The sequence below is a fragment of the Ignatzschineria sp. LJL83 genome, assembly GCF_054871845.1.
Window position 1 is genome coordinate 1 of record NZ_JBTXLY010000007.1, and the last position, 115343, is coordinate 115343.

The window sequence follows — 115343 nt, forward strand, 5'->3', positions numbered from 1 at the left end:
ATACGCAAGCAGTTCAATATGTGGAAGATCTACTAAATAATAGACCTAGAAAGGTGTTAGGATATTTAACACCTTATGAGTATTTGGTCAAAAACGTACTTGTCGCACTTCGTATTTGAATCTGCCATTTAAAATAACCATTTAATTTTAATTTGTAATGAGAACTACCTTTCTCATAGATTCATTCTAATCTGAGTTGTCTTACAGCATTACATCGAACCTACAAACCTCTAAATCCCCTCACTGCGGGCGAGCGATTGTAAAATGAGTGCAAGCATTCCCTCCCGCCATGAATGAGCTTTACTTAAGCAAGTTAAATCCAAAGTCTAAAATCTAAAACAAAAAACCTCAAAATTCGCCAACATAGACGAAATGCCTCTTTTTCGCTAAGATGATTCTTTCGCCTTAAAGCGATCTTTAAGTGATTTTTTTAAGTGCAATTGAATGATTGATTCTCTTCAAAGAAAAAATCATTGACCATAACATAAGGGGGTTTATTGATGATGAAAGCCATTATTTTTACTGAGTTTGGAGATCCATCTGTTCTTAAAATCGGAGAAACTGAGCGCCCTGCGCTTCGCCCTCACGATATCTTAATCAAAGTAAAAGCTGCCGGCGTTAATCGCCCTGATGTGATTCAGCGTAAAGGTTACTATCCTGCCCCTGAAGGCGAGCCACAAAATATTTTGGGCTTAGAAGTTGCCGGCATTGTAGAAGAAATTGGTTCTGATGTAACGACTTGGAAAGTGGGCGATGAAGTTTTCTCACTCATTGGCGGTGGCGGTTATGCGGAATATGTGCGAGTCGATGAATTCTTAGCGCTTCCAAAACCCAAAAACCTTACATTCGTTGAAGCGGCAAGCTTGCCGGAAACGCTCTACACCGTTTGGAACAATGTTTTCCAACGTGGACAGCTGAAAAAAGGCGAGAAATTTTTAGTTCATGGCGGAAGTAGCGGGATTGGTATTACGGCAATTCAGCTTGCGAAAATCATCGGCGCTGAAGTATTTGCAACGGTTGGGAATGCCGAGAAACAGGAAGCTGTCAAAGCGCTTGGTGCAACCATTGCCGTGAATTACAAAACGGAAGATTTCCTCGAAGTGCTGAAAGATTATGGCGCTGACGTGATTTTAGATATGATCGGCGGCGATTATTATGAGAAGAATATTGATCTCCTCAACCCCGATGGCAGATTGGTTTATATCAACTCTATGGGCGGTGCGAAAGTGACGGCGAATCTCATGAAGATTATGCAAAAACGTTTAGTTGTGACCGGCAGTACGCTTCGCGCTCGTGAATATGAATTTAAACGTGGCTTAACGCAAGATATCATCAAAGATGTATTGCCGTTGCTCGAGCAAGGGCATTTCAAACCTGTGGTTTACCAAGTATTCCAATTAAGTGACGCCGACAAAGCCCATGAACTCATGGAATCGAGCGAACATATCGGTAAGATCGTCTTAGAAGTCCAATAAGCTGATTTCACGAATAGATGCTTTATAGATGTCTTTATAAATCAAAAGGATTCTCTCAAGAATCCTTTTTTATATTTAGATTTCATATTTATATTTCATTTTTGGATCTAAGTTTTAAAATATAAACCCATCAATAATGCTATTCACAGCCCTAAAAAAAGCGTAGCATCTCTCAATACCGTGATGACTTCACACTATGAAATCTATTTATAAATAATATGAAATACCCAAGTTTTATTCCTAAACCAAGCGAAATTCCCGGCATTATTCCTGGCTTACTTCTAGCTGTTTTAGTTGCTGTGATTGCGATGATTATGGCGCAATTTATTCCTAAAATTGGCGCAGCACCCATTGCGATTTTTATCGGAATCATTGCCGGCAATCTTTTTTTCAAGCAATCTATTTTCCAGCAAGGTACTCGCTTTTCCGAAGGTCGATTACTAGAATACGCTATTGTCTTTTTAGGATTCTCGGTAACCTTTTCCACCCTTGCAAAGCTTGGTCTTTCCGGCACGATCTTTATTACCTTACAAATTATCGGCACGATTTTACTCGCTATCGGCATCGGCAAAGCCTTAAAATTTGGGCAGAACTATTATCTCTTAATGGCTGCCGGCAATGCGGTTTGTGGCTCTTCAGCCATTGCCGCAACTGCGCCGGTCATTGGTGCGAGTGAATCAGAACGTGGATTAATCATCACAATCGTGAACCTCATGGGAACGATTATGATGTTTCTTCTGCCGGTCATTGCGCTTTTTCTCTATGATTCAGCTGTATTGCAAGGCGCACTCATTGGCGGAACGTTGCAATCCGTTGGGCAAGTGATTGCAAGTGCGAGCATGCTTGGTAATGAAGTGATGCGAGATGCAACGATCTTTAAAATCATGCGAATCGCTTCCCTGATTTTGATCGTGATCTGCTTTCATAAATTAGCGAATCGTTCGCAAACAACGCTTTCTCATAATCATCCGCAAGAGAAAACTTCTCCTAAAAAACAGGCGCTTCATAAGCTTGTTCCTTGGTATCTCTTTGGCTTTATGCTTGCTTGTGCGCTGAACTCTTTTGAGATCATTCATGAAGATATTTCAAATATTCTACTTCTGCTTGGCAATAAATTTGAAGTGATTGCCCTTGCGGCAATTGGGCTTCGTTTGAATTTTTCTCTGCTCAAACAGCAAGGTAGAAAGCTTGCGATCTATGCGCTTATTCTAGGTTCAGCGCAGATTGCCCTAGCACTACTTTTAATCCCGATTTTTCTGAGCTAAAACTAAAACCTTCCAAAGTCAGTAGCGCAATTTTCGTGGATAATCCACCGCTATAACCGCCGAGCGTTTGATTCGCTTGAATCACTCGATGACACGGAATAATGATGGGTAGCGGATTTTTACCATTCGCAGAACCCACCGCACGAACCGCTTTTGGGTTCTCAATATTCTCGGCAAGCGTCTTATAACTAATCACAGCGCCGTAAGGAATCTCCGTTAGAGCTTTCCAAACCGATCTTTGAAACGGCGTTCCTTGCGGTTTCATCGGAATCGTAAAGTCTTTAAGATTGCCGGAAAAGTAAGCGGTAAATTCCGCAATAATCCGATTTAATAACGCTTCTACGGCAATCCTTTTACTTGGGAATTTATGCAATTCCCCGAGTGCCGGCAATGTTTCAACCAACAAGGTATCAAGCTTTGACAGTTGAGACAGATCCGTGATTTCAGTAGCCCACTTCTCCCACTTCTCCCACTTTGAAGCTTCTATGCGAGCGCTTTCCGCTTCTTTATTCATGCCGGAAATATCCATTTCAATCAAGCCATCTTCATCAAACAAAAAGCCAATTTCGCCATTTTTAAATGAATGATAGTAAAAATAGGCAGGTTTGCTTCCAGCATCTTGAATCGTATTTGGCATTTGAGTTTCCTTAAGTATGAATCGATCTTTAACATACTAAATTCTTTACCGACTGAATTCTAATTTTAAACAGAATATAAACAGTTCTTATTCTTTCAAAGATTGCCTAACCTATTCCTTAATATTCAGGAATATTACAAACGCCCTCTTTCATCTATTGAAATAATATCCTCTATTTTTTGTAAGTTATCTATTTCAATATTAATACAAGAAATTTCACTATCATGATTAGTCTGGGTATTAATTATAATGATTCCGGCACTACTTTGGTTCCCAACAATCTCATCTCCATGATGTGTACTGGTCACGCTGCAGTGGACACTTTCACTTTATAATTTTCATAATCAACGGGACTCATGTTCTCATTGTAACTATGAAGGCGCTTTAAATTGTAATATCTCATATAAGCTGCAATGTCATTTTTCATGGCTTCCGGCGATAACAACTTCTGTTTGTACAACCAATCATGTTTTAAACTTCCAAAAAATCTCTCAATAACAGCATTATCCCAGCAAGCTCCTGTGCTACCCATCGATTGAATAAATCCCTTTTCCGATAAAAACTTCTTTAACTGATTACTACTATATTGAGAACCCCTATCGCTATGAAAAACAACTTTTTTCGGGCAGTTTCTTAGCGTATAAGCCTGCTGTAATGACCGTTCAACTAGATCGGTTCTCATTGTTTTTGAATAATCCCAACCAAGAATTCTTCGAGAATAGAGATCCATCACAACACTCAAATAGTACCATCCATCGAGGGTTTTTAGGTAAGTGATGTCACCAACCCAGATCTTATTTTTACTCACAGGATCAAAATTCATTTTAACTAAATTTGATGCATATTTAGGCTGATCATTATCTGCTCTTTTCAATCGATATCGTATCCTTTGTTTTACTTGTAGATTGAGACTCCGCATCAAGTATCTTACTTTATGCCGACCTACGGTAAACCCTTCTGCCCGCAAGGACTCCATCAATGTTCTTGAGCCTAAACTTTCACGGCTTTCATTAAATAAAGACTTCATTCGAGATTTTAATCGAAATTCAGATTTATTAATCTTGACCTTTGGTCGACCAAGCCAAGCATAATAGCCTGACCGACTTACTTTGAGTGTTTTACAACACAAAATTTTGGGATAGCCTTCTTCCGTTATTTTCTGAATCATTTGAAAATTTATTTCATTTCCTTTGCGAAGAAAGCTGAAGCCTTTTTTAGGATTTCTTTTTCCATCTTTAAAGTTCTATTTTCAGCTCGTAACTTGATCAACTCAGCTCTTTCATCAAAAGTTAAACCCCCATCTTTGCTTTTTTCGACAGATTGTTTCCATTTATAAATAAGATTTGGATGAACATTAAGGGCGTTAGCAGCATCTGCCACGCTATAGCCTTGATCGGTTACTAGAGCAACAGCATCATTTTTAAACTCAGGGGAATAGTTCGTATATTTTCTTTTTTTATTCATAATAACTCCAATAATCAACAGGATATATTATCCTCTATTAGAGTGTCCACTTTTATGAGACCAGAACACATAAAAAAACCGCTCCAAGGCGGTTATCTTAATTAAAAAGTAATTGGGCTAAAACCATGCCATTACAATCTTACCATCGATAAATGTGAATATTGGATTATAAACCCTCGTTGTCCCCCTCACACTATTTTCCCAACGTAACGGGGAAATCAATGTATATCCTTTTCTGTTTAATCTAAACAACTTACCCTCAGCATAAATTTCTAAATCATAATCATCCAACGTTAATGGATTTGCTTCATAGACATCAGGATTCAGATTAAAGTAGTGCTCAAAAGTATCTGCAAAAGAGAATTCAAACTGCCCTTCCGCATTACTATCCCCATAATACTTCGCCATATCAGTTACACCAGGTTCTACTAATTGGCGAACCGCTTTTTTATCCTTGTCTGCAACCGCCTTTAAGATCTCTTGATATTTATCCCATAACATTTTTTTATTTTCAGGTGTATTCTTAAAAGGTGTAGAATCATTTACCCAGCTAAAAGGTTGGTAATTATCCACGACAAACGTTCGTGATGCCAAAGTTTCTTGTATAGGCTCCCCATTCTTATCGTAAAGATCCGGTAATTGTTTTAGCTCTACCTCATTCGAGGTTAAACGCTCATCTAAACTCATATTAGATTCTTGGATAGAAAGTAAGTAAGGGAAAATTAACCTAGAATCCTTTGGTTTATCTTCATATGAATAGCGAATATTATTTACCACCTTACTCTCAATATCATCTGTAGTAGGATTTTTTACAATGGCTAGAATATCAACCTCACAATAACTCTGCTCTATTCTATGTGACGGGATATACTCGGCCATATTATCAGCTTGTATAGATAATTGATTTACTCCTTGATCCAAGTATTGCGTAATATCTTGCCCAAAACTAATCTGTATAGGATCATTATTCTTACCAACACTGTCGTAAGTACTATATACAAAAACATCATTAATTCGGACAATGCAAGAGATGTAATTTGCTTTGAATCGTAGTTGATATTTGACTTGAGGATTGTTTTTTTCCATTGCTATACTCATGCCTGTCATCATTAATACTAAAAATAGTAAATAGTGTAATTTTTTTATTAAATCTATTTTCATACTTTTTATTCCTTATCTATCGTTTCTGACTAGGGTCTGTTGAACATTCATAACTTTAACTAAACATATGTGCAGACTAAAGCAACATTACTGATATAGCTTTTTTCAACTGATCTTACTGTAATCAAGCCATTATATTCCAAACAATAAAACATTCATTATTAAGTTAATAAGCATAAATACAATTAGTTGCAATATCTGAAAACTGAAATTTCACAGACATAAAAAATCCCTCTTAAAAAAGAGGGATTCTTCAATGATTACTTTATTATTGAATTATTCGCTTAGGATTCAAAATTAAGAACTCTGAACTAGAAATTTTGAATTATGCTTCTGTTACTTCTAATTCAATATGCCCAAAGTGTTTCTGAGCGTATGCCATTCTTTCGGCGATTGTTTCGGGTGGTTTGCCGGCTTTTTTGAGCGCTTCAATGTGATCTTCTACTTGCTTTGCTCTGGCAGAAAGTCCGGCATTATTGGCGATTTGAATGTTTAAACCAGGACGCGCATTAATTTCTAATACTAATGGTCCTTTCGTTTCATCAAGCACCATATCAACGCCAATGTAGCCTAATTGGCTCAGCTCATAGCAACTTGTGGCAAGCTCTAAGAAGCCTTCCCAATTTGGAAGCTCCACATCTTTTACCGGATTATTCGTATCAGGATGGCGCTGAATGATCTCATTTAACCATGTGCCTTCTAACGTTTTTCCGGTAGTGATATCCACGCCAACGCCTATCGCTCCTTGATGGAGATTCGCCTTTCCGCCGGATTGTCTTGTAGGCAGACGAAGCATTGCAATCACAGGATATCCCATTAAAACAATCACGCGAATATCCGGAACGCCTTCATAGCTAATGCTACTAAAAATGGGATCTGACGATACTTTATATTCGATCAAAGCACGATCTCGTGCACCGCCCAAAGAGTAAAGCCCTGTGAGCGTGCTGGAGATCTGATATTCGATCTCATCCATCGTAATTAAACGCCCTGAAACTGTTTTATAACGATAATCATCGAACTTATCGCTAATAACGATAATCCCATCTCCGCCCGCACCTTTTGCCGGTTTAATCACAAATTCGGTGCGATCTTGAAGAATTTTACGAAGCTTATGTTTAATATCGCTTTCGGTTTCGATCACGCCGTACATCTCCGGCACATTAATGCCGGCATCGATTGCGCGTGCTTTCGTGAGAATTTTATCATCCACATAAGGATAAAATTTCCGATTATTGTATTTAAGAACGAAACCGCCATTTCGTTCATTAATTCCCATTACGCCACGTTTTCGAAGTGCACGCCAACGTTTAATCATCGTAAACATGCTTATTTCTCCTCTTTTAACATCGCTTTAAAACGTTTGAGCTCTGTTAAACGGTATCCACGATAACGTCCCATCATCAACATGAAGCTTGCAAGCACTAATAAGATGCCTGGGAATGTGAAGACGAAGTAGATAAATGCCGGAATTTCAATTAAGAGATATGCCAAAGATGCCGCGATTAAGGTTCCGATACTGATTTTCAGAACATTGCCAGCACCGCGCTCTTCCCATGTAATCGATAAGCGTTCAATGGTCATCGTTAAAATGACCATTGGGAATAGACCGATTGCTAATCCTTTATCAAAGCCCATTTTGTAACTAAAGATACTGAGCATTGCGATCATGATAATCACGAACGTTAACACAACTGATAATCGTGACAACATCTGTAGTTTCAAATGTTCTAAATAGGAGCGAACGAGTAATCCCATTGCCGTAATAATGGTAAAGAATGCGATCCCAAAAGCTAAACCTGTTTCTCTAAACGCGAGCGCAATCAGCACCGGCGTAAAGGTTCCAAGGGTTTGAATCCCGATCACGTTACGTACGAGCAGAATGACTAAAACACCAAAGGGAATCATGAGCATGAGCTCATAACTATATTGGATTTCAATCGGCAAATCATAGAGTGAATAAGAGAGGAATTCTGCACTTTTCGTGTTTTCAACCTGCGCTAAACTAATCGCCGTAAGCTCTTTATCTGAAACGCTAAAGGATACTTTTGGTTTTAACGCATTGTTTACACTAATGAGCGAATCATCGCCAACCCACCAAACAATATGATTCTTCGGCAAACCAACACTGCCGTCCACCATATTGAAGTAATACCATTTGCCGGTCGTGACATTTCGTTTCGTCTTTTCATCACGATTCGATGTTTCAATATAACTACGAAGCCAAACATCTGGTGTTTGATCGATACTGGATTTCAACTCCAACGTATTCACACGCTGCACAGGAATATGTGCTTGAGATAACAATAATTCCGCAACGGCATAACGATTTTTAAGAGAATCATCTCCATGTAAAAGAAGATTCACATTGGCATTATCCTTCATATTGACTCGGCGAATCGCTTCGCTGATAAAGGTTAATGTATTCGATGAAGTTGCTCGAATATCATTAACTAATGCATCTGCTGCGACTTTTTCAGCACCTTCAAGAGGAATTTTCTCACGGTAAATCGTGCCGATTGTCTCTTCGGGTGTCTCTTTATCGCCAAAATTAGGAGATAACGATAGACGATAATAGATTGTTTCAGGACCTTGCGTTCGGCGAATAGAGTAATGCGCGATTTTATTGCCAAGCGCATCTTCTTCGAAAACTTGTCCATATTCTTTATCGGCAATCAGCGATTCACTAAACTTTGTGTATTGCTGATAATTAGTCGGGATAAAAAACTTCGTGGATACTGAAGATTCCTTTGGAACGTCATACGTGATTTTGGCATCAATTGTCCAGAGGTTTTCAACTTCTCGGTCGGTAAAAGGAATTTGTAGAACATAACGTTCATAAAAAATAGACCCTAAGCCAACGGCTAGAAGAAGAAATATTAATACTTTTAAATGTAGATTTGCTGAGCGCACGCGATCGTTTCCTTATAATAATGTATTCGTTTCTTTCTCACTGATGTCGATCATCCACTTATGATCGACACACAGGATCAACGGTATATTTACGGCCGGCATCTACTAATGCTTTCAGCTGTCTTAATGATTTTGCGCCTAATAATAACGGATATGTGAAGTGTTCTCTATTGGTAAGATTCACTTCAATCTCTTTTTGAATGTTACCAATGCAAAGGGTCATTTTCACAACGGGACGCTGTGATGAAGCGTGATCATCGCTATCATCGCCTTCTTCCGCTCGTTGTTTAATACGTGAAATTTTCAATAAAGGCAATTCACGTGTCGCTAATTCTTTATGCCCAATGACCGGTGTAAAACGAACCCAATCATCCTCACCTTTTTCAAAATATTCAATATTTCGAGCATTTAATGATGCCGTAAAAGCACCTGTATCTAATTTGGCTTGAATTGGCACTGAGTCTAATTCAGTAATCGTCACAACTTCATAACGCCCAAAAATTGGCTGATCGTTGTGAGTTGCACTTTTCTCTTTGGCAATACTTATTCCTGTCATTAATGAGATAAGGATTCCTCCAAGAATAATTCTTTTCTTCATTTTTCTATCCAATATTCGCTACTCAATAAGATTACTATTATTCGTTTAATAGATCTGAATAATTTACTTTTAATCAAGTAGTTTAACATAATTTTGCGTTAGAAAAAAAACATCAATTTTTTTCAGGAATCACCTAGATCATTTATAAAATTTATCTATAGTCTATCTATGGCTTTATATCTAAGGAATCATAAAGAATTTCCAAGTAACCTTAATATCTTCACAAAAAAAGAATAAAGGTATAATGCCCCTCAAACTTTTAATAATTTCTACCCATCAAGGAGTTTTGATTAATGGCGATTCAAACCGATATGCAGATGCATCTTACCGCGCTTCCTAACATTATTGCCGGCGATATAGGCGCAACGAAATCTCAAGTATCTTCAGCAATTACACTTCTTGATGAAGGTGCAACCGTGCCGTTTATCGCACGATATCGTAAAGAAGCGACCGGCGGTTTAGATGATACGCAGCTTCGTCTTTTAGAAGAACGTTTAATCTATTTACGAGAGCTCAATGAACGCAGGGCAACGATTCTAAACTCTATTTTTGAGCAAGAAAAACTCACCGACACATTAAGAGCGCAAATCAACGCCGTTAATACCAAAACTGAACTTGAAGATCTATATCTTCCCTACCGCCCAAAACGCCGTACAAGAGCACAAATGGCCATTGAAGCCGGCATTGAACCGTTGGCGGATCTTCTCTTTCAAAATCAGATCAATGACAATATCGAAACCCTTGCCCGCAATTATCTGAATCCTGAGCAAGGATTTAACGATACTAAACAAGTATTAGATGGCGCGCGCTTTATTCTGATTGAACGCATTGCCGAGAATGCCGAGCTTTTAGGAAAGCTTCGTCAATATCTTTGGGAGTTTGCAGAGCTTCATTCAGAAGTGCAAAAAGAAAAAGAAGATGCCGGCAGTAACTATAAAGATTATTTTGAATTTAAAGAAACTATTAAATCCATTCCATCACATCGTGCTTTAGCGCTTCTTCGTGGTCGTAATGAAGATATCCTTTCTTTAGAGCTAAAACTACCGGAAGAGTTAGAAGATGCACCGCTCGGCACAATTACCAATACCCTTGCGCTCATAAACCCCCATGATTGGTTGAAAGATACCATTCGTTTAAGTTGGCGAGCAAAGCTGAATCTTTCTCTTTCCCTTGAACTCATTAATCAACTCAAAGAAGCTTCTGAAACGGAAGCGATCAAAGTATTTGCCAGAAACCTCAAAGACCTTCTACTCGCATCTCCAGCAGGAGAAAAAGCAATTCTCGGCATTGATCCCGGTCTTCGTACAGGTTGTAAAATTGCGGTTGTGGATCGCACTGGAAAGCTTCTTGATACGGCGACGATTTATCCGCACGTTCCCGTTAATAAATGGGATGAAGCACTTCATGTGTTAGCGAAACTGGTCGAAAAACATGATCCTGAACTTATATCTATCGGTAATGGTACGGCATCGAGAGAAACGGATAAGCTTGCTTCTGAGCTCTGCAAAAAATTCCCGAAACTTAATAAAGTCGTCACAAGCGAAGCCGGCGCTTCGGTCTATTCTGCTTCTGCACTTGCGGCAAAAGAATTTCCGGAGCTCGATGTTTCCCTTCGTGGTGCTGTTTCTATTGCAAGACGCTTACAAGATCCTTTAGCAGAGCTTGTGAAAATTGAGCCAAAAGCCATCGGTGTTGGGCAATATCAACATGATGTGAACCAATCTCAGCTCAATCGCATGCTTGAATCTGTAGTGGAAGATTGCGTAAATGCCGTCGGCGTGGATGCCAATACCGCATCGAGTGCACTACTTGCCAAAGTGTCCGGCTTAAATTCGACAACGGCGCAAAATATTGTCACTTACCGAGATGAAAATGGTCCTTTCAAAAATCGTATTTCCCTCAAAAAAGTGCCAAGATTAGGACCAAAAGCATTTGAATTATCGGCAGGTTTCTTGCGAATTCGTGGCAGTAATCCGCTTGATATTTCGGCAGTGCATCCAGAAGCATATCCTGTGGTTGAGCGCATATTGCAAGCGACCGGAAAATCTCTCAATGAAATTATCGGCAATAGTACTTTCATCAAACAGCTCAATCCTCAGAATTTTGTCTGCGATAAATTTGGAATTCCAACCATTAAAGATATTTTAGAAGAGCTCGAAAAACCCGGCCGAGATCCGCGCCCTGAGTTTATTACGGCAACCTTTAGAGAAGATGTTTCTGAAATTGCCGATTTAACGCCCTGCATGCAATTAGAAGGTGTCATTACCAACGTGGCAAACTTTGGTGCATTTGTGGATATCGGCGTTCATCAAGATGGTTTAGTGCATATCAGCGCCCTTGCCGATCGCTTTGTGAAAGATCCTCATGAAGTGGTAAAGGTCGGCGATATCGTTAAAGTGAAAGTGCTCGAAGTGGATATTCCTCGTAAACGCATTGCGCTTACCATGCGCATGAATGATTCTGTCGGCGAAAGTAATAATAACAGCAACAATAGCTTTGCACCGGCATCTAAGAATCAGAAAAGATCGATGAATAATCGCTCGGAAGCGCCGAGTAATAATCCCTTTGCGGATGCCTTAGGAAAACTTAAAAAGCGTTAAATGATAAAATAAAATATCATTTACAGATAAAATTTCCATAAATAAACGATAGCTCCTCATATAAAGCTATCGTTTTTTATGACTTTTTATTAGCATCAATTTATTAACATCAAATGAATGCTTAGTTTTCTTTAAAGAGTAACAGTGCTTCATTTTGAAACCTCCAGTTAGAACGATCGTTCCCCCCCAAGTTTATGTGAATATCTGTTATAATTGCCTTTCTCTTTTTATAGGTATTTAGCCATCACGCATGATAAAAAAAGTGCAGATTTTTATACTCGGTTGCATGGTAGGTCTTGTCGGTTGCTCGCAACCACATTCTCCCGAAGAGAGTATTCATACCTTTTATGAATCTCTCAACAGCCAAAATTATCCCGAACTTCTCTCTCTGTTTAATTTAGAAGAGAATTTGCGTGAACGAAAATCGGAATCAGAACTCTACGATATTCTTGCCATCATATTTCAAGACTTAGCCTTTAATATTCAAGAAAAAGGCGGAATTGATAAAATTGAGTATCACTCTATTGAGTATAATCCTGATAAAGATAGAGCAATTGTTCGTTATACCCTGAATTTTAAAGATGGCAGTAATACGTTTGATACATTATCACTCATTAAAGATCACACGGGATTTTGGCAATTAACGCTGGAATAAAGCATAAGATAGGCTTCTTGTGAAACTTCTTTTCTGTAAAAATTATTAGAAAATTTCCCAAAAAAGTATTCCATTAAAAAAACCCATTTCAGTGAAATGGGTTTTTTGTGTATCTGAATATATCTACAAGATATGAAATCTATTACAACTGATCTCAGCAATCGTTCAGCAAGTATCTACTTCTTCTCTTTCGCGCGCTCTAACTTACGTTTACGCTTTGCACTTCCGCGAATTTCTGTCTCTTTTCCAGGACGATTCGCATAAGGATTTTCATTCGTGCGATACAAAATTCTTACCGGCGTTCCATCAATTTCTAAAGATTCTCTAAACATATTACTTAAGTAACGTGTATAGCTATCTTTCACATATTGTGTACGATTACCATGAATGATGATCTTCAGTGGATTCTTTCCACCTTGATGCGCATAACGAAGCTTTGGTGCATAGCCTTTTTCCATGGGCGGTTGATGACTATGAACAGCATACTCTAAGATATTAGAGAGTTCATTCGTGGTAAATTCACGCATTGACTGATCAAATACACGAATCGATTCACGAATCACTTGTAATACGCCCTGACCTTTCAGTGCCGAGATAAAAAGTGGTTCCGTAAAGTCGATAAATGCAAAACGTCTTGCAAAATCTTGTTGTACCCAGCTCTTTTCATCTTCTTCTAGCGAATCCCATTTGTTAACCGCAAGAATGAGCGCTTTTCCAGCTTCTAACACAGCACCCAAAAGCGTTGCATCTTGATCTGATAAGCCTTCTTTCGCGTCAAAGACAAATACAACAACATTCGCTTTCTCAAGGGCATCTAAGCTCTTAATGACACTGAATTTTTCAATCACATCTGTCACACGGCTTCGGCGACGAATGCCGGCTGTATCAATGAGAATGAAATCACGATCATACGCTGAGAATGGAATCTCGATACTATCACGTGTTGTTCCGGCAACATCTGATGCCAATACACGCTCTTCACCAAGCATTTGGTTAATCAAGGTTGATTTACCGGCATTTGGTCGACCAAATACGGCAAGGCGAATAATATCGTCTTGAATCTCTTTTTGCTCTTTCTTATCTGGGAAATTAATACGAGTATATGCGTTGAGCATTAACTCATATAACCCTTGATGATGCGCAGCCGATACTGCAACAGGTTCTCCTAATCCTAAAGAGTAAAACTCCCCAACGATCACTTCAGGAGAGATTCCTTCTGCTTTATTCACAACGACAACGACAGGTTTTCCCATGCGACGCAGTTTATCTGCAATCTCTTCATCAAATGCAGTAACGCCAGATCTTCCATCTACAATAAAGAAGATGAGATCAGCTTCTTCAGCAGCAATCCATGCTTGACCTGCAATGAGATGATCCATTTGATTATCGTCACCTGATAATCCACCTGTATCTAATACATCGTAAGGTCGATCTCCAACCTTACCTACGCCATATTGGCGGTCTCTTGTTAAACCTGGTTGGTCGGCAACTAATGCATCTCTCGTCCGTGTTAATGCATTAAATATCGTTGATTTCCCAACATTAGGACGCCCTACAAGGGCGATAAGCGGTTCTGACATCCTATCCCTTAAATTGAAACTTTATAAAGTGTACCTGAATGATCTAAGAGATAAACACTTCCATTGATCTCTCTAATATCCAGTAAAAATCCTGTGGATCCAATTTTTGTGGATCCTTGTAGTTGTCCTGTCGTACTATCAAGCACATGTACAAATCCTTGATAATCTCCAACAACTATTCTATTTCCTACTAAAACAGGTTTTGTTAAATCCCTGCCTCTTAAATCTTGATTACTCCAAAGCGATGCGCCATCTTGTGCATCTAATGCTTGAATGGTGCTATCACGCTCTACCGATACGACAGAGTTTCCTGTAAAAACGAGCCCTGCATACGTTCCTTTCCCTTTCTGCCATAGTTTACGGCCTTGATGATTAAGAGCCGTAATGCCTGAAAGATATTGACCTACAAAAATACGATCATTGGTAACAACAATTCCCGCATCCACATCACGTAAACCACCCATAAAACTTGCATTAACAGGTTGGCTTAACACCGTTCCCCATTTAGCTTCACCGGTTCTTGTATCAAGCAATGCTAAAGTACCTTCATCACTCGCAATTAATACGTCATTGTTTAAAAATGTTGGTGGTGCTGCCCCTAACACAGATAGCTCTGAGTTATTGAAAATATATGCCCAGCCATCATTCCCTGTTTGTAGATCAAACGTTTCTACTGCACCGAATAGTGTTCTCACAATTGCAACATTATCATTGGCAACAGGAGAGACTGCCGGAACGCCTAATACTTTCTTTTCCCAGAGTTTTTCACCCGTAGTTGCAGAAATTGCTTCAACATAAGCATCTTGTCTACCTACTAGTAAAACACCTTGGCTATAATCAATTCCTGTATATAGTGGGGATCCGATCTTCTTTTCCCAAGTTTTAGCACCATTATTCATGTCAATCGCGGTAACAATCCCCTTTTGACCCGCAACATAGAGCGTGCTTGTACCATCATTTGCAATTAAAAATCTGAGATTACTATCTTTAGGCGTTTTGCTATTGGTTTTAGCTTCCCAATTTTTGATAACAACATTAGAAGGTATTGCACTATTCAGTTCTGTGGGTTGTACTAAATTACTCTTCCCACGAAGCCCACCTGAACATCCTGCAATAACTACTGCAACAATGATTGCTGTGATAATTTTTTTCATTGAACTAATCCTATCCCCAACTTTCTATTTTGTGCCTAAACGTTCAAGCTTATTACGCGCACCATCAGGAACGATTTCACTTGATAACGCCTCTTCATAAGAGATCTGTGCATCTTGTGATTGCCCCATTGAGAGATAAATATCGCCTTCTAATACTTTTCTTAAACCTAAAAATTCAACTGCTTGAATCTCCTTGAGAGATGCTAGTGCCGCTTCATTTTTTCCTTGATCAAACTGTACCGCAGCTAAGCGATATTGGAGAAGTGATGTCATTCCCTCATCATCAGCACTTTCTAATGCCGTTGTTAAAAAAGATTCTGCTGCTGTGAAATCCCCAGCACCATGAGCTTCTCTTGCTAAAAGCATTGCAGAAAACACTTGGTAAATCCCCTCATTTTCTGCAATATACTTCTCACTTTCCACCGCATTAATCGGCTTATCGGCATAATCTGTTAAAAAAGATTCGTAAGTATCAAATGTTTTATTTAATTGGCTCACAGAATTGCGTTTGTAATACTCAACCCCGGCAATAGAACCGATGACAATCACTACTAAAAGTATAAGATAAGCAACATTCTTCTTCAGCCAGTCTACTAAGACTTCCGCACGTTGTTCATCTGTTTCATATTGATTTAAAGCCATTACATTTAACCTTCTATCTTATTTAATATTATTGTAAACGATTACGTAAAAACTGTGAAAGATCATGACGAGGGATTTCTTGTTGTTCTCCATCTTGACGAAGATCTTTAAGAATAACAATACCTTTGTCTAACTCGTCATCACCCATAATTAAAACATATTTAGCGTTAGATCGATCAGCTTTTTTCATTTGTGACTTCATACTACCGCCACCTAAATTTGCTTGGATCAGAATTTGTGGAAATTCATTTCGAATCTGTTCAATAATCACAAGACCATGAAGAGATGCTTTCTCGCCCAAGAATACTGTTGATAATTGAGGACTCGAATCATTAGACTCAACACCACAAGCTTGGCAAAGAAGGATTAAACGTTCCATTCCCATTCCAAAACCTATCGCAGGTGTTGCTCTTCCGCCTAATTCTTCCACCATTTTGTCATATCGACCACCGCCACAAACCGTTCCTTGTGAACCTAACTTATTCGTCGTCCACTCAAAAACCGTTCTCGTATAATAGTCCATTCCTCGAACAATTCTAGGATTAATCACATATTCAATCCCTAAAATATCAAGTTGTTGACATAAAGTATCAAAATGCGCCTTAGATTCTGCATCTAAGTGATCTAATAGTTTTGGTGCATTGGTAATGATTTCATTTAAATCAGGATTTTTAGAATCTAAAATACGAAGCGGATTCGTATAGAGTCTTCTCGTTGAATCTTCATCAAGTTGCTCTTTAAAGCCTTCAAAATAAGCAATGAGCTTCTCACGGTATTCCTTACGGCATTCCGAAGTTCCCATAGAGTTAATTTCAAGCTTTACTTCATTTTCAATGCCTAAACGCTTCCAAAATCTTGCAAGCATCGCAAGCATTTCTGCATCCGCATCAGGTGTTTCAATACCAAAAATTTCAATATCTGCTTGATGGAACTGACGATAACGACCTTTTTGTGGACGCTCATAACGAAATGCTGGTCCAATTTGCCATAACTTTTGAGTTTGATTATAAAAAAGTCCATGCTGAACACCGGCTCTTACAATACTAGCCGTCATTTCTGGGCGAAGCGATAAACTCAAGTTGTCATTTTGATCTGGAAAAGTATACATCTCTTTTTCTACGATATCGGTCACTTCCCCGATAGATCTTGTGAAAAGGCGAGTTTCTTCCATCATGGGAGTTCTAATTTCTGAATAACCATACTCTTGAAAGAGAGATCTCAAATGGCCTTCAATCATTTGCCAATAACCAATTTCTTCCGGCAAACAATCATGCATACCACGCAAAGCATTTATTTTTGTACTCATTACTTATTTTTTCCTAGCGATACTGTTCAGAGTTAAGAGAAAATCGAATAGAAACAGCTTCTTCTGTTAAAGGCTTATAATAATACTCCGGAATCATCGTTCCGTTAACTGTTATTTTATCTATCACCGCAGGATTGCCCAAATAAACATCATAACTTCCCTGCCCTTCCATCTGATATTCATCTCCTCGCTTCATCACTCGATTGGTAATAATGCGACCTTGATGATCTTGAATTTCTAATGTCGTAATATCTTCAGCCACTATTTTAAGGAGCGCTTTCTCTCTCTTTAGCGCAAGATATTGTTGAATTTCTTGCTCTAATGTCGCTTTTTGTAAGATCAAATATTGTTGGAGTTCAGAATTCAACATCTCTTTCGATTCTGTAGAAACAGTATTTTCCACGATTGCTTCTGAAAAATCATCAGTTAAAGAAGATTCTTTTAAGATCTCTATTGAGGCTATTTGCGCAGTAATATCTTGTAACTGTTTCTCTCTACTCTTTAACTGAAATCCTAAAACCGCATTCTCAATAAACGGATAAAAACCACTCTCTCTATCGTATATCGAGAGTAGATTTTTTGTTTTAGCGCTGAATAAATCTTGAAATAGCTCGGGAGTTTTTACACCCAAATGGATATCAGAGGGCGTTTTATACCAATAGTGAAAATGAGATTTAACCGTGCTCAATTTTGCCGAAATTGGCATTGAGCCAATGTTTATTGTCGGCAAAGTTCTGGAAGAGAGCAATGGTGCATAATACCTGAGTGATGTTCCTAACACATCTGACTGATTAGATGTGAGATAGCGACTGTTTTTTTTTAAGAGCTCCGATGAGTGAGAGATTACCTCATCTTCTCTATCTAATGTGACTAAATGGATATTCTCTTCAGTATTTAACGCATGATCATCATTGTCATATTCTACGAATGCTGTTTGATGAAGTTCATCTAACATGGTTTCCTGATGCTGTGCCATTGAATCAATCAATAACTCTTCAAAGCTGACATCTTTACGATCGGCAATTTTATTGCGTTGTAAATTATGCTCTAATTCTAAAGAAGGAAGCCTTTCATTGGGAAGGTAGACTTCCTCTTTGCTATCAACAGATATTCCTTTAAACGGCGAAGGAATGACTCCTGTTTGATATAAATAGGCAAAGACAACGATGACCAACACCACAAACATTAAATAATACTTAAAATGATTGGAACGTTTCTTCTCTTCCGCTTCATGCTTTACTTTGGAGGTTTCATAAAAACCTTGGCTTTTAGCATCTAATCCCATATTTAATTGATGCAGATCCATTTCAATTTCTTCATGAGAAATTCCTAAAAATTTAGCATATTTTCGTAAATAATTTTTAACATAAAGAGATGCACCAATATTACGATAGCAACCTTTTTCCAAATCGTTTACTAATGCGGGTCTCAAAGAAAGTACTCTCGATACTTGTTCGATTGATAAATCTTTATCTTGCCGTGCTGCTTTTAGCTTTTCGCCTAATTCTTGAGCAGTCATTTTCCTAAGATTCCCCTATATTGCCTCGTTAAATTGAGTCATTAATACATATCGATATTTCTGCATTTCTTTTTGATTATTTAATGCACGATTAATAGTATATCCGAGCTTTGCGCTCTCTGAAGTATAACCATTTAAATCATTAAATTGATCTATCGATTGCTTTGCCAACTCAAACTGCTGATTTTTATTTTGTATTGTTGCTAAATAGAAATAACTCAAAGCATAATCTGAGTCCAATTCTATCGCCTTATTTATCATAATTTCTCCATCAGAAAAATTATTTTTACTAATATAACACTTAGAAGCTGCAGTATATAGGCGAGATTTTAATCGAAGCTCTTTCGCTTCATTACCATCATCTTCCATACTTGAAGCGCCTTTCGTATAACATTTTAACTGACTGTAATTTTCCACGGCAACAACATAATTCGGATTAATTTTTATCGCCGTATAAAATGCTTCACTTCCTTCTGTCACACGTCCTCTGCGTTCATAAATAACGCCAAGAGCATTATAAGCATCTGCAAATTGCGGATACTCATCAATAATCGATAACAACTTTTCTTCAGCAATATCATAATGTGCTGAATCAATATAATTCATACTCAACTCATAATGTTTCTGCTGCGCCTCAGATAACATTGAAAGTTCAACAATCTCTTGCTTGGAGTTATAGAAAGGTACTTCTATCAACGAACATCCCGATAAAATAGATACCATTATTACAACACTAGGAAGGCTTGGAAATAATAATACTCTCTTTACTTCCGACATAAAACACCTTTTAAATATTACTTATAATTATTAATTAAAGAATATTAACAAGGGTAAATGCTTAAGATAAAGTAATCAAGCTTAATTAACAATTCATATAAAACAAAATCATTATTTACAAAAACTTCTTTTAAATTGTTTTTATTTGCGCATATTTATCGCAAAACAGCCAGCAAAAAGGCTGATTAAAAAATCAGCCTGCTTTTATTGAGTCAAGACAATCACAATGCCTTATTTTAACGTTCTTCGCCTGTGCGTTTGGTACGATCTTTTACTTTACCGGCAAGCTGTCCGCAAGCGGCATCTACATCATCACCTCGAGTTTTTCGAGTCATGACGACTAAACCATATCCCATCAAAATCGATCTAAAATGATCGATCTGTTTGCGATCTGACGTTTTATAATCAACGCCGTCAAATGGGTTAAATGGAATCAGATTCACTTTACCTGGAATATTACGAATTAATCTCGCTAATGCGTGCGCATCCTCATCACGATCATTAATCCCTTTCAGTAATACATATTCCCAAGTGATCTTCTTGTTCGTTCCATCAATATAGTTACGGCAAGCATCTAATAACTCGGCAATAGGGTATTTCTGATTAATCGGCACTAATTCATCACGTAGTGTGTTGTAAGGCGCATGAAGTGAGATTGCAAGCGCAACATCAATATCTTCTTTTAATCTTAATAATGCCGGCACAACGCCCGATGTACTTAACGTCACACGTCTTTTCGATAAACCAAATCCATAATCATCCATCATGATTTTCATTGCTGAAACCACATTACGATAATTCAGAAGCGGTTCACCCATTCCCATGAAGACGATATTCGTGATTTTTCGTGGCGTGAAGTTATCGATCTCTTCAAAGTCATTTAAGAGTAACTTTGCAATCATTAGCTGACCAATAATCTCATCAACGCTTAAGTTTCGGTTAAAGCCTTGCTTTCCCGTTGCACAGAAAGAGCAATCTAACGCACAACCTACTTGAGAGGAAACACAAAGTGTTCCACGGTCATCTTCAGGAATGTACACCATCTCAATGGAGTTTCCTGAATCTAATCGCACGAGCCATTTACGCGTCCCATCTTCCGAGAGATTATCCATAATCACTTCCGGTAAATGAAGTGTTGTGATCTCTTTGAGTTTTTCACGCGTTTTTTTCGACACATCCGTCATTTCATCAATCGAACGCACACCTTTATGATAAATCCATTTCATAATTTGTGTGGCGCGATAAGGCTTCTCACCGATTGATGCACAAAATTCTTTTAAATCGTCAAACGTCAGACTATATAAATTCGTCTGACGCTTTACGTTTTCTACTTTAATCTCAATATCTAACATAGATATTTAAAGTCCTTCTTACTTATTTAAAGTCAGCAATTATGCGCAAACTTTTGGTGTTCCAGCTGCATTTGGACCAAAGAAGTATTCGATTTCAACTGCTGCTGTTTCAGGAGCATCTGAACCGTGAACTGCGTTTGCATCGATAGATTCAGCGTAGTCATGACGAATCGTTCCTGCCGCTGCTTCTTTAGGGTTTGTTGCACCTAAAATTTCACGATGTTTAGCGATTACGTTGTCGCCTTCTAATACAGAAATCACAACTGGACCTGAGATCATGAATTCAACTAAGTCGTTGAAGAAAGGACGCTCTTTATGAACTGCGTAGAAACCTTCAGCTTCTTCACGAGTTAAATGAGTCATTTTTGCACCAACGATTTTGAAACCTGCTGCTTCAAAACGTGAATAGATTGCGCCTACAACGTTTTTTGCAACTGCGTCTGGCTTAATGATTGATAAAGTCTGTTGTTTGCTCATGATGAACTCCCTAAAATCAATTAATGTAAAAATAAAGCTGTTTACTCTACCATAAATAGATAAATTCTACTCAAAAATATCATGGTTTTGGAATGGGATAGCAGGTTTTTACCCTTGATGATGATAAGTCTATATTACCTTACCCTTCATCATAAACAGTCTCCCCAATGACTTTCCCTAAATGCCTCATTGCCGCTACCGATGGGATCTGCGTATAAAACCCTTTAATTTCGTACACTTGATTCTTTCTCACGGCATCAATCATTGTTAAGAACTCCCATTTAGGCGTAATTTGATCGACAACAAGACTCCCCGGTTCTAATAAATTATTACCTGCCATGCTATTAAAAATAAAGATCCATTCTGGATTTAAAAGCGAAATTGATTCTCGTGTTAACTCAGGCGCATTCAAAGGTCCTAAATAGACATTTTCCATGGATAAAGCTTCTAGCAATTCTCCATGAAAACTTCTACCAGCAGCAAGCCGTGGTAAGACTTTAGCGGCATTATCGCCGTAATTATAGAGAATTAAAACTCTTGGAGGTTGTTCTACCTGCTGCTGTGATTCGGGAACAAAAGCGAATAGATCATCTCTCAAAGTATTCCCACCGATCACCATTTCTCCTTCACAATAGTGTCCAATCTCCTGTTTAGCCGCTTCCATATCATCAAGCGTATCCAATGAGAAAACACGATGCTTAATGCCTAGGCTTTTCAGTTTCAGTGAAATCGGATTATTCACACTACCTTCTATAAATACGATATCAGGCTTTAACGACACCACTTTTTCAAAGTTGAGATCAAAATATCCCCCAACTAATTGTCGATTTCTATCTTTAGGCAATTGACAATATCGAGTCGAACCCACAACTCGATCATCTAGTTTCAATGACAGGAGAATATCACTCAATGCCGGTGATATTGATACGATTCGCTGACAATTCTTACCTTCCCCTTTCGGAACGACAATATATTCAGCATAAGCCTGATTCACAAACAAGCCCATAACTAAAACACAAAACTTAGCCAACCAAGCAACCTTCTTATTTAAGGTCATGACGATTAACTCCTTTTTCTTTTCTCTGTCATCTTTACAAATACATAGAGGAAACTAAATCCATTTAGATCATAAACATATTAAGGTAAATTTTCACATGATATTCGTAATAATATAAAAATAGCGTAAGAAAACCTTACGCTATTGATCTCTAAATCAAGTTTATCTCATTCTAAAATCTTATTTCGGACTATTACAAACTTTTTTAAGACTTTATTACAGTGAAATGTTCACACCAATATAAGCCGATCTCCCACGTTCACGGTAACCTTTCGCAAATTCGTAGTCTTTATTCAAGACATTTTGAATTTTAGCATCTACTTCAAACGTATTATTGATTTTATAACTTCCAGTAATATCTATTATTGTGAAAGATCCCAACATTACTTCCTTCCCATCTTTGACATCTTTTCTTGCACTGTAATACGTTGCACTAGCATTCAATGTTAGATTCGTCATTGGTTGATAAGTAACATTCCCAGTCACTTGATGTTTTGGTCTGCGAAGCATTCTCTCATAACTTTTTCCAGGATCTTTCTGCTTTGCATCTAAGTAAGTATAGCTTCCCGAAAGCGCTAGTTGATCATTCAATTCCCACGATCCGACAACTTCAAAACCTTTCATTTTCGCACGATCTAAATTACGATATTCCCCAGTATATGTTCCCGGAAATTCAAAATAATCAATCATATTTTTATAACTAGTATGAAAGTAACTAATTCCAATTAAAGAGCTATTCGTTGGCTTAAACTCTAATCCAACGTCATACCCCCGACTTGTCTCTGCTTTCAATTCTGTATTACCAACATAGTCACCATATAGTTGATAAATATTAGGAGCTGAAAATCCCGTTCCAAAACTTCCCTTTACAGCAAACATCTCATTAAAGTTATAACGTGATGTTAAACGATAGGTTGTTTTACTACCAAAAATCGAGTTTTTATCATATCGAATTCCTACCGTATTAAAGAATCGATCATTAAAATTCAGATCTTGTTCTACATAAATACTTTTTGTATTTTGCGAATGCTTTTGACGATCATCTCCCGAGCCTTGCTCTTTTTGATATGCAAGTCCAAAACGGGTTTTAAAGTCATCATAGAAACTCAATTCATTATCAAAATTAACTGTTTGAGTTTTCCCATAGTATCGGTAATGCGTTTTTCCCATAGGTGAGAAGCTTGAACCACTATAATCATCTCGATCTGACTTCATTAAGGAGTAAGCTAAAGTTGATGTCCATTGATCTTCTAGAAATGATCCATTTAGCGCCACTCTACCCGTAAAAAGCTTTGACTTATTATAATCATTAAAGTTTGTTGTGTTAAAAAAGTTATCGTAATCAGAATATCGATCGTTGTAAGTGAATGCAAAATCAAGATCTAATTCATTTGTTAAAAGATAATTTAACTTTCCTGAAAGCTGACGGTTTTTATTTCGATCTCGATCATAATCATTGTGGGGCTTCTCACTTGAATCCGTTGTCGTGTCGATGCCTTTCACATTTTCAATTAATCCACCTAAAGAGTAACGTAAATTGCCTACTTGCCCTGTCGTAGTTGCACTCGCTTGAACCGTGCCTTTTGAACCTGCCATCAAACGTAATTTTGTTCCCGGCTGATTCAGGTTATTCGTGAAAATTTGGATCACACCGCCCATTGCAGAGCTTCCATAAAGCGCACTTTGCGGTCCTTTCAAGACTTCAATACGATTCACGTCTAAAAGCGATCCTAACATCGAGAAATCTACCGTTCGACCAGTCCCCATCGGATCACCAAGCGGAACACCATCTACTAATACCAATGTATTTTGACTATTCGCCCCACGAATAAAAATAGAACTCGGTCCATTAATCCCATTTTGGCTTAAAATAAGCCCCGGTTGATTGGCAAGTGCTTCTGTTGCGGAATGATATTGTCTTGCTTGAATCTCTTTTTCGGTAATAACAATGCTTTGACTGCCCACTTCGCTTGCTAATGTTGCCGTGCGATTTGCCGTGAAGATGATTTCATCATCATTTTCGATAGTTTCTGGTCGCTCATTAGCGAATGATTGGGAAATTGAGAGCGCAGACAGAACCGCTAGCACACTCACTTTTTGAGAAAGTTGCTCTAACATAAAACCTCTTTAACCTCGAGAGTTGATCCAGTTGGTTGGTGTCTGACTTCATCGAACATCGATATACAGTGGCGGGTCCGTGAGGGAATTTCACCCTACTTCCCAAGTCAACTTGGTATGAAATATTGAATTAAATATAAAATGAGATGCCGGCAATATCCGTCTTAATATAGAAATTGATATCTTGGCATTCATTTAAAACAGCAACATCATACCCTTTTCTGACATTTTTTCTCATTTTTATTCGGAACAACGAATTTTTGCTGTTTGCCTTCTCGTAGCAAAATAAATAGAAAAAATGGTGCCCCTAGAATCGCCGTAATGACGCCCACAGGAATTTCCGCCGGCTTTAACAACACCGACCCCAAAGTATCGGCGATTGCGAGCACCATTCCGCCGAGAAAAATCACGGCAATAAATAATCTTCTGTGATCAACACCAAGAAGCTTCCGGCAAATATGGGGAATCACCATGCCGATAAACCCAATCGGCCCTGCAAGCGCTACAAAAATGCCGGTCATTAAACTCACTACTAAAAAGAGAAATCCCATAATTCGTGCACTATTCACGCCTCGAGAAAATGCAATGGCTTCGCCTTGTTGCAATAAATTGAGCTCCGGAAAGAAGCGGTAGATCAAGAGAAAACAGATCGATGTAACGATCAATAACTGCCATAAATCAGTGAGTGAAACAAACGATAATCGCCCCATCATCCAACTCATCATGGCAAGCGCTGATGATGATTGCCCGAGCGATTGCAGTAACATTAAGATACTTGAGATAAAGAACGTTAAAATCACGCCCATGAGCAGTAATTTAAAGGAGGAATGCCCTGTTCTGAAATTCACTTGATAGATCAAAATCGTAATCAATCCCGCGCCTAAAAAAGAGAATAGACTAATACCACTCATCACGCCAAGCGTTAAGCTGACGCCGAAATAGATATAGATTGCCGCGCCTAAACTTGCGCCGGCGGCAACGCCTAATGTGAAAGGTTCTGCCAAGGGATTTCGTAAAATCGCTTGAAACACTAATCCAGAAAGCGATAATCCTGCGCCAATGAGCCACGCTGCCAATGTTCTTGGAACGCGCATTTGCCAAAAAATTTCACTGCCATCGCTCCACGGCGTTAAAAATGTTAATCCAAACATCGGCGCTATGAAAATTGTCATAAGGCTGAGTATTACAATCATAGTGAGCTTCATTGTTTGCGATTGATGCATCTGCTTCAGAGCTTTTTGCGCACGTTGCGCTCGCTCTTTTCCCTCATGAGAGGTTTCTGGATTCGAGCTTTTCAGATGCGTGTTTTTTAAATTTGAGTTGTTAGAATCTAAATTTTGGGGATTCGAGGATTTCGATAACATAATGATTTTCCTCTTTAGAAATAACGCGCACGATTATCGTGCCAAATTTCAGTAAAGTCATATTCAAAAATAGTGGTTAAAATCTCCCGATTCAGAACCTGATCTTTCTCGCCAAACGCCATCATATTGCCGGATTTTAGCGCCAAAATATGGCTAAAATCTTCCAGAGCATTCATATCATGAGTAATGGATATTACCGTTTTTTCAGCGAGCGAGAGCACTAATTGATTCATCTCTTTTCGATATTTCGGATCTAATGCCGAATTGACTTCATCCAAGAAAATGATCGGTGTTTCTTGCGCCAAAGCGCCGGCAAGATAGACTCTCTGACGTTCTCCGCCACTTAAATCATCTAGCTTTCGGTCTGCAAAAGCGAGCGCATCGCACTGTTCTAGCGATTTTGAAATAATCTCATCATTGATCGCTTTTGAAGTTTGATACGGAAATCGGCTCAATTCGCACCATTCCCAAACGGTCGTTCCCGCTTCAGGATGAATATCTTGCCCGATATAGCTTATGAGTTTCGCCCGATCTTTAAGAGAAATAGCTCCAAAATCTTCCCCAAAAAGCTGATACTGCTCATATCCGCAAGGAATCATGCCAAGAAGCGCGCGCATTAACGTACTTTTCCCCGAACCATTCGCCCCAATCACCGCAAGTTTTGCGCCTTTTGGTAAGGAAAAAGAAATTCCATTTAACAAAATATCGCCATTAGAAAGCATCGCTGTCATTTCCCGAAGCTCTATTGCGCTACTGTTATTTTGCATAATGGGTTCCTATTGATTGCCGGCATTTATCGAATATCGTTCATCGCTCTAAAGATTAGATACTAAAAGAAAACGCTTCAGAATGCTAAAAAGTATCGTGATTTCGGTTTCAAATTCTAAAAAGAATGAGTAGTGCTGGCACGGGATTTTCATAAGAATGCGAGCATTCGACCCAGCGATGAATCAGCCTCTATTTTACAATGCTGCTTTGTTAAATTGGTTTCACGATATCGAATCTATCGAAAAACTGACAGCTTCTTCGCAATCTTACCGCAATTGAAAACGAATGGGTTTGAGCGTAATTCCCGATGCCGGCACTTCTTGAATCTTTAATGCCGGCAATATCTTCTCTACCGCCGAAACCGCACATCGATCTAATCTTTTAAATCCGGAACTTTGAATGATTTCTACAGAAAGTTGTGCGTTTTGATTGAGGATTTTCAAGAATACAATTCCCTCTTCTCCTCGGCGTTTTGAGCTTTCCGGATAACATCCTTCAATTCTAGAATGAATATTCGATGCAAGCTCTAATGCAAACTGATCTCCACTTCGAGCCGTTGCAACTGTGCTATTTTGAGCGTTTTTCGGGCTTTGCGGACTTTGGGGATTTTGCGTATTTTGGGGCTTTGGAGTAACTGAAGGTTTTGAAACACTTGAAGAACCTACTTTCGTTTGCGGTTTTGATGTTTCTTGCTTCGTAACGTTTTCTTGTGCTTTCGAATTTTCTTGGTTTTGGCTATTTTCTTGAGATTTAATCTCTTCAGATGGAAATTCATTCACGAATGTCGCATCTGGATTAGAAGTTTCTACGGCAATGATCTTGTCAGTATCGCCGGCGGGTTTATCAACAACCCTTTCATCATTTCGCTGAATATTCTCTTTCAGCAATTTCTCTAAATCTTCTTCAGCATCTTGATCATCATGATCGCCGGCATTATGATCCACTTCATGATGAGCGCTACTTGCAACAACAGCGAGCGTAAACTCCATCGCTGTGAAATCACTTCCGGCATTTTGTGAGATGGCTAATACTTCACTTCGATAGGTTTTCGCGCCCCAAAACACGATCAAGCCATTTAAGCTGACAGACAAAATCAGAGCGAGCCACACATAGAGGCTTCCGATCTTCATCGATTATATTCCTCGGCCTTGTGATGCCGGCATGATGGTTTGCCACTGCGAATAGTAATGCAGAAACAGCTCGAAATTTGTGAGATATTCAGAAGGCGTTTTTAGCATTAAAAGCTGTATGGAAATAATGAGTGTTGCCAAAATAACAACGGCAAATATCAGACTAAATATCCCGCTCACAATCTTCATACGCAAAGATAAGTTTTGTGGATCGCCGTAACGATTCACTTGTTTTTGGCTTGGCACGAAAATCGCCGAGAGCAAAATGACAACATAGAGCAAAATGCCGATATCAATCCAACACTTTTTCTCATCTAAAAATTGGAGCCATTCTTTTGAAAAAAGCACCTGAAAGCTCGCAAGTGTTGGCGCATCAATAAAGCGTTTCATTTTGGCAATGAAGAATAGAAAATTACTCTCCGCCAACAATTCCATAAAGGCAGAAATCACATAAAAACAGATGCCGTAAAAGATGACGAGCGGAATCATAGCAATCCATGGCGGAATATTGCCATCCATCAATCGACCGATATAGGCATAACTAAAGAGCAGTGAGAGCGAAATAGTTGTAATTAGGAGCGGATATTTCAGCGTCATGATTTTTGTAATGAACTTCATCATGCCGGGAATATTCATCGATAATTGCGGAAGATAAAATGCCGTAACCGCAAGAATAAAGAGCAACCCAAGCGCACAAGCAACGCCGGAAAGTAGGCAAAACACAGAACGATTCAATCGCTGAAATTTTAAAAATGCCGGCATTCTATTCCTCTATCCTTATCCAAATTCTGATCTTGAACCTTACCATAAATCTCAGTTGTCAATCATTGGCTTTCATCATGATTTCATCTGAAATCCGCTTGTTCCCATTATTTATTCACATTACTTTTGCACATTACTTTCCACATTAAAATTCTCTGCATCGAAACCGTTGTCTTGAAGGATATTTAACTGTCTTTTAGTATCTAATTTTGAAAGATAATATGTCAGCAAACTTTAACGTTCCAACGTATCTAACATCGCTTGTAATCCGGCGAGTGTATTGGAAGTATTTTCTCGCATCGCTTCTTTAGACGGCGCTTCGCCCTCTTTATGCCAGAGAATATTGGCTTCCGGCAATTCTCGCAGAAACCTGCTCACCTGACAAGATTCCCATTCGCCGTAACGCTTTCGTTGTCGGCAATAAGTAATATCGAGCTTTTGCCGAGCTCTGGTTACGCCCACATAAAAAAGTCGGCGTTCCTCTTCAATCGTGTCGTTATCGATGCTATTTCGGTGCGGTAAAATATCTTCTTCCAATCCCACCATGAAAACATAGGGAAATTCCAAGCCTTTGGCGCTATGAAGCGTCATTAAAGTCACGGCATTTTCATCTTTCTCTTCATTTTGATTCTCTAAAATGGAGATCAACGTTAAGTTCGAAAGAATATCGCCAAGCGGTGCGGATTCGCCGGCAAACCATTCCCGAAGCGCATTGACACTATTTTGTTTTCGCTCAAAGGCTTTCGGCGAAGAGGATTGATCTTTCAAATAATCCTGATAACCAATGGCGTTTGTGAGCTTATCAAAGAGCGTTTCCACATCCATTTCATATTGCGAAAGTCCTCGAATCATCTTGGCAAATGCCGCACATTTCTGCGCATTTTTCCCAATAAAAGATCCTAAATGAGGATGTTCCAGCGTTTCAAAGAGCGTTAAGCGATGCTCTGCGGCAAATTCTGTGATTTTCTTTAAGGTAATCGCACCAATTTCTCGCTTAGGAATATTGATAATTCGAAGAAGCGACGGATTATCCGCAGGATTTAAAATCAGCTTTAAATAGGAGAGTAAATCTTTAACTTCCGGTTGCTGAAAAAAGCTTGATCCGCCGACCACTTTTACCGGAATGCCGCGCATTCTCAGCGCCATTTCAAAAATTCTAGATTGATGATTTCCCCGATATAACACGGCATATTGCTGATATTGCCCGCCGTGAAGCATGACATCGTGCACAATGGTAGTTGCCACATATTCCGCTTCCGCTTCGGCACTTTTGAAATTTCGAATCTCAATCTTTTCGCCATCGCCTAAATTCGACCAGAGAGATTTATCGTAAAGATGAGGATTGAGCGCAATTACATGGTTTGCGGCTTTTAAAATATGTCCTGTGGAACGGTAATTTTGCTCTAATTTTACTAAAGTTAAATCCGTAAAATCGACTTTGAGCTGATGCAAATTTTCAGGCCTTGCGCCGCGCCAAGCATAAATCGACTGATCATCATCGCCCACAACCGTTAAATGATGCGCTTTGCCAATCAGCAGCTTCACTAATTCATATTGGCAAAGATTGGTATCTTGATATTCATCCACCAAAAGATAGCGAATCTCTTTCTGCCAATATCGGCGAACCTCTTCATTTTCCTGCAATAAACGCATCGGTAACAGAATGAGATCATCAAAATCAATGGCATTATAAGAGAGAAGTTGTGCTTGATAACGCTCGTAAAGCTCGGCTAATGCTAGCTCATATTCATCCGAAGCTTCCGCTTTTAAGGATTCAAGCGAGCGCATATCATTTTTCCAACTAGAAATTCGATCAAGCGCAATACGAATCGTTTCGGCATCGCTCTCAATCAAGGATTCCATGAGCTGAAAGGTATCTTTCTGATCGTAAATCGAAAAACCTTTACGAAGCCCAAGTAGATTGCCGTGCTTTTTTAAGATAGATAATCCTAGCGTGTGAAAAGTAGAAACTTTTACCTTTCTGCCCTTCTCTTTTCCTAATGTTCCGGCTAAACGATCTGCCATCTCTTTCGCCGCTTTATTGGTAAATGTCACGGCAAAAATCGAGCGAGGATCAAAGAACTGCTTTTCGATCAGATATTTAATCTTCTCGGTAATCACACGAGTTTTACCAGAACCAGCGCCGGCCAATACAAGTAACGGCGTATGAATATGATGAACGGCACTCGCTTGCTCAGGATTTAATTTCATACGCTTCCTCTACTTTTAAATATTTTTTAATACTTGAATGCTCTGACAATTTTAGACTGCTTTCAACTAAATTGACTTAATGGGATCAGCTGTCTTGAACAACAAAAGCGGATAAAAAGCTGAGTCGAATGCTTGCATACTTTTGAAGATCCCGCCCAGCATGATGAATCCTTATGATTAAATCACGCGCGCTTGTAATAGATGATGCATGTTGATTACGCCTAACACTTTGCCATTCTCTACCACCGGCAAGGCCGTAATACGCCTTGTTTCCATGAGATGCACCGCATCTACCGCTAATGCATCTGGCTGAATGGTAAAAGGTGTTTTCGTCATGCAATCTGCCATTGTGAGTTCATGCACATCTTTGCCGGTCATGAGCGAACGGCGAAGATCACCTTCTGTAAATACGCCTAATAACTGCTGATCGCTATCCACGGCAACGGAAACGCCTAACGGTTTTTGCGTCATCGCTAATAATGTATCGGTTAAACTTGCGGTTTCAGCAACTGCCGCTAAATCTTCAAACGGCGCCATAATATCTTGCACACGAAGGAGCAAACGGCGACCAAGTTTTCCGCCGGGATGTGAAAAGGCAAAATCTTCCGAAGTAAAGCCGCGCATTTCAAGAAGAGTCACAGCAACCGCATCGCCCATTGCAAGTGCAGATGTTGTACTTGCCGTTGGCGCTAAGTTGAGCGGACAAGCTTCTCTTTTCACAGCAACTAAAAGATGATAATTCGCAGCTTTTGCCAGCGTAGAATTTGCGTTGCCGGTCATGGAAACTAGCGGAATTTGACGGCGCGCAATAATTGGTAAAATAGAGAGAATTTCATCTGTTTCGCCTGAATTTGAGAGCGCAAGCACCACATCTAATTCAGTCAACATCCCTAAATCGCCGTGACTTGCTTCCGCAGGATGAACGAAGAATGCCGGCGTTCCCGTACTTGCTAACGTTGCGGCAATTTTATTCCCAACGTGCCCCGATTTTCCCATGCCAGTAACCACAACTCGTCCTCGACAATCACGAAGAAGCTCACAAATTGCGACAAAATTCTCATTAATTTCTGTCTGCAATGCTAAAACAGCATCCGCTTCAATCTTCAAAACCTCTTTAGCGCTCGCAATATAGCTCTCGGCAGTTCTCTCTTTCATCTCTTAATCCTAGCGTGTCATAGTTACAAAACGCTTCAATTATAGCCCATGATTCTCGTTATCAAAAAATAGTTCTCTCACAAATCATTCTCAGCTCAGAAAAATCATATAATGCTTACTCTAAATGCTTTTATAACGTCTATGAATAGTTATTTGCTGATAGTTATTTATTGGTTTTACTTTCAGTTTGAAATTTTTAAAAAGATTGAGATTGCTGACACGAGATATTTAAAAGAATGCAAGCATTCGAAGCAGCGATGATTTAGCCTCTGTTTTACAATGAAACTTTCTTAAACGAATTTCACTACAGATTCCAATTTAATTGCTTTTTACTAACACTTAATAGGTTTACGATTTCCAACATGCTCACGATTCTTGAAGAAAAACAGACGCTGTTATATGCCATCATCATTGTTATTGCCGTATTTTTGGGGCTCAATTTTGCAGAATCCTTAACAGCTTTCACGGCATTTATTCCGCTGACATTAGGATTACTGATGTTTAGCATGTTTGCGCAAATCCCCTTTTTAGAGCTGAAAAATGCCCTACAAAAACCGCGATTTTTTATTGCGTTATTTATCAGTAACTACGTTATTGTTCCGCTAATTGTTTGGGCGCTTCTGCATGCTTTTTCGCCGGCAACAACGCTGAAAATCGGCATACTACTCGTACTCTTAACGCCGTGTATTGATTATGTGGTGGTTTTTACAAAGCTCGGCAAAGGCAATGCCGGCTTAATGCTCTCCGTCACGCCCTTTCTCTTCTTTACACAGCTCTTATTATTACCACTCTATTTTTGGCTATTTATGGGCAATGACATTGCCGGCATTATTACGATAGAACCGCTCATCCAAACGTTTTTCTATATGATTGTGATTCCTTTTATTTCGGCAATGCTTTTGCAATTTCTCGCAAGTAAGCATTCTAAAATGAATCAGGCGTTATCGTTATCGGCATGGTTTCCCGTGCCATTAATGGCACTCGTACTCTTCTTAATTGTCGCAACACAAATCCCGATGATTTCTCAGAATTTAGCGCAGATTCTAACCGTTATTCCTATCTATATTCTCTTCTTAATATCGGCATTTATTGCTTCGCTGATGATCGGCAAACTCATGGGATTTCAGGCAGAAGATACTCGCACCTTAATTTATAGTACCGGCACACGAAATTCCCTTGCCGTTCTGCCCTTTGCCTTTGCGCTTCCGATAGAGATTGCCGGCATTGTCGCTTCTGTCATTGTGACGCAAACACTGGTGGAACTTGTCGGCGAACTGTTCTATACAAAAATCACACCGCATATTTAGTACATCTAATGCACCAAAATCGATCATCATCAAACCTAAATTCAATTTTCATCAATCCTATTTTATTAACATCACTTCATCTGAAAGGAGATTTAATTCATGAGCCAAAGTAGTTCGAAAACAATCAAAAACACAACATCAAATGTCATTTTATACAGCACATTAGATTGCCAACTGTGCGAAGCCGTAGAAGATCGCCTGAAAGCGGAAAATATTACTTATGATTACATTGATATCGTGCACGATGATAAATTAGTGGAAGCATATGGCTGGTTTATTCCGGTGATTCAATGGCAAGATGAAGTCTTTAAAAGTCCGCTTGATTTGGATGCCATCATCGCTAAAATCCAGTTTTCTTTACCCATTATATGATTGCCTTAGACTGATTCTTAACATCGTTGTTTATTCAGATCATCAAGATGCAATGCCCCCATTCATTTAAGAGATATCCCTATATATTTCAAATACCTTAAATGAATACCTCATAAACTTCTATAAATTCAACAATATATCATCAAAAATAAAAAATGTATTTATAGAAATTCTATATAATTACAAGTATTAGTTATAAATATTATTAGATAACAAATAATACAACAAAATAATATATTCACAGGAGTTCAAATATGAAAAAAATGATGTTAAATACACAAAAAAAAGGATTATCTGTTACACAGTTTTTAAAAACAATAAAACAGCCGTGGGGGGGATTTATAAATAAAAAAGATATGCTACAAGAACACATTAATGATAATAATATCCTCTCAGAAAATGAGAATATTCATCCATCTCTAATAGGTTTAACCGTAGATTATTTAACACGAAATATAATTTTCAACAATAAGGAATCTATTTTTAAAGTATCTCTATTAGGTGCACTATTGGTTAGTGAATCAAAGAAAGCAGAAAACTTCTTAAATGAGATTGATATCCTTGATACTAAAACAGTTAAAGCTTGTTTAAAACTAGCTGGGTATGATGTGGCATATAGAGCTGGAGCACTTTTATTTAAAGGAGTTGATAACATTGAACCAAATGAAGAAACTATAAGTAATATAATAATTATGGTTAATCGTTCTGTTTCTTTTTTTAAAAACAAAAAAGTTATTGATTATGGAATGACGTTTGATGGAGCATATACTAAAAACGTATCATCTGGAGATGCAGATTATTTAACTGAGGATACTATATGGGATATGAAAGTATCTAAATCTGAGCCAAATAAAGATCATACTCTTCAATTAATAATATATTTATTATTAATGAATCAATCCATAAATTATAAGGATAACCTAATTGAAAAAATAGGGATTTTTAATCCTAGAAAAAACACATCTTATACTTATAAAGTAAAACATCTAAATCCAGACATACTAAAAACTATATATGACCTAATCAACCACTAATACCTATATACAGTATTATTGTAAAGCTTATAGAACTATGAGAAAGTTTTTTGTATGTAGTTTGATGCTCTTTCTTTTAAAATTATTTAAAAAAAGCAAGATACCTCTATTATTAACTGTCAACAAAAAATCCTAGGCATAGTTTTCATCTACCTCTAAAGAAGCAAAAAATAAATAAAAAGTATCCACCAGTATTTAAAATCACAATATTGCAATAATTTATCCACCAAAAGAATACATTTATGTAATAATTAACTTCTTATTTCTGCTTCCACCATTTTAACGGATGCGATTCGCACCAAAATGAGGCACTCATGTTAATTGATCTCTATGTTAAAAACTTTGCCATTATCAATGAAATGCAATTGGATTTTTCGCCCAATTTAACGGTGATTAGTGGTGAAACAGGCGCCGGAAAATCCTTAACAGTGGATGCATTATCTATTGTGCTCGGCGGGAAAACAGATGGTTCTGCGGTTTACCAAGGCGAAGATCAAGGGGAAGTGATTGCCACTTTTGATATCTCCAAAGTACCGAGAGCAAAAGCATGGTTAGCAGAAAACTCCATCGGTTTTGATGATGATCTCTGTATTTTACGTAGGGTAATTTCAAGCTCCGGCAGAACGCGCGGATTTATTAATGGCAGATCAATGCCACTTCATGCGCTCAAAGGTTTGGGCGAACGTTTAGTGGATATTCATGGGCAACATGCGCATCAATCTCTAACCAGAGCCAATGCTCAGCGCCATTTGGTGGATCAATATGCCGAAATCGTGGAAGAAGTTTCTGAACTAGCAACTTTTACAAGAGAGTTGCAAAGTTTAGAAACAAAGCTCAATGAGCTTAAAAACCGTGATGAAAGCACGCAAGATCGTATTAATTTTCTCAAATTTCAGCTCGCAGAATTTACCAATCTCAAACCACAAGAAGGCGAATGGGAAGAGGTCAATGCACGCTTTGATCATCTCAATAATTTTGAGCTACGCATCTCGGCGATTGAAGAAGCCGTCAGTTACCTCAATCATGATGAGCACGGCATTACGCGCCAGTTAGCGCAGTTAGAGCAATCTCTGCAATCCATTGAAAACTTTGATCCAAGCGTAAAAGGCGTGAGCGAAATGATCGCCAATGCCCTGATTTTATGTAGCGAATCTGAAAATGAGCTCAATGCCAAAGTTGATCATGATGGATTTGATGTGGAAGAGATGCGCCAAGTGGAAAATCGTATGCAAGAGCTTAATAGTTTAGCGAGAAAGCATCGAATTGATCCTGAAAACTTACATATCAAACAGCACGAATTAGAAACAGAACTAAAATCCCAAGATGTGTCTGAAGAAGAGATTGCCGAGCTTGAAGCGGTGATTGATAAAATGAAGCATTCTTGGCAATTAATGGCTGATGAAGTAACGCAAAAACGCTTAGAAGCCATTGATGAGCTGAATGTAAAAATTACCGATTCTATGCAAGGTTTAGCAATGGATGGCGGAAAGTTTGCTATTAATCTTCAGCCGAACGTTCCTTTTCATCCTTACGGCAATGAAGCCGTGGAATTTACGGTATCTGCAAACCCAGGTCAACCTCTGCAAGCCCTTGGAAAAGTTGCTTCCGGCGGGGAACTTGCTCGAATCAGCTTAGCGATTTCCGTCATTTTAAGTATGAAATCTTCGCTCTCAACATTGATCTTTGATGAAGTCGATACCGGCGTTGGTGGCGCTGTTGCCGAGATGATTGGTCGTCATTTACAAGAACTCAGTGTTGGCAGACAAGTTTTCTGCGTTACCCATCTTCCGCAAGTAGCAAGCTTTGGACATCATCACTTTGTTGTCGCAAAAACAAAAGGCGAAACAGAAACGAAAACACAGATCAAAAAGCTCAATGAAAAAGGCCGAATCGATGAAGTCGCACGCATGCTCGGCGGAGTAAAACTCACAGAAGCCACTTTTGATCATGCAAAAGAGATGATTGAAAGCAATCGAGCTAAGTAATTTATTCGATACAAACAATTTCTATAATGCTCTTATAAGCAGACTTAATATTCGGAAACAAGACTGAGAAAAATGAGCGATCCTAATATGCGGGCGCAGGATCGTTAGAAGCATGCAAGCATTCCCTCCCGCCACGAATCAGCTTTCAAAATCAAGCACACATCTTGAATAAAGATAGTAATGGAAAATGATAGAGAAAGTGCTAGAAATAAATAGCTTCGGCTTAAAAATCTCAAAGAGATTAAAACTGCGGGCGTGCGATTACTAAAAGCGTGCAAGCTTTCCCTCCCGCCACGAATCAGCTTTATAAGCTACAACGGCCTATATCATATGAAAGATTGCTAGAAGGAAACCTACAATTTGTGTGTTTGAATTTTAAATCCTAAATCTCGATATAAACGATAACGGTTTCGGCTCTCTTCTAATACTTGCGGATCTTGCGTGATCACTTCAAAAACTCGTTTGAACTGCCCTTCTTTTACGGCATCTGCCACAATCGGATGGATATTGAGTAATAGCGAGCGATTTTCTAAATCCCACATCTTATCGGCAAGATAGATAAAATCATATTCATTAATATCTTCTTCCGTTTCAATGAGCGCATGCGGTAAAAACTCGATATTCGGCACTTCCCAAAGCTTCCGATCAATACCTTTGAGCATCTCCATATCATCACTATAAAGAAGCGTTGGCTCATTCGCTTCACATGCTTTTTCTAGCAACTTAATCAAGAGCTTTTCTCGTGAAGCTTCGTTACTTGTTGGCAATACATAAAAACTGACTTCAACCATATTTGTATTCAAAATCCTTCACTTAAGTTCATTGACAGAGCAATTGATGACAACGATAGATTTGTAAGAATACTTCATCTTTTCATCAAACCTACTTTAATTCACGAATATCTGCATTTTTTATCGTTTAACTGTAAAATAGTACCATTTAAATTCTGGAAAAATAAGCAAACAATGAAATTTGAACTTCTCAAGACAGATGGCACAGCGCGCCGTGGTCGTATTACTTTTGAACGTGGCACGATTGAAACACCGATCTTCATGCCGGTCGGCACAATTGCAACCGTAAAAGGGGTTACTCCACAAAACCTCAAAGATATGAATGCCCAAATTATCTTAGGCAATACTTTCCATCTTTGGTTAAGACCGGGTCTTGATGTGATTCGCGCTCATGGCGATCTTCATGATTTCATGCAATGGGATAAACCTATTTTGACAGATTCCGGCGGTTTCCAAGTATTCTCGCTCGCAGAACTTCGTAAAATTGAAGAGAAAGGCGTGACTTTCCGCTCTCCTTTTAATGGCGAAAAACTCTTCTTAGATCCTGAAAAATCGATGGAAATCCAACGTGTTTTAGGCTCAGATATCGTGATGGCATTTGATGAATGTACACCATATCCTGCAACCTATGAGCAAGCGAAGACTTCCATGGAACTTTCTATGCGCTGGGCAAAACGCTCTAAAGATGCGTTTGTGGAAGGAGAAAACCCGAATTCTCTCTTTGGAATCGTGCAAGGAAGTATGTTTGAAGATTTGCGTGAGCAATCTTTAGATGCGCTGACTGAGATCGACTTCAATGGTTATGCCATTGGCGGACTCGCTGTCGGCGAGCCAAAAGAAGAGCGTGATCGTGTGCTTAAATTCTTAGACCCAAGAATGCCGAAAGATAAACCTCGCTACTTAATGGGCGTCGGTAAACCTGAAGATCTGATCGAAGGCGTAAAACGTGGCGTTGATATGTTTGACTGCGTTATTCCTACTAGAAATGCCAGAAATGGACATCTCTTCACACGCTTTGGCGATATTCGTATTAAGAATACGCGTTACAACTTAGATACAAGACCGCTTGATGAAACCTGTAGCTGTTACACCTGCCAAAACTTCTCAAGATCTTATCTGCGTCATCTGATTCGTACAAAAGAACTTCTTGGTGCACATCTTGCAAGTATTCATAACCTGCATTATTTCCTATGGCATATGCAACAAATCCGTGATCATATCGATGCCGGAACATTTGATGAATATTATCAGCAGTTCTATAGAGAACGCATGATGGTTGATGAAGAAAATCGTTAAGCCGATAAGGTGTTAGATAGATATTCGAGATAAATATTCGAAATGGAAGGTTACAGATAAATGAAGCTCATTGATCGCTATATTCGCCGTGAGATATTGTCCACATTCGTGGCTGTTCTTTTGGTGTTAATCGCAATTCTGCTCACTCAGCGTCTTGCGTTCTATCTCAATCAGGTGATCAATGGCACATTATCTCAGTCGGCAGTATTCTCACTCTTAGGCTTACAAATTGTTCGCTTTGTTACAGAACTTCTGCCTCTAAGCTTCCTTCTCGCATCTATCCTAGCCTTTGGCAGACTCTATAAAGATAGTGAAATGACGGCATTCTATGCACTTGGAATGCCGGTAAAGCGTTTATATAAGATTCTGTTACAAATTGGCACGCCTTTAAGTATCCTCATTTTCATTCTCAACTTTTGGGTTGTGCCAGAAGTGGCTCAAATTCAAGAAGTTGTACTTAAAAAAGCAAGAGAAGATGCACAACTTACAATCTTAAAACCCGGTGTTTTCCAAGAATTTGCAAGAGGAAAACATACGATTTATGTTAAATCTATCAATAGCAAAGATGGTGTTTTAGAAGATATTTTCATTAAAACGAATGAAGCGAATGGTTCAAATATCATCACGCTTGCAGAGCGAGGTTTACAAGAAATTGATGAAAATAACACTCGATTTATTATTTTAGAAGAAGGCTCTAGAACCACCCAACAGGCAGATTTATCAGAGGTTATCTATTTTGATACTCTACGAATTCGCCTAGATACAAGCAGTGCAGATTCTTGGCCGAAGGCCATTGCATGGAGTGCTACCGATGTTATTTTTGGTAAAAGTGTCTTAGAAAAACGGGAATTTCAACGTAGGCTTTCAGGATCCATTGCGATCTTCCTCTTAATCCTCATTATCCCGGCATTATCACATTCCAAACCTCGCCAAGGCCGTTTTAATAAACTAATTTTTGGCGTCATATTTTATGTGATCTATTTCAATCTTCTCGGAATGGGATCATCGTGGATAAAAAGCGGTAAAATTCATCCTGATATTGGGTTGTGGGGAATACAATTGATTGTCTTTCTCATCGCTTTTTATATCTATAAACGTTACAACCGATCGCTGTAGCGATAAATTTCGACGAGGACTTTATGCTAAAAATCGATCAATATACTTTTAAGACATCTCTCTTATTTACCCTATTTTGTCTCTTATTATTACTCATCATTGAGTCATTTTTTACATTTCTCAATGAACTACAGGATATTGGTGAAAATAATTACCAATTGACGGATATGCTTCTCTATATTTTCTACGATATGCCGGCAAGAATATATAGAATATTTCCAATGGCACTACTCCTTGGTATCTTATTAGGCCTTGGGCAACTCGCTAGCTACAATGAATTAACCGCGATTAGAACGGCAGGTTTCAGTAAACTAAGAACCCTTCGTGGCGCTATTTTCACAACCATCATTTTAAGTATTGCTATTGTTGTTATTGGAGAATTCATTATTTCTCCAAGCCATGATCTGGCCTTAGAAGCTAGCCAGAAAAGCAGATCTAGTAAGGGTTTTTGGGCAGTAGATGGTAATGCGATTATTGAGATAAAATCTATTGAAAATGATGATCTCCAAAATATTACGGTATATCAAATCAATCAGAATACTTTAGAAAGTATTACCCAAGCACCTCAAATGCACTTATCAAACCGTGAATGGTTAATGCCACAAGCAACGGAAATTATTTTCACGAAAAATCTTGTATCGGTAGATCATATTCAAGATCAGGTTATTGAAACTCATATCGATGAATCAGCCCTCACGGCTCTTATTAGCGATCCTGAATATCTCTCAGCTAGAAGCCTTTGGCGTTTTATTGGCTATTTAGAACAAAATAATCTTGATAGTAGTGAATACCGATTAGCTTTTTGGGCAAAAATATTTAATCCTCTCACCAATATCTCCATGATATTGATTGCGGCACCTTTGGTATTTGCCCAACAACGCCGACAAGGCATTGGTGAAAGGATCTTAATTGGCGTTATTTTAGGATTGATTATCTATCTGACAACGCAAATGCTGGGGCACTTTATCTTAATTTCAGGATTCCCACCGCTTCTTGGAGCACTGTTCCCAACAATTCTAGCGATTGGAATTGCTTATATACTCTTTAAGCTTCTTCCATAAAAAAAAGCGATCACTAATCTGATCGCTTTTTCATATTGTCTTTTCATATATCTACTATTAGTAGAATCCATAAAGTTATGGATTCATAAAATACTTTATAACTGAATACTTTTAACTCTGTACGTAAGGATGAATGATACTTTCTAGCGTTTTTCGTATTTGAAGCACTAGATTTTCATCCGCTATTGTTTCAATATTCACTCGTAAATAGTTTTCTGTATTTGATTTTCTAACATTAATACGAGCATTTTCTAGCCGAATACTTAAACCATCCATCTCATCCATACTAATGGCTTCTGATTGATACAAATTACGAATATCTCCCATCAATTGCTCAGGAGATGTGACGATATAATTCAGCTCTCCACTACAGGGATATGCCGTTCTCGCATCCGCAACAAGCTCTCCCAGCGATTTAGACTGCTGTGCAATCAACTCTGATATCAGTAAGAAAGGGATCATTCCCGAATCACAATAGTAGAAATCTCTAAAATAGTGATGCGCACTCATTTCCCCGCCGTAAAGTGCGTTCATTGCTCGCATTGTTCTTTTCATCGGAGAATGTCCGCCTGAAGAGATCTCGATCTTTCCTCCAGCGTTTAAAATCGCCGATTCGCTATTTAATATTTGTCTGGTATCGATCACAATGGTTTCATGAGAATACGCTTTCAATAAAGCTTCACTCATTAATCCGACAATATAAGAGCTATCGATAAACTCGCCCGTTTCATCAAAAAAGAAACAACGATCAAAATCCCCATCCCACGCAACACCAAAGTCTGCTTGGTGCTTTAAAATCGCTTCTTTAGTATCTGCTCTTCTCTCTACGATTAGAGGATTAGGCACTCCATTGGGAAATGAGCCATCCGGTTCATGATGGACTTTAATGAGTTCAAATGGTAGATAAGGCTCTAAACGATCTAATGTTTCGCCGGCACAACCATTACCGCTATTACAGACGATTTTAAGCTTTCTAAATAATGAATCTCTCAATGTGTCATCTTTAAAAAAACTAGGCACAAAACTCAATAACTTTTGCAAGTACGCAGATCGATCCCTATTTTCAATCAATCGTCCTTTTTGTGAAGCTGTTACAAAGTCATTCGTTAAAATACGATCTTTTAAAAGGATTAATCCCGTATCTAAACTGATGGGTTCGGCACTTTTTCCAACCAATTTAAAGCCATTATGATTTTTAGGATTATGGCTTGCCGTAATCATAATGCCACCATCAGCTTGATGATATGCCGTATTAAAATAGACCTCTTCTGTACCACAAATGCCAAGCGAAATGACATCACAACCCGCATCTATAATACCAGCGATTAACCTTTCAAAAAGAATCGGCGAGCTTTCTCGAATATCTCGGCCGACAATCATCGATTTTGCTTGATATTCAGACACAAAAGCAAGACCTAGCTTATAAGCTAGGTCTTCGTTAATATCTCGCGGATAGACGCCGCGAATATCGTAAGCTTTAAATGCTTTCATTATTAATCACTTCAAATGAAGTAGAATTATTTTATTTAAAATAATTTAAATAATTCTACAATCGAGAACTAATCAAACGGGTCTACGATCACTAATGTTTCGTTACGATCCGGACCTGTTGAAATAATATCTACCGGCACTTTCACTAACTCTTCAAGACGTTTAATGTAGTTTTGAGCCGCAACTGGTAAAGCATCAAATGACATAATACCTACTGTGCTTTCAGCCCAACCTGGCATTGTTTCATAGATTGGTTCACATCTTGCAAAGTTCTCTGCGCCATAAGGAGGATAGTTGACAACTTCTCCATCAAGGTTATAGCTCGTACAGATTTTAACTTCATCCATGCCATCTAAGACATCTAACTTCGTCAAGCAAAGACCTGTTAAGCTATTAATATCAATAGAACGTCTAAGTACCGGCACATCAAACCAACCACAACGGCGCGCTCTTCCTGTTACAGAGCCAAACTCATGACCACGCTCTGCTAAACCTTGGCCAACTTCACAGTTTAATTCTGTTGGGAAAGGACCAGATCCTACGCGAGTAACGTATGCTTTTACGATTCCTAATACATAATCAAGCGCTAAAGGACCAACACCTGTTCCTGTTGCTGCGCCACCTGCTGATGTATTACTAGACGTTACAAATGGATAAGTACCATGATCGATATCTAAGAATGTGCCTTGTGCACCTTCAAACATCACTTTCGCACCTTTGTCTCTTAATACTTTAAGATCGTAAGATACGTCTGATACTAATGGTAATAAACGCTTCGCAAGTTCCATTGTATCGTTATAAACTTTATCAACAGACAGCGCTTCTTTACCTAAGTAATTGACGAGCATAAAGTTATGATATTCCATCACAGCTTCAAGCTTTTGACGAAAGACTTCTGGGTAGAAAAGATCCGCAACACGAATCGCTCTACGCGCAACTTTATCTTCATAAGTAGGACCGATTCCACGACCTGTCGTACCAATCTTATTTTTACCAAGCTTCTCTTCACGTGCTTGGTCAACTGCCACATGATATGGCAATACAAGCGGGCAAGCTTCAGAGATTTTAAGACGCTCATCGACATTAATGCCACGGCTTAAAAGCTCATCCATTTCACTTAAAAGTGCTTCTGGTGAAAGAACAACGCCATTACCAATATAGCAGGTAACATGTTCACGCAAAATTCCTGATGGAATCAAACGAAGTACCGTCTTTTCTCCGTTAATTACAAGTGTGTGCCCAGCATTATGGCCACCCTGAAATCGAACTACGGCTACAGCTTTATCCGTTAAAAGGTCAACAATTTTCCCTTTACCTTCATCGCCCCATTGCGTTCCGATAATAACAACATTATTACCCATGTTAAGTTTTTCCTCATGAAAATGAATAAGGCGCTTCTTGAAATAAGACGCCTTAGTTTAAAAATTCTAGTATCTATTTTTGCTGAAAGTGCTTAAAGAAATCACTATCAGGATCGAGAATCAAGAGATCGCCACTGTTTTGGAAAGCATTACGATATGCTTCTAAACTACGATAGAAAGAGTAGAACTCAGGATCTTGACCATAAGCATCTGCATAGATTGTTGCAGCGCCGGCATCTCCTTCCCCTCGGATTTTTTCAGATTCTTCATATGCTTTTGCAAGTAAAATCACTCGATTACTATCCGCTTCTGCAACCTTTTCAATGTACGCTGCTTCCCCTTTCGAACGAAGCTCAGTTGCCACTCTTTCACGTTCTGTTCTCATTCGTTTAAAGACGTTGTCTGTTACATCATCCGGTAACTCAACACCATTAATTCGGACATCAATGATCTCAACGCCATACTCTTTTGCTTCTACTGCAAGTGCGACTAAGATTGTTTTTTCAATCTCTTGTCTTACCGTGTTGTTTAAGTCAATTTCACGGCCTGCAATGACAGGAATCGCATTCTCTTTACTACGAATCACGATTTCAACATCTTCCGATTGAATATTCTCAAGTGTTTCAGGATCAAGCGCTAACGCATCACTTGGTTTATCCACAATGATCACATTATCTTTATTCGCAGGATCTGCCGACTTATTCGCAACCGTTCCACCCACAACCGTTTGAACATCTCGCTTACCGAATGCGGCTCTAAAGTTATTTTTTACAATAGGTTCAAATAGACGGTTAAATACACCGGGATTTCCTGTCACTTTTTGATAGTACACCTCAGGATCCATGACGCGCCATTTGATAAATGTGTCAACGATCAGGTTTTTCTTTTCTGATGTTAAAAATGGCTCTGGCGGTGTATCTAATGTTTGAATTCTTGAATCAAACACTCGAACATTATCAATAAATGGCATCTTAAAATAGACACCCGGCTCATCATAGACTGCAACAATTCGTCCAAAACGAAGTTGTAATCCTTTTTCCCACTCTTTCACGATTACCAAAGAACTACTCAAGATCACAAGAGCGATAATAATAATCGGTAAAATTACTCGCGTTAAAATTCTCATATTTTCTCTATTCCTCTACCAATTAACGGGTAATTCGTGAACGGCTTCTTAAATCGCCATCGTTACTGTTACTCGGCTGTACCTGAATAGCTGGCTCTGTTTGAGTTGCCGGAGGTGTGACTACAGGCGTTGGAGCTACTGGTGTTTTATCTAGGCTTCTTGGCGTAGCGTTCGCGCCACCAACCATTTTATCTAAGGGTAACATCATGAGATTATTGCTATCAGAACCCATATAGAGCTTATTGCTGTTTTGAAGCACTTCTTCCATATTCTCAAGATAGAGACGCTCACGTGTGACGTTTGGAGACACTTCATAGGCTTTATAAAGTCTATTAAATCTTTCCGCTTCCCCTCGGGCTTGCGCCATTTTACTTTCACGATAGGCTTCTGCTTGTCTTAATACTCGCTCAGCTTCCCCTCGTGCTTCTTCATGAACCTTACTCTGATACGCATTCGCTTGGTTAATACGGCTCTGCTCATCTTCACGTGCACGAATCGCATCCGAGAACGCGCCTTGCACTGCAGCAGGAGCCTGCGCATCTTCCAAGTTCACGTTGGTAATCACAAGACCAATTTCGTAGTTGTCGATAATGCCTTGTGCAAGCTCTTTCACTTCTTGCATTAATTGTTCACGTCCGTCTGTCAAAATATCATCTAACGATGTTTGACCCACACGCTCACGAGTTGCACTATCCACAACTTCTTTTAATGTCTTATCAGGATCGACTGATGCAAACCAATATTGTGAAGGATCATCATTATTGATCTGATATTGCACTTCAACGCTCACATCAACGAGGTTTTCATCTTTCGTTAACATTGCCGCACGGCGATTCCCTTTTGCAACTGAACCAATTTTTTGTGAGAACCGACGCTGAATGTCAATAATACGATGATCCCCAATCGGACTTGGCAAACGCCATCTTAATCCTGGATCTTTCGTTGTATGATATTGACCAAGGAGTAATTCTACCCCTTTCTGTCCGGCATCAATGGTATAAAAGCCTGTTGCAAGCCAACCACAAAGAAGTACAGCGCCACCAAGTGCGATAAATTTCCCGTAGCCACCTCGATGATGGCCTTGACCACCTTTTCCACGAAATGCGCCACCTATTTTCTTAAAGATCTCATCTAAATCCGGACCTGAGCCATTACCTTGTCCATGTGGTTTTTGTCCATCATTTCCTGATGGTCCACCTTGACTATCTTTTGGCTCTTGCCAAGCCATCTCTAAGTTATTTTTTCTCATTTAATCCCTTTGACTACAGATCTTATCGAAATTTCATAGTTTCAACTCGACAAGATACCAATTTTTTACCTATTTTGCACCTATAGATATCGTTCGAAATAGCTTGATGCAAAAGGCATCTCTTTCAAAAGCCGTTTTAGTCGATACTTCGCAATATAAATATCTAACTCAAACTCCCCTTTTTCGCCAAATGTTTCATTTTTCACAGCATCTAATGCATAAAGCTCTGCTCGAAGTCGTCCTTCGCTTGGTGGAAGGGTAACTATCATTTCCAAATGATTTTGCTGAAAATGGGAAGCGATTCCTTCTAATAAAAGATCAATCCCTTGATTCTCTAACGCAGAAATCCACACGGATTTCACTAAGCCTTTTTCATCTTCAAGCACATGTGGAGAAAGTTCAGGATTGAGATCTATTTTATTAAAAACCTGCAATCTCGGCACTTCATCTGCACCAATTTGCTCTAACACATTACTGACTTCTCGTAGTTTTAATTCTCTTTCAGGATCAACCGCATCAATCACTTCAAGTAATAGATCCGCTTCCACCGCTTCTTGTAAAGTCGATTTAAACGCTTCAACGAGATCATGGGGAAGTTTTGAAATAAAGCCAACCGTATCAGCAAATACTACGCGCCCTACATGTTCAATTTCAAACCCTCGATGTGTTGGATCTAACGTTGCGAATAGTTGATCTTGCACATATACGCCGGCATTCGTTAAGAGATTAAAGAGAGAAGATTTACCGGCATTGGTATAACCGACTAATGCAATGGTGGGCACTTCGTTTCGCTCTCTCGAAATACGCCCTTGATGACGCATTTTCGTAACCGTTTCCATACGCTTTTTCAACTGACGAATACGATCGCTAATCACTCGGCGATCCATCTCTAATCGAGTTTCACCAGGACCACGAAGCCCAACGGCGCCACCACGTTGCTGAGAAAGATTGGTATGTTTACGAACTAATCTTGTGGAAAGCCTTGTCAACTGTGCCAATTCCACTTGAAGTTTTCCTTCAAATGTTTGTGCTCTTTGTGCAAAGATATCTAAAATTAATCCTGTTCGATCTACAACTCTTACACCGCACAAAGCTTCTAAATTTCGATTTTGGCTTGGCGTTAAATCATGATTTATCAAAACCACGTTCGCATCATGTTGTTTGATCGCTTCGCAGACTTCATCTGCTTTACCCGTTCCCATAAAATATTTATGGTGTGGCGTTTGTCGAGTGCCGGTAATGCACTCTTCTATTGTGACGCCTGCTGAAGTAACAAGTTCTTTAAACTCAGCCAAATCGCCATCTTCGCTTTCCGGCATTACTAAAGAAACAATAATCGCTCTGTCATCAGAATGACTAAACTCTTCTATTATGTGACTCATTATTTTGAGCGTAACCTCATAAAGTTCATGTTTAAGATTTTTTAAAAGAATATTGAAAGAATACCTATTCTTAAATATCTATTCTTTTAACATCACAGGCTTGCCGGCATTTAAACATCATGGCATTTTTTCATACCAGTACATTTTAATTCCTTAACAACCTAATTTTTAGAAAAACAACACTAAAACTCTATCTTCTTTCAAATGCCGTCTTTGATTGGCGACGAAAGAAGATAGAAAAATTGAAAATTTCAATAAAAGTGATCTATACAATAGAAGCGATATCGATATGAAGATTACTCTTCTGAGCTATCTTCCGAATCAAGTTCTGTACCAAGATTCACATTTCTTGCAGGAACGATGGTTGATACCGCATGTTTATAGATCATTTGACTGACGTTTGATCTGAGTAAAATTACAAACTGATCGAAAGACTCGATCTGACCTTGTAATTTAATACCGTTAATCAAAAAAATAGATACAGGAACGCGCTCTTTGCGTAGTAAATTTAGAAAAGGGTCTTGAAGAGATTGCATTTTTGCCATTGTTTATTTCTCACTTATTTATTTTTATCGTTCAACATGATGAGTTGTTTATTATTTTTATAGCCTACGCTACAAGAAAATTGACTCAATTTTACCACACTTGCGCTTCAATCTTTCTAAAGCATCACTGTATAAGTATAATTCATTTATCAAGTGAGCGATAAATTAGTTTTAAGCACCTTGTAAAAAGCATAAAAAACTTTGATCTTCATAAACAACGATCATCTCTCATAGAGTTGTCGGATGATATGAACCGCTCTATACTCTCAAGCTATCTGATAGATAATAATCTCTCTTAATTAATGTATTTTAAAGGATTTTCTTATGACTTTTAAAGCGCTCTTCCTTGATCTAGATGGCACAAGCCTCAATAACGACAATGCTCTCTCGCCGGCGCTACAAGAGATTCTTTCCACACTTAAATCTAAAGGAATCCACATTATTTTTAGTACCGGTAGAAGTTTCGCCGGTGCACTGCCATTCTCTAAAGCGATTGGCGGTACGGAATATATGATTAACTACAATGGTGCCCGAGTATTTGATTTCAAGAATGACCAGGTTATTCATCAAGCAACCTTGCCGAAAAGAACCATGAAGCAAGTCTTCGAGTTTTCTAATGAATACCAACATTCCCCAATTTTTTATCATAACAATATCATCTATACGAAAGATGGCATTCCGCATCATTACACTTGCCCTGGCGAGCGATTTGAAGTGTTAGACCCGCATCATGACTGGGAGAATGAAACTGTCACAAAAGCGCTCTTTGTAATGCCGGAAACAGATATCCCAAAACACCTCAATATTGCTTATGACTTCTTTGATGAAGCTTCTGTATCAACCTCGGCATCGACTTACTTAGAAATTATGCCGAAAGGGATTAATAAGTCTGTCGGTGCTCAGCATGTTTTAGAAGCATTAAGCATCGATCCAAAACATTGTGTTGCTTTTGGCGATCAACTGAATGACTTTGAGCTTCTCTCTTTGGTGGGTAATCCTTACATTATGGGAAATGCAACGCATCAATTAAAAGAGCATTTCCCAGATCGGATTATTGATAAAAATATTCATGATGGCGTTGCCAAAAAGCTCGACAAACTCTTTGAATTAAAATATTTTTAATTTTTGATCTATTCTTATCTACATTTATCCGTTTGTATCTGCTTTTGTTTTTTAAGTAATATTCACTCATCCGATTTCAAAACGAAGATCTTTTATGATGAACAACTATAAAGTGCTTGCCCGTAATATCTCCATAGTATTTGGCATTCTGTTACTCATTCCTATCGGTGCATGGCTCAGCAATTGGCACTGGAATTCAAATCAAAGCTATACGTCGATCGATTTTCTCCTTTTTATCGTGACAGAAACAGGTTCTGCACCTTATTTTGCGCTCATCACATCGCTCCTATTCTCAATCTGGCTCAGCATGCGTTGTAAACTACTAAAACATCATTGGGTGATGATCTTTATGAGCGTATTGATTTTGCAAGGAAGTACCCAAATTATTAAAAGTGCAATCAAGACATTATTAGAAGAACCTCGACCTTATATGGCATATATCGTCGAAAAAGGGGTTGAGATTGAACCATTCTATGAACTCCCTCGCAAAGAACGAAGCATTGTTATTCAGGAAGCCTTAGCGGAAGATTCCACAACACCAAAATGGCTCCAAAATCATTGGCAACATGAAACCGGCTACTCTTTCCCTTCAGGGCATACGATCTTTGCCGTAATGTGGGCGTTTATTATTGTAGGATTTTTATCAAGAGAAAAAGATCCTAAAACACATCTCGCAATGATCATTATGACTGTATGGGCAGGATTAATGATGATTAGCCGAATGCGATTAGGGATGCATTTTCCTATTGATCTTTTTGTCAGCACCATCATCGCTTATTTGATCGCACTATTTTTCTTTTACTTTTTAGCAAAAAGAGATAGTCTAACGAATGATGTATTTCACGAAGTAGCTCCTACAAAACAAAAAGTTACCCTAAAAGGTAGCGAAAAATAAGAAAAGAGAAGATTTATTTACCTTGTTATTTTTAGCATTTTTTTATAAAACTAATAAATCATTACTAATTTCCATTAAAAATATCTTTAACTTATAAAATACAAAAGGTTTTAACTAATTTAGAAGATTACTTAATTTTAAAATATAGGCGTTGCTAATATTCAATAAAACAACAATAAAAGAGGACTATTATGCTATTTTTACTTTCTCCAGCAAAAATCTTGGATGAACATACTCCACCTCCTATCACGAGTTTAGAAGAACCTAAACTTTTGGATCAGTCACAAATACTCATTGATATTCTTCGCAACTATTCTGCCGAAGATATTCAAAATCTCATGAAAGTATCTGATCGTATCGCTGAACAGAACGTAGAACGATTCAAGGCATATCAAACACCTTTCACATCTCAAAATGCGAAACCGGCACTTTACCTCTTCAACGGCGATGTGTATCAAGGCTTATCTGCTTATGATCTGCCGGAACCTTGCGTTGAGTTTCTAAATCGTCATCTTGCGATTTTATCTGGACTTTATGGCGCAGTAAGACCTTTAGATTTAATTGCACCTTATCGTCTTGAAATGGGAACGCCATTACCGAATGAGCGTGGGAAAAACCTGTATGAATTTTGGGGAGATTTAGTCACTGAATACCTCAATACTCGTATTGATGAAATTGATGCCAAAGTTGTGATTAATCTCGCTTCTAATGAATATTCAAAAGTGATTAAACCTGAAAAACTAAAAGCACGTATCGTGACGCCAATCTTTAAAGACTTCAGTAACGGCGAATATAAAGTCATTGGCGTTTATGCGAAAAAAGCGCGCGGACTCATGACGCGCTTTGTGAGTGAAAACAACATTACAGATCTTCAAGAACTTAAAAAGTTCAACCAAGAAGGTTATGCATACAAACCGAATGATGTTACCGGAGAAATTGTTTTTATTCGCGGATAAGTCAGCAGATAATAAGCGGATAACAGCGGGAGTAACCCAATATCACAAAAGATAAAAAGCTTGATAGACAATGAAATAATCTTTCATCTGCCTATCAAGCTTTTTGTTTCCACAATATTATTTCTGCATTTTGTTGTATCATATTTTCAAACATACAGCACAAGGCTTCTGAAATACGGGGCTGATTCCATTGCCGTTAATTATTACCTTACTATTTAGGATGACTTATTATGCAAAATGAGAACAATCTCCTCTGGATTGATTTAGAAATGACCGGCCTTGATGAAGATGTTCATCATATTATTGAAATCGCCTCGATCATTACTGATAAAGATCTCAACATCTTAGCGGAAGGTCCTAACTTAGCGATTTATCAACCGGAAGAAATTTTAGCGTTGATGGATGATTGGTGCCAAACAACTCACGGGAATTCAGGCTTAACGGCTCGTGTTCAGGAAAGTAAAGTATCCGTAGAAGATGCCATGCTTGCAACAATCGAGTTTACAGAAAAATGGATTCCCGCAGGAAAATCACCACTATGTGGCAATAGTATCGGCACGGATCGTCGATTCCTTAAAAAATATATGCCGGCTCTCGATGAGTATTGTCATTACCGCAATATCGATGTGAGCTCATTTAAAGAAGCCGTAAAACATTGGTATGATGATGCAAAAACCTATGAGAAACAAAACACCCATTTAGCATTAGATGATATTCGTGAATCCATCAATGAATTAAAATTCATTCGTGAAAACTACTTCAAATAATGGCATTCTCATAGAAACTTCTCATCTTGTATCAGATGACTTGTATTCTGGCCTTTACGACTAGATAACTAGTAAGCATATGTTAGGGATATTCTATCTTTTCCTTTTTAATTGCAGAATATCCCGAGGATTTAACTCATGAAACCAAAAATTACGATTAAAACGCCATGGCAATTTCTCGCTTCCGGATTTGGCTCAGGACTTTCGCCAGTTGCTCCCGGCACGATGGGAACATTGATGGCACTTCCCTTTTGGTTTCTCTTTGCCAATTATTTGCCTTTATGGGCATATATACTCATCATCATCGTTTCAACCATTCTCGGCATTGTGATTTGCCAAAAAGCAAGCGATGAACTTGGCGTTCATGATCATGGTGGCATTGTTTGGGATGAATTTGTAGGATTGTGGATAACCCTTCTTTTCGCACCGGTTTCTTGGACTTCAGCGATTTTAGGGTTTTTAATCTTCCGCTTCTTTGATGTATTGAAACCTTGGCCTATTAAAGTTGCAGATCAAAAAGTCAGCGGGGGGTTTGGGATTATGATCGATGACATCATTGCCGGCATTTTCTCCCTCATTGTTTTACAAGCTATTTTAAGATGGGTTCTCCCACTTTTTTAACGAGCTTCCTATAAAATTGGTATGCAAAAACATTCCAAGAAACAAGAAATCATTCGTTATATAAAAAAAGCCTTGTATCAGAAAATCAAAACTGACAAACAAGCGCTCATTATCATTACGATATTTAGTCTTATTTTAGTAATGTCGTACATTACTCCCGAATCTAAATTCGTTTCAAAACAACAAGCTCAATCCTCTCTAAAGGATCAATTTCTTGATTGCACCCTGCGCAGAGTCATTGATGGAGATACCATCATCGTGTATTGCCCTTCTACGAATCTTCAATCAATGAATATCCGGATTTGGGGATTAGATGCTCCTGAAATGGGACAAAAACCTTGGGGCGAGTATTCCCAACAAACATTAATTAAGATTTTCCAAACCAACAATCGTGATATTATCAACGTCAAAATAATAGATATTGATCAATATAATCGTTATGTTGGTCAAATATTTATTAATAATAAAGCAATTGATGTAGGATTAGAGTTAATCAAACAAGGTTTTGCGGTGGTTTATAAGCAATATAATCATAATCCGCAATACCATGCATGGGAAGATCATGCTAGAGTATCTAAGTTAGGGATTTGGCAAACTAAAGGATCACAACAAGATCCATCCGCTTGGCGGAAAGTAAATCCGCTCTGAGAGAGGATGTCATAATATTTATTATTTTTTGTAAATGAGCTAAAAATCATGATAACGCTTGATAAAAACACTATTTATATTGATGGGGATTGGACACTCGCCAACCTTCAAGGTATCCAAGCGGCAGCTGATCAGTTTAAGTCTCAGACGCTAAATAATACCGATTTCATTGTCGATGGATCAAAACTGACTAATATCGATACGATTGGTTGCCAAGAGCTCTATATCGCTCTTGAAAGTATTCCTAAAACTTCAAAAATCAATTATCAAAATTTTGATCAAAAGAAGTTAGATCTCTATCTTTTTATTAAGTCTAAAATTGATGTTGCCGGCGTTCAGAAAAAAGCGCCGGTAGTTCATAACTCCCTATTTAAACAAGTTGGGGAATTTTCCGTAAAATCAGCAGAAGAAATCCATGATTTCATCGGGTTTTTAGGAGAAATCTCTGTTTTAACGTGTAAAAAAATCGTCACGCCATGGACCATCAAATGGGGAACCCTTTGGTCAAACGTTCAATCTGCCGGCGTTATGGCGTTACCGATTATTGGTTTACTGAATTTTCTGATAGGTGCCGTTATTGCTTATCAAGCAGGTAACTTATTACAAATGTTCGGAGCGAGTATCTACATCGTAGATTTCTCGGTAGTTGCTGTGCTTCGTGTATTAGGCCCGCTATTAACCGCTATTATTATTGCCGGTAGAACGGGGGCTGCCTTTGCTGCCCAAATAGGTACAATGATGGTCAACGAGGAAGTAGATGCCCTTGTGACTATTGGAATAGATAAATATGATCAGCTAGTGCTACCCAAAATGTTTGCGCTTGCGATCTCTTTGCCGATATTGACACTCTTTGCAGATATCATGGCAATTTTCGGCAGTATGGTTCTATCCCTTTTCTATTTAGATATCTCTTTTGGAGAATATCTCACAACCATTCCAACAACCGTCACATGGCGTTCATTAATGGTCGGTCTTGTTCAAGCACCAGTCTTTGCGGTCGTGATTACTTTAGTGGGTTGTTATCAAGGTTTTAAAGTGGCAGGTGGCGCTGATAGTGTTGGACAACAAACAACGAAAGCCGTTGTTCAATCCATTTTCCTCGTGATTATCATTGTCGCAATCTTCTCAATCTTAATGCGTCATGTTGGACTATAAGGAGGAATCAATGACTAATTTAAATAACAGAACGACTCCTTCTTCTCCTGAATCAACCCAGAAAACAGCCATTCAATCTCAAGATGTCTCTACAGTAGAAGTCACTCCCATAACTACTCCTACTCAGGAGAAGTCTATTGCTACGGCGACTGATTCCACCGCTTCTGGCACAATAGATGGGACTGCGGATACAGTGGATAAAAATGTAAGTTCAGCAGAGAACTCTACTGATACAAGCACCGCGATACAAAAACCAACTATCACGGCAGATACTCCAGCTGACGACAAAGGTGAAGCGCAAACGGCTGTTTCCACTCCGCCAGTAGAAACAACAAATCCTGATACATCAGGGGTTACCCCCGATCCTTCAAAGCCTGTGGCAAATAGTAGCAACCAAGATCCTACTACGACCTCTGCGATGAGTGCTCAAGATATCTCTATTGAAGAAAATACGAAAGATCCTGCTAAATACCAAAATGCTGAGGATATTATCCGTATTGAACATCTCTACAATAGCTTTGGAACCCATGTCATTCATGAAGACCTCAATATGACTGTGAAAAAAGGCGAACTGATCGCTTTAGTCGGCGGTTCAGGTTCTGGAAAAACCACATTGCTCCGTAGCATCATCATGTTGCAAAAACCGGTTAAAGGACAAATATACCTGATGGATAAACCGGTTTGGGGTTCCTCCTTTCAAGCAGAACAATCTTTAAGAAAACAATTTGGAATGCTCTTTCAAAGTGGCGCTCTTTTTAGTTCATTAACGGTTTTAGAGAATATAATGGTGCCATTACAAGTCCATACAAAATTGAATAAAAAAGATATGGAAGAAGTCGCGATGCTCAAACTCACGCTCGCGGGCTTACAGCCGCAGGCTGCCAACCTTTTACCAAAAGATATCTCTGGCGGAATGATTAAACGCGCAGGATTAGCGAGAGCACTTGCGCTTGATCCTCAGCTTCTATTCTTAGATGAACCCACAGCAGGTCTTGATCCTGTATCTGCTAGTGAGTTTGATCAGCTAATGAAACAGCTCAAAGAATCTTTAAATCTTACAGTTGTGATGGTCACGCATGACCTTGACTCTATTTGGGCAATTTCTGATAGAGTCGCTTTTTTAGGAAACAAGACCCTACTTGCATGCGAACCTATTCAAGATCTTGTCAATGATACTAATCCTTTAATTCAACATTACTTCCAAGGTCCGCGTGGCCGAGCAGCGGGAGAGGCATATGGAACACAAATTTAATTACACAGTCGTTGGGGTATTCGTCCTCGGTTTTCTAGCTTGTTTAATTGCACTAATCATCTGGCTGACAAGCGGTTTTGAGAATGTCAGTACTGTTGAATATAAAGTTATTACAAATGAATCAGTATCTGGGCTCTCTGTAAACTCTCCTGTTGATTACAAGGGCGTGAATGTCGGAAAAGTCGCATCTATGCAACTAGATGATACTGACCCAAGCTTTGTAACGATTTTCCTGAATATTGATGTTGGTACTCCTATCAAAAAAGATACGACAGCCGTGTTAATGGGACGTGGTATTACAGGTTTAATTAATGTTAGTCTTACAGGTGGCACAGTGGCTGCAGGCCCTCTATTACCGACTAAAGTAGATCCTATTCCAACGATTCAAAATGGCGCTTCTCTCTCTAGACGTTTAGATGATGCTCTCAATAATATCACTCATTCTTTAACGGATCTTTCCAACAAAATGGGCACGATACTCACGACTCAAAACATTAACCATTTTAGTCAAATCCTCAGTAATACTGACATCTTTACTGCAGATCTTGCTCAAGCGGGCGGTAAGTTTAATACTTTGACAGATGAAACCACGGAAACAATTGCTGCGATTAAACCGCAAGTAGAAGAAGCTGCGAAATCGATTGCTTCATTTGCAGACTTCTTACAAGGATCAACTCAAGAGTTAGAACTATTGGCGGGTAAATTAAATATCTCTTTAGATGCCGCTCAAGCTACCCTTAGCTCATGGGACAGTTTAGGACAAGAGGCTGATGGAAACTTACAAAATATCTTCCCGGCGCTTGAAAATGCACTCTATAACTTCTCTCTCTTTATGCAAGAATTAGAAGCACAACCTAACTCCCTGATTCTTGGAAAACCAAAACAACAAGCAGGTCCTGGAGAATAGTGATCATAGATCAATCACAGCTCGATATACAGCACCATCATTTTATAAAAACATGGATGTGTTATATCGACTGATTACAATCAATCATACAACATTAATCATTAATACCGCCTTAGTTCATAAGGAGATGACTCAACATGAATCTTACAAAAAAAATTACTTTCATCACTGTCTTAGCACTATTTTTGACTGCCTGTGCTTCAGCACCGGTAAAGAAAAGCTATATTTTATCAACAGATACCCAAAACATCATTGCGAGTGATGCTAAGTTACCTTCTCTTTCTATTTCACAAATTAGATCCCTCAATAAGCTATCCACAGATATGCAATATAGTCGCTCTAAAAATGAAATAGAGAGCTTCACAAAAAGTGATTGGGTAGCTCCACCGCCACAAATGTTGCAAGCGGCTATTACGCAAGATCTAGAAGCTCGTAATCTCTTCCAATATGTTGTGATGGCACCCAATAGTGTTTCTACACAATATCGATTAGATGTCACAATTATTGAAATGAACCAATTCTTTAATGAAGCAGATAAAAGTAGCCACGTTGTTTTAAAACTTCAGGCAAGACTTGTGAATAATAGTACAAATCGTATTATTCGCTCCATCAGCCTTTCAAAGCAAGAGCCTAGTACAACCTATGATGCTGAAGGTGGCGTGATCGCTTATAACAAAGCGTTACAATCTATTGCAGATCAACTATCACAAAGCCTTTCTCAAAGCGCTCGCCGATAAAAATACACTCAATGTTTGAAACACTATTTCAATACCTCCCAAAACCCAACTTACAATCTTACCTACCTCTTCAGTTTCACGATGAGCAGATTGGTTGGGTTTATCGGGAAAATCTCCCTGTTCTTCGTTATTTCCCACAACTATTTTTGATTGAACAAGAAAGGGTTATTTTTACAGCATATTTTCTTCAAAGCTCTTTTGAATCGAGAAACGAATTATTAGCAGAATTTTCCCTATTTCTTAAAAAAAACAGTATCGTCCAAAATTGGCGGGATGAAGCTTACGGCATCTATTATCCTAGTTCAGATCTTCAAAATGCACTCTTTACAATCGAGCGAGGTGTTGCACCATTTTTAGGGTTTAGAGTTTTTGGTGTCCATATTAATGGATATCAATATTCTCAAGAAAAAAAATCTATCGGAAAATTGTGGATTGCTAAACGCTCCAAGCTCAAATTTATTGAACCTCATAAATTAGATAATCTTGCAGCCGGCGGTTTAAGTTATGGGGAAAACCCACTAGAAACAGCAAAAAGAGAAGCCATGGAAGAGGCGAAAGTGCCGAAAAACCTTACTGAAAACCTTCACTTTATCTCGCATTTCAACTATCTTACCGAACATGAAAATACGATTCGTAACGAATGCATCTTTATGTTTGATCTGCCCTTGCCGGAAGAATTTACACCGGTCATTAATGATGGCGAAGTGGAAGATTTCTATCATCTTTCTCCCAAAGAAGTAGAAATCGCTCTGCTCGATGGCAATCGATTTAAACCTAATAGTGGTTTAGTCACACTGCAATTTCTTTTACGTAAAAATCTGACGAGCTTCAATATTGCAGAAAAGTCCTTTTTACGGCAAAAACTCGGGCTATAAAATACAGAGAACTTCTTGAAGATCATTAATCCATATACATATCTATATATTAAGATACGTATATAGATTCATACAAAGATTGAGACAAAAGCGATTAAACAAAAAAAACGATCATAATGATATGATCGTTTTTTTATTAGGCTATTCCAATTCCAGCCCTTAAGAAATCTATTTTAAACTAAAGCAATGAAGATGCTAAGTAAACAAACTTATCGGCAAATACCTTATGTTTTGGCCTTTTTTCCCACTCTTCTAATGTGACTTGCACAGAGCTTTCTAAATCTTCATAGAACTGCGCTGTCATTTTCTCCGAAAACTCTCGATCATACATAATTGCATTCACTTCAAAGTTTAGATCAAAGCTACGAATATCCATATTTGCCGTGCCAATCATCGATAAGCTTCTATCATAAACGCTCGTTTTAGCGTGAATTAAGCCTTTCTGATAATGATATATTTCAACGCCAGCACGAAGCAGATCTAAATAAAGTGCGCGACTTGCCATACGCACTAGCCATGAGTTTGTATGTTCCGGCACTAATAGTTTGACCGTTACCTGACTTCTTGCCGCGATTTTCAACATCGAGAGAATTTGTTCAGTCGGAATAAAGTACGGCGTTGTAATCAACACTTCTTTCTCTGCAAGTGCAATCGCCTGAATAATCGAATTCATGATATAAGGCTCAACAGAATCCGGACCACTTGCCACAATCTGCACTGGAATCGTGCCTTTATCTTTTTCTATCGCCGTAGGAAATAACTCGGCATTTGGCTCAATTTTTTGTTTCGAGCAGAAATTCCAATCGGATAAAAAGATATGTTGAAGCGCATAGCAACTGTAGCCTTCCAAACGCACATGCATGTCTCTTAAGATCGGCTTGCCACTTCCCGGCACGTTAATATAGTCATCGCCAATATTAATCCCACCAACAAATCCCACGCGCCCATCAATCACAATAATTTTACGGTGGTTTCGATAATTTACGCGATTTGCCCAGAAGATAAAGAAGAGCTTTCTAAATGCATAGACTTCAATGCCGGCATCACGCATCTCTTGAGCGAATTCTTTACGAATTTTACTGCTACCGAAATCATCATACATAAAGCGAACTTTAACGCCTTCTTTCGCTTTTTTGATCAATCGATCTTTAATCTCATTGCCGATACCATCATTTCGCACAATATAATATTCAAAATGAATCGTCTCTTTGGCGTTATCAATCGCTTCCAAAACCTTCGGATACTTCCCTTCCCCATTTTCAAGAATCAATGCATCGTTATTTAAACTCATCCAATGCACATCTTCTACTGAAACACTGTGCGCCAAACGCTTAAACTGCTCAATGACAGGGTTATCAAGCAATGCCGGATCTTGCTCAATATCTTTCGTATAAGCATTAATTTTTGCTTTTAACGCATCATTGAATTCAAGTTTCTTGTTATACATCGCTTTATTACGATAATTCACACCTAAACAGAGATAGAGAATCACGCCGAAAAGCGGTAAAAAAACAATCAATACTAAATAACCTAAGGTTTTACTAGCGCTTGTCGTGTTATAAATAATTTGAACACAAATAATGAGAATAAAAAGACTGTAGATTAATAAGGCGTAAAAACTGCCTGACCACAGAAAGCTACCGGTAAGTATTGATGTCATAATATATTCTCTTGTCTTCTAAATTCTTATAAATTCCGATAAAGGAAAATCTCTCTAAGGCATCATGATATTATACTATGCGCTGAATATTAAGGTACTTTGTCTAATATCGTAAAAAAGATTATATATACGTCTATAAATTGTCTATGAAAAATATATCCATGAATACATCTATGAAAAAAACAGGTTTAATTGTTGGGAAGTTTTACCCCTTACATCAAGGTCATCTTCACATGATTTTATCTGCTAGCTTACAGGTGGATGAGCTCCATATTTTTGTCTGCAATGAAACCGCTCGTGATTGGCAACTCTATCTCGGTAGCCAATTCACAAGGTTTCCAACGCCACACAATCGAGAAAATTGGGTACGAGAATTGCTGCAACATATTCCCGGCATTACCATTCATGGTTTTAATGAAGATGGCATTCCCTCTTATCCTAATGGCTGGGAAGCTTGGAGTGATCGCCTTAAAGAAACGCTTACCGCTCTTAATATCGAGCCTGATCTTATTTTCAGCAGTGAACCTCAAGATAAAGCATTCTATGAAACGCACTTCCAAATCGAAGTGCAATTAGTCGATCCGCCGCGCGATACATTTCCTGTATCGGCAACAAACATCAGAGAGCGACCTTTTGAAAACTGGGATTTCATTCCTACAAGTATTCGTCCTTTCTTCACTCGTACAATTATGATGGATGTTGATGGTTTTGCGAATCCAAAAATATTGCCGGCATTACAAGATCTTTTTAACGCCGTGGAATTGCCGAATTTCCAAAAGATTCGTTTAATGCCGATCTCGAAAGAAGATATTCCGAACATCATTCAAAATGTTCAAGGACAACAGCAGATTATTTCTGCAATGATTGCTTCTGAGGCATTTATCAATCAGTTCTTTGAAGAATCTTCCCTCAAGGATTTTAAATCTGTATCGCAAGATATCGACACTTTTGTATTGCCGGCATTATTACAAGAGAATGCCTTGCAAGATCAAGGTTCCGAACATGCTTCCGAACATAATTCTCAACATGATAATGAGTTATTTAAAGCCATCTCTTTCTTTATTCAGCAGATTGAACAGCGTTTTTAGCGAATAAGAGCGGAAGAATTCCCGACAATTTTTGATAAAAATACTACCTAAGATAATATCTTTTTACTTAAACAAACATTTAAATAGATCCTTCAACTAATGCTTGATTCCTCTATCTTGCTAAGGCATTCTGTTCTACTTAGGTATTATTTCTGTCACAACTAAAGGTCCATTACACCATGAATTCGTTAATTCGGGATATCCTCTCCGCTCGCGTCTATGACGTTGCGAAAAACACGCAACTAGATCATCTCTATCTTTTAAGTCGCCAACTCAAATGCAATATTTGGCTCAAACGTGAAGATCTACAAACGATTTTCTCTTTCAAGATACGTGGCGCATTTAACCGAATTTTCCAATTAACCGAAGAAGAACGCGCACGCGGTGTGATCTGTGCATCTGCCGGCAATCATGCGCAAGGCGTTGCCTTAAGTGGTAGACATCTCAATATTAATACCACAATCGTGATGCCGGTTTCAGCACCGAATCTTAAAGTGAATGCATGTAAAGAGATGGGCGCAACCGTCATTCTTCACGGCAATAGCTTTGATGATGCTTATGAACATGCGCTTTACCTTTCTCAAACGGAAGGAAAGTGTTTTGTGCATCCATTTGATGATCCTGCAGTGATTGCCGGACAAGGCACAATCGGTAAAGAGATTCTCGATCAACAGCCAGATTTAGACGCAATCTTCATTCCTGTCGGTGGCGGCGGACTGATTGCCGGTATTGCCGCTTATGTAAAATTCATTGCGCCAAACTGTAAAATCATTGGTGTTGAGCCAGAAGAATCCGCTTCTATGAAGGCTTCATTAGAAGAAGCGAAACGTGTCAAACTTAATCAAGTGGGCTCCTTTGCCGATGGTACTGCCGTAAAGCTCGTGGGCGAAAAAACCTTTGAAATCTGCCAAAAATATGTCGATGAAATTATTACGGTTTCAACTGATGAACTCTGTGCTGCAATGAAAGATATCTTTAATAATACGCGTGCACTTAGCGAGCCTTCCGGCGCTTTAAGTATTGCCGGTATTAAAAAGTATCTTCATGAAAATCCTAACTGTGGGTTTACCAATGTTGCCGGCATTTTAAGTGGTGCGAATATCAACTTTGAACGCTTACGTCATGTTGCTGAACGTACAGAACTTGGCGAGCGAAACGAAGCGCTGATTGCCGTAAAAATCCCAGAAACACCGGGAAGCTTCCAAAATTTTATCAATATTATTGGCAAACGTAGCATTACAGAATTTAACTATCGTTATAGTAATCCACAGGAAGCGGTTATTTTTGTAGGTTTACAGCTCACTCAAGGCGATGATGAAAAAATGCATATCATCGAACGCTTACAAGCTCACGACCTAACAGTCATTGATCTTAGTGATAATGAGATGGCAAAGCTTCATATTCGTCACATGGTGGGCGGAAAAGCCAATGCCGTTGATGAAAGGCTCTTCAGATTTGAATTTCCAGAACGCCCCGGCGCACTATTACAATTCTTATCCACACTTGCCGGCAGATGGAATATTAGCCTTTTCCATTACCGCAATCACGGTTCGGATTATGGCCGTGTACTCATTGGGATTCAAGTACCACAAGAAAACATGGATGACGGTTCTTTCCAATCTTTCTTAGATGAACTTGGATATCACTTTGAAGATGAAAATGATAATCCGGCATTTTCTCTGTTTTTATAAAAGTTCTTGTAAAGGTTCCTTATGAAGGTTCTTTATAAAAAACCTGTTTAAATTCATTCAAGATTCACAAAAAACTCATATAACAATAAAAAAGCCGAAAAGAGATAATTTCTTTTCGGCTTTTTGTATCGCTTTTATTCTGATTTATCGATCTAGCTCTCTTCGCATTTCACGCTTCAAACCAATATCTACTCAAATCTATTATTTGGAAAAATGCGATCTAATCTTCTTCTGAAGAATTTATTTCTGAAATATTTTCTTCTGAAGGACGTAATAATTTCGGCAGAGGAAAAACAATATCTTCCTCACATCCTGGCATGTCGCCTTCTAATGTAAAGCCATTCTCTTGCAGATACTGAATCACTTCACGCACTAAAACATCTGGTGCTGAAGCTCCGGCAGTCACACCGATATCCGTATGGCCGTCCAACCATGACAGATCAATATCTGTTGCTCGATCGATGAGATAACTGCTTGATCCTTCTTTTTCAGCCAATTCACGTAAACGATTAGAGTTAGAACTATTTTTAGAACCCACTACTAAGATTAAACTACACTGCTCCGCCAAAACTTTTACAGCATCTTGCCGATTTTGTGTTGCATAGCAGATATCGCTTTTTTTCGGTCCTTGAATTTCAGGAAAACGTTCACGAAGTCGATCGATAATTTGCGAAGTATCATCTAAAGAAAGGGTTGTTTGCGTCACATAAGCGATTTTAGAAGGATCTTTAACCTGTAACTGATCCGCATCTTCTAAATCTTCAATAAGATGAATCTCTCCACCATATTGCGAATCAAACTGCCCCATGGTTCCGATTACTTCAGGATGTCCTTCGTGACCAATGAGAACAGTATCCATCGCATCTTTTGCAAAACGGGTCACTTCTAAATGCACTTTCGTCACTAATGGACAAGTGGCATCAAATACTTCTAATCCACGGTTTTTCGCATTATCTTGCACCGCTTTAGAAACACCATGTGCGGAGAAAATAACGATTTTACCATCCGGCACTTCATCTAATTCATCGACAAAAATAGCACCTCGATCTTTTAATGTATCGACCACATATTTGTTATGTACAACTTCATGACGCACATAAATAGGTGCACCAAATAGATCTAATGCTCGTTCAACAATACTAATAGCACGATCAACACCCGCACAGAATCCTCTCGGATTCGCTAAAAATATCTTCTTAGTCATTATTCCCTTCTACTGATTTATCATACTGCTCGTCTAGCAAATTAATGTTCTCTACATAACCATTGACAACGGTATGCAACTTTCCTGTTGTAGGATGAATCACAAGCCCATGAACCACAACGCGCCCCGGCATTAAAGGATGATTACGAATCTTGTCTACAGTAAAACGGACACTATCGGCAACATTATCAAAACCACGAAGCCAACCATCAAGATCGATGCCGGAATTTCTTAAAGTTTCAATCGTACCATCGGTAATACCAAATTTTCGCGCTTTATCTAAGAGATGCTCTGGATCAAAGCCTCGCATACCGCAATCCGTATGGCCCACAACCATGATCTCTTTCACATTAAATTCAAGTGCCGCCACCAAAAGGCTTCGCATAACTGCGCCCCAAGGATGGCTGATCAAAGCTCCGGCATTTTTAATAATTTTCGCATCCCCGTTTCGGATTCCCATTGCTTTAGGCAGAAGTTCCACAATACGCGCATCCATGCACGTTAATATTGCGATCTGCTTATTGGGGTATTTATCCGTACAAAGATTGTCATACTCTTTAGAATCTACAAACTCACGATTATGTTCTAAGATCTTATCTAGCGTAGACTTTTCATCGGCCATTTTCTAAATCCTACCGTTCTAATATTAATGAAATTATGACGATTGATTATGGGAAAGCTTTCGTTTTTTTTCCGTAAAAGACGATAAAATAATCAATCCGACCCCAGATGTTACAAAGATATCTGCAACATTAAAAATTGGAAAATGTCGATCGCCGTAATAGACATGAATAAAGTCGATTACATGTCCTAAAAATACACGATCAATTAAATTTCCAATAGCTCCAATCATAATACATGCCAAGCCAAAGCGGAGCATTTTTTCCACTTTTTCTGTTCGCTTAATCCAAATAAATAGCACGACAATAATGACTAACGTTATGCCAATAAAAAACCAACGTTGCCAACCTGCTTGATCTGCTAAAAAGCTAAAAGCAGCACCGGGATTATAAGCTAAAGTCCAATTGAGTAATCCCGGTAACACCGGAATAGGCTCCCCATATAACAGCAGACGTTCTGCCGCATATTTTGTTCCAAAATCTAGAATCACGCCGAATATGATAAAGAGAGACCAGTAAAACATGTTTACTGGTCTTCCTTGGTTAGAATTAACCTTATGCATAATGACGACTTTCACCATCAGTTGTGACGTTTTCCACACAGCGATCACAGAGCTCTGGATGCGCGGGATTATGCCCTACTTCTTCACGATGATGCCAGCATCTCACACATTTTTTGTACTCTTCATCAGAAAGAACATCCACTGATACTGAGAATTTATCATCATTGAGTTGATACTCATCTAATGATGCTTCACGTTCCGCAAATGGTTTAATCTCTGCATAAGATGAAAGTAATACAAAACGTAACTCATCTTCTAATTTAGCAATTTCTTGATAGAGATCTTCCGTTGCATAAACAGTAATACGCGTTTGAAGTGCTGATCCTACTTTTCCTTCAGAACGTAATACTTCGATCTGTTTCGCAGCTTCACCACGAATCGCTAAAAGCTTATTCCAGAATTCTGTATTAAATGCACTTGAATCTTCTAATGGCGCTAAACCATCATAGAATTCTGTTAAGAATACAGATTCTAAACGCTCATTCCCACGTTCACGCATTGCTAACCATACTTCTTCAGCTGTAAAGCTTAAGATTGGCGCCATCCAACGAATCAATGCTTCTAACACATGATATAACGCTGTTTGCGCTGAACGTCTTGCTAATGAATCTTTTGATGCCGTGTATTGTCTATCTTTAATGATATCGAGATAGAAACTACCAAGATCAATCGAGCAGAAGTATTGTAATTTTTGATACACATTATGGAATGAGTATTCTAAATACGCTTCTTTAATCTCTTCTTGAGTTTCGAGCGCTCTTGCAACAATCCAACGATCAAGCGGTAACATTTCATCATATGGAACGCCATTTTTCGCAATATCAAATTCATTCGTATTCGCTAACAAGAAACGAACAGTATTACGAATACGGCGATAGGTTTCTGAAGTACGTTTTAAGATCTCATCAGATACTGGAATTTCTCCACGATAATCTGTCGATGATACCCAAAGACGAAGCACATCTGCACCCATTTTGTTAATGACATCGGCCGGCTCAATACCATTGCCTAAAGATTTAGACATCTTACGGCCTTTCGCATCTACCGTAAAACCGTGCGTCAATAACGCTTTATATGGCGCAACGCCATTAATCGCTACCGAAGTAATAATCGATGAGTTAAACCAACCACGATGCTGATCTGATCCTTCAAGATAAAGATCTGCCGGATATGCAAGTTCAGGACGGCGTGCTAATACGCTGAAATGTGTTGTTCCAGAGTCAAACCATACATCTAATGTATCGGTGTTTTTCTGATAATCAGCTGCCTCATTTGCATCTAAATAATCTTCAACAGATGCGCCAAACCATGCTTCTAACCCATCTTTACGAATACGATCGGACACTTCTTGCATCAATTCGTCTGTTCTTGGATGCAATTCTCCGCTCTCTTTATGAATAAAGAAAGGAATTGGAACCCCCCAATAACGTTGACGAGAAATACACCAATCTCCACGACCTTCAATCATGCCATAAAGACGCTCACGTCCCCATGATGGAATAAATTGGATCTGATCAATTTCTTCTAAAACTTCTTTACGAAGACCTTTATTATCCATGCTGATAAACCATTGTGGCGTTGCACGGTAAATAGTTGGTGTTTTATGTCTCCAACAATGCGCATAGCTATGATTAATTTTCACGCTATGAATCAAAATGCCTTTATCGGTTAAGAATTGAAGCATTTCCGGCTCAATTCCGCGAATATTTTTGCCAGCAAAAACAGGTGTTGTTGCACTATAGGCACCATTACCTAATACTGGATTTTCAAAATCGAGACCATATTTAAGCGCAACCGCATAGTCTTCTTCACCATGTGCCGGCGCCGTATGAACAAATCCTGTTCCGGCATCAAGCGTTACGTGATCCCCTAAAATTACAGGAACATGCTTATCTTCAATAGGATGTTGCAAGAGAAGATTCTCTAATTGCTTACCTTCAAATTCAGCTAAGATCGCTAATTTGCAATCCCAGTTTTTCTCAAGTTCTTCTATTAAATCTCTTGCAATTAAGAGTTGCTGACCATCTTTATCCACTAATACATAGATAAAGTCTTCATGTGCAGAAACCGCTGCATTTCCCGGCAATGTCCAAGGAGTGGTTGTCCAAATCACAACCGCAGCATTATCTGCAACAGGATGACCAATACGCTTAGAAAGCTCTGCCGTATCCACAACAGGGAATGCCACATCGATACTTAATGAAACTTTATCTGCATATTCTACTTCAGCTTCAGCTAAAGAAGATCCGCAATCTAAACACCAGTTAACAGGTCTTGCACCTTTTTCTAAGTGCCCTTTATTCACAATCTCTTTAAGCGCTAAAACGATATCCGCTTCAGTATCTTGATTCATTGTTAAGTAAGGTTTCTCTTCATAAGATAAAACCCCTAAACGCTTAAATCCTGCAGCTTGAATATCAATCTGAGATGCTGCAAATTCACGGCATTTCGCTCTAAATTCTGCTGGCGTTAAGTTTTCACCCACTTTACCGTATGTTTTTTCAACAACGAGCTCAATCGGTAAACCATGACAATCCCAACCCGCAACATAAGGAGAATCAAATCCTAATTGCCCACGAGATTTCACGATAATGTCTTTTAAAACTTTATTCACAGCATGACCCAAATGGATCGCACCATTCGCATACGGAGGACCATCATGAAGAATAAACTTTGGTTTACCTTCAAAAATCTCACGCTGTTTGTGATAAAGGTCTATGTTATCCCAATATTCTATAAAATCAGGTTCACGTTTTGGAAGATTCCCTCTCATTGGGAATTCTGTTTCTGGTAAATTTAATGTATCACGATATACGTGATCATTTTTTTCTTCATTTTTAGTTACTTTACTCACGTTCATATCCTACTTCTGAATATTGAAATAATCTCTCGAAGCTTCTGCATCCGCTAAAATTTGTGTCTTTAAAGCTTCGATATTCTCAAATCGTTTTTCGTCTCTAATCTTTGATAGAAACTCAATGTTAAATGTTTCTCCATATAGCTGGCGATTAACATCATGTAAGTGTACTTCTAAATTTGGTTTTACGCCATTGACGGTTGGTCGATAGCCAATATTTGCTACACCATTAAATAACTCACCACTACTGCATAGTTTCGCTCGAACATTATAAACACCTGTAAACAGGGGTTTTATTCGTTTCAATGGGAGGTTAATCGTTGCTGTTCCAAGCTTTCTAGCTAATTGATTACCATAAACCACTCGGCTCGTAATCTCAAAAGGTCTTCCTAAATAGAGCTCAGCTTGATTAAAATTCGTAGCTTTTAAAGCATCTCGAATGAGCGTTGAAGAAACCCTGACACCACCTATGAAATAATAATCTTCTTTCACCACCTTAAAGTTAAACTTCTCAGCAGATTCCAACAAATCTTCAAATGATCCAGCAGCCTTTGCCCCGAAACGAAAATCATCGCCAACAACAACCCCTTGAATATTGAGATCATTGACTAAAAAGTCTTGAATAAAATCCTCAGGAGATTGCTCACTTAATTTAGAAGTAAACGGCATGATAATCACTTCATCAACAAGATGACTCTGCTCTAAAAATATTAATTTCTCTTTTAAAGACATAATTCTCTCAGGCGCCTTCTCTTCAAGAAAAAACTCATGAGGCAATGGCTCAAATGTAATGAGAGTTCGCTTAGCATCAGGAAATTCCTCTGCTAACTTATTTAATCGGCGAAGTAACTTCTGATGACCTAAATGAATCCCATCAAATGCACCAATTGTTACGACTCTGGGCTCTTTAGAGATATTATGTGAATCTTTATAAAAGAAAAAATCCATATTTCTGACCGTCAAATAAAAAAGCCGGCTATAACAATAACCGGCTAATATAATAATTTATGGTTTAGCTGGCATCAGCTTCGTTTGTTGTCGCTGGGCGATCTACAAATTCAATATATGCCATTGGAGCATTATCTCCAGGACGGAAACCACATTTCATGATACGTAAGTAACCACCGTTACGATCTTTGCAAAGTGGGCCGTAAACTTCGAAAAGTTTAGTAACCATTTCACGTGATCTAAGTTCAGCAAATGCTTTACGACGGTTTGCTACTGTATCAACCTTCGCAAGCGTGATTAAAGGCTCAACTACACCGCGGAGCTCTTTCGCTTTTGGAAGGGTTGTTTTGATAATTTCATGCTCAAGAATAGATACAGACATATTTTTGAACATAGCTTTTCTATGTGCTGAGGTGCGACTAAATGCACGACCTGCTTTACGATGACGCATTGTAATACTTCCTATTCAATTAATTAAATTATGCTGGTGGCTTAGATGTATCTAAGTTAGGTGGTGGCCAGTTATCTAGCGTCATCCCTAATGATAATCCATATTGCGCCAACACATCTTTAATCTCTGTTAATGATTTTTTACCAAGATTAGGTGTTTTAAGTAGCTCTGTTTCTGTTTTCTGAATCAGATCACCGATATAATACACACTCTCTGCTTTCAGACAGTTTGCAGATCGAACAGTTAACTCTAAATCATCAACAGGTCTCAATAGCGTAGGATCTATTTCGAACTCTGGTTCTTCCTCAACAGGCTCTTCTTCTGGCATTGGCTTAAGATCAACAAAAACACTTAATTGCTCATGAAGAATAGTCGCCGCGTTACGAATTGCTTGTTCTGGGTCTAATGTCCCATTAGTTTCTAACGCAATTACCAATTTATCTAAGTCTGTACGTTGCTCAACACGTGCTGTTTCAACACGGTAGCTTACGCGATTAACAGGACTGAACGTCGTGTCTAACTTAAATAAACCAAGAGCAATTGAAGCGCTATCCCCAGCTTCGTTTTCACGATTAGCTGCTGTGCTATAGCCTCGACCACTTTCTACTTTCAAACGCATTTTTAAAGATCCGCTTGAAGTAAGGTTCGCGATTACATGCTCAGGATTCACAATTTCCACATTATGAGGAATTTCAAGATCTCCTGCTGTAATTACACCTTTACCTTTTTTCTCTAAAGTGATGTAGGCTTCTGGTGCATCATGAAGAATAATGGCAATACCTTTCAAGTTTTGCAAAAGGTCGATTACGTCCTCATGCATTCCTGGAATTGCGGAATATTCTTTAGAAACACCTTCAATTTCACATTCTGTAATCGCTGCGCCTGGCATTGAAGATAGCAGAATACGACGAAGTGCATTCCCTAATGTATGCGCGAAGCCCCTCTCAAGAGGCTCCAACGCGATTTCAGAGAAGTGGTTTTCGTCGGTTTTGATCTCCACGATACGTGGAGTTAACAACTCATTTAAAGCCATATGTACTTACCCGATTGATCTAAAATAATAAGAAGGAACGAAATAAAACCAATATGCTTATTATTTTGAGTACAACTCTACAACTAATGACTCGTTAATATCTGCTGGTAAATCTGAACGTTCAGGAACTCGTTTGAATTCGCCTTCCATTTTTGTTTTATCAACTGATACCCAGTCAACAAGGCCGTTAGCTTCAGCTAAATCTAAAGCATGAGCAATACGAGCTTGTTTCTTAGAGCGTTCTCTAACTGATACAACATCCCCTGCTTTTAGTTGGAATGAAGGAATATTTGCCTTCTGTCCATTTACTAAAATAGAATTATGACTTACTACTTGACGCGCTTCAGCACGAGTTGTAGCAAATCCCATACGATAAACTACGTTATCTAAACGGCATTCTAAGATTTCAAGAAGGTTTTCACCTGTTGAACCTTTACGACGGTCAGCTTCTTTATAGTAACGATGGAATTGTTTCTCTAACAAACCATAGATTCTTTTTAATTTTTGTTTTTCGCGTAACTGAAGACCATAGTCTGATGTTCTGCCCGGTTTAGAACCGTGCTGACCAGGTGCTTTGTCATGCTTACATTTAGATTCGAAAGAACGTGCGCTAGATTTCAAATGAAGATCTACACCTTCACGTCTTGCTAATTTACATTTTGGGCCAATATAACGTGCCATGACTATCTATACTCCTTAAAAATTTAATTACACTCTGCGCTTTTTAGGCGGGCGACAACCATTGTGTGGAATAGGTGTCACATCAGAGATACTAGTGATTTTGTAGCCAATCGCACTAAGTGCACGAACTGCTGAATCACGGCCTGGACCAGGACCACTTACATTCACGTCTAAATTTTTAAGACCGTATTCTTGCGCTACAGTACCAGCTCTTTCAGCTGCAACCTGTGCTGCAAATGGAGTAGATTTTCTTGAACCACGGAAGCCTGAACCACCCGCTGTTGCCCAAGATAAAACATTTCCTTGACGATCAGAGATAGTCACGATTGTATTGTTGAACGACGCTTGAACGTGCGCAATACCGTCAACAACACTTCTTCTAACGCGCTTACGCGTTTTAACTGAAGGTTTTGCCATTTTAAAATTTCCCTAACAAATTATTTAACAAGTCTTCTTGGACCTTTACGAGTACGCGCATTAGTTTTTGTGCGTTGTCCTCTTAAAGGTAAGCTACGACGATGACGGATACCACGGTTACAACCAAGATCCATCAAACGCTTGATATTTAAAGAAACTTCACGACGTAAGTCCCCTTCAACAACATACTCGCCTACTTGCGCACGAAGTGCATCAACTTGCTCATCTGTTAAGTCTTTTACTTTTGTCGTTGGATCAACATTTGCTGCAACACAGATTGCTGCTGCGCGAGTTGGACCAACACCATAAATAGATTGCAGTGAAATGATCACATGCTTTTGTACTGGTATATTGATACCTGCTATACGTGCCATATAAAACCTATCCTAAAATCATATCAGCAGATTATTCTACATGATAATTTAAATTTACTCAATATTATTAGCCTTGACGTTGTTTGTGTCTACCATCTTCACAAATCACACGAACAACTCCACTACGTTTTACAATCTTACATTTGCGGCATATTTTTTTAACCGACGCTCTTACTTTCATTTATAACTCCGATAATTTTACTAAAAGTTTGGTGGGGTACCATTCAATGCTGAACTAATATTTGCTTTCTTCATTAAAGACTCATACTGCTGAGACATTAACAAGGCTTGAATTTGTGTCACTAAATCCATCACAACAACTACTGCGATTAAGATTGAAGTACCACCGAAGTACATTTGTACTGGACTAATACCATTAAAGAATTCAGGCAATAAACAGATAATAGTAATGTATAGCGATCCCCAAAGCGTGATACGCGTTAATACTCTATCTAAATATTGCGAGGTATGAATTCCTGGACGAATCCCTGGTATGAAGCCACCATTTCTCTTAAGATTTTCTGCTGTTTCTTTAGAGTTAAACTGCAAAGCAGTGTAGAAGAAACAGAAGAAGATGATCAACACTGCAAATAAAATCATGTATGCAGGTTGCCCTATAGAGAAGTATTTAACTCCGTAAAATCCGAGCTTATTAAGTGTCAAGGATACATAATAGCTAAAGCTCCCCCAAAGCCCTGTATCCGCGTCAGTCAATTCTGGCACATTAATTTTGCTTAAACCGGTACTAATGGTAAAAACAAACGATAGGAATGCCGAACCGAAGATTGCCGGTATAACTCCCGACATATTGAGTTTTAATGGCAAATGATTAGTCTGATTACCAACTGACATCATTCTGCCTTGCTGTCTTCTTGCGTATTGAATTGTAATTCGGCGCTGACCACGCTCAATAAATACAATCGCGAAGATTGTCGCTAATACTAACAAGAATAAAACAACAATTAACAACCACATTGCGCCACCTTGGGTGGTAGCAGTTTCAAATAGGAAAGCAACCGAAGAAGGTACACCCATCAAAATACTTGCAAAAATGATCATTGAAATACCGTTACCGATACCTCTTTCTGTAATTTGTTCCCCTAACCACACCAAAAACATCGTACCTGTAACGAGTGTTAATGTTGATAGAGTCACGAAGAGTACTGGAGGTATAACCACCAACTCCGCATTCACAAATCCACCATTCATAATTGCAATAGAATATACGATTCCCTGTACAACCCCAAAAACAATCGTTAAGTAACGAGTATATTGAGTCATTTTTCTACGACCCGCATCCCCTTCTTTCTTCAATTGCTCTAGCGGTGCATACACAACAGATAACATCTGAATAACAATTGACGCCGTAATATAAGGCATTACACCCAACATAAATACAGACATCTTCTCAAATGCCCCACCCGAGAAGAGGTTTATCATTGCAGATATACCACCCTGCTGTCCTTGTTGCTCCATAACAGTAGATAATGTTACAGCATCAATTCCAGGAAGAGTAATATATACCCCAATCCTATACACAACTAATGCCAAGACTAAAAACCATAGTCTTGACAAAAGTCCCGAGAAACGTCCGAGGTTACTAGACCCTATTTGATTTTTTTGCATATTTACTCTTCGACAGAACCGCCAGCAGCTTCAATAGCCGCCTTAGCCCCTTTAGTAACATGAATACCTTTTAAGGTAACCGCTTTATTAATCTCACCTGAAAGCATTACTTTCGCACGCGTGTATTTTGCAGGAATAATATTGCTATCAACCAATGAAGCAAACGTGATCTCATTTCCAGCAACTTTATTGAGCGCTGATAATGGAATCTCAACCGTCACAAGACCAATTTGAGAATTAAATCCAACTTTTGGAAGTCTTCTCTGTAATGGTTGTTGTCCACCCTCAAATCCTACCTTATGGTAACCACCTGATCTAGAATGCTGACCTTTATGACCGCGACCAGCTGTTTTACCAAAGCCTGATCCACAACCACGACCAACACGTCTTTTGTCAGTTTTACTACCAATCGCAGGTTTTAATGTATTTAATTTCATTTGTATACCTATCCAACTACTCGACACGAAGCAAGTAAGCTACTTTATTAATCATCCCCATATTTTCAGGGGTCGCTTGCACCTCAACTGTATGGTGAAGGCGGCGTAAACCTAAGCCTTTCACACAATCACGATGTGATTGCAAACGGCTATTTGTGCTCTTGATAAGAGTTACTTTAACAGTTTTCTGTGTCATAACTTATCCTCTAATCTCTTCAACAGATTTCCCACGTTTAGCAGCAATCTCTTCAGGAGTTTGCATCGATGCTAATCCCTTAATAGTTGCTTGCACAACGTTTACTGGATTACGTGAGTTTTGGCATTTCGCTAAAACATCAGTTACACCAGCAACTTCAAATACTGCACGCATTGCTCCACCTGCAATTACTCCTGTACCTTCAGAAGCTGGTTGCATGTAAACACGCGCTGCGTTATGAACACCTGTTACCGAATATTGAAGTGTACCACCATTAAGTGAAACATTCTTAATATTACGTTTTGCTTGCTCAATAGACTTTTTAATAGCAGCTGGAACTTCTTTAGCTTTTGCATAGCCGTAACCAATTTTACCATTACCATCACCAACAACTGTTAATGCAGCAAATGCAAATTGTCTACCACCTTTTACAGTTTTAGATACTCTATTAACTGTAACAAGCTTCTCTTGGTAACCATCTGTAGCAGCAGCTACACCTTGATTTTCAACTTTTGTAGTCATTTATTTCCTTCCTTATTAAAACTCTAATCCAGCTTCTCTAGCTGCATCTGCTAGAGCTTTAACGCGGCCATGATACTTAAATCCTGAACGATCGAAAGCAACATTTGTAACACCAGCTGCTTTAGCTTTAGCTGCGATATCTTTACCTACAGCAATAGCAGCATCAACGTTACCAGTACCTTTGATCTGAGATTTAACATCAGCTACAAGCGTTGAGCTAGCAGCTAAAACTTTACTTCCACATCCACTAATCACTTGAGCATAGATGTGTCTTGGAGTTCTATGTACAGTTAAACGATCAACCTTTAACTCTCTCATTTTGATACGAGCTTTTAGGCTTCTTCTGTATCTTGCATCTCTTTTTTTCATCGTTCTCACCTATTTTTTCTTAACTTCTTTCAATGAAACAACTTCGTCAGAATAGCGAACGCCTTTGCCTTTATATGGCTCAGGTGGTCTATACGCTCTGATCTTAGCCGCAACCTGACCTACTACTTGCTTATCAACACCTTTAATCACAACTTCTGTTTGTGTAGGAGTTTCACAAGTAATACCTTCAGGCATTGCATGAACGATTGGATGAGAAAAACCAAGTGTAAGATTCAAATTTGAACCTTGTGCTGCTGCACGATATCCAACACCGTTTAAGATTAATTTTCTCTCAAAACCTTCAGATACACCGATCACTAAGTTACTTAAAAGTGAACGCATTGTACCAGCGATAGCATAACTACCTTTGCTTTGCTCCAAGTCAGGAACGATTTGTAACTCGTTACCTTCTTGTTTTACACCTACAGATGAATGCAATTGAAGACAATGCTCACCTTTAGGTCCTTTTGCTTTTACATTATTACCAGAAACAGTAATTTCAACTCCTGCTGGAACAACGATGAGTTGTTTAGCTACACGTGACATTCTAGCCTCCTTATTAAGCTACAACGCAGATCACTTCACCACCAAGCGATAATGTTCTCGCTTTATGGTCAGTCATCATGCCTTGTGAAGTAGAAACAATCGCAACACCTAAGCCACCCAACACTTGTGGAAGACTATTTTTATCGCGATATACACGTAAGCTAGGCTTACTTACTCTTTCAATACGCTCAATAACAGCTTTGCCTTGATAGTATTTTAATGCTAAAACTAACATTTTATTTGAAGCTTTATCGCCTACGATTTCAATTCCTGAAATATAACCTTCTTCAAGAAGAACGTCCGCGATAGATTTTTTTAAGCTTGAGAATGGAATCTCAACACTTACTTTTTCAGAAGTTTGCGCATTACGAATGCGTGTCAACATATCTGAAATTGGGTCATGCATACTCATTTATTAATTCTCCTACCAGCTAGATTTTCTTAAGCCTGGAATATCACCACGCATAGTGATTTCTCTCAACTTGTTTCGTCCAAGACCAAATTTACGGTATACACCATGTGGTCTGCCCGTAATACTACAACGTCTACGACGTCTAGAAGGAGAAGAATCTCTTGGTAACTTTTGAAGTGCAACAACAGCAGCTTCTTTCTCTTCAGCTGATGTTTCTACACTAACGATAATTTTTTTTAATTGCTCGCGCTTCTCAGCATACTTAGCTACTAACTCAGTACGCTTTTTCTCGCGATTAACCATTGATACTTTAGCCATAATTTCCTGCTCTATAATTAATTACGAAAAGGGAAGTTAAAAGCACTTAAAAGAGCTTTTGCTTCTGCGTCAGTTTTCGCTGTAGTTGCAATACTAATATCCATACCGCGAACCGCATCAACTTTTTCATATTCGATTTCAGGGAAAACGATTTGCTCTTTTATACCGAAGTTATAGTTTCCACGACCATCGAATGAGCGAGCGCTCACGCCACGGAAGTCTCTTACGCGGGGTAAAGAGATATTCACTAAACGGTCTAAAAACTCATACATAGTTGTACGACGCAGAGTCACACGACAACCTACAGGCCAACCATCACGGATTTTAAAACCAGCAACTGATTTTCTTGAAAGCGTTACTTGCGCTTTCTGACCGGAAACTGCAGTCATTTCTGCCACTGCATTATCCATAACTTTTTTATCAAGCACCGCTTCACCAACACCCATATTTAATGAGATCTTAGTGATTTTCGGAACTTCCATTGGATTAGCGTAACCAAACTCTTCAATGAGTTTTGGTACTACGACTTCATCATAATACTGCTTTAATCTTGCTTTCATGATATTCCTTAATGCCAAACGGATATGTCTTTTAATGCGATACATCCTGTTTGGCACTGTAATTATTTATAAAACGAGTTGGCTATAATACCAAAAGTATTTTAACTAGCCAACTTTTTTATTTGTTGATTTGAAAACTCTTTCACGAATAACTTTAGTTTTTCCGTTTTCACGTTTTTCTTCAGTTGCTTCGATCTTGATTTTATCTTGTTTTTTCGTCTCAGGATTATAAATCATCACGTTTGAAAGATCGATAAACGACTCTTGCTCAACCTTACCACCTTCAACACCTAATTGTGGATTTGGTTTAACGTGCTTAATTACTTTATTAGCTCCAGCTACTTTTACACGTCCGTCTTTTACTTCAAGAACAGTACCGCGATGGCCTTTACTACTTCCTGCGATTACTACAACTTCATCACCTTTACGGATTTTTGTCATATTCAATAACCCTCTTTATTAGATAACTTCAGGAGCAAGCGAAATAATTCTCATAAACTTGTCACCACGTAACTCACGAGTTACTGGTCCAAAAATACGAGTTCCGATTGGATCCAAGTTATTATTAAGAAGAACAGCAGCGTTGCCATCAAATTTGATGAGTGAACCATCTTGACGACGAACACCTTTACGAGTTCTTACGACAACCGCATTATACACATCACCTTTTTTTGCACGGCCACGAGGAATAGCTTCTTTAACAGAAACCTTAATAACATCCCCAACGGTTGCATATCGACGATGTGATCCACCAAGAACCTTGATACACATAACTTTACGTGCACCAGAGTTGTCAGCTACATCTAAAACTGTTTGCGTCTGAATCATTATTAACCTCTCGACTCTTCAACTACACGAACTAAATCCCAAGTTTTTTTCTTAGAAATAGGACGTACTTGTTTTATCTCAACGATATCACCGATGTTGCATGTATTTGCTTCATCATGAGCATAGAATTTAGTAGAACGCTTAATGTATTTTTGATACTTAGGATGTTTTACCAATCTTTCTACATACACAGTAATGGTTTTATCACTTTTATTTGAAACCACTGTACCAATTACAGTACGAGCATGTTGTTGTTCAATAGCAGCAGTCATTATTTACCACCCTCTTCTTTTTCACCAATCACCGCATTAATTCTCGCGATTTGTTTACGAGATTCGTTGAACTGGTGAGATTTTGCTAGTTGACCAGTTGCTTTTTGCATACGAAGGTTAAATAAACCACGTTGCAACTGAAGTTTTTCTTCTCTTAACTCATTAACAGACTTATCTCTTAATTGAGCTGCTTTCGTTACTTTAGTCATGAATACCTCAACTATTAAAGAACTGTACGTTCAGCAAACGCTGTTTTAACAGATAGTTTTGCAGAAGCAAGTCTAAATGCTTCACGAGCAACAGATTCAGTGACACCTTCAATTTCAAAAAGCACACGACCTGGTTGAACTTTCGCTACCCAATACTCAACGTTACCTTTACCACTACCCATTCGAACTTCTAATGGTTTACCAGTAATTGGAACATCCGGGAATACACGAATATAAACTTTACCACCACGACGAATATAACGAGTAATCGCACGACGAGCTGCTTCGATCTCACGAGCATTAATGCGACCATTTTCAGTAGATTTTAAGCCAAATTCGCCAAAATCAACTTTATTACCTGCTGCCGCAACGCCTCGGTTACGACCTTTACGCATTTTTCTAAATTTAGTACGTTTTGGTTGCAACATGATTACTCACCTTTCCTTCTTCTGTTTCGCTTTTTAGGTGCCGCTTGCTCTTCTTCAACTGCGAGGTAATCAAAAACCTCACCTTTGTAGATCCAAACTTTAATACCTAAAATACCATAAGTTGTTAATGCTTCTGCTGTACCGTAATCAATATCTGCACGGAATGTATGTAATGGCACTCGACCTTCACGATACCACTCAGCACGAGCGATTTCCGCTCCATTTAAACGTCCAGAAACGTTTACACGGATACCTTCAGCACCAAGACGCATAGTATTAGTAACTGCACGACGCATTGCTCTTCTAAACATTACACGGCGCTCTAACTGCTGTGCAATTCCTTCAGCCACTAAATATGCATCAAGCTCAGGCTTTCTAACTTCCTGGATAGATACATGAACAGGGCAACCCATGATTTCAGAAAGCTCTTTACGTAAAACTTCAATATCTTCGCCCTTCTTACCAATAACAACACCTGGTCTAGCTGTATGAATAACAACTTGAGCAGATTTTGATGGACGACTGATATGAATTTTAGAAACAGCAGCTCCTGCTAATTTCTTTCTTAAATATTCTCTAACTCTAAAGTCAGACTCTACGAACTCAGGGAAAGTCTTAGAATCCGCGTACCAACGCGAATTCCAGTCTTTTGAGATCCCTAAGCGTATACCAGTTGGATTTACTTTTTGACCCATTTTGACTTACTCCTATTAAGCTTCAGCTACGATTACAGTGATATGACTGGTCTTCTTAAGGATACGGTCACCACGGCCTTTAGCACGTGGACGCATTCTTTTGAGAAGAGGACCTTCGTCAACCATAATTGTCTTAACAAAGAGGCTGTCGATATCTGCACCAAAATTATTCTCAGCATTCTGCATTGAAGATTCCAATACTTTAAGAATAAGATCCGCTGCTTTTTTATCACTAAATTGTAATAAAGTAACCGCACGATCTACAGGCAACCCACGTACCTGATCTGCTACTAAGCGCGCTTTCTGAGGAGAAATTCGCGCATGGCGATGTACTGCTCTACTTTCCATGTTTTATCCCCTTATTAACGTGCTTTTTTATCTGCAGCATGACCGCGATAAGTACGAGTGAGTGCAAACTCACCTAACTTATGACCAATCATATTCTCAGTGATTAAAATCGGCACATGAATTTTCCCGTTATGTACGGCAATTGTAAGTCCAATCATTTCTGGAAGGATCATTGAGCGGCGTGACCATGTCTTAATAGGACGGCGGTTATTTGACGCAACTGCTTCATCTACTTTCTTTTGTAGATGATGATCGATAAATGGACCTTTCTTTATAGAACGTGGCATATTTTACCCTTTATTCGATATTATTATTTAGTACGACGACGAACAATATATTGTGTTGTGCGCTTATTCGTACGTGTTCTGTATCCCTTAGTAGGCTGACCCCAAGGAGTAACTGGATGTCTACCACCCTTCGTACGTCCTTCACCACCACCGTGTGGATGGTCTACCGGGTTCATCGCTGCTCCACGAGTTTGAGGTCTAACACCTGCCCAACGTTTCGCACCAGCTTTACCTAACACTCTAAGACTATGCTCACCATTACTCACAACACCAATAGTTGCTTTACAGTCAGAAAGAACCTTACGAATCTCTCCTGAACGCAATCTTAAAGTTGAGTACTCACCTTCTTTCGCAATAAGTTGAACTGAAGTACCAGCAGAACGTGCGATTTGCGCACCTTTACCTGGCTTCATCTCAACGCAATGAACTGTTGTACCAATTGGAATATTACGAAGTGGAAGTGAGTTACCTGCTTTGATAGGCGCATTAGAACCTGCAAATAACACATCACCAACTTCAACTTTCTGTGGCGCAATGATGTAGCGACGCTCACCATCAACATAGCAGAGAAGTGCAATATGAGCTGTACGATTTGGATCGTACTCGATACGCTCAACTTTCGCAGGAATATTCTCTTTATTACGTTTAAAATCAATCAAACGATAATGTTGTTTATGACCACCACCACGATGACGAGATGTAATACGTCCATCATTGTTACGTCCACCTGTTCTATGCTGCCCTTCTACTAATGGAGCATAAGGTTTACCCTTATGAAGTCCTGGGGTAACAATTTGAATTAGTGAGCGACGACCTGGTGAAGTTGGCTTTGCTTTTTTTATACTCATTACATATCACCTAAAAAATCAATTTCATCTTCCCCATCAGCAAGTGTTACGTAAGCTTTTTTCCAATCTTGCTTAACACCTATGTGACGCCCAAATGATCTGCGCTTACCATTTTGGTTAAGCACTGTAACTTTCTCTACTTTGCGGCCAAACATTAATTCAACTGCATCTGCAATCTCTTTTTTGTTCGCATCTTTTAATACACGGAAAGTTACTTCTCTATTTAACTCTTCTTGGCGCGCTGTTTTTTCAGACGCATGAGGAGCAATGATCACTTTCATTAATCTTTCTTTAACATCTAGAATCATGCTAATAACTCCTTAACTGACTCAAGCGCTTGTTTAGTCATGATAACTTTATCAAAACCTACAAGGCTTACTGGATCAATTGCTTCAACATCCAATAGAAGAACATGCGGTACGTTTCTAGCACTTAAATACAACGGAAAATCAACCGCTTCAGTTACTAATAAAACACTTTCGTTTTGAACGTTTAAACCCGCTAACTTCGCAATAAACTCTTTAGTTTTTGGCTCAGTCATTGTGAATTCTTCAACAAGCACCAATCTTTCACTTCTGATTAACTCAGAAAGAATATTAAGCATTGCCGCTTTATACATTTTTTTATTTACTTTCTGGCTCCAGTTTTGTGGTTTCGCAGCAAATGTTACACCACCACCTCTCCAGATTGGGTTACGCTTACTACCTACACGAGCGCGACCTGTACCTTTTTGTCTCCAAGGTTTCGCAGTACTTCCAGCAACTTCTGCACGCGTTTTTTGCGCACGAGTACCAGCTCTACCACCTGCTTGATATGCAGTTACAACTTGATGCACTAATGCTTCGTTAAAGTCACGAGCAAACAATGCGTCTTCTAATTCTAGTGGAGATCCGCCAATTACTTGAATTTCCATTACGCCTTACCTCTTTTCACTTTGATTGCAGGAGACACAACAACACTCGACCCCTTAGATCCTGGGACAGCACCTTTAATGAGAAGTAAGCTACGATCCGTATCTACCCCAACAATTTCAAGATTTTGCGCTGTTCTACGAACCGCTCCCATGTGTCCTGACATTTTCTTGCCTTTAAAAACACGACCTGGATCTTGACATTGCCCGATAGAACCTGGAACACGATGCGATAATGAGTTACCGTGCGTATTTCTTTGACCAGCAAAGTTATGACGCTTGATCGTACCTGCAAATCCTTTACCTTGTGTAATACCTGAAACATCAACTTTTTGACCTGCTTCAAATAGCTCTACAGTAATTTTTTGTGCAACTTCAAATTCAGCTTCTTGAGCTGCGCTAACACGGAACTCCCAAAGTGAACGTGCAGAAGTGATCCCTGCTTTCGCAAAATGACCATCTAAGGCTTTTTTCTTTTTACTTGAATACTGTGGACCATGAGCTACTTGAATAGCACTGTAACCATCAATACTTTCTGTTTTGATTTGGGCAATTTCATTGTTTTCGATTTGCACAACAGTCACTGCTAATGAGCGACCATCTTCACCAAAAACTCTACTCATCCCGAGTTTTTTTCCGATTAATCCTACTGCCATTTTAATAACCTCAATAAATAATAATAAAAACGAGAGGAAGGCTGGCGACCTTCATCGCGAACAAATCCGTTGATTAGTCTAAACGAATTTGCACATCAACACCAGCAGCCAAGTCTAACTTCATTAAAGCGTCGACTGTTTTGTCTGTTGGGTTAACGATATCCATAAGACGCTTATGAGTTCTTAATTCATACTGATCTCTAGCATCTTTATTAACATGCGGAGATGTTAATACTGTAAAAACTTCACGCTTAATTGGTAAAGGAATTGGACCTTTTACCTGTGCACCAGTGCGTTTTGCTGTTTCAACAATTTCTTTCGCTGACTGATCAATTAAACGATAGTCAAAAGCTTTTAAGCGAATTCTAATTCTCTGATTATCCATACTACTCTCATTTAAAAATCCTAGACCCAAAGGGCCTAGGAAAAAAATTAATTATGCAATAACTTTAGCTACAACGCCCGCACCAACAGTACGACCACCTTCACGAATTGCAAAACGTAAACCTTCGTCCATTGCGATTGGGTTGATTAACTCAACAACCATTTTCACGTTATCACCAGGCATAACCATTTCCACGCCCTCAGGAAGCTCACAAGCACCTGTTACGTCTGTAGTACGGAAATAGAATTGTGGACGATAACCTTTAAAGAATGGAGTATGACGTCCACCTTCTTCTTTAGAAAGAACGTAAACTTCTGCTTCGAATTTTGTATGTGGCTTAATTGAACCTGGTTTTGCTAATACTTGACCACGCTCTACATCTTCACGCTTAGTTCCACGAAGAAGAACACCTACGTTATCTCCTGCTTCACCGCGATCAAGAAGTTTACGGAACATCTCAACACCAGTACAAGTTGTTTTAGTTGTTGGACGAATCCCTACGATTTCAAGCTCTTCACCAGTCTTAACAATACCAGACTCGATACGACCAGTTACAACCGTACCACGACCTGAGATTGAGAACACATCTTCGATAGGCATTAAGAAAGCTTTATCGATTTCACGCTCTGGCTGTGGAATCCATGAATCTAATGCATCAAGAAGTTTTTTAATAGCTGGAACACCAATATCTGACTCATCGCCTTCAATTGCTTTAAGCGCTGAACCAACAATAACTGGGGTATCATCACCAGGGAACTCATAAGCATCTAAAAGCTCACGAACTTCCATTTCTACTAATTCAATCAATTCTTCATCATCAACCATATCTGCTTTATTTAAGAAAACAACAATATATGGAACACCAACTTGGCGTGATAAAAGGATATGCTCACGTGTTTGTGGCATAGGACCATCAGCTGCCGAACAAACAAGAATAGCGCCGTCCATTTGTGCAGCACCTGTGATCATGTTTTTCACATAGTCAGCATGCCCTGGGCAGTCTACGTGTGCGTAGTGACGGTTTGGAGATTCATACTCAACGTGTGAAGTAGAGATAGTAATACCACGTTCTCTTTCTTCTGGTGCGTTATCAATTTGATCGTATGCACGAACGTTCCCACCAACAGCCTCGTTACCTACTTTAGTTAAAGCAGCTGTTAAAGTTGTTTTACCATGGTCAACGTGCCCAATTGTACCGACGTTTACGTGCGGTTTGCTACGGCTAAAAGTTTCCTTTGACATATTTCTTAATACCCCAATTTTTTAAAGAGCTAAAAACAAGCTCTACATTATAGAGCTTGTCTATTAGATTGCAAACATTTTATTCCAAATCAAACGTTTTTTATTTAATCTGCTTTGTTTGCGTTAATAATTGACTCAGCAACGTTATTTGGAGCTTGGCTATATTTCAAGAACTCCATTGAATATGTTGCACGGCCTTGTGTTGATGAGCGTAATGCTGTTGCATAACCAAACATTTCCGATAACGGAACTTCAGCTCGGATAACTTTCGATCCAAACGCATCATCAATACCCTGAAGATTTCCACGACGACGGTTAAGGTCACCCATAACATCACCCATATAATCTTCAGGAGTTTCAACTTCTACTTTCATTACTGGCTCAAGCAATACTGGACCTGCTTTCTGAACACCTGATTTGAAACCCATAGATCCTGCGATTTTAAACGCCATCTCACTCGAGTCAACATCATGGTATGAACCATCATAAAGTGTTACTTTAACATCTTCGATTGGGTAACCTGCGATTACACCATTCGCCATCTGCTCTTGAACACCACGGTCAACCGCTGGAATATATTCTCTTGGAACAACACCACCAACGATTTGATCAATAAACTCATAACCCTTACCAATCTCTTGCGGCTCAATACGAAGCCATACATGACCAAACTGACCACGACCACCAGACTGACGAACGAATTTACCTTCAACTTCAACTGGCTTAGTGATTGTTTCACGGTAAGCAACCTGAGGAGCACCAACGCCACACTCAACTTTAAACTCACGCTTCAAACGATCCACAATGATATCTAAGTGAAGCTCACCCATACCACCGATAATTGTTTGACCAGACTCTTCATCTGTACGTACACGGAAAGATGGATCTTCCTGTGCAAGACGTGAAAGCGCCATACCCATTTTTTCTTGGTCAGCTTTTGTTTTTGGTTCAATTGCAACAAAAATTACTGGCTCTGGGAACTCCATACGCTCAAGAGTAATTTGATCTTTTTGATCACAAAGAGTATCACCCGTTGTTACATCTTTAAGACCAACCATTGCAATAATATCACCTGCACGCGCCTCATCAATTTCTTCACGAGAATTTGAATGCATTGCAAGTAAACGACCTACACGCTCACGCTTACCTTTAACAGGATTATAAACATGATCACCTGACTTAATCACACCTGAATACAAACGAACAAATGTTAAGTTACCCACAAATGGGTCATTTGCCAATTTAAACGCAAGCGCCGAGAAAGGCTCATCATCTGAAGAAAGACGAACACCCGCCTCCCCATCAGGAAGCACACCAGCAATTGGCTTAACTTCAACAGGAGATGGAAGGTAGTAAATAACGTCATCTAAAAGTGCTTGAACACCTTTATTTTTGAACGCAGTACCACAGCAAACTGGAACCATCTCAGAAGCCAATGTACGAGCACGAATTCCTGCACGAACCTCTTCAATCGTCAATTCACCTTCTTCAAGATACTTATCCATTAACTCTTCACTTGATTCAGCCGCAGCCTCAACCATTTGTGAACGATAATTTTCAGCATCATCTAAAAGATCTGCAGGGATTTCACGCTCTTCGAACGTCATTCCCATATCTTCTTCATTCCAGTAGATTGCCTTCATTGTTACTAAGTCAATCACACCTTCAAACTTATCTTCCGCACCAATTGGAATTTGAATCGGCACAGCATTTGCGCGTAAGCGCTCTTTCATTTGCTCTACAACACGGAAGAAATCCGCGCCAGTACGGTCCATTTTATTTACAAACGCAATTCTTGGAACTGCATATTTGTTTGCTTGACGCCATACAGTTTCAGATTGTGGCTGAACACCACCAACTGAACAGTAAACCATTACCGCACCATCGAGAACACGCATAGAACGCTCTACTTCAATTGTAAAGTCTACGTGTCCTGGTGTGTCGATAAGGTTAATTCTATGCTCAGGAAACTGTTGCTTCATTCCTGACCAAGAACAAGTTGTCGCTGCAGATGTGATAGTAATACCACGCTCCTGCTCCTGCGCCATCCAGTCCATTGTTGCAGTACCATCATGAGTTTCCCCAATACGATGACTTTTACCAGTATAGAATAAAATACGCTCTGAAGTCGTTGTTTTACCCGCATCGATGTGAGCACTGATACCAATATTACGGTATCGTTCAATAGGCATAGTTCGAGCCATAATAAATCCTTTTTAAAATCTTGATTTCTTTAAACAACAAATGCGGTGTCTCAAATAATATGAGCACCGCAATTGCATGAACAAATTCTATAAACTTCCTACCAACGGAAATGTGAGAACGCTTTGTTCGCTTCTGCCATACGGTGCATATCTTCTCTTTTTCTTACAGCTGCACCACGGTTTTCAAGCGCATCTAAGATCTCAGCACCCATACGGCGCGTCATTGATTTCTCAGAACGTTTTCTTGCCGCATCAACGATCCAACGCATAGCAAGTGCATCACGTCGTGTTGCACGCACTTCTACTGGAACTTGATACGTAGCACCACCAACACGTCTCGATTTAACTTCAACTTTTGGTCGAACATTATCTAAAGCCTGCTCTAAAGCTTCTACAGGATTTTCGTGACCTTTTTCTTTAACGATGTCTAACGCACCATACATGATACGCTCAGCAATCGATTTCTTACCAGAAATCATTACCATATTAATAAACTTCGCAAGCATTACATCGCCATAAATTGCATCTGGCAAAATCTCGCGTTTTGGGACTTCTCTTCTTCTAGACATGAGATACTCTCAACAAATACTAAATCCAATCGAACCAAAAAACCTATTTAGGCTTCTTAGCACCATATTTTGAACGACCTTTACGGCGTTTATCAACACCTTGTGAGTCCAACGCACCACGTACAACGTGATAACGAACCCCTGGAAGGTCTTTCACTCTACCACCACGAACCAATACAACACTATGCTCTTGTAAGTTATGACCTTCACCACCGATGTAGCTAGATACTTCATATCCGTTAGTTAAACGAACACGACATACTTTACGCATAGCAGAGTTAGGCTTCTTAGGTGTTGCTGTATAAACCCTTGTGCACACTCCACGACGTTGAGGAGAACCCTCAAGTGCAGGAACGTCAGATTTATCAGCTTTCGTTCCGCGCGGACGGCGGATCAACTGATTAACTGTTACCATTAAATCTAAATCCTTGCTTAAAACATGAGTTACAAAAAATAACAATATACCCCTAGTGATTCTAGGGGATACGAAATATTATAATTAATAGCGTTTCCTGTCAACTATTGATACAGGTTAATTTTACCTCGCCTCGCAAATGCAACAAGCTTCAAATTCATCTCTCTTGCCAAATCTATCGCCATAACGGTTGGGGCAGACATCGCCACCAAAAGCCCGACTCTACTGGAAACTACTTTTTGCACCATCTCAAAAGAAGCCCTAGAAGTTGTTAATATAAATCCTTTTGATGGATCTATATTTTTTCGTAGCATCATTCCAATTAATTTATCAAGCGCCACATGCCTACCGACATCTTCTTTAGAAAACAATATCTCCCCATTCAAATTCACAAAAAATGTTGCATGCGCCCCACCCGTACTACGATTCATTAGCTGATGATCTTCAGCAAACTCTAATGCTAGCTCAATTGCTTTTTCATTAATCACAAACTCAGAATCTATTTTCTCTTGAACCCGGATAACACTCGCTAATGAATCAAGACCACAAATACCACACCCTGCCCGAGCACTCATCTGCCTCTGCCTACTCTTAATTAATTGCACACAATATTCGGGAACTTCAACAAACACCTCAACACCATTGGATTTCCAATCGAGTTTTATAGAGATAATATCATCACAATTTCTGACTATTCCTTCCGTAAAAGAAAATCCATACACAAAGTCTACAAGATTCATCGGCGTACACATAATCACCACATGAGGATATCCGTTGTAGATTAATGCCACCGGCATTTCTAGCAAAACATCATCCTGAATAAACTCCCAAGATTGATTTTGATAACGCAATAGATTTACTTTTTTGCAAAATTCATACCCATCCATATCTTTTTCGTAATGATCCATTCAAGCTCCCTAGACACACTCATACTTAAACACTTTAATTACAAGAAACTATACACTTAAAGTCTTATCGCACCAACAGATCCACAGACAAAACAAACAGCCTAATGCTCACTACTAATTTAATATAGAGTTATTTTATGAGCCTCAGTAGCCCTCTGACATCCCAATCTCCAACCATCAACAGGCTCAAAAACCTCACTCTGCAACGGGCAATCTAAATGCTTCTTAGACTCCCATAAATAATCTTTACCCCAAACAACTGAGCCATCCCATTTCGTAGCGAGTAACCGACTATTACCATTCACTTCCAGCCTTATAATTGCCTTGTAAGGATCCACCACTAAAACCTCATATAAATCAAATTCAACCGCCAGCCTCATCAACCTCTCTGCGCGACCAAAACCAACCCCATCTGATAATTTAGGATAAAAATCCACCACGACCTCTTTCACTCCAAGCTCATCATCTTCACGCAGAAGATACAACCCTCTTTCACCCCAATAGTCGGCTAATAATGTTTGTGCCAGAAAACCCATATTATTTAAGAAAACAGGAACCTCCTGATCAATAGGCAACAACCATAATTCATCTCTCTTGAAAAATAGAAAGCCATCTGGAGAGGCGTTTTGCAAAACAATTAACCCCCCTTCCCCTTCACGCCAATCAAACTCCATATCCCCGATAAAATATAAGTATTGATCTCCTTCGTAAAAAACATCTACTTCAATGCCTTCAGATCCCCGCCCTACTTCCCAATCACTGACCCTCAAACTCAATGCCGGAGATAACTTCTCTAAAACATATAATGCGTAAATACTTTTTTTAGAATCAGACAAATCATCAACCACCTGAAACCCCAACAATTGGCGAGAACTCCCTCTTAGACAAGCTTCTGATAATTTGCGACCCCGTATCTCATCGCCTACTAAATCTCGCCATTCCCCCACACTAAACACACGACAGTTATCTTCCACTCCTATAACATCCCAACTAATCTCCGTACCAGGATCTCTAATCGGCTGCCTCAGAGCATTATTATATTGCACATACTCTCCCCAAACAGATCGTTGCATTCCCTCTTGCAATATATAGCGACTAATAGCGATCTTCATCGACAGCAAGATAGCTACCCCCAAGAAAAACACCACCAATAATCCAAGTAAAGTACTACCATTCTCCTCCCCTCGTTTCATGACTCAAGCCTTATCAACAGATGCCGATAAATAACCGCATCCGTATTTTCAACATTTCGATAATAGCCTTCCCTCTCCACTAGATTAGTTTCTTTTGATTTTGTAGATGTTCTTGCACCTAACAAGTGTAGCGACAACACCCCATTACTTTGTAAATCTACCTTCAAATCGATAATATCTGGCATCCTCAAAAACACCTGCCCATCCAAAGCATCCACCACCAAACTCGCCTTACCTGCTTGCAGTTGCACATAGAAAAAATATTCTTGGACAATATAAATATGTAAATGCTCTAAATTGAAACTGCCCAATAGATTCTTATAATCTTTAGCTGTCAACTCAAATCCTGAACTACCCCTTTGCGAGCGTAGCACCATACTCGAATGACAATCCGTAATATAGAAAACCAAATTCCGAACACCTATTAAATTAGAAGTAGTAGTTTCCTCAACAAATCGACCCTTCAAGTTCAAATCTGTCGGCAACAACCCAACTACCTGAACGATATCTGAACCTAACACAACTCCTGTCACATTCTTTCTAGGCGTTGGCGCATATCTCCCAACACCCGATCCTCGCAGATTGCTCATATCCAAAACCGCTTCTCGATCCTCAATCCTAGATTTCGATACTTGAATAGATTGCTGTAAATAATCTCTATATAGAGGACTAACGCCCTCACCAATCAACATTTCCGAATAAAAGGGTAGTAATTCTGTGCAATAAGGTACAAATTGTAATTTCTGAAATTCCTTTCGGAAAAAATCTTCTGCTTCATGCATTACTTCTAATATTTCAATCTTGCCTTTTACTTCTTCACTACTCTCCACCAATCGCGCCATAATAGAAGTAATCCCTATCATCAATAGAGAAAGTATCGCCAAAGCAACCAACACTCCCATCAATCCCTGCCCTGACTCTATCGATCCACTTCTCATCATTTGCATCAATTACTCCCACTCATTAATTCATAAGCAGATTTATCTCGTTCATACAGATTCAAGCGAGATACCCTCTCCTCACTCCTCCTCTCAACCTCAAGAATCATCAAGTGATAATCCGCCACTGATCTGTTGATCATCATGATCAATAGCAACAAAAGCACTAGCGCTAGCATGACTTCAAGCAAAGCACCTCCATTTTCATTTTTTTCAGCCATATACATAACATCCTAATACCACCAACAGATCCCGCTTTCCGCTCTCCATCCTAAAACCCTTAAAACACTCAAAACCACCTTCATAAAACTAGTATAGAAATCACCTAGAATGGAAACATCTCCCAATTACAAAGAAGTCCTTCTTAAAACATAGCGCTTAGGATATAATCGTTTGTGGGGTTTTTAACAGATTTCCTCTCGGAAATATCTTGACTATTTTTTAGATAGGCATTAAGATTACCCCTCTTAAACCCGACCGTTTTGTAGTCCCCTCTCAAATGGCTGGTTTGATCGAATATTTTAAAATTTATTAATTTATGCGGAGCATTCAGCAATTATGTATGCAGTAATTAGAACGGGCGGTAAACAATATCGCGTTGCGGAAGGTCAAATCCTCCGTATTGAGAAAATCGAAGGTGCAGAAGAAGGTTCAAACATCGAATTAAATGATGTTCTTCTTGTAAGTGCAGATGGTAATGTAACTGTAGGTACCCCAGTGGTTGCAGGTGCGAAAGTAACTGCGGAAGTTAAAAAACAAGGTCGTACTCGTAAGATCGACATTATTAAATTCCGTCGTCGTAAGCACTATCGTCATCACGCAGGTCATCGCCAGCATTTTACAGAAATCAAAATCACTGGCATCAACGCTTAATTAACTTAGAGGTACTTAAACTATGGCACAGAAGAAAGGTGTTGGTTCGAGCCGTAACGGTCGTGACTCAGAAAGTAAACGTCTTGGAGTAAAGCGTTTTGGTGGTGAGCTTGTAACAGCCGGTTCAATCATTGTTCGTCAACGTGGTACACGTTTTCACGCAGGATTAAACGTAGGTATTGGTAAAGATCACACATTATTTGCTAAAACTGACGGTCACGTATCATTTGAAACCAAAGGTTTAGGCAAGCGTAAATATGTAAGCATCGATCCAGTTGCTTAATATATCGCACTAAACAGTCATGAAAGCTCCACTTTTTTAAACGTGGAGCTTTTTTATTTCCTCTCTTTAAATTTTGAGGTAAGAAAATGAAATTTATTGATGAAGCAAAAATTGTTGTGATTGCCGGTAATGGCGGTCATGGCTGTGTGAGCTTTAGACGTGAAAAATTTATTCCTTTCGGTGGTCCCGATGGGGGTGATGGCGGTGATGGTGGATCAGTCTATCTCATTGCAACCAAAGCATTAAACACTTTGATGACTTATCGCTACACCAGAACTTATACCGCAGAGCGTGGTGAAGATGGTGCTGGCTCAAATAGAACCGGTAAAGATGGTAATGATTTATATCTTGAAGTTCCTTTAGGAACACAAGTATTCGACAACACAACTAATGAATTTATTGCTGACCTTACAGAAGAAGGTCAAACAGTAAAAGTTGCACAAGGTGGATTCCATGGCCTTGGAAATACGCGTTATAAAACTTCGACAAACCGAGCTCCTAGACAACATAAACCAGGGTCAGAAGGCGATGAGCGTGAATTACGCTTAGAGCTTAAAGTTATGGCAGATGTCGGGCTTTTAGGATTACCAAATGCCGGAAAATCTACTTTAATCCGCGCCATTTCTGCGGCAAGACCAAAAGTGGCTGATTACCCATTTACGACGCTTGTTCCTAGTCTTGGCGTTGTAGATATTGACTCACTACGAAGCTTTGTAGTTGCAGATATTCCTGGTCTTATTGAAGGGGCTTCTGACGGTATCGGTCTTGGTCATCAGTTCTTAAAGCATTTAACGAGAACTTCAATTTTATTACATATTGTAGATATTTCTCCTTCTAGCGATTCACAAGATCCTGTAGAAGATTATTTTACAATTTTAGAAGAACTCAAAAAATATAGCGAAGAACTTCACAACAAACCTCGCTGGTTAGTAATTAATAAGATTGACCTTATTCCTGAAGAAGAACGCCAAGAAACCATTGATAACTTCTTAACGGCGATTAATTGGGATAAAAATACCCCACATTTCGCAGTTTCTGCAATCTCTAAACTCCATACTCGTGAAATGTGTTACGACATTATGGACGAAATCGACAAAGAACGTGCAGATGAAGTCAGTGAGTATGATGAAAAAGCTAAAAAAGCGATTCAGAAAGAGATTGATAAACTTCTCACTGAAGAAGAGTATTACGCAATGATGAATGAAGAGAAATAGGTAGTTCCAATAGCTTCATGGTTCCGCTCCTCTCATAAAGTCTAAAAGCGTTAAGCAATATTCAGAGACAAATGATACTCATCAATATCTCAACTTCAATACAAAAACAGATACACTAAATACAAAAATCCCGAAATATTACTATTTCGGGATTTTTTATATCTGATTTATTTTTAAATCATTTATTTTCAAATTTATTACAGAAGCTATTTTAGAATCTATTTACGTTTTACTGGCGGTAAATCCGTACAAGCGCCTAAAATATTTTCCGCTGCCATTCCTACTGATTCAATCAATGTCGGATGAGGATGAATGGTATGACCGATATCGATACTATCTGCACCCATTTCAACTGCTAAACAGATTTCCCCAATCAAATCTCCAGCATGAATTCCGACAACCGCACCACCGAGAATCACTTTTGTTTCTGGATCATAGAGAAGCTTCGTAAAGCCTTCATCTCTGCCATTCGCAATCGCTTTCCCACTTGCTGCCCACGGGAATACTGATACTTCATACGGAATACCTTTCGCTTTTGCTTCCGTTTCCGTAAGCCCTGCCCAAGCAATTTCAGGATCTGTATATGCAACCGATGGCACAAATTTCGCATCAAAGAAGCTCTTCTGCCCTGCACATACTTCTGCGGCAACATGACCTTCATGAACCGCTTTATGCGCAAGCATTGGCTGACCAACAATATCTCCAATCGCAAAAATATTAGAAACGTTGGTTCGCATCTGCTTATCCACAGAGATAAACCCACGCTCATCTACCGAAACGCCGGCATTTTCTGCAACTAAAGTTAAACCATTTGGCTTACGACCTACTGCTACCAATACACGATCAAATAGCATTGGTTCACTTGGTGCATTCGCGCCTTCAAATGTCACCTCAATGCCAGCATCCGTTGCTTTTGCACCTGTCACAGCTGTTTTTAACATAACTTTATGGAAACGATCTTTATTGTATTTTTCAAATACTTTTACAAGATCACGATCTGCTCCCGGCACTAAACCATCTGCAAATTCTGCAATAGTGATTTCACTACCTAATGTGGAATAAACCGTCGCCATTTCCAGACCGATAATGCCACCACCAATAACAAGAAGCTTTTTCGGAATATCTTGAAGCTCAAGCGCACCCGTTGAATCCATGACACGAGGATCTTCCGGCATAAATGGTAAGTTTACAACTGATGAACCTGCCGCAATAATCGCTTTATTAAAGCTAATTGTACGCTCGCCACCTTTTGTAAGTTTTACTTCAAGATGATGATCGTTTTTGAAAGTTGCAAAACCTTCCACAACCTCAACCTTACGCATTTTAGCCATTCCTGCTAAACCGCCGGTTAATTTACCGATAACAGATTCTTTAAAGCCTCTGAGCTTATCAATATCGATCTTCGGCGCATCATAAGTAACACCGATATCTGCAAATGATTTTGCACTTTCCATCACATCAACCACGTGAAGAAGTGCTTTTGAAGGAATACATCCCACATTTAAACAAACGCCACCAATTGTTGGGTAACGCTCCACCAAAATCACTTTTAAGCCTAAATCCGCTGCTCTAAATGCCGCAGAATAGCCACCAGGACCACCGCCGATCACAACTAAATCACAATCTGCATCCACAATAGGAGCTGATTCAGAAATAGATGCCGATGCCTTTGCCGGCTGAGCTACTTGCGCTTGAGAAGTCGCTTTTGGTGCTTCCGCTACTTTAACTGCCTCTGCCACTGGCTTTTCCGCATCCGCAGACACTTCAAGCTTTGCAAATACCGCACCTTCACTAATCGCATCGCCCACAGATACTAAGATTTCTGTGATAATACCTGCTTTCTCCGCCGGCACATCCATCGATGCTTTATCTGACTCAAGCGTTAACAATGTTTCATCAACCGCAACGGTATCGCCAACATTCACATGAATTTCGATCACATCAACGCTATCGAAGTTTCCAATATCCGGAAGTTTTAAATCTACAATCATGACTTTCTCCTATCCTAGATCACCATACGGCGCATATCAGCTAATAACTCATTTAAGTACACGATAAATCTTGCACCTAACGCACCATCAATTACACGATGATCATAAGATAATGAGAGCGGAATCATCAAGCGTGGCTCAAACTCTTTACCATTCCAAACAGGTTTAATTTGATTTTTTGAAACACCTAAAATTGCTACTTCCGGCGCATTAATAATAGGAACAAAGCTTGTTCCACCAATGCCACCTAAAGAAGAGATCGTGAAGCAACCACCTGTCATTTGATCTGGCTTGAGCTTCCCTTCACGAGCAAGCCCTGCAAGCTCACGCATTTCAGCTGCGATTTCAACGACACCTTTCTTATCACAATCACGAATTACCGGCACCACTAAACCATTGGGCGTATCTGCCGCAAATCCGATATGGTAATACTTCTTAAGAACGAGATTATCGCCTTCTAAGGAGCTATTAAATGTTGGGAATTTCTGAAGTGCTTTCACAACCGCCTTGAAAAGGAATGCAAGAATCGTCACTCTCGCGCCTTCTCGTTCAAACTCTTTATTCAATGTTTTACGAAGTTCTTCTAAATCGGTAATATCCGCTTCATCAAACTGTGCAACATGAGGAATCATCGCCCAGTTACGCGCCAAGTTTGCACCAGAAATCTTCTGAATACGGCTCAATGGTTTCTCTTCGATTTCACCAAATTTCGTAAAATCTACTTTTGGCCATGGAAGAAGATCTAAACCGCCACCATTAACATTCGCCATCGGTTTTGCATTAGACATTGAAACTGATCCTGACAATACTGCTTTCACATATTTCAATACGTCTTCACGAAGAATACGCGCATTACGGCCAGAACCTGTGACTTCATTTAAATTTGCACCAAGCTCTCTAGCAAACGCACGAACTGAAGGCGAAGCATGCGCTCCACTGAAATCGAGTTTTGCAGCATTAAATGCCGGCGCAACAGGAATTTCTTGCCCTGGATGCGGCGCTTTCAATGTTGCATCAGAAGTCGAAACCGCAGGAGCTGACACTGCCGGCGCTGATTCAACTACAGGTGCTGAAGTAGCTTGAGTCGCTGTTTGCACTTTAACAACTAAGTCGCCTTCTTTCACTTTATCGCCTACAGAAACAACGATTTCAGTAATCACGCCCGCTTTATCTGCCGGAACATCCATCGATGCTTTATCCGATTCAAGCGTTACAAGCGTATCATCTAATGCAACGGTATCGCCTACTTTCACAGGAATATCAATCACATCTAATTCATCAGAATTACCTACTGCCGGAATACGAATTTCTACCACTTCGCCATTCGCATGAGCGGTTGCCGTAACGACAGGCGCTACCGGCGCAACTTCTTCTTTCGCCGCAGGCGCACTCGCTTCAACAACAGGAAGCGTTTCTTCTACTGTTACTTCAGAAGCATTTACATCTGCTTCAATACGCGCAATCGCATCGCCGGTTTTTACTTGATCGCCAACATTTACTAAAATTTCAACGATTTTCCCTGCGGATTCTGCCGGAACATCCATTGATGCTTTATCTGATTCTAAAGTCATTAACGTATCATCAAGTGCGACAACATCTCCGACTTTCACATTAATTTCGATGACATCTACCGCATCAAAATTTCCAATATCTGGCACTCTCAAATCAATATTTGCCATAATTTTAATCCTTTTTCCAATTGGTGCATTCACCAAATCTATCTCACATTCACTTCCAAACTTCATAAGACAAGTTATAAGCATCAGCGCCTCATCATATGAGGAGGCGCCGTATTCTTAAACCCAGATTGGATTTGGTTTATTCACATCAATATCGTATTTTTTAATTGCTTCAGTAACGACAGATTTTTCAATCGTACCGGCATCTGCAAGTTCTTTAAGTGCCGCAATCGCAACGTAGTAACGATTCACTTCGAAGAATTTACGAAGTTGTGATCTTGTATCTGAGCGGCCGAAGCCATCTGTTCCAAGGACTCTGTACGGCGCTTTGATTGCCGGACGAATTTGTTCTGCAAGCATGCGAACGTAGTCTGTTGAAACAATCACCGGCGCATCTGAACCATTTAACATTTCAGATACAAAAGATGCCGGCGCTTGCGTTTCAGGATGGAACAGAGCTTGACGCTCACACTCTTGAACATCACGAGCAAGTTCATTGAAACTTGTACAGCTATAAACATCACTGTCCACGTTCCAATCATTTTTAAGAAGCTCTGCTGCTTTCAACACTTCTTGTAAGATCGTTCCTGCGCCCAATAATCTGACGCGTGGATTTTTACTGTTTTCACCTGGTTGAAGCAGATACATTCCTTTGAGGATATCTGCTTCAGCACCTACCGGCATTGCAGGATGCGCGTAGTTCTCATTCATCATTGTGATGTAGTAGAACACATCTTCTTGCTCTTCCACCATACGGCGTAAACCATCTTGCATAATCACTGCTAATTCAAATTGAAGTGCTGGATCATACGATTTACAGTTTGGAATTAAGCTTGCCATCACATGGCTATGGCCATCTTCATGCTGCAAACCTTCGCCGTTAAGCGTTGTTCTTCCCGCAGTTCCACCCATTAAGAATCCACGAGTTCTCTGATCTGCAGCAGCCCAAATAAGGTCAAACGTTCTTTGCATTTGGAACATGGAGTAACATACAAAGAATGGAATCATTTCAACATTCGAGTTTGAATACGCCGTACCTGCTGCGATCCATGAGCTTACGCCACCCGCTTCGTTAATTCCCTCTTGAAGAATTTGACCATCTTTTGTCTCTTTATAGAACATCAATTGACCGGCATCTTGCGGTGTATATTGCTGCCCTGCTTGCGACCAAATTCCTAATTGACGGAACATGCCTTCCATTCCGAAAGTACGAGATTCATCTACAAGAATAGGGACAACACGTTTTCCAATTGATTTATCTTTAATGATCGTATTTAAAATACGCACAAAGCTCATCGTTGTAGAAATTTCACGACCTTCTGCCGTTGCTTCTAACTGTGCTTTAAATGCATCTAGTTTTGGAACTGTTAACGCTTCATTGGCTTGTACGCGGCGTGAAGGTACATAACCACCAAGTGCTTTACGGCGCTCATGAAGATATTCTAATTCAGGACTTCCTTCCGGCGGACGAATGAAGTTTACAGCTTCCAAATCTTCATCTGAAATTTGTACTTCAAAACGGTCACGGAAACGGCGAAGCGACTCAAGGCTGATAGATTTTTGTTGATGCGCCACGTTTTGCGCTTCTCCATCTTGCCCCATGCCGTATCCTTTGATTGTTTTCACAAGGATTACCGTTGGTTTACCATCACTTTTAACAGCAGCATCGTAAGCGGCATAGACTTTATTTTCATCATGACCACCACGATTTAAGCGCCACACATCGTTATCCGACATATGCGCAACCATCGCTTTTAATTCTGGTGTATTGAAGAAGTTTTCACGAACATACGCACCATCACGTGATTTATAAGTTTGGTAATCGCCGTCCACACATTCCATCATACGTTTACGAAGAAGCCCATCATGATCTTGTGCTAAAAGTGAATCCCAACCATTTCCCCAGATAAGTTTAATCACATTCCAATGATTTCCACGGAATCCTGATTCAAGTTCTTGGATGATTTTACCATTACCACGAACAGGACCATCTAGGCGCTGTAAGTTACAGTTGATCACAAAAATAAGGTTGTCGAGTTTTTCACGACCGGCAAGGGAGATTGCACCTAATGATTCTGGCTCATCCATCTCACCATCACCACAGAAACACCACACTTTACGGCCTTCTGTATTTGCAAGACCGCGAGAATGAAGATATTTCAAGAAACGTGCTTGATAGATTGCTTGGATTGGACCTAAACCCATTGAAACCGTTGGGAACTGCCAAAAATCTTTCATGAGCCAAGGATGTGGATATGAAGAGAGGCCTTTTCCATCCACTTCACGGCGGAAATTATCCATTTGCTCTTCTGTGATACGGCCTTCAATAAACGCACGTGCGTAAATTCCTGGGCTTGAGTGACCTTGGAAGAATACTAAATCCCCATCTTGAGTTTCAGTATTACCTTTCCAGAAGTGGTTAAAACCTACTTCCCACATTGTTGAAAGGGATGCATAACTCGCAATATGACCGCCTAACGTTGAATCTACGGCATTTGAGCGAACAATCATCGCCATTGAATTCCAACGAATATAAGAGCGAAGCTTATGCTCTAATTCTGAGTTTCCAGGATAGCGCGGTTGCTTATCTGCTGGAATTGTATTTATATATTCTGTTGTCCCGATAAAAGGAATTTGTACGCCATCTCTGTGTGCGCGTTCAATGACCTTTTCAATTAAGAAGTGCGCTCTTTCTTCGCCTTCTGTTTCAAGGACACTTGCGATTGAATCGACCCAATCTTGGGTTTCTAATGAGTCGATATCATTCAATAACTTTTGGTCTACCATAAAATAATCCTCTTTCATTTTAATAAGCCATGCTACTTTTTATAGCGATGCTTATTTTGTGAAAAATAGATAAGCTTCGTCTTATCTAATATCTGTTGATCTTACTTGCCGGATTGGCAATATGAATTTTTCAACACAATTAACAGATGCCCCAAGGAAAGTTCATTTTCTTTGAGGCAATTTATATTTACTATCACGGCACAGTATAACGGATATTCAATTGAAAATAACGCTTATTTTTATCATTCAGATCCAATCAAAAACCTAGTGAAAACCCTTAGTACTTAGCCATAAACAATATGAGCGCTTATACTTCATCTGTCAGTATTAGAGATTCATGAATATCATTTCTGATTCATCACAAATCTTATTACCCTATACAAATGATCTATAAGCGCTACACATATCGTTATAAAATCATACAAATTACTCTAAGCCACCCATTCAAATACCTTTTGGTATTAAAGGGTCTCTGCAATATTTTTTATTTCAAAGTTTTCAAATACTCTTCATACATTTGGATACGCATTCTAGCTTCTTTCATCTTATATTCCGCTTCTAACTGATCTTCAAAATCATCTTTGTACTTCGCTTTTTCATACTTGTACTCTGCCTTTGCAAGATCTTTTTGAGCATCTGCGAGCTTTTCTAAAATCTCTTCAGATTTTTCTAATCTTTTCTCACCTTCAAAGTACTCTTTTCCAGTGGATGAATCCATATTCATACCACCACCACAATATGTTTTCACATTGGCAATCGCACGTTCTAATCCTCTAATACGATTCGTATTGCCATATTGTTTTGCATAACCTAGCTGTTTCTCTAAGTTTGCTAATTTTCTTTGACATCCTTGATAAGGAGCTGCCGTTGAAATATTTAATGTTAAAACCATGCCCAACATAATTAGAATACTGACTAGATATCTCATATATTCGTCCTTCTCCTTGAATAAGTCTTATCGACTTGAAATTTAACAGACATAAAAATATCAATTATTTAATGAATAAAACATATGGCTAATTTTCTCAAATTCAATGTAAACTAAAATTAAAAATTGTAAATTCCCCTACTGAAATCATTGGCATTTACAGATGGGACTGAAAAATATGACGAAAAAACTCGCTTTTTGATACCCTAATACAATTGATTTTCTTGATTTATTCACAGGTACTGTGATGAATCAATCCCCCCCACTGATACGATATTCCTACATATTTTTAATTCATCTCGGTATTTAATAAATAATATAGCAAGATTATTAATAATATTAAGCAATAATTACATTTAATATTTAAAATTACATGATTAAGATAGAACACCTCAAAAAATCCTACCAAACCCCAACAGGGTCCAAAATTGCTTTAAACGATATCTCTCTCAACATCGAAACAGGCTCCATCTTTGGCGTCATCGGTCATTCTGGTGCCGGTAAAAGTACACTCATTCGCTGTTTAAATCTTTTAGAAAAACCTGATAGTGGCGAAATTAAAATTGATGGCATCGACATCACCAAACTCTCCTCCCGAGAATTAATGTTTGCGCGCCGTAAAATGGGTATGATCTTCCAACACTTTAATCTTCTCTCAAGCCAAACCATTTTCGATAATATCGCCTTCCCGCTTCGCTTAGAGAATATGCGTGAAGAAGATATTCGGTTAAGAGTAGAAGAGTTACTAGAGCTCGTCGGCATTCAGGAACACGCGCATAAATATCCTGCACAGCTTTCCGGCGGACAGAAACAACGTGTCGGTATTGCAAGAGCCATTGCAAACAACCCCAAAGTACTTCTCTGCGATGAAGCAACCTCAGCACTTGATCCGCAAACAACGCAAGCCATTTTAGAATTATTGGTAGATATTAATAAAAAACTTGGTTTAACCATTGTGATTATTACTCACGAAATGGAAGTGATCCGTTCAATTTGCCATCGCGTTGCCATTATTCACGATAGTAAAATTGTCGAAGAAGGTCCTGTGGAAGAAGTTTTCCTTCATCCAAAAAATGCCGTTACCCAAGATTTTATTATTGATAAAACAGAGCAAACAGAATTAGAAAAATATCTTAAACGTAATCCGGAACAAGCGGATTATCTCTATCAACTCTCTTACATTGGTACAGAAGCTTTTGAACCACATTTCAGCCAAGTCATTAAGAAGAGCAATATTGATCTCTCGATTTTATCGGGTTCCATTAGTTATATTCGCGATATTCCTTACGGGCAATTAATTGTTTCTCTTAAAGGTGAACCCAAAGAAACGCTTCAAGCCATTACCATGTTTAATGCACGTGGCATTTCTACAACACCGCTCGCAAACACGTTTTCGCAATCTCTTTCATCTGCCCAATCACCTATAAAAGGAGGTGCTTCACATGACTAACTTTATAGATGCGCTGAGCAATGCTCAATATTGGGATTTGATTTGGACAAATACACTGATTACGCTTCAAATGCTCGGTTTTACGTGGTTATTTACTGTGTTAATCGGGCTGCCTTGGGGTGTTTTACTCTTTTTAACATCGCCTTCTCAGCTACTTTCTAGCCCGAAGTTTTATCGTATCTTCTCGTTTCTTACTAATATTTTAAGATCGATTCCTTTCCTGATTTTAATCGTGGTACTGCTTCCCTTAACGTTCCAACTCATGGGAACAAAAATGGGCATTAAAGGCGCGATATTCCCTCTCGTTGTTGGCTCTGCACCTTTCTTTGCGAGATTAGCAGAAACGGCATTCAGAGAAGTCGATAAAGGCGTGATTGAAGCGGCGCAAAGTATGGGAACACCTTTAAGAACCATTATCTTAAAAGTGTTATTGCCGGAAGCAAGACCAAGCCTCATTGCCGGCATTACTGTTACCGGCATCTTGATTCTCTCTTATACCGCAATGTCCGGAACTGTGGGTGCCGGAGGATTGGGAGATATTGCTGTGCGCTTTGGTTTCCACCGCAATATGACAGAACTCATGTACTTAATCGTGATTGTATTAATCGTGATTGTTCAACTCATGCAGTGGCTCGGCGATTCCTTAGTACGCCATTACACACGAAAATAAGGTCATAAATCATTTTAAGGTTGATATCACATTCAACTTTCTAAACCTCAAAGCCTCTGAAGTCTTTCTATTTCAGAGGCTTTTTTGTGGCATAAATCATCAAAGTCGGGATTCTCGTAATTTTGGGGTTCATTTTTTTGCGTAATCCCTTTATGCTTACAGATTACATATTTTATGATTATGAAAATCTGTCGTTTTCGGGTTTTATGACATTCGTTCATACCACGAATTTACAATTATCCGCTCACGAAACCTTCTCACTAACATCCAATTTTATTGATCATCACAGGAGCTCTTTCTTATGAAAAAAATTAACGCTGCCATCATCGGTTACGGAAACATTGGTCGCTATGTTCTCAATGCACTTGAAGCTGCCGAAGATTTCTCCGTTGCCGGCATTGTTCGCCGTACCGCAACCCCTATTGCCGGCGTCAATTATCCTGTTGTGACAGATATTTCAGAATTAGAAAATGTCGATGTTGCCATTCTTTGCGTTCCAAGCCGTCAAATTAAAAACTACGCAAGTGCGATTTTACAAAAAGGTATTAATACCGTAGATAGTTTTGATATTCACTCAGAAATCGCCATTATGCGCCGTGAACTCGATGCGATTGCGAAACAACACCAAGCAAGCGCTATCGTTTCTGCAGGTTGGGATCCAGGCTCAGACTCTATCATCCGCACGCTTCTTCTTGCGGCAGCGCCAAAAGGAATTACTTACACAAACTTCGGCCCAGGCATGAGCATGGGACATTCTACTGCCGTAAAAGCAATTCCCGGCGTGAAAGATGCGCTCTCAATGACTATTCCTATCGGCACAGGACAACATCGCCGTATGGTATACATTGAGATCGAATCAGGATTTGAGTTCGAAACGGTAAAAAGCACAATCCTCAATGATGATTACTTCAATAAAGACGATACGGTCATTCAACAGGTTGATTCTATCGAACCATTAAAAGATGCAGGCCACGGCGTAAGTATTACTCGTAAAGGCGTTTCCGGCACAACCGATAATCAGCTCTTTGAATTTGATATGCGCGTGAATAATCCGGCATTAACGGCGCAAATTTTAGTTTCTACGGCAAGGGCGACAACCAAACAAGCTCCGGGCGCTTATACCATGATTGAAATTCCGTTGATTGATCTTCTTCCGGGGGATCGTGATGAATTGATCACGGCACTTGTATAAATCAGCGATGACATCCATTTATAGAGAATAAAACATATAAAAAATATATGTTCAGTGAAAATAAATCAATGGATTTGAGATAGATCTATTGATTTCACCGCTTATTCTCGATATATATAATAATGATTCGGGGCTCGGTTCCCCACTTAACACCAAAAGGATATAAATATTATGCGTAAATTAGCTCTTGCAACAGCACTTTCACTCGTTCCATTTTTTGCACTTTCTGCAGATAAACTCAAAGTTGTGGCAACACCCGTTCCTCATGCGGAAATTTTAGAATCTATCAAACCACAATTAGCTGAGAAAAATATTGATCTTGAAGTAGTAGTTGTGACAGATTATGTATTACCCAATTTAATGGTTGATGAGAAAGAAGCAGATGCGAACTTTTTTCAACATAAACCTTATCTAGATGAATTTAATAAAAACCATCAGTTAGAAATCATTGCTCTTGAACCGGCAATTCATGTTGAACCCATTGCGGCATATTCTCAAAAAATAAAATCAAAAGAGGAATTACAAAAAGGCGCTAAAGTGAGCATCCCTAACGATCCTGCAAATGGTGGTCGTGCGTTAATCCTCCTTCACAACGAAGGTATCATTACGCTTAAGGATCCGAGCAATATCCTTTCTGCAACATTTGATATTCAAGAGAATCCTTTAAATCTCTCTTTTGTAGAATTAGAAGCGCCCATGCTTGCGCGTACATTAGATGAAGTGGATTTAGCATTGATTAACACAAACTTCGCATTAGATGCTAAACTAAACCCCGTTCAGGATTCGCTCTTCATTGAAGGCGCACAATCACCTTATGCAAATATCATCACGGTTCTCCCTGAAAACAAAGATGATCCACGCATTCAAGCACTCATTGAAGTGATTACAACAGAAGATGTTCGCAACTTTATCGAAGAGAAGTACGAAGGAAGTATCGTACCGGTATTCTAAACTGAATATTTCAACCCTAAAATTCACAAACTTTCGGCAGAATTGATTGACAAAACGTTGAAAAAAGATAATCATATGTGATTATTACAAATTTGATTGCGTCGATATGCGTCGCAATATTGTGTTATAAATTCTGACATTTTAAACTGGAGTAAAACCTTGGCAAATACAGCACAAGCAAGAAAACGCGTTCGTCAAGCTGAGAAAAGCAACGCAGCAAACGCATCATACCGTTCAATGACTAGAACATACGTTAAAAAAACAATCAATGCTATCAAAGCAAGCAATCGCGAAGAAGCAATGAAAGCATTTGTTAAAGCTCAAAGCGCACTTGACCGTTCAGTAAAACGTGGCCTTATTCATAAGAACAAAGTTTCACGTATTCTTAGCCGTCTTAACACGCAAATCAAAGCACTCGCTTAATTTGTAGCTTTAATTAAGATTCGAAAAAAGCCCTACTAATTTTTAGTAGGGCTTTTTTATATTCCTACGTAATACTTTAGAGTCATTCATTGAAATTGAAATTGAAATTAAGATTAAGATTGGGATTGGGATTGGGATTGAGATTGAGATTGAGATTGAGATTGAGATTGAGATTGAGATTGAGATTTTCAATCTACTAACTATATAAAACTATAAAAAAATGCCGAGAAAAATATTCTCGGCATTTTGTTTCGTATTGAGAGAATCATTCATCTCATTCTTTCAAGCAACAACTTCTCTTAAGCTCGAATGACTTCCCCACTTTCCAAATCGACAATTCTCGTAGGTGAAGATAATCCACCTGTATTTCCCATCATGACGCCGGCAATCTTATCTCCAAAAACTTCCATAATGGCTTCCGGAGATGTGAGCGGTGCTTCTTGATGCAAGTTTGCACTTGTAGACACAACCCCTACCGGCATCAGATCACACAGAGCGAAAGCGTCAGGATGATTCGTGACTCGAATCGCAAGTGTTGAAAACTTCCCTCTCAAATAATCAGGACAATCCGCTTTTGCCGGAATAATCCATGTATAACGGAATCCGCCACGCTGACTATTTAAAACCGTATCTTCTTCCAAAGCCGTTAAAGGTTTCACCAACACAGAGAGCTTTTCAAGCGATGCTGTCATTACAATAAAGCCTTTCGAAGCAGAGCGCCCTTTGAGATTCAGAACAGTATGCACAGCTTCCGGATTCATCGCATCTGCAGCAAACCCATAAACCCCTTCTGTCGGATAGGCGATGACTTGACCATTTTTCAAGGCAGTGGCAGCCTCTTCATATGTGAGCAATTTCATATTATTTAACGAACAAATAAGTACCGAGGAAATAGAGACCAAACGCCAATCCCGTTGAAACCGGTAACGTTAAAATCCATGCGATTAAAATATTTTTAACCGTTGATTTTTGTAGGCCCGATTTATTCGCAATCATTGTTCCGGCAACAGAACTGGAAAGAATATGCGTTGTCGATACTGGGAATCCTAAATGGCTCGCAGAAGCAATGGCAATCCCTGATACGATCTGCGCACTCATTCCTTGCGCATAGGTCATATCTTTTTTACCAATTTTTCCGCCCACTGTATCAACGACACGCTTCCAGCCAATCATCGTTCCCATTCCAAGCGCAACGGCAACAGCAACAATCACCCAAAATGGTGCATATTCCGTTGTTTTCGTCAGATCCTTACTAATCGCTTTATACGACTTACGGTATCCATCCGGCAATTCACTTTGAGATTCTAATGTTTTAGCAATACTCGCTAAACACATCACTTCATTACGAACTGCCCAGCGTGCATCTGTTGATAATTTATCGTAATTATCAATACCATGAAGTAATCCTACTAGCTTATCGGAATGCGCTTTCATATCGCTGTATTCACAACTAAAAAGCCCATCACTGACCTTCGTATCACTCTTAGGATAGAGCTTATCTAAAGTCGCTTTATTTGCATCGTAATAAACACCCATTTGCTGCGCCGCAACTCTTGTCTGTTCAATCTCAAATACACTAGAATTAAGATTTAATACAAACTGTGCCGGTACAACACTGAATAGCACTAGCATCACCAAACCAATCCCTTTCTGCCCATCATTCTGTCCATGCGCATAACTCATGCCCATTGCAGAAGTTACAAGCCAAAAGCGCGGCCAAAATGGGGGCTTTTTCTTCTTATCAATCACATGTCTTTGATACGGCGTTTTATGAATATAACTTTTCGGAAGGAATTTCAGCAGTCCTAATAACATTAATCCCGCCAAACCCGCACCAATAAAAGGCGAGAAGAGCAAGGATTCAAACACTCCTAAAGCTTTTTCCCAGTTCACACCATCAATCAGTGAATGATCTGTTAAAAGCGCATTGGCAAGCCCAACCCCTAAGATTGAACCAATCAGCGTATGAGAACTCGATGCCGGAATTCCAAGATACCAAGTACCAAGATTCCAGATAAGTGCCGCAACCAAGAGCGACACAACCATCACAAGCCCTTTTGTTGATGTGGCATTTGCCAAAAGCTCCATTGGAAGAAGATTTACGATCGCATATGCAACGCCTAACCCCCCCAAAAGAACCCCCAAGAAGTTAAATATACCCGAGAGAAACACAGCTAATTGCGGTTTTAATGATTTTGTATAAATCACCGTTGCAACCGCATTTGCCGTATCGTGAAACCCATTCACAAACTCAAAGGCTAAAACTAATCCCACCGATAAAATAAGCGTGAAGAGCACAATAATATCGATACTTTGTAAAAACTCTAACATTACTTTTCCAATTTCTTATAAGTCTTAAACTAACGCATTGTGACCAGTTCTTCGGCCGCCGTTGGGTGAAGCGCAACCGTGTCATCAAAATCACGTTTACGAGCGCCCATTTTCACTGCTACTGCAAAACCTTGAAGCATCTCATCGACCGTTGGTCCAATCAGATGAATCCCGACAATCTTCTCATCATCCCCCACACAAACCATTTTCATAGCTGTTTTAACAGGTTTTTCACTAAAGTTAGAGTACATTGCCGTAAATGAGGTTGTGTAACATTTCACATTCTCTTGACCATATTCAGCAACAGCTTCTTTCTCTGTTAAACCTGTTGTTCCAATGGGTGGATGCGTAAACACAACACTTGGAATTTCTTTATATTCAAGATGCCGATCTGTCATGCCATTATGAAGGCGATCTGCTAAACGTCTTCCCGCCGCAATTGCTACCGGCGTTAATTGAAATTTTCCGCCAATAATATCGCCCAATACATAAATCGAAGGCACCACCGTTTCTTGGAATTTATCAACAGTAATCGTGCCATCTGCATTTGGCGTTAAATCGGTATTTTCTAATCCGATATTGTGCGTGTTATAACCACGGCCAATCGCCCAAATAAGTGTATCTACTGTAATAGATTCTGCTTCTGTCACAACCGTTAAAGAACCATCGGCATTTTTTTCAACTTTTTGCACATTAGAATTTGGATGCAATGTTAAATGATCATCTTTTAAGATCTCATCTTTTAAATGCTCTGTAATATAACTATCAAAACTTCTTAACACCATATCGCCGCGGCAAATGAGATCTGTTTCGCTTCCAAGTGCTGAGAGTAATTGCGCAAGTTCTACGGCAATATATCCCGCACCCACAATTGCTACACGTTTTGGCGCGTCTTCTAATGAGAAAAATTCATCGGATGTAATCCCAAATTCAGCGCCTTCAATCGCCGGAATCAGAGGATATCCACCTGTTGAAACGACAATGATCTCAGCACTATATTCTTCACCATTGACAGTAACTGTTTTATTATCAACAAATTTTGCTTCACCATGAATCACATCCACGCCGGCATCTGGCATATAGCTATTGTTATACCAAGTGACAATATTATTGATGTACTGATCGCGTTTCTCTTTTAAGATTTTCCAAGAAAATTCCGGTGTGCCAAACGTAAAACCATATCCTTTTGCATCATCAAACATATGGGCAATACTCGCCGCATTCCACATGACTTTTTTCGGAACACATCCTACATTGACACAAGTGCCGCCTAACGTATCTTTTTCAATTAAGAGACATTTTACGCCGTAACTCGCAGCTCTTTCTGCATAAGAAAGACCACCAGAACCGCCACCAATAATAATTGCATCATATTGCTTACTCATATTTCGTTCCTATTCCCTAGAATGTTTTATGATTTTTTAACTTTAAAACTTTAAAACTTGTAACCATGACAAATATCCATCTGTCACGGTCATATATTTTGATCAATCCCTTATTCTACTATTCTTATGGATACCATCGAGGGATTGATCTGCTCGCCAACGTCTTTTAATTGCCCAGGATTATGGATTAAAAAATTGCTTATTCACAATATCGAAGAACGGCACAACTTCTTCTACATCTGAAACATGCCTTGCAATCTCAATTGCTTCACGCGCTTCTGCGTCATTGACAATTCCCATCAAATATACTTTACGTCTTGATGTTTCCACTTTCACATTACCGGCATTAAATCCTTTTAATTTAATACCCGTTGTTAAAGCTGTTTTCACTTTTGCCGTAATATAGGTATCTGTAGTGATGCTTGCAAAAGAAGCTTCCGGAGCCACAATTAACTCATTATGTACACCTGTAACATGATCTGTCGTTGTTACTGCTTTTTCTACTTCTAACCCAAGCTCTTGAGTTGGCACTTCTCCCAAAATCAGAACTTCACCGTTATAACTTAAGATACTAATATGAGCCATATCTCGCCCTGGTAATTGTCCGATCTTATTTTGAACTTTGACCGTGATTGAATTATCTTCCACAATTTGCCCAGCAGTTCGGCGATCATTCACTCCAGCAGCTGTTGCACCGACTCCTCCAGCAATCATTGCCGGTACGCACCCTGCTAAAATGACAAGGAAACTACTTAATAGCACAAAACGTTTCAACATTTTTCTCTCCTCTTTAATGGAAAAACCTCATATATCCTATTCGATATCAACTCTCAATATTCGTCATAGGAAGTTTAACTAAATACCTTATCGATCATCGCGCACCAAATATGAATCACGATAATATGCACTTCTTGAATTCTTGCGGTTCGTGTACTCGGCACATTCACTAAATGTAAATTAGGCGAATCTATTTCTCGCATTTTTCCACCGGTTTCACCTGTTAATGCTAAAACAATCATCCCTTTTTTTAGCGCTTCTTCAATGGCAAGGTTAATACTTTTTGAGTTCCCACTCGTACTAATCGCAATTAAAATATCGCCCTTTTGCCCAAGCGCCATCACTTGCTTTGAAAAGACTTCTTCATAACTATAATCATTTGCGATCGATGTTAAATTAGAACTATCTGTGGTGAGTGCAATCGCTGGAAGAGGGGCTCTTTCGACTTCAAATCGATTCATAAGTTCTGCAGCAAAATGTTGCGCATCTGCAGCCGATCCACCATTACCACAAACCAAAACTTTATTACCAGCTTTCAATGCTTGAATCATCAAGTCGCCTGTTGCTTCAATTACTGCCGGCATTGTTTCAAGGGCCAATTTTTTAACTTCAATGCTTTCTTGAATATGTGAAATTGCTGTCATTTTTTATTCCTAATAATAGAAAAGACTCAGACATAACATATCTGAGCCTCTCCTTGACTTAACTAATCATGATTATACTGTTAACAGGTCTTTGATTTTACTCATGGCCTGACTTTCAATTTGTCGAATTCTTTCTGCTGAAACTGAATATTTTTCAGCAAGATCCGTTAATGTTGGACGTTCTTCATCTTCATCGCCCATCCATCTTTGAATAATAATATCTCTACTTCGAGGATCGAGCTCCGCTAAAGCCGTACTCAATTTTTCATTATTATGAGATTCATAATCCTCTTTCTCTAATTCTTGCGAAGGATCTAAGGCATTACTTGTCAACCAATCAGATGGGCTAAAATCGCCATCTTCTGAACTTCCTGTTGGCAGATCAAATGCTAAGTCATTTGAAAATAGTCGCATCTCCATTCGCTTCACTTCTGCTTTGCTGACATTTAGTTCTTTGGCAATATCATCTGCTTCCTGATCTGTTAACCACTCTAAAGTTTCTTTTGATGAACGCAGATTAAAGAACAATTTTCGTTGCGCTTTTGTCGTTGCAACTTTTACAATTCGCCAATTCCGAATCACAAATTCATGAATCTCTGATTTAATCCAATAGACCGCGAAAGAAATCAAACGAACATTATAAGAAGGATCAAAACGCTTCACGGCTTTCATCAAACCCACATTTCCCTCTTGAATAAGATCAATCAGCGGTAAACCATAGCCTGTATAGTTTTTAGCAATGTGCACTACAAATTTCAGATGAGACATAATGAGCGTTTGTGCAGCATGGAGATCTTCATGTTCAATCAATCGATAAGCCAGTGCTTGCTCTTCTTCCGCTGTTAAAGTAGGAATATCACCAATTGCGCTAATATAAGCATCTAGCCCATCTGCAACCGATGGAAAAGTATTCGCTCTTAGCACTAGTTGCTTGTCTTCACTTGGCATATATTGCCCTCCAAATCTTAGTCATAAAAGATTAATAAAATCATACAATAAGCGATTCAACACTAATCTTTTTCCAAAATTTCAACAAAAAATATTATAACAAACTTGTACTACCGAGTCCTTATTTAATGCATCATAAATATTTTTAATGTTTCTGTAAATTTAATACAACTTTTTTAGATATATTCTATATAACCAAAGGTTTATTCTAGCCCTCCTATTTACACGCCTATTTACTATTTTTTTTATATCTGCACTAGTAGATTCAAACCACAATCCTTGTTAGTATCTAAGGCTTACTTCAAATTCAGTATAAATCAGTATAAATCAGTATAAAGGGTAAATCTCAAATGGATTCTCCAAATAATAAAACTGAAGATCTTCGTATTGAAGCGCTTCGCTATCATGCTTTCCCACAACCAGGTAAAATTTCAGTTGAAGCGACTAAACCGCTCGTCAACCAAAGAGATCTCTCCCTCGCTTATTCACCAGGCGTTGCTTACGCATGTGAAGAGATCCAAAAAGATCCCTTAACAGCCTTAGACTATACTGCAAGAGGAAATCTTGTCGCAGTAATCAGTAATGGAACGGCCGTATTAGGTCTTGGTAATATTGGTCCATTAGCAGGAAAACCTGTGATGGAAGGAAAAGGGGTTCTTTTCAAAAAATTCTCTAATATTGATGTCTTCGATATTGAAGTGGATGAATTAGATCCTGATAAATTTATCGATATTGTTGCTAGTTTAGAACCTACATTTGGTGGAATAAACTTAGAAGATATTAAAGCACCTGAATGCTTCCATATCGAAAAAGAACTCAAAAAACGCATGAATATTCCAGTATTCCATGATGACCAACATGGTACTGCAATTATTACAACTGCCGGCGTTTTGAATGCGTTAAAACTTGCCGGCAAAAAAATTGAAGAGATCAAGCTCGTTTGCAGTGGTGCTGGCGCAGCTGCAATCTCTTGTTTAAATCTATTGATGCAATTTGGTCTTCGCAAAGAGAATATTACTGTTACAGACCGAGATGGCGTAGTCAATCATCACCGAACAGAAGATACGCTTGATGAATACAAATCTTTCTTCTTGCAAGAAACCGATAAAATGACGCTTGGCGAAATCATTGAAGGCGCTGATGTATTCTTAGGTCTCTCTGCTCCTGGTGTTTTAACCGCTGAAATGGTGAAAACAATGGCACCGGATCCGTTAATCTTCGCATTAGCAAATCCAGAACCAGAAATTCGTCCAGAATTAGCGCACTCTGTTCGTGATGATGCAATCCTCGCAACAGGTCGTTCTGATTATCCAAACCAAGTGAACAACGTTCTCTGCTTCCCTTACCTTTTCCGCGGCGCGCTTGATTGTGGTGCAACAGAAATTAATGAAGCAATGAAAATGGCATGTGTAAAAGCCATTGCAGATTTAACTCACCAAGAACCAACAGATGAAGTATTGCACGCTTATCCAGGTGAAACCCTTCGTTTCTCTCGCCATTACATTATTCCAAAACCATTCGATCCTCGCTTAATTGTAGAGCTTCCTATTGCGGTTGCTAAAGCAGCGATGGAGTCAGGTGTTGCACAGCGCCCTATTCAAGATTTTGAAGAGTATCGTCAGCGCTTAAGCGAGCATTTCAACAAAACAAATATGGCAATGCGCCCGATCTTCAACCAAGCAAAAGAAAATGCAAGAACCATTGCCTATTGCGAAGGGGAAGATGAGCGCGTACTTCGTGCCGTTTACTTAGTCAAACAGGATCTATTAGCAAATCCAATCTTAATTGGTCAACCTAAAGTGATCCAAGATAGAATCGAAGAGCTTGGTATTAATCTCCCGACACAAGTATTATCGCCGGGAGATACCATCAGCAAAGATATCAATAGTGAATATGTACAAATTATTGATTATCGCAATCCTCCACTTCTCGATGAGTGCTCAGAAAAATACTACAGCCTCATGAAGCGAAAAGGAATCACGCCAGAACTTGCTCGTCAACGTATGCAAACTCGAGGAAACCTCCTTTCAGCAATGCTACTTGAACTAGGTGTGATTGATGGGCAAATCAGTGGTGTACTCGGTCAATATCATCGCCATGTTCACCACATTGTAGACGCTTTAGGTCTTCATGAAGGCACTTCACAACCTGCAGCGATCAGCATGCTCCTGTCACCAAAGGGTCCTTTATTCTTCTGCGATACTCATGTCAATGAAAACCCTACCGCTGAAGAATTGGCAGACATCACAAAAATGGCTGCTGAAGTTGTTGCTCGTTTTGGTATTACACCGAAAGTGGCGCTTCTTTCTCATTCAAACTTTGGTTCAAGAGAATCTGAGTTTTCTAGCAAAATGCAGAAAACCTTACAAATCCTCAAAAAAACCGCACCAATGCTTCAATGCGAAGGAGAAATGCAACCAGACCTCGCGATTTGGGAGCGTTACCGTAATGCATACTTCCCTAATTCTGAATTAGAAGGCATGGCGAACTTATTTATTTTCTCTAATATCGATACTGCAAACGTGACGTATAACTTTGTACGTACGATTAGCGACAGTATTGTAGTAGGCCCAATCTTAACAGGTCCATCTAAACCAGCTCACGTTGTGACAAACATTGCAACCGCAAGAAGAATCGTAAACGTTACAGCAATGTGTGCAACAGACCCTATTGAATAATCTGTAAATAATTATAAATTAGGTCTTTAAATTACCCCAAAAAGATAGATGATGTTAAAATATTCTATTCTTTTTGGGGTTTTTATTTAAAATAAAGTCAATAATATTATGATATTAAAAAAACTAACATTTTTACTAGCGACTCTCTTCATTATTCAAGCATGTTCTAGCGGTAGTTACACCGTAAGATCTGGTGATTCCCTTGGACAGATCGCACGAAACCACAAAATGTCAGTTAGTGAGCTTCAGCGCCTTAATAATATCTCAAACCCCAATATGATTCGTGCAGGACAGGTCCTAAAAGTAAAAGGCAAATCCGGATCATCCGTACGAGATTCAAATGGTAAAAATAGCTCTTCAAATACCGTCACAAAAAGAGACAACAACGTCATTATCCCTAAAGCTCCGGCAGCACCTAAAGATACCGTTTCTACCGGCATCACAGGATGGGTAAAACCGACAAATGGTTCCGTTGTTAAAAGCTATAATCCCAACATTCCCGGCCAAAAAGGCATTCAAATTGCCGGCAATCTTAATCAGCCCATTAACGCCGCTCACGATGGTGAAGTGGTCTTTGCCGGTGCGGGTAACTCTGGATATGGCCAGCTTATTATTATTCGTCATAATGCGAATACTTATACGGCATATGGTTACCTCTCTTCCATTAATATTAAAGAAGGCGCAAGAGTTAAAAAAGGCCAACCTATTGCAGCAATGGGAAATAGCTTTGATGGCAGAACCGTTCTCTATTTTGAGATTCGCACAAAAGGTCAGACTGTGAATCCGATGAATTATATTTAATCCTTTGAAATCTACAACACCTTTCACAAATGTCATTTTGAATCTTCAAAGTAAATATCATCTAAATATCATCAGCATTCATTGCGACGTAAAAAAACCATCTTTAATAGATGGTTTTTTATCATTTCAAGAATCCGATATTAGAAAATATTAAAAAAAGACTAAAAAGAGATATTCAACTTAATAACCAATATTTAAAAAAGCGAATATTTAAAATCTTTAATATTAACCCTCAGTTTTACGAGGCTTACGTCTTCTTCTAGGACGGCGAGGTCTTTGACCTTCTTCATCCTTGCGATTACCGGAAGACTTCTCTTCATGTCGAGAAATTTCCTGATGTGTTTCTCTCTTATTATCTCTTCTTTCTTGACGATTTTCTTGTTGCTGTTGCTCTTCTAAAACAGACTCATAACGAGCAAATTGCGTTTCCCAATATTTCGCTTTTTCAATCACATCCGTATCTTCATTTGCTTCAGCACGAAGTAATAAGAAATCATATGCCGCTTTAAAGCGAGGATGCTCCATTAATCGCTTCGGCGCACGAATCACTTTCGCTTCTAATCTAAACTGGAATACCCACAAATCTTCAATAAACTCTCGTACATAACGAGGAATTACCGTAATTTGATGTTGCACTCTAAAAGCTTCGTCAATCGCGGTTTTTGATGCATCACTATAACGCACACCTTTTGCCACTAACGCTTCAAATTTTTCCACAAATGGTGCCCATAATAGCGAACCATATACAAAATAAGGAGAACTAGTACGTCCATCTTTTGCTCTTGCATCAGAATTTCGCAGAGATCTTAATAAAAGATGCTCCTCAGGAAAATTCTGTTTTTTAAGCGCATCGTACGTTAATGGGAATAGAATCTCAAACAGCTGATATTCCATCATACCGTGATACGATTGCTCGCCATGCCCTGTTAAAAATAGCTTAAGAACTTCATCATACATTCTTGCCGGCGATACGGTTGAAAGCAATTGTCTCTGCTCTGCAATGGGCTTCAATAGAACAGGATCAATGGTAAATCCAAGCTTTGCCTGAAAGCGAATCGCTCTTAAAATTCGAACAGGATCTTCTAAGAAACGCTCTGTCGGATCCCCGATTAAACGTAATTTTTTATCTTTTAAATCCTGATAACCACCACAATAATCAATAATACTTTGATTGCGCACATCATAAAATAGCGCATTCACGGTAAAGTCACGGCGCATTGCATCTTCATCAATGGTACC

117 protein-coding genes and 1 riboswitch (1 of these 118 running past the window's edge) are annotated in these 115343 nt (G+C 39.1%); of the genes, 34 read left to right on the forward strand and 83 right to left on the reverse strand.

What is annotated here, in order from left to right; translation table 11 throughout:
* Positions 1-503 precede the first annotated feature (503 nt).
* On the forward strand, positions 504-1475 hold the full coding sequence (locus tag ACYSN2_RS05615) for an NAD(P)H-quinone oxidoreductase (RefSeq protein WP_461749404.1): 972 nt from the start codon (positions 504-506) through the stop codon (positions 1473-1475).
* Positions 1476-1693: 218 nt separating this feature from the next.
* Positions 1694-2740 (forward strand): YeiH family protein, encoded by a 1047-nt coding sequence (locus tag ACYSN2_RS05620; RefSeq protein ID WP_461749279.1) that lies wholly within the window; start codon positions 1694-1696, stop codon positions 2738-2740.
* Here ACYSN2_RS05620 and ACYSN2_RS05625 read toward each other — a convergent pair.
* The 7 genes from ACYSN2_RS05625 to ACYSN2_RS05655 form a co-directional block, all read right to left on the reverse strand.
* The gene (locus tag ACYSN2_RS05625; RefSeq protein ID WP_461749280.1) at positions 2679-3377 is read right to left on the reverse strand and encodes a methylated-DNA--[protein]-cysteine S-methyltransferase; all 699 of its coding nucleotides are present in this window, start codon (positions 3375-3377) and stop codon (positions 2679-2681) included. The genes ACYSN2_RS05620 and ACYSN2_RS05625 overlap by 62 nt on opposite strands.
* A gap of 134 nt (positions 3378-3511) precedes the next feature.
* Entirely contained in the window at positions 3512-3685 is a 174-nt protein-coding gene (locus ACYSN2_RS05630) for a hypothetical protein (protein WP_461749281.1), read from the reverse strand.
* Positions 3682-4841, reverse strand: a protein-coding gene (locus ACYSN2_RS05635) for an IS3 family transposase (RefSeq protein ID WP_461749282.1) whose coding sequence is annotated in 2 segments (ribosomal slippage) — positions 3682-4580 and positions 4580-4841 — 1161 coding nt in all. Because the reading frame shifts where the segments join, the coding sequence is not laid out codon by codon here. Before ACYSN2_RS05635 ends, ACYSN2_RS05630 begins: the two co-directional genes overlap by 4 nt.
* A 117-nt stretch (positions 4842-4958) precedes the next feature.
* Complete coding sequence (locus ACYSN2_RS05640; RefSeq protein WP_461749283.1) at positions 4959-6002, reverse strand: hypothetical protein; 1044 nt, start codon at positions 6000-6002, stop codon at positions 4959-4961.
* A 325-nt stretch (positions 6003-6327) separates the two neighbouring features.
* Positions 6328-7329, reverse strand: coding sequence for an alpha-L-glutamate ligase-like protein (locus ACYSN2_RS05645; protein WP_461749284.1), 1002 nt, complete (start codon positions 7327-7329; stop codon positions 6328-6330).
* Positions 7330-7331: 2 nt separating this feature from the next.
* Positions 7332-8915, reverse strand: coding sequence for a UUP1 family membrane protein (locus ACYSN2_RS05650; RefSeq protein ID WP_461749285.1), 1584 nt, complete (start codon positions 8913-8915; stop codon positions 7332-7334).
* Positions 8916-8973: 58 nt separating this feature from the next.
* On the reverse strand, positions 8974-9513 hold the full coding sequence (locus ACYSN2_RS05655) for an ATP-dependent zinc protease family protein (protein WP_461749286.1): 540 nt from the start codon (positions 9511-9513) through the stop codon (positions 8974-8976).
* A gap of 311 nt (positions 9514-9824) precedes the next feature.
* Between ACYSN2_RS05655 and ACYSN2_RS05660 the strand changes: the two genes are divergently transcribed.
* Together ACYSN2_RS05660 and ACYSN2_RS05665 are read left to right on the forward strand one after the other, a co-directional pair.
* Positions 9825-12113, forward strand: coding sequence for a Tex family protein (locus tag ACYSN2_RS05660; RefSeq protein WP_461749405.1), 2289 nt, complete (start codon positions 9825-9827; stop codon positions 12111-12113).
* A 262-nt stretch (positions 12114-12375) separates the two neighbouring features.
* On the forward strand, positions 12376-12768 hold the full coding sequence (locus ACYSN2_RS05665; protein WP_461749287.1) for a hypothetical protein: 393 nt from the start codon (positions 12376-12378) through the stop codon (positions 12766-12768).
* Between the two features lie 176 nt (positions 12769-12944).
* Here the strand turns inward: ACYSN2_RS05665 and der are convergent, their stop codons facing one another.
* The 16 genes from der to ACYSN2_RS05745 form a co-directional block, all read right to left on the reverse strand.
* Complete coding sequence (der, locus tag ACYSN2_RS05670; RefSeq protein WP_461749288.1) at positions 12945-14348, reverse strand: ribosome biogenesis GTPase Der; 1404 nt, start codon at positions 14346-14348, stop codon at positions 12945-12947.
* 8 nt (positions 14349-14356) lie between these two features.
* Positions 14357-15502 (reverse strand): outer membrane protein assembly factor BamB family protein, encoded by a 1146-nt coding sequence (locus ACYSN2_RS05675; protein ID WP_461749289.1) that lies wholly within the window; start codon positions 15500-15502, stop codon positions 14357-14359.
* A 24-nt stretch (positions 15503-15526) separates the two neighbouring features.
* Complete coding sequence (locus tag ACYSN2_RS05680) at positions 15527-16144, reverse strand: YfgM family protein (protein ID WP_461749290.1); 618 nt, start codon at positions 16142-16144, stop codon at positions 15527-15529.
* A 28-nt stretch (positions 16145-16172) separates the two neighbouring features.
* On the reverse strand, positions 16173-17450 hold the full coding sequence (gene hisS / locus ACYSN2_RS05685) for a histidine--tRNA ligase (RefSeq protein WP_461749291.1): 1278 nt from the start codon (positions 17448-17450) through the stop codon (positions 16173-16175).
* Between the two features lie 13 nt (positions 17451-17463).
* Entirely contained in the window at positions 17464-18969 is a 1506-nt protein-coding gene (locus tag ACYSN2_RS05690; RefSeq protein WP_461749292.1) for a RodZ domain-containing protein, read from the reverse strand.
* Between the two features lie 15 nt (positions 18970-18984).
* Positions 18985-19746: a tetratricopeptide repeat protein gene (locus tag ACYSN2_RS05695; RefSeq protein WP_461749293.1), complete on the reverse strand. Its 762-nt coding sequence runs from the start codon at positions 19744-19746 to the stop codon at positions 18985-18987.
* Between the two features lie 236 nt (positions 19747-19982).
* Complete coding sequence (gene rlmN, locus ACYSN2_RS05700) at positions 19983-21098, reverse strand: dual-specificity RNA methyltransferase RlmN (RefSeq protein WP_461749294.1); 1116 nt, start codon at positions 21096-21098, stop codon at positions 19983-19985.
* 39 nt (positions 21099-21137) lie between these two features.
* Positions 21138-21575, reverse strand: coding sequence for a nucleoside-diphosphate kinase (gene ndk, locus ACYSN2_RS05705; RefSeq protein WP_461749295.1), 438 nt, complete (start codon positions 21573-21575; stop codon positions 21138-21140).
* Positions 21576-21714: 139 nt separating this feature from the next.
* On the reverse strand, positions 21715-22632 hold the full coding sequence (locus ACYSN2_RS05710) for an ABC transporter substrate-binding protein (RefSeq protein WP_461749296.1): 918 nt from the start codon (positions 22630-22632) through the stop codon (positions 21715-21717).
* A gap of 216 nt (positions 22633-22848) precedes the next feature.
* Positions 22849-24750: a TonB-dependent receptor plug domain-containing protein gene (locus tag ACYSN2_RS05715; RefSeq protein ID WP_461749297.1), complete on the reverse strand. Its 1902-nt coding sequence runs from the start codon at positions 24748-24750 to the stop codon at positions 22849-22851.
* A gap of 16 nt (positions 24751-24766) precedes the next feature.
* Positions 24767-24919, reverse strand: a riboswitch (cobalamin riboswitch).
* Positions 24920-24959: 40 nt separating this feature from the next.
* Entirely contained in the window at positions 24960-26114 is a 1155-nt protein-coding gene (locus ACYSN2_RS05720; protein WP_461749298.1) for a FecCD family ABC transporter permease, read from the reverse strand.
* 14 nt (positions 26115-26128) lie between these two features.
* A complete protein-coding gene (locus ACYSN2_RS05725; RefSeq protein WP_461749299.1) occupies positions 26129-26881 on the reverse strand; it encodes an ABC transporter ATP-binding protein in 753 nt (250 codons plus the stop codon).
* 267 nt (positions 26882-27148) lie between these two features.
* On the reverse strand, positions 27149-28012 hold the full coding sequence (locus ACYSN2_RS05730; protein WP_461749300.1) for a TonB family protein: 864 nt from the start codon (positions 28010-28012) through the stop codon (positions 27149-27151).
* Between the two features lie 3 nt (positions 28013-28015).
* Complete coding sequence (locus ACYSN2_RS05735; protein WP_461749301.1) at positions 28016-28774, reverse strand: hypothetical protein; 759 nt, start codon at positions 28772-28774, stop codon at positions 28016-28018.
* A 234-nt stretch (positions 28775-29008) separates the two neighbouring features.
* Positions 29009-30985: a UvrD-helicase domain-containing protein gene (locus tag ACYSN2_RS05740; protein ID WP_461749302.1), complete on the reverse strand. Its 1977-nt coding sequence runs from the start codon at positions 30983-30985 to the stop codon at positions 29009-29011.
* Positions 30986-31162: 177 nt separating this feature from the next.
* Complete coding sequence (locus tag ACYSN2_RS05745) at positions 31163-32140, reverse strand: KpsF/GutQ family sugar-phosphate isomerase (protein ID WP_461749303.1); 978 nt, start codon at positions 32138-32140, stop codon at positions 31163-31165.
* Positions 32141-32502: 362 nt separating this feature from the next.
* Between ACYSN2_RS05745 and ACYSN2_RS05750 the strand changes: the two genes are divergently transcribed.
* From ACYSN2_RS05750 to recN, 4 genes are all read left to right on the forward strand, one after another.
* Complete coding sequence (locus tag ACYSN2_RS05750) at positions 32503-33447, forward strand: arsenic resistance protein (protein ID WP_461749304.1); 945 nt, start codon at positions 32503-32505, stop codon at positions 33445-33447.
* Positions 33448-33546: 99 nt separating this feature from the next.
* Positions 33547-33819: a glutaredoxin family protein gene (locus ACYSN2_RS05755; protein ID WP_461749305.1), complete on the forward strand. Its 273-nt coding sequence runs from the start codon at positions 33547-33549 to the stop codon at positions 33817-33819.
* A gap of 254 nt (positions 33820-34073) precedes the next feature.
* Positions 34074-34853: a hypothetical protein gene (locus ACYSN2_RS05760; RefSeq protein ID WP_461749306.1), complete on the forward strand. Its 780-nt coding sequence runs from the start codon at positions 34074-34076 to the stop codon at positions 34851-34853.
* Positions 34854-35167: 314 nt separating this feature from the next.
* A complete protein-coding gene (recN, locus tag ACYSN2_RS05765; RefSeq protein ID WP_461749307.1) occupies positions 35168-36838 on the forward strand; it encodes a DNA repair protein RecN in 1671 nt (556 codons plus the stop codon).
* A gap of 353 nt (positions 36839-37191) precedes the next feature.
* Here the strand turns inward: recN and ACYSN2_RS05770 are convergent, their stop codons facing one another.
* Entirely contained in the window at positions 37192-37629 is a 438-nt protein-coding gene (locus tag ACYSN2_RS05770; RefSeq protein ID WP_461749308.1) for a DNA polymerase III subunit chi, read from the reverse strand.
* A 174-nt stretch (positions 37630-37803) separates the two neighbouring features.
* Between ACYSN2_RS05770 and tgt the strand changes: the two genes are divergently transcribed.
* Genes tgt through lptG form a run of 3 tightly spaced genes read left to right on the forward strand, consistent with a single transcriptional unit; the run spans position 37804 to position 41102 of the window.
* Positions 37804-38925 carry a tRNA guanosine(34) transglycosylase Tgt gene (gene tgt / locus ACYSN2_RS05775; protein ID WP_461749309.1) on the forward strand — a complete coding sequence of 374 codons (1122 nt, stop codon included), beginning with the start codon at positions 37804-37806 and terminating at the stop codon, positions 38923-38925.
* Between the two features lie 60 nt (positions 38926-38985).
* Positions 38986-40041, forward strand: a complete 1056-nt coding sequence (lptF, locus tag ACYSN2_RS05780) for an LPS export ABC transporter permease LptF (RefSeq protein WP_461749310.1) — start codon at positions 38986-38988, stop codon at positions 40039-40041.
* 23 nt (positions 40042-40064) lie between these two features.
* Positions 40065-41102, forward strand: coding sequence for an LPS export ABC transporter permease LptG (gene lptG / locus ACYSN2_RS05785; RefSeq protein WP_461749311.1), 1038 nt, complete (start codon positions 40065-40067; stop codon positions 41100-41102).
* Positions 41103-41213: 111 nt separating this feature from the next.
* Here lptG and ACYSN2_RS05790 read toward each other — a convergent pair whose 3' ends face one another.
* The 6 genes from ACYSN2_RS05790 to hfq all read right to left on the reverse strand — a co-directional run bounded on the left by ACYSN2_RS05790 (position 41214) and on the right by hfq (position 48256).
* Complete coding sequence (locus ACYSN2_RS05790) at positions 41214-42593, reverse strand: phosphomannomutase/phosphoglucomutase (RefSeq protein ID WP_461749312.1); 1380 nt, start codon at positions 42591-42593, stop codon at positions 41214-41216.
* A 68-nt stretch (positions 42594-42661) separates the two neighbouring features.
* The gene (locus ACYSN2_RS05795) at positions 42662-43954 is read right to left on the reverse strand and encodes an adenylosuccinate synthase (RefSeq protein WP_461749313.1); all 1293 of its coding nucleotides are present in this window, start codon (positions 43952-43954) and stop codon (positions 42662-42664) included.
* Between the two features lie 73 nt (positions 43955-44027).
* On the reverse strand, positions 44028-45080 hold the full coding sequence (gene hflC / locus ACYSN2_RS05800; RefSeq protein ID WP_461749314.1) for a protease modulator HflC: 1053 nt from the start codon (positions 45078-45080) through the stop codon (positions 44028-44030).
* 22 nt (positions 45081-45102) lie between these two features.
* The gene (gene hflK, locus ACYSN2_RS05805; RefSeq protein WP_461749315.1) at positions 45103-46329 is read right to left on the reverse strand and encodes an FtsH protease activity modulator HflK; all 1227 of its coding nucleotides are present in this window, start codon (positions 46327-46329) and stop codon (positions 45103-45105) included.
* Positions 46330-46409: 80 nt separating this feature from the next.
* Complete coding sequence (gene hflX / locus ACYSN2_RS05810) at positions 46410-47711, reverse strand: ribosome rescue GTPase HflX (protein WP_461749316.1); 1302 nt, start codon at positions 47709-47711, stop codon at positions 46410-46412.
* Positions 47712-48007: 296 nt separating this feature from the next.
* Positions 48008-48256 carry an RNA chaperone Hfq gene (hfq, locus tag ACYSN2_RS05815; RefSeq protein WP_461749317.1) on the reverse strand — a complete coding sequence of 83 codons (249 nt, stop codon included), beginning with the start codon at positions 48254-48256 and terminating at the stop codon, positions 48008-48010.
* Between the two features lie 324 nt (positions 48257-48580).
* Between hfq and ACYSN2_RS05820 the strand changes: the two genes are divergently transcribed.
* The 11 genes from ACYSN2_RS05820 (at position 48581) to ACYSN2_RS05870 (ending at position 58191) form a co-directional block, all read left to right on the forward strand.
* The gene (locus ACYSN2_RS05820) at positions 48581-49378 is read left to right on the forward strand and encodes a Cof-type HAD-IIB family hydrolase (protein WP_461749318.1); all 798 of its coding nucleotides are present in this window, start codon (positions 48581-48583) and stop codon (positions 49376-49378) included.
* Positions 49379-49472: 94 nt separating this feature from the next.
* Positions 49473-50273, forward strand: coding sequence for a phosphatase PAP2 family protein (locus ACYSN2_RS05825; RefSeq protein WP_461749319.1), 801 nt, complete (start codon positions 49473-49475; stop codon positions 50271-50273).
* 191 nt (positions 50274-50464) lie between these two features.
* Positions 50465-51229: a peroxide stress protein YaaA gene (gene yaaA / locus ACYSN2_RS05830; protein ID WP_461749320.1), complete on the forward strand. Its 765-nt coding sequence runs from the start codon at positions 50465-50467 to the stop codon at positions 51227-51229.
* Between the two features lie 227 nt (positions 51230-51456).
* Entirely contained in the window at positions 51457-51996 is a 540-nt protein-coding gene (orn, locus tag ACYSN2_RS05835) for an oligoribonuclease (RefSeq protein ID WP_461749406.1), read from the forward strand.
* 138 nt (positions 51997-52134) lie between these two features.
* Positions 52135-52617 carry a phosphatidylglycerophosphatase A family protein gene (locus ACYSN2_RS05840; protein ID WP_461749321.1) on the forward strand — a complete coding sequence of 161 codons (483 nt, stop codon included), beginning with the start codon at positions 52135-52137 and terminating at the stop codon, positions 52615-52617.
* 21 nt (positions 52618-52638) lie between these two features.
* Positions 52639-53265 (forward strand): thermonuclease family protein, encoded by a 627-nt coding sequence (locus ACYSN2_RS05845; protein WP_461749322.1) that lies wholly within the window; start codon positions 52639-52641, stop codon positions 53263-53265.
* Positions 53266-53313: 48 nt separating this feature from the next.
* Positions 53314-54420: an MlaE family ABC transporter permease gene (locus ACYSN2_RS05850; protein WP_461749323.1), complete on the forward strand. Its 1107-nt coding sequence runs from the start codon at positions 53314-53316 to the stop codon at positions 54418-54420.
* 10 nt (positions 54421-54430) lie between these two features.
* Positions 54431-55672: an ABC transporter ATP-binding protein gene (locus ACYSN2_RS05855; protein WP_461749324.1), complete on the forward strand. Its 1242-nt coding sequence runs from the start codon at positions 54431-54433 to the stop codon at positions 55670-55672.
* Positions 55656-56579: an MlaD family protein gene (locus tag ACYSN2_RS05860; protein WP_461749325.1), complete on the forward strand. Its 924-nt coding sequence runs from the start codon at positions 55656-55658 to the stop codon at positions 56577-56579. The genes ACYSN2_RS05855 and ACYSN2_RS05860 overlap by 17 nt, the downstream gene beginning before the upstream one ends.
* 137 nt (positions 56580-56716) lie before the next feature.
* The gene (locus ACYSN2_RS05865) at positions 56717-57316 is read left to right on the forward strand and encodes an ABC-type transport auxiliary lipoprotein family protein (RefSeq protein ID WP_461749326.1); all 600 of its coding nucleotides are present in this window, start codon (positions 56717-56719) and stop codon (positions 57314-57316) included.
* 11 nt (positions 57317-57327) lie between these two features.
* Complete coding sequence (locus tag ACYSN2_RS05870) at positions 57328-58191, forward strand: NUDIX hydrolase (protein WP_461749327.1); 864 nt, start codon at positions 57328-57330, stop codon at positions 58189-58191.
* A 178-nt stretch (positions 58192-58369) separates the two neighbouring features.
* On the opposite strand, the gene cls is transcribed toward ACYSN2_RS05870, so the two are convergent.
* Positions 58370-59851, reverse strand: coding sequence for a cardiolipin synthase (gene cls, locus ACYSN2_RS05875; protein ID WP_461749328.1), 1482 nt, complete (start codon positions 59849-59851; stop codon positions 58370-58372).
* A gap of 161 nt (positions 59852-60012) precedes the next feature.
* Here cls and ACYSN2_RS05880 point away from each other — a divergent pair, with 161 nt between their 5' ends.
* Both ACYSN2_RS05880 and ilvA read left to right on the forward strand, forming a co-directional pair.
* Positions 60013-60939 carry an adenylyltransferase/cytidyltransferase family protein gene (locus tag ACYSN2_RS05880; protein WP_461749329.1) on the forward strand — a complete coding sequence of 309 codons (927 nt, stop codon included), beginning with the start codon at positions 60013-60015 and terminating at the stop codon, positions 60937-60939.
* Positions 60940-61118: 179 nt separating this feature from the next.
* Complete coding sequence (ilvA, locus tag ACYSN2_RS05885) at positions 61119-62630, forward strand: threonine ammonia-lyase, biosynthetic (protein ID WP_461749330.1); 1512 nt, start codon at positions 61119-61121, stop codon at positions 62628-62630.
* Positions 62631-62850: 220 nt separating this feature from the next.
* Here the strand turns inward: ilvA and ispH are convergent, their stop codons facing one another.
* From ispH to ACYSN2_RS06090, 41 genes are all read right to left on the reverse strand, one after another.
* Positions 62851-63834, reverse strand: coding sequence for a 4-hydroxy-3-methylbut-2-enyl diphosphate reductase (gene ispH / locus ACYSN2_RS05890; protein ID WP_461749331.1), 984 nt, complete (start codon positions 63832-63834; stop codon positions 62851-62853).
* The gene (locus ACYSN2_RS05895; protein WP_461749332.1) at positions 63827-64456 is read right to left on the reverse strand and encodes a beta-class carbonic anhydrase; all 630 of its coding nucleotides are present in this window, start codon (positions 64454-64456) and stop codon (positions 63827-63829) included. Before ACYSN2_RS05895 ends, ispH begins: the two co-directional genes overlap by 8 nt.
* Before the next feature lie 33 nt (positions 64457-64489).
* Positions 64490-64978: a signal peptidase II gene (lspA, locus tag ACYSN2_RS05900; RefSeq protein ID WP_461749333.1), complete on the reverse strand. Its 489-nt coding sequence runs from the start codon at positions 64976-64978 to the stop codon at positions 64490-64492.
* A gap of 31 nt (positions 64979-65009) precedes the next feature.
* Positions 65010-67790: an isoleucine--tRNA ligase gene (gene ileS, locus ACYSN2_RS05905; RefSeq protein ID WP_461749407.1), complete on the reverse strand. Its 2781-nt coding sequence runs from the start codon at positions 67788-67790 to the stop codon at positions 65010-65012.
* A 90-nt stretch (positions 67791-67880) separates the two neighbouring features.
* Entirely contained in the window at positions 67881-68822 is a 942-nt protein-coding gene (gene ribF, locus ACYSN2_RS05910; RefSeq protein WP_461749334.1) for a bifunctional riboflavin kinase/FAD synthetase, read from the reverse strand.
* A gap of 64 nt (positions 68823-68886) precedes the next feature.
* Entirely contained in the window at positions 68887-69273 is a 387-nt protein-coding gene (gene rplQ, locus ACYSN2_RS05915) for a 50S ribosomal protein L17 (protein WP_461749335.1), read from the reverse strand.
* A gap of 28 nt (positions 69274-69301) precedes the next feature.
* Positions 69302-70306: a DNA-directed RNA polymerase subunit alpha gene (locus ACYSN2_RS05920; RefSeq protein WP_461749336.1), complete on the reverse strand. Its 1005-nt coding sequence runs from the start codon at positions 70304-70306 to the stop codon at positions 69302-69304.
* Positions 70307-70366: 60 nt separating this feature from the next.
* Positions 70367-70987 (reverse strand): 30S ribosomal protein S4, encoded by a 621-nt coding sequence (gene rpsD / locus ACYSN2_RS05925; RefSeq protein WP_461749337.1) that lies wholly within the window; start codon positions 70985-70987, stop codon positions 70367-70369.
* A gap of 27 nt (positions 70988-71014) precedes the next feature.
* Positions 71015-71404 (reverse strand): 30S ribosomal protein S11, encoded by a 390-nt coding sequence (gene rpsK / locus ACYSN2_RS05930; protein WP_242147377.1) that lies wholly within the window; start codon positions 71402-71404, stop codon positions 71015-71017.
* A 20-nt stretch (positions 71405-71424) separates the two neighbouring features.
* The gene (gene rpsM, locus ACYSN2_RS05935; protein WP_461749338.1) at positions 71425-71778 is read right to left on the reverse strand and encodes a 30S ribosomal protein S13; all 354 of its coding nucleotides are present in this window, start codon (positions 71776-71778) and stop codon (positions 71425-71427) included.
* 67 nt (positions 71779-71845) lie between these two features.
* Positions 71846-71959: a 50S ribosomal protein L36 gene (gene rpmJ, locus ACYSN2_RS05940; RefSeq protein WP_084331415.1), complete on the reverse strand. Its 114-nt coding sequence runs from the start codon at positions 71957-71959 to the stop codon at positions 71846-71848.
* 20 nt (positions 71960-71979) lie between these two features.
* A complete protein-coding gene (gene secY, locus ACYSN2_RS05945; protein WP_461749339.1) occupies positions 71980-73404 on the reverse strand; it encodes a preprotein translocase subunit SecY in 1425 nt (474 codons plus the stop codon).
* 2 nt (positions 73405-73406) lie between these two features.
* Positions 73407-73841: a 50S ribosomal protein L15 gene (gene rplO / locus ACYSN2_RS05950; RefSeq protein WP_461749340.1), complete on the reverse strand. Its 435-nt coding sequence runs from the start codon at positions 73839-73841 to the stop codon at positions 73407-73409.
* Positions 73842-73857: 16 nt separating this feature from the next.
* Entirely contained in the window at positions 73858-74037 is a 180-nt protein-coding gene (gene rpmD, locus ACYSN2_RS05955) for a 50S ribosomal protein L30 (protein WP_461749341.1), read from the reverse strand.
* Positions 74038-74040: 3 nt separating this feature from the next.
* The gene (gene rpsE / locus ACYSN2_RS05960) at positions 74041-74559 is read right to left on the reverse strand and encodes a 30S ribosomal protein S5 (RefSeq protein WP_461749342.1); all 519 of its coding nucleotides are present in this window, start codon (positions 74557-74559) and stop codon (positions 74041-74043) included.
* 15 nt (positions 74560-74574) lie between these two features.
* Positions 74575-74928 (reverse strand): 50S ribosomal protein L18, encoded by a 354-nt coding sequence (rplR, locus tag ACYSN2_RS05965; protein WP_242147390.1) that lies wholly within the window; start codon positions 74926-74928, stop codon positions 74575-74577.
* Between the two features lie 9 nt (positions 74929-74937).
* On the reverse strand, positions 74938-75474 hold the full coding sequence (gene rplF, locus ACYSN2_RS05970) for a 50S ribosomal protein L6 (protein ID WP_461749343.1): 537 nt from the start codon (positions 75472-75474) through the stop codon (positions 74938-74940).
* A 13-nt stretch (positions 75475-75487) separates the two neighbouring features.
* Positions 75488-75886, reverse strand: a complete 399-nt coding sequence (gene rpsH, locus ACYSN2_RS05975; RefSeq protein WP_461749344.1) for a 30S ribosomal protein S8 — start codon at positions 75884-75886, stop codon at positions 75488-75490.
* Positions 75887-75898: 12 nt separating this feature from the next.
* A complete protein-coding gene (gene rpsN / locus ACYSN2_RS05980) occupies positions 75899-76204 on the reverse strand; it encodes a 30S ribosomal protein S14 (protein ID WP_461749345.1) in 306 nt (101 codons plus the stop codon).
* 17 nt (positions 76205-76221) lie between these two features.
* Positions 76222-76764 (reverse strand): 50S ribosomal protein L5, encoded by a 543-nt coding sequence (gene rplE / locus ACYSN2_RS05985; protein WP_242147398.1) that lies wholly within the window; start codon positions 76762-76764, stop codon positions 76222-76224.
* A gap of 105 nt (positions 76765-76869) precedes the next feature.
* The gene (gene rplX, locus ACYSN2_RS05990; RefSeq protein WP_461749346.1) at positions 76870-77205 is read right to left on the reverse strand and encodes a 50S ribosomal protein L24; all 336 of its coding nucleotides are present in this window, start codon (positions 77203-77205) and stop codon (positions 76870-76872) included.
* Between the two features lie 18 nt (positions 77206-77223).
* Entirely contained in the window at positions 77224-77592 is a 369-nt protein-coding gene (rplN, locus tag ACYSN2_RS05995; protein WP_242147402.1) for a 50S ribosomal protein L14, read from the reverse strand.
* 2 nt (positions 77593-77594) lie between these two features.
* Complete coding sequence (gene rpsQ / locus ACYSN2_RS06000) at positions 77595-77864, reverse strand: 30S ribosomal protein S17 (RefSeq protein ID WP_461749347.1); 270 nt, start codon at positions 77862-77864, stop codon at positions 77595-77597.
* Positions 77864-78073 (reverse strand): 50S ribosomal protein L29, encoded by a 210-nt coding sequence (rpmC, locus tag ACYSN2_RS06005; RefSeq protein WP_461749348.1) that lies wholly within the window; start codon positions 78071-78073, stop codon positions 77864-77866. Before rpmC ends, rpsQ begins: the two co-directional genes overlap by 1 nt.
* A 14-nt stretch (positions 78074-78087) precedes the next feature.
* A complete protein-coding gene (gene rplP / locus ACYSN2_RS06010; RefSeq protein ID WP_461749349.1) occupies positions 78088-78501 on the reverse strand; it encodes a 50S ribosomal protein L16 in 414 nt (137 codons plus the stop codon).
* Positions 78502-78503: 2 nt separating this feature from the next.
* On the reverse strand, positions 78504-79196 hold the full coding sequence (gene rpsC / locus ACYSN2_RS06015; RefSeq protein WP_461749350.1) for a 30S ribosomal protein S3: 693 nt from the start codon (positions 79194-79196) through the stop codon (positions 78504-78506).
* A 15-nt stretch (positions 79197-79211) separates the two neighbouring features.
* Positions 79212-79544, reverse strand: a complete 333-nt coding sequence (rplV, locus tag ACYSN2_RS06020; RefSeq protein ID WP_461749351.1) for a 50S ribosomal protein L22 — start codon at positions 79542-79544, stop codon at positions 79212-79214.
* 14 nt (positions 79545-79558) lie between these two features.
* Positions 79559-79831, reverse strand: a complete 273-nt coding sequence (rpsS, locus tag ACYSN2_RS06025) for a 30S ribosomal protein S19 (protein ID WP_026878334.1) — start codon at positions 79829-79831, stop codon at positions 79559-79561.
* A 23-nt stretch (positions 79832-79854) separates the two neighbouring features.
* Positions 79855-80679: a 50S ribosomal protein L2 gene (gene rplB, locus ACYSN2_RS06030; protein WP_461749352.1), complete on the reverse strand. Its 825-nt coding sequence runs from the start codon at positions 80677-80679 to the stop codon at positions 79855-79857.
* A complete protein-coding gene (gene rplW, locus ACYSN2_RS06035; RefSeq protein ID WP_461749353.1) occupies positions 80679-80987 on the reverse strand; it encodes a 50S ribosomal protein L23 in 309 nt (102 codons plus the stop codon). Before rplW ends, rplB begins: the two co-directional genes overlap by 1 nt.
* On the reverse strand, positions 80984-81592 hold the full coding sequence (gene rplD, locus ACYSN2_RS06040) for a 50S ribosomal protein L4 (protein ID WP_461749354.1): 609 nt from the start codon (positions 81590-81592) through the stop codon (positions 80984-80986). The genes rplW and rplD overlap by 4 nt, the downstream gene beginning before the upstream one ends.
* Entirely contained in the window at positions 81592-82245 is a 654-nt protein-coding gene (rplC, locus tag ACYSN2_RS06045) for a 50S ribosomal protein L3 (protein WP_461749355.1), read from the reverse strand. The genes rplD and rplC overlap by 1 nt, the downstream gene beginning before the upstream one ends.
* 73 nt (positions 82246-82318) lie before the next feature.
* Positions 82319-82630 carry a 30S ribosomal protein S10 gene (gene rpsJ, locus ACYSN2_RS06050; protein ID WP_094566716.1) on the reverse strand — a complete coding sequence of 104 codons (312 nt, stop codon included), beginning with the start codon at positions 82628-82630 and terminating at the stop codon, positions 82319-82321.
* Between the two features lie 51 nt (positions 82631-82681).
* A complete protein-coding gene (gene tuf / locus ACYSN2_RS06055) occupies positions 82682-83872 on the reverse strand; it encodes an elongation factor Tu (protein WP_461749356.1) in 1191 nt (396 codons plus the stop codon).
* 104 nt (positions 83873-83976) lie between these two features.
* Positions 83977-86076 carry an elongation factor G gene (gene fusA, locus ACYSN2_RS06060; RefSeq protein WP_461749357.1) on the reverse strand — a complete coding sequence of 700 codons (2100 nt, stop codon included), beginning with the start codon at positions 86074-86076 and terminating at the stop codon, positions 83977-83979.
* 98 nt (positions 86077-86174) lie between these two features.
* Positions 86175-86645, reverse strand: a complete 471-nt coding sequence (gene rpsG / locus ACYSN2_RS06065) for a 30S ribosomal protein S7 (protein ID WP_461749358.1) — start codon at positions 86643-86645, stop codon at positions 86175-86177.
* Positions 86646-86688: 43 nt separating this feature from the next.
* Positions 86689-87060: a 30S ribosomal protein S12 gene (gene rpsL, locus ACYSN2_RS06070; protein ID WP_242147429.1), complete on the reverse strand. Its 372-nt coding sequence runs from the start codon at positions 87058-87060 to the stop codon at positions 86689-86691.
* A 104-nt stretch (positions 87061-87164) separates the two neighbouring features.
* Complete coding sequence (gene fdhD / locus ACYSN2_RS06075) at positions 87165-87968, reverse strand: formate dehydrogenase accessory sulfurtransferase FdhD (RefSeq protein WP_461749359.1); 804 nt, start codon at positions 87966-87968, stop codon at positions 87165-87167.
* Between the two features lie 119 nt (positions 87969-88087).
* On the reverse strand, positions 88088-89161 hold the full coding sequence (locus ACYSN2_RS06080) for a hypothetical protein (RefSeq protein WP_461749360.1): 1074 nt from the start codon (positions 89159-89161) through the stop codon (positions 88088-88090).
* On the reverse strand, positions 89158-90108 hold the full coding sequence (locus tag ACYSN2_RS06085; protein ID WP_461749361.1) for a PulJ/GspJ family protein: 951 nt from the start codon (positions 90106-90108) through the stop codon (positions 89158-89160). Before ACYSN2_RS06085 ends, ACYSN2_RS06080 begins: the two co-directional genes overlap by 4 nt.
* Positions 90108-90320, reverse strand: a complete 213-nt coding sequence (locus ACYSN2_RS06090; RefSeq protein ID WP_461749362.1) for a hypothetical protein — start codon at positions 90318-90320, stop codon at positions 90108-90110. The genes ACYSN2_RS06085 and ACYSN2_RS06090 overlap by 1 nt, the downstream gene beginning before the upstream one ends.
* A 337-nt stretch (positions 90321-90657) precedes the next feature.
* Between ACYSN2_RS06090 and rplU the strand changes: the two genes are divergently transcribed.
* The 3 genes from rplU to cgtA all read left to right on the forward strand — a co-directional run bounded on the left by rplU (position 90658) and on the right by cgtA (position 92469).
* Entirely contained in the window at positions 90658-90972 is a 315-nt protein-coding gene (rplU, locus tag ACYSN2_RS06095) for a 50S ribosomal protein L21 (RefSeq protein WP_461749363.1), read from the forward strand.
* Positions 90973-90994: 22 nt separating this feature from the next.
* The gene (gene rpmA / locus ACYSN2_RS06100; protein WP_461749364.1) at positions 90995-91255 is read left to right on the forward strand and encodes a 50S ribosomal protein L27; all 261 of its coding nucleotides are present in this window, start codon (positions 90995-90997) and stop codon (positions 91253-91255) included.
* Positions 91256-91341: 86 nt separating this feature from the next.
* Entirely contained in the window at positions 91342-92469 is a 1128-nt protein-coding gene (gene cgtA, locus ACYSN2_RS06105) for an Obg family GTPase CgtA (RefSeq protein WP_461749365.1), read from the forward strand.
* Positions 92470-92687: 218 nt separating this feature from the next.
* On the opposite strand, the gene lpdA is transcribed toward cgtA, so the two are convergent.
* The 4 genes from lpdA to ACYSN2_RS06125 form a co-directional block, all read right to left on the reverse strand.
* On the reverse strand, positions 92688-94460 hold the full coding sequence (lpdA, locus tag ACYSN2_RS06110) for a dihydrolipoyl dehydrogenase (RefSeq protein WP_461749366.1): 1773 nt from the start codon (positions 94458-94460) through the stop codon (positions 92688-92690).
* 14 nt (positions 94461-94474) lie between these two features.
* Complete coding sequence (gene aceF / locus ACYSN2_RS06115) at positions 94475-96139, reverse strand: dihydrolipoyllysine-residue acetyltransferase (RefSeq protein ID WP_461749367.1); 1665 nt, start codon at positions 96137-96139, stop codon at positions 94475-94477.
* A 117-nt stretch (positions 96140-96256) separates the two neighbouring features.
* On the reverse strand, positions 96257-98926 hold the full coding sequence (gene aceE, locus ACYSN2_RS06120; protein WP_461749368.1) for a pyruvate dehydrogenase (acetyl-transferring), homodimeric type: 2670 nt from the start codon (positions 98924-98926) through the stop codon (positions 96257-96259).
* 484 nt (positions 98927-99410) lie between these two features.
* Entirely contained in the window at positions 99411-99854 is a 444-nt protein-coding gene (locus ACYSN2_RS06125; RefSeq protein WP_461749369.1) for a DUF1090 family protein, read from the reverse strand.
* A gap of 373 nt (positions 99855-100227) precedes the next feature.
* Here ACYSN2_RS06125 and ACYSN2_RS06130 point away from each other — a divergent pair, with 373 nt between their 5' ends.
* The 5 genes from ACYSN2_RS06130 to rpsT all read left to right on the forward strand — a co-directional run bounded on the left by ACYSN2_RS06130 (position 100228) and on the right by rpsT (position 104540).
* On the forward strand, positions 100228-101304 hold the full coding sequence (locus ACYSN2_RS06130) for a methionine ABC transporter ATP-binding protein (protein ID WP_461749370.1): 1077 nt from the start codon (positions 100228-100230) through the stop codon (positions 101302-101304).
* Positions 101297-101974 carry a methionine ABC transporter permease gene (locus tag ACYSN2_RS06135; protein WP_461749371.1) on the forward strand — a complete coding sequence of 226 codons (678 nt, stop codon included), beginning with the start codon at positions 101297-101299 and terminating at the stop codon, positions 101972-101974. The genes ACYSN2_RS06130 and ACYSN2_RS06135 overlap by 8 nt, the downstream gene beginning before the upstream one ends.
* A 301-nt stretch (positions 101975-102275) precedes the next feature.
* The gene (locus ACYSN2_RS06140) at positions 102276-103166 is read left to right on the forward strand and encodes a diaminopimelate dehydrogenase (RefSeq protein WP_461749372.1); all 891 of its coding nucleotides are present in this window, start codon (positions 102276-102278) and stop codon (positions 103164-103166) included.
* 171 nt (positions 103167-103337) lie between these two features.
* The gene (locus tag ACYSN2_RS06145; protein ID WP_461749373.1) at positions 103338-104117 is read left to right on the forward strand and encodes a MetQ/NlpA family ABC transporter substrate-binding protein; all 780 of its coding nucleotides are present in this window, start codon (positions 103338-103340) and stop codon (positions 104115-104117) included.
* A 159-nt stretch (positions 104118-104276) separates the two neighbouring features.
* Positions 104277-104540: a 30S ribosomal protein S20 gene (rpsT, locus tag ACYSN2_RS06150; RefSeq protein ID WP_461749374.1), complete on the forward strand. Its 264-nt coding sequence runs from the start codon at positions 104277-104279 to the stop codon at positions 104538-104540.
* 299 nt (positions 104541-104839) lie between these two features.
* Here rpsT and ACYSN2_RS06155 read toward each other — a convergent pair whose 3' ends face one another.
* The 6 genes from ACYSN2_RS06155 to rpoH all read right to left on the reverse strand — a co-directional run bounded on the left by ACYSN2_RS06155 (position 104840) and on the right by rpoH (position 110625).
* A complete protein-coding gene (locus ACYSN2_RS06155) occupies positions 104840-105400 on the reverse strand; it encodes an L-threonylcarbamoyladenylate synthase (protein WP_461749375.1) in 561 nt (186 codons plus the stop codon).
* Position 105401: 1 nt separating this feature from the next.
* Positions 105402-106871 (reverse strand): inorganic phosphate transporter, encoded by a 1470-nt coding sequence (locus tag ACYSN2_RS06160; RefSeq protein WP_461749376.1) that lies wholly within the window; start codon positions 106869-106871, stop codon positions 105402-105404.
* Positions 106872-106900: 29 nt separating this feature from the next.
* Positions 106901-108256, reverse strand: coding sequence for a glutathione-disulfide reductase (gorA, locus tag ACYSN2_RS06165; RefSeq protein ID WP_461749377.1), 1356 nt, complete (start codon positions 108254-108256; stop codon positions 106901-106903).
* A gap of 180 nt (positions 108257-108436) precedes the next feature.
* Entirely contained in the window at positions 108437-109033 is a 597-nt protein-coding gene (locus ACYSN2_RS06170) for a BON domain-containing protein (protein ID WP_461749378.1), read from the reverse strand.
* 74 nt (positions 109034-109107) lie between these two features.
* Positions 109108-109677: a D-sedoheptulose-7-phosphate isomerase gene (locus ACYSN2_RS06175; RefSeq protein WP_461749379.1), complete on the reverse strand. Its 570-nt coding sequence runs from the start codon at positions 109675-109677 to the stop codon at positions 109108-109110.
* 72 nt (positions 109678-109749) lie between these two features.
* Positions 109750-110625: an RNA polymerase sigma factor RpoH gene (gene rpoH / locus ACYSN2_RS06180; protein WP_461749380.1), complete on the reverse strand. Its 876-nt coding sequence runs from the start codon at positions 110623-110625 to the stop codon at positions 109750-109752.
* Positions 110626-110975: 350 nt separating this feature from the next.
* Between rpoH and ACYSN2_RS06185 the strand changes: the two genes are divergently transcribed.
* On the forward strand, positions 110976-113303 hold the full coding sequence (locus ACYSN2_RS06185) for an NADP-dependent malic enzyme (RefSeq protein ID WP_461749381.1): 2328 nt from the start codon (positions 110976-110978) through the stop codon (positions 113301-113303).
* A gap of 108 nt (positions 113304-113411) precedes the next feature.
* A complete protein-coding gene (locus ACYSN2_RS06190) occupies positions 113412-114104 on the forward strand; it encodes a peptidoglycan DD-metalloendopeptidase family protein (protein WP_461749382.1) in 693 nt (230 codons plus the stop codon).
* A gap of 225 nt (positions 114105-114329) precedes the next feature.
* On the opposite strand, the gene pcnB is transcribed toward ACYSN2_RS06190, so the two are convergent.
* A protein-coding gene (gene pcnB, locus ACYSN2_RS06195; protein WP_461749383.1) for a polynucleotide adenylyltransferase PcnB crosses the window boundary here: on the reverse strand, positions 114330-115343 show its 3' portion. It continues 369 nt past the right edge of the window; only the last 1014 of its 1383 coding nucleotides appear in the window; its start codon lies beyond the right edge, outside the window; it ends in the stop codon at positions 114330-114332.

What these genes read in the sequence shown, in the direction of transcription:
- ACYSN2_RS05615 (WP_461749404.1), top strand. Translation starts at nt 504, where the DNA reads ATGAAAGCCATTATTTTTACTGAGTTTGGAGATCCATCTGTTCTTAAA.
- ACYSN2_RS05620 (WP_461749279.1), top strand. Translation starts at nt 1,694, where the DNA reads ATGAAATACCCAAGTTTTATTCCTAAACCAAGCGAAATTCCCGGCATT.
- ACYSN2_RS05625 (WP_461749280.1), bottom strand. Translation starts at nt 3,377, where the DNA reads ATGCCAAATACGATTCAAGATGCTGGAAGCAAACCTGCCTATTTTTAC.
- ACYSN2_RS05640 (WP_461749283.1), bottom strand. Translation starts at nt 6,002, where the DNA reads ATGAAAATAGATTTAATAAAAAAATTACACTATTTACTATTTTTAGTA.
- ACYSN2_RS05645 (WP_461749284.1), bottom strand. Translation starts at nt 7,329, where the DNA reads ATGTTTACGATGATTAAACGTTGGCGTGCACTTCGAAAACGTGGCGTA.
- ACYSN2_RS05655 (WP_461749286.1), bottom strand. Translation starts at nt 9,513, where the DNA reads ATGAAGAAAAGAATTATTCTTGGAGGAATCCTTATCTCATTAATGACA.
- ACYSN2_RS05660 (WP_461749405.1), top strand. Translation starts at nt 9,825, where the DNA reads ATGCAGATGCATCTTACCGCGCTTCCTAACATTATTGCCGGCGATATA.
- der (WP_461749288.1), bottom strand. Translation starts at nt 14,348, where the DNA reads ATGTCAGAACCGCTTATCGCCCTTGTAGGGCGTCCTAATGTTGGGAAA.
- ACYSN2_RS05675 (WP_461749289.1), bottom strand. Translation starts at nt 15,502, where the DNA reads ATGAAAAAAATTATCACAGCAATCATTGTTGCAGTAGTTATTGCAGGA.
- ACYSN2_RS05680 (WP_461749290.1), bottom strand. Translation starts at nt 16,144, where the DNA reads ATGGCTTTAAATCAATATGAAACAGATGAACAACGTGCGGAAGTCTTA.
- hisS (WP_461749291.1), bottom strand. Translation starts at nt 17,450, where the DNA reads ATGAGTACAAAAATAAATGCTTTGCGTGGTATGCATGATTGTTTGCCG.
- ACYSN2_RS05690 (WP_461749292.1), bottom strand. Translation starts at nt 18,969, where the DNA reads ATGACTGCTCAAGAATTAGGCGAAAAGCTAAAAGCAGCACGGCAAGAT.
- ACYSN2_RS05695 (WP_461749293.1), bottom strand. Translation starts at nt 19,746, where the DNA reads ATGTCGGAAGTAAAGAGAGTATTATTATTTCCAAGCCTTCCTAGTGTT.
- rlmN (WP_461749294.1), bottom strand. Translation starts at nt 21,098, where the DNA reads ATGTTAGATATTGAGATTAAAGTAGAAAACGTAAAGCGTCAGACGAAT.
- ndk (WP_461749295.1), bottom strand. Translation starts at nt 21,575, where the DNA reads ATGAGCAAACAACAGACTTTATCAATCATTAAGCCAGACGCAGTTGCA.
- ACYSN2_RS05710 (WP_461749296.1), bottom strand. Translation starts at nt 22,632, where the DNA reads ATGACCTTAAATAAGAAGGTTGCTTGGTTGGCTAAGTTTTGTGTTTTA.
- ACYSN2_RS05715 (WP_461749297.1), bottom strand. Translation starts at nt 24,750, where the DNA reads ATGTTAGAGCAACTTTCTCAAAAAGTGAGTGTGCTAGCGGTTCTGTCT.
- ACYSN2_RS05720 (WP_461749298.1), bottom strand. Translation starts at nt 26,114, where the DNA reads ATGTTATCGAAATCCTCGAATCCCCAAAATTTAGATTCTAACAACTCA.
- ACYSN2_RS05725 (WP_461749299.1), bottom strand. Translation starts at nt 26,881, where the DNA reads ATGCAAAATAACAGTAGCGCAATAGAGCTTCGGGAAATGACAGCGATG.
- ACYSN2_RS05730 (WP_461749300.1), bottom strand. Translation starts at nt 28,012, where the DNA reads ATGAAGATCGGAAGCCTCTATGTGTGGCTCGCTCTGATTTTGTCTGTC.
- ACYSN2_RS05735 (WP_461749301.1), bottom strand. Translation starts at nt 28,774, where the DNA reads ATGCCGGCATTTTTAAAATTTCAGCGATTGAATCGTTCTGTGTTTTGC.
- ACYSN2_RS05740 (WP_461749302.1), bottom strand. Translation starts at nt 30,985, where the DNA reads ATGAAATTAAATCCTGAGCAAGCGAGTGCCGTTCATCATATTCATACG.
- ACYSN2_RS05745 (WP_461749303.1), bottom strand. Translation starts at nt 32,140, where the DNA reads ATGAAAGAGAGAACTGCCGAGAGCTATATTGCGAGCGCTAAAGAGGTT.
- ACYSN2_RS05750 (WP_461749304.1), top strand. Translation starts at nt 32,503, where the DNA reads ATGCTCACGATTCTTGAAGAAAAACAGACGCTGTTATATGCCATCATC.
- ACYSN2_RS05755 (WP_461749305.1), top strand. Translation starts at nt 33,547, where the DNA reads ATGAGCCAAAGTAGTTCGAAAACAATCAAAAACACAACATCAAATGTC.
- ACYSN2_RS05760 (WP_461749306.1), top strand. Translation starts at nt 34,074, where the DNA reads ATGAAAAAAATGATGTTAAATACACAAAAAAAAGGATTATCTGTTACA.
- recN (WP_461749307.1), top strand. Translation starts at nt 35,168, where the DNA reads ATGTTAATTGATCTCTATGTTAAAAACTTTGCCATTATCAATGAAATG.
- ACYSN2_RS05770 (WP_461749308.1), bottom strand. Translation starts at nt 37,629, where the DNA reads ATGGTTGAAGTCAGTTTTTATGTATTGCCAACAAGTAACGAAGCTTCA.
- tgt (WP_461749309.1), top strand. Translation starts at nt 37,804, where the DNA reads ATGAAATTTGAACTTCTCAAGACAGATGGCACAGCGCGCCGTGGTCGT.
- lptF (WP_461749310.1), top strand. Translation starts at nt 38,986, where the DNA reads ATGAAGCTCATTGATCGCTATATTCGCCGTGAGATATTGTCCACATTC.
- lptG (WP_461749311.1), top strand. Translation starts at nt 40,065, where the DNA reads ATGCTAAAAATCGATCAATATACTTTTAAGACATCTCTCTTATTTACC.
- ACYSN2_RS05790 (WP_461749312.1), bottom strand. Translation starts at nt 42,593, where the DNA reads ATGAAAGCATTTAAAGCTTACGATATTCGCGGCGTCTATCCGCGAGAT.
- ACYSN2_RS05795 (WP_461749313.1), bottom strand. Translation starts at nt 43,954, where the DNA reads ATGGGTAATAATGTTGTTATTATCGGAACGCAATGGGGCGATGAAGGT.
- hflC (WP_461749314.1), bottom strand. Translation starts at nt 45,080, where the DNA reads ATGAGAATTTTAACGCGAGTAATTTTACCGATTATTATTATCGCTCTT.
- hflK (WP_461749315.1), bottom strand. Translation starts at nt 46,329, where the DNA reads ATGAGAAAAAATAACTTAGAGATGGCTTGGCAAGAGCCAAAAGATAGT.
- hflX (WP_461749316.1), bottom strand. Translation starts at nt 47,711, where the DNA reads ATGAGTCACATAATAGAAGAGTTTAGTCATTCTGATGACAGAGCGATT.
- hfq (WP_461749317.1), bottom strand. Translation starts at nt 48,256, where the DNA reads ATGGCAAAAATGCAATCTCTTCAAGACCCTTTTCTAAATTTACTACGC.
- ACYSN2_RS05820 (WP_461749318.1), top strand. Translation starts at nt 48,581, where the DNA reads ATGACTTTTAAAGCGCTCTTCCTTGATCTAGATGGCACAAGCCTCAAT.
- ACYSN2_RS05825 (WP_461749319.1), top strand. Translation starts at nt 49,473, where the DNA reads ATGATGAACAACTATAAAGTGCTTGCCCGTAATATCTCCATAGTATTT.
- yaaA (WP_461749320.1), top strand. Translation starts at nt 50,465, where the DNA reads ATGCTATTTTTACTTTCTCCAGCAAAAATCTTGGATGAACATACTCCA.
- ACYSN2_RS05840 (WP_461749321.1), top strand. Translation starts at nt 52,135, where the DNA reads ATGAAACCAAAAATTACGATTAAAACGCCATGGCAATTTCTCGCTTCC.
- ACYSN2_RS05845 (WP_461749322.1), top strand. Translation starts at nt 52,639, where the DNA reads ATGCAAAAACATTCCAAGAAACAAGAAATCATTCGTTATATAAAAAAA.
- ACYSN2_RS05850 (WP_461749323.1), top strand. Translation starts at nt 53,314, where the DNA reads ATGATAACGCTTGATAAAAACACTATTTATATTGATGGGGATTGGACA.
- ACYSN2_RS05855 (WP_461749324.1), top strand. Translation starts at nt 54,431, where the DNA reads ATGACTAATTTAAATAACAGAACGACTCCTTCTTCTCCTGAATCAACC.
- ACYSN2_RS05860 (WP_461749325.1), top strand. Translation starts at nt 55,656, where the DNA reads ATGGAACACAAATTTAATTACACAGTCGTTGGGGTATTCGTCCTCGGT.
- ACYSN2_RS05865 (WP_461749326.1), top strand. Translation starts at nt 56,717, where the DNA reads ATGAATCTTACAAAAAAAATTACTTTCATCACTGTCTTAGCACTATTT.
- ACYSN2_RS05870 (WP_461749327.1), top strand. Translation starts at nt 57,328, where the DNA reads ATGTTTGAAACACTATTTCAATACCTCCCAAAACCCAACTTACAATCT.
- cls (WP_461749328.1), bottom strand. Translation starts at nt 59,851, where the DNA reads ATGACATCAATACTTACCGGTAGCTTTCTGTGGTCAGGCAGTTTTTAC.
- ACYSN2_RS05880 (WP_461749329.1), top strand. Translation starts at nt 60,013, where the DNA reads ATGAATACATCTATGAAAAAAACAGGTTTAATTGTTGGGAAGTTTTAC.
- ilvA (WP_461749330.1), top strand. Translation starts at nt 61,119, where the DNA reads ATGAATTCGTTAATTCGGGATATCCTCTCCGCTCGCGTCTATGACGTT.
- ispH (WP_461749331.1), bottom strand. Translation starts at nt 63,834, where the DNA reads ATGACTAAGAAGATATTTTTAGCGAATCCGAGAGGATTCTGTGCGGGT.
- ACYSN2_RS05895 (WP_461749332.1), bottom strand. Translation starts at nt 64,456, where the DNA reads ATGGCCGATGAAAAGTCTACGCTAGATAAGATCTTAGAACATAATCGT.
- lspA (WP_461749333.1), bottom strand. Translation starts at nt 64,978, where the DNA reads ATGTTTTACTGGTCTCTCTTTATCATATTCGGCGTGATTCTAGATTTT.
- ileS (WP_461749407.1), bottom strand. Translation starts at nt 67,790, where the DNA reads ATGAGAGGGAATCTTCCAAAACGTGAACCTGATTTTATAGAATATTGG.
- ribF (WP_461749334.1), bottom strand. Translation starts at nt 68,822, where the DNA reads ATGGATTTTTTCTTTTATAAAGATTCACATAATATCTCTAAAGAGCCC.
- rplQ (WP_461749335.1), bottom strand. Translation starts at nt 69,273, where the DNA reads ATGCGTCATCGTAAAGCAGGTCGTGCATTTAGTCGCACCTCAGCACAT.
- ACYSN2_RS05920 (WP_461749336.1), bottom strand. Translation starts at nt 70,306, where the DNA reads ATGGCTTTAAATGAGTTGTTAACTCCACGTATCGTGGAGATCAAAACC.
- rpsD (WP_461749337.1), bottom strand. Translation starts at nt 70,987, where the DNA reads ATGGCACGTTATATTGGCCCAAAATGTAAATTAGCAAGACGTGAAGGT.
- rpsK (WP_242147377.1), bottom strand. Translation starts at nt 71,404, where the DNA reads ATGGCAAAACCTTCAGTTAAAACGCGTAAGCGCGTTAGAAGAAGTGTT.
- rpsM (WP_461749338.1), bottom strand. Translation starts at nt 71,778, where the DNA reads ATGGCACGTATAGCAGGTATCAATATACCAGTACAAAAGCATGTGATC.
- rpmJ (WP_084331415.1), bottom strand. Translation starts at nt 71,959, where the DNA reads ATGAAAGTAAGAGCGTCGGTTAAAAAAATATGCCGCAAATGTAAGATT.
- secY (WP_461749339.1), bottom strand. Translation starts at nt 73,404, where the DNA reads ATGCAAAAAAATCAAATAGGGTCTAGTAACCTCGGACGTTTCTCGGGA.
- rplO (WP_461749340.1), bottom strand. Translation starts at nt 73,841, where the DNA reads ATGAAATTAAATACATTAAAACCTGCGATTGGTAGTAAAACTGACAAA.
- rpmD (WP_461749341.1), bottom strand. Translation starts at nt 74,037, where the DNA reads ATGACACAGAAAACTGTTAAAGTAACTCTTATCAAGAGCACAAATAGC.
- rpsE (WP_461749342.1), bottom strand. Translation starts at nt 74,559, where the DNA reads ATGACTACAAAAGTTGAAAATCAAGGTGTAGCTGCTGCTACAGATGGT.
- rplR (WP_242147390.1), bottom strand. Translation starts at nt 74,928, where the DNA reads ATGAAAAAAAGAGATGCAAGATACAGAAGAAGCCTAAAAGCTCGTATC.
- rplF (WP_461749343.1), bottom strand. Translation starts at nt 75,474, where the DNA reads ATGTCACGTGTAGCTAAACAACTCATCGTTGTTCCAGCAGGAGTTGAA.
- rpsH (WP_461749344.1), bottom strand. Translation starts at nt 75,886, where the DNA reads ATGAGTATGCATGACCCAATTTCAGATATGTTGACACGCATTCGTAAT.
- rpsN (WP_461749345.1), bottom strand. Translation starts at nt 76,204, where the DNA reads ATGGCTAAAGTATCAATGGTTAATCGCGAGAAAAAGCGTACTGAGTTA.
- rplE (WP_242147398.1), bottom strand. Translation starts at nt 76,764, where the DNA reads ATGAAAGCAAGATTAAAGCAGTATTATGATGAAGTCGTAGTACCAAAA.
- rplX (WP_461749346.1), bottom strand. Translation starts at nt 77,205, where the DNA reads ATGACAAAAATCCGTAAAGGTGATGAAGTTGTAGTAATCGCAGGAAGT.
- rplN (WP_242147402.1), bottom strand. Translation starts at nt 77,592, where the DNA reads ATGATTCAGACGCAAACAGTTTTAGATGTAGCTGACAACTCTGGTGCA.
- rpsQ (WP_461749347.1), bottom strand. Translation starts at nt 77,864, where the DNA reads ATGACTGCTGCTATTGAACAACAACATGCTCGTACTGTAATTGGTACA.
- rpmC (WP_461749348.1), bottom strand. Translation starts at nt 78,073, where the DNA reads ATGACTAAAGTAACGAAAGCAGCTCAATTAAGAGATAAGTCTGTTAAT.
- rplP (WP_461749349.1), bottom strand. Translation starts at nt 78,501, where the DNA reads ATGTTGCAACCAAAACGTACTAAATTTAGAAAAATGCGTAAAGGTCGT.
- rpsC (WP_461749350.1), bottom strand. Translation starts at nt 79,196, where the DNA reads ATGGGTCAAAAAGTAAATCCAACTGGTATACGCTTAGGGATCTCAAAA.
- rplV (WP_461749351.1), bottom strand. Translation starts at nt 79,544, where the DNA reads ATGGAAAGTAGAGCAGTACATCGCCATGCGCGAATTTCTCCTCAGAAA.
- rpsS (WP_026878334.1), bottom strand. Translation starts at nt 79,831, where the DNA reads ATGCCACGTTCTATAAAGAAAGGTCCATTTATCGATCATCATCTACAA.
- rplB (WP_461749352.1), bottom strand. Translation starts at nt 80,679, where the DNA reads ATGAGTATAAAAAAAGCAAAGCCAACTTCACCAGGTCGTCGCTCACTA.
- rplW (WP_461749353.1), bottom strand. Translation starts at nt 80,987, where the DNA reads ATGATTCTAGATGTTAAAGAAAGATTAATGAAAGTGATCATTGCTCCT.
- rplD (WP_461749354.1), bottom strand. Translation starts at nt 81,592, where the DNA reads ATGGAAATTCAAGTAATTGGCGGATCTCCACTAGAATTAGAAGACGCA.
- rplC (WP_461749355.1), bottom strand. Translation starts at nt 82,245, where the DNA reads ATGGCAGTAGGATTAATCGGAAAAAAACTCGGGATGAGTAGAGTTTTT.
- rpsJ (WP_094566716.1), bottom strand. Translation starts at nt 82,630, where the DNA reads ATGGATAATCAGAGAATTAGAATTCGCTTAAAAGCTTTTGACTATCGT.
- tuf (WP_461749356.1), bottom strand. Translation starts at nt 83,872, where the DNA reads ATGTCAAAGGAAACTTTTAGCCGTAGCAAACCGCACGTAAACGTCGGT.
- fusA (WP_461749357.1), bottom strand. Translation starts at nt 86,076, where the DNA reads ATGGCTCGAACTATGCCTATTGAACGATACCGTAATATTGGTATCAGT.
- rpsG (WP_461749358.1), bottom strand. Translation starts at nt 86,645, where the DNA reads ATGTCTAGAAGAAGAGAAGTCCCAAAACGCGAGATTTTGCCAGATGCA.
- rpsL (WP_242147429.1), bottom strand. Translation starts at nt 87,060, where the DNA reads ATGGTAACAGTTAATCAGTTGATCCGCCGTCCGCGCGGAACGAAAGCT.
- fdhD (WP_461749359.1), bottom strand. Translation starts at nt 87,968, where the DNA reads ATGGATCATTACGAAAAAGATATGGATGGGTATGAATTTTGCAAAAAA.
- ACYSN2_RS06080 (WP_461749360.1), bottom strand. Translation starts at nt 89,161, where the DNA reads ATGAAACGAGGGGAGGAGAATGGTAGTACTTTACTTGGATTATTGGTG.
- ACYSN2_RS06085 (WP_461749361.1), bottom strand. Translation starts at nt 90,108, where the DNA reads ATGCAAATGATGAGAAGTGGATCGATAGAGTCAGGGCAGGGATTGATG.
- ACYSN2_RS06090 (WP_461749362.1), bottom strand. Translation starts at nt 90,320, where the DNA reads ATGGCTGAAAAAAATGAAAATGGAGGTGCTTTGCTTGAAGTCATGCTA.
- rplU (WP_461749363.1), top strand. Translation starts at nt 90,658, where the DNA reads ATGTATGCAGTAATTAGAACGGGCGGTAAACAATATCGCGTTGCGGAA.
- rpmA (WP_461749364.1), top strand. Translation starts at nt 90,995, where the DNA reads ATGGCACAGAAGAAAGGTGTTGGTTCGAGCCGTAACGGTCGTGACTCA.
- cgtA (WP_461749365.1), top strand. Translation starts at nt 91,342, where the DNA reads ATGAAATTTATTGATGAAGCAAAAATTGTTGTGATTGCCGGTAATGGC.
- lpdA (WP_461749366.1), bottom strand. Translation starts at nt 94,460, where the DNA reads ATGATTGTAGATTTAAAACTTCCGGATATTGGAAACTTCGATAGCGTT.
- aceF (WP_461749367.1), bottom strand. Translation starts at nt 96,139, where the DNA reads ATGGCAAATATTGATTTGAGAGTGCCAGATATTGGAAATTTTGATGCG.
- aceE (WP_461749368.1), bottom strand. Translation starts at nt 98,926, where the DNA reads ATGGTAGACCAAAAGTTATTGAATGATATCGACTCATTAGAAACCCAA.
- ACYSN2_RS06125 (WP_461749369.1), bottom strand. Translation starts at nt 99,854, where the DNA reads ATGAGATATCTAGTCAGTATTCTAATTATGTTGGGCATGGTTTTAACA.
- ACYSN2_RS06130 (WP_461749370.1), top strand. Translation starts at nt 100,228, where the DNA reads ATGATTAAGATAGAACACCTCAAAAAATCCTACCAAACCCCAACAGGG.
- ACYSN2_RS06135 (WP_461749371.1), top strand. Translation starts at nt 101,297, where the DNA reads ATGACTAACTTTATAGATGCGCTGAGCAATGCTCAATATTGGGATTTG.
- ACYSN2_RS06140 (WP_461749372.1), top strand. Translation starts at nt 102,276, where the DNA reads ATGAAAAAAATTAACGCTGCCATCATCGGTTACGGAAACATTGGTCGC.
- ACYSN2_RS06145 (WP_461749373.1), top strand. Translation starts at nt 103,338, where the DNA reads ATGCGTAAATTAGCTCTTGCAACAGCACTTTCACTCGTTCCATTTTTT.
- ACYSN2_RS06155 (WP_461749375.1), bottom strand. Translation starts at nt 105,400, where the DNA reads ATGAAATTGCTCACATATGAAGAGGCTGCCACTGCCTTGAAAAATGGT.
- ACYSN2_RS06160 (WP_461749376.1), bottom strand. Translation starts at nt 106,871, where the DNA reads ATGTTAGAGTTTTTACAAAGTATCGATATTATTGTGCTCTTCACGCTT.
- gorA (WP_461749377.1), bottom strand. Translation starts at nt 108,256, where the DNA reads ATGAGTAAGCAATATGATGCAATTATTATTGGTGGCGGTTCTGGTGGT.
- ACYSN2_RS06170 (WP_461749378.1), bottom strand. Translation starts at nt 109,033, where the DNA reads ATGTTGAAACGTTTTGTGCTATTAAGTAGTTTCCTTGTCATTTTAGCA.
- ACYSN2_RS06175 (WP_461749379.1), bottom strand. Translation starts at nt 109,677, where the DNA reads ATGACAGCAATTTCACATATTCAAGAAAGCATTGAAGTTAAAAAATTG.
- rpoH (WP_461749380.1), bottom strand. Translation starts at nt 110,625, where the DNA reads ATGCCAAGTGAAGACAAGCAACTAGTGCTAAGAGCGAATACTTTTCCA.
- ACYSN2_RS06185 (WP_461749381.1), top strand. Translation starts at nt 110,976, where the DNA reads ATGGATTCTCCAAATAATAAAACTGAAGATCTTCGTATTGAAGCGCTT.
- ACYSN2_RS06190 (WP_461749382.1), top strand. Translation starts at nt 113,412, where the DNA reads ATGATATTAAAAAAACTAACATTTTTACTAGCGACTCTCTTCATTATT.